The organism is Shewanella sp. SM69 (assembly GCF_025653985.1).
Lineage (GTDB): Bacteria > Pseudomonadota > Gammaproteobacteria > Enterobacterales > Shewanellaceae > Shewanella > Shewanella oncorhynchi.
In genome coordinates this window covers 57,672-173,014 of the sequence record NZ_JAKKRV010000006.1, presented here as the reverse complement: position 1 = coordinate 173,014, position 115,343 = coordinate 57,672, and the positions used below count along the sequence as shown (strand labels likewise).

Genomic DNA, 115,343 nt, shown 5'->3' with positions numbered 1-115,343 from the left:
ATAGATAATTTGATGGGCACCATACTGATTCACTGATTCAGTTTGTGCCCCAAAGGAGCTGAAATCATTGTCTTGTTGTAAAGAAGCCAGTGAGACGCCATCGACTGTCGGCTGACGTTCAAATGCGGCCAACGCAGCAAGACTCTGGGCATTGAGCATTTGCCCATCAAATTGATTGAGTTGGTTTAATTGCTGCGAATAGGACTGGTAGTAAAAGTCTGTGGTGACCTTATGCCCACCATTGAGCGTGACTTGGTGAGACAGTTGGTACTTATGATGTCGCCCCTGATGTTTATCCGCCGCAGTGGCCGAATACAAACTCATAGGATCTTGTTGCCAATCGGCCTGTGTTAATCCAAGTTGAGAGCGATAGCTATCATCATCGAGAAACTGGTAAGTAAACTCAGTCACCTGTGGACTTCTGGCGCCGAGTAAACTCGCGGCGTTGATTTTAAATAAGATGTCTGTCGTTTGGTGGTCTGTGTCTTGACCATTGAGCAAGTGATCTGCGCCGCTATTATCTGCATAATTAACCGCGAGTATCATGCCATACTCTTTTTGCTTAACTCCCCAATTCATATCGACACTGTAGTCTGAATCGGTATTGCCCTCGAGAGTCGCCTTACTATTCTCGGTCTGCTCAGCAACAGGTAAAGTTTGATAACTCACCACCCCAAACGCACCTTGCCCACCGACAGCCATATTTGCCATCGGGGTGGCAGTAACACTCTGTTGTTGCAGCAGATTAGGTAAGAGTTGTAATTGCGGTGCAGAATAAGGCGCAGGTGAGAAATACACTCTATCTTGTAATACCGCAATACCTTGAGTCGCGCTGCGCATGCTGATGCTCGCGGGATTTCCACTCAGATCCGCAGGCAAAACCGTCAAAGCCGTCAATTGACCTAATGCTAAACGATTAGACGTTGAATGAAATGTGTCATTGAGCTTGTTCAATTCAAGCATTTGACTGTGAAGATCATCGGCGAACGTTGTGCTAGAACAGGCAAGAGATACAGAAATTGCACAAAGTGATACAGTGAAGTAACGACTAGGCATACCAAGCTCCCAAAAACTTTGTTAGCGTACGGTGTTTTTGTTATTAACTTGTAAAATAGCTGAATTTGAATGAAAAAAAAAGCGACTCTCGTCGCTTTCTCTTATTTACTTCAGGAAACTGAATTTACTAACGAAGCACTCTCATACTATAAGAGTGCGAACAATTACAGGTTACCTAGAATTTCATCGCTTAATTTTAGATCGTCATTACGATTAACACTTACGCCTGCCGCAATAATATTACGGGCGATATCTTGTGCTTGCTCTAATGAATGCATCTCATACGTACCACATTGGTATTCGTTCAGCTCAGGGATTTCAGACTGCTCAACCACTTTAAGCACATCTTCCATCGCGGCTAACCACGCATCGGCCACTTGGCGCTCTGTGGGTTCACCAATCAAACTCATATAAAAACCGGTACGACATCCCATTGGCGAAATATCAATGATCTCAACATCGCTGCCATTTAAATGGTCACGCATAAAACCCGCAAACAAATGCTCTAGAGTATGAATTCCACGCTCACTGAGGATCTCTTTATTCGGTGCGCAAAAACGTAAATCAAATACCGTAATGGCATCGCCCTTTGGCGTGCTCATATGCTTAGCGATACGAACCGCAGGGGCATTCATCCGAGTATGGTCGACGGTAAAGCTATCAAGTAATGGCATAGGGATCTCCAAATTCTCAGGGCGACATCAACGCCACTGTAACTGTCTATTTATGGCTTGCAAGCATAACACCAAATGAATTACGCCGATAACAAGATAATCTAAGATGAAATCATCTCATATAAATCAGATGCTAATGTGACAGTTTGCAGTAAAAAACATCATTTAGTGTTGACGCTGTTGACTGTAAGCATCCTCAGATATTTTATGGTACTGGCGCACACCTTGCTCATACGTGTGGTAGGCATCGTACACCTTTCGCATTAAGGGATCTTGATTCGCTTGATCTTCAATCACTTGTTTGGAGATTTTCTCAAGCTCCAACAAGACGTTCGGTGGAAACGCTTTAAGCTCCACACCTTCGTCCTTCACTAACGTTTCAAGGGCGGTCACGTTACGGGTCGTGTATTCATCGAGCATATCTTGGTTAATGGCTCTCGCAGCCACTCTGACTATGGCCTGTAAATCCTCAGGTAAACTCTCGAAGGCAGCGGTATTAATCAAGAATTCCATATTTGAACCTGGCTCATGCCAACCAGGGTAATAGTAGTACTTAGCCACTTTATGTAAACCGAAGGCAAGATCATTCACTGGCCCTACCCATTCTGCGGCATCAATCGCTCCCGTTTGCAGTGCACCATAAAGTTCACGCCCCGCCATATTTACAGGTACAGCACCAACGCGTTTCAACACTTCACCACCTAAGCCCGGCATGCGGACCTTCAATCCCTTAAAATCAGCAATAGTATTGATGGGTTTATTAAACCAGCCACCCATTTGCATCCCAGTATTGCCTCCCGCGAGGGGAATAATACCAAAGGGTTGATACACTTCAGTCCACAGCTCCATACCACCGCCATAGTGAAGCCAGCCATTTATTTCCTGCGCGGTCATACCAAAGGGGATCGATGAAAAAAACTGCGCTGCGGGCGCTTTTCCTCTCCAGTAGAAAGAAGCGGAGTGGGCCATTTGAATTTTACCCTGACTCACACCATCAAATACGGCAAAAGCAGGCATCAACTCACCGGCACCATAAACGCTAATCTTTAACCGACCGTTAGACATTTCATCGACTAAATGCGCAAAACGCTCAGGAGCCATGCCTAAACCAGGGAAGTTTTTCGGCCAAGAGGTTGCAAGACGCCATTCAATGGCAGGTAAAGCGTGGGGAACATCAGTTGCGGCATGGGAAGCAGCTACGCTTTGCGCATCACTGGAGACGGGGTTACAACCGCTCAGTCCCATCAGCAGCACTGAGATAAACAAACTCCCTAACTTACGCATTTTTAATAGTCTCCCTGATGTCAAACGAGCACATGGATCCAACTGACATGGAAATGCACTCAGGATGGGTATCGACAATCACATCGCCCAACCTCTTAAAATAAAACATATTGTTAACACAGAAACTAAGGTAGGGAAACTAGAAACTAAGGTCGGCAAACTCAAAAATAGTCTTAAGTTGGTCTAAAACAAAAAGCCACTCTATGAAGAGTGGCCTTGAAATCTAAGCTAAACAGTATTGCTGAGCGATTAATTAACCACGACAATTTGGCGTATTAGGTACTTGTGCATTCGCATCCCACTCATTTTGAGTGAAAGTGTGAATAGACAAAGCATGCACGCCATTGGCTAACTCATGGGCTAAGTGAGTGTTGACCAATCGATGACGGGCTAATAAACGTAAGCCATCAAACTGCTCGCTCACCAGCACAACTTTAAAGTGGGTTTCTGAATTCGGTGGTACATGGTGACGATTACTTTCGTTAATCACTTCTAAATGGGTCGGCGAGAAGCATTCGGTTAATTTCTGCGAAATAGTGTTAGCCACAGTGCCCTGCACATGAGTATTGGACATATTCGAGTCTCAGAATGGGAAAATCCAGTTGCCGCAGAGTACTGCTTCAAATTGAAAAGATCAAATTCACGCTTTCAATTTGTTGATGCCCTACCACTTTATATCCAGCCATATTTCGCAGTGCTTCACCATAGGCAGTTAGCGGGAGGCAATTAACCATGGAAATTAACCATGGAAATTAACGATGAGTTGTCTAAAGGTATAGTTCCAACGCGGCTCTTTTACTTTCAAACGTTTAGGTAAGCTGTGTAACCAATCACTTTGCATAGGCCAGTGCATGATCAGTAGATCGCCACTGTGCAAACTTATGCTGTACTTGGTTTGACTGTGCTTATGCTTAAGCACAAAATCCCGCGTGGCGCCTAAGGTAATAGAAGCAATATGACTCCCCTGAGCAATTTCAGGTTCATCATCACTGTGGGCGCCCATACAATCTTTACCATCGGCGTAGCGATTCACTAATACCCCATTGCTCTCCAAACCATAATCCCGCGCTAACTTATCCCTCAACTTGTGAGCATATTTAGGCCAAGGTAAGGCGCGGATAAACAGTCCTGAATATAGATAGTCGCAGCCCAAATCGCCAAACCATACTTGCTGGCGAGGAATAGCGTGAAACTGACCAAAGACTTGGATTTCAGGGCGACTTAAGGGATAGGTCAGCGCTTCTTTCATTAGCGCCGCTTGCTGCTCAGCATTAAGATAACCCCGCACTAAGGTGATGGGCGGTTTAATTTGAGCATCACCCTCTGTATCAAACCCTAACTTACCTTGCTGCATTGACGTCCTCCATGCAAGCCGTCGCACTGCGCCATGAAATCTGCGATAATCTGCGCCTTAAATTTATTGGCGCAGTGTGGCACATGACAACACAATTTTCAGTAGCGGGTGTTGAACTCGAACTCTTACGGTATCCGGCTCAGCAGGAATCTAATCTTCAAGCTTGGGATGCCGCCGATGAACACTTACTCAAAAGCCTTATTGAGTCAGAGCAAGCCGCCGTGCCAACCGCCATTATCAACGACAGTTTCGGCGCCTTAAGCTGCGGTTTATCTAAATTGAATCCAAGTTGGCCACTGTGTGTTGAAACCGATGCCAGAACCAGCTTTTTAGGCACAGAACAAAACCATGGCCGCAATCAGTTGCCAATGGATAATCTGCAATGGTTTACCAGCCGCGATACTTTGCCAGAAAACTTAGCCTTAGTATTGATGAAGTTGCCTAAGAACTTAAGCTACTTTGCCCACCAGCTTACGCGCCTGTCGCAAGTGTTACCCGCTGGTACTCGTGTATTCGTGGCCGCCAAAGCCAAATCGATTAATGGCGCCTTACTCGACATCTTTGCTAAGCATTTAGGCCCCGCAAGCGCCAGTTTAGCGTGGAAAAACACGCGAGTGATCACCTGTGTCAGTGATGGCAAATCAAGACCATTAGCCAAAGAAGTCACTTGGGTCGTACCAGAATATCAACTTGAGATCAGCAATTTAAGTAATGTGTTTGCCGCCAACAAACTCGATATTGGCGCACGCATCATGCTAGAGAATCTGCCCAAAGGGGATTTTAAGTCGATTGTTGATCTCGGCTGTGGCAATGGCGTGCTGGGGTTACGCACCGCCCAGTTATTCCCAGAGGCTGACATTCACTTTATCGACGATTCTGAAATGGCAGTCGCATCAGCCAAGGCAAACTGGGCACGCAACCAATTGCCCGCAGACAAAGGCCACTTCTATTGGGACGATTGCATGACGCATCTGCCCGATGATGTTCAACCGGATCTGGTGCTGTGTAACCCACCCTTTCATCAAGGTGAAGCCATTACCGATCATATCGCTTGGCAGATGTTTTTAGATGCTCGCCGCCGCTTAAAAGAGGGGGGGATCTTACATATCGTCGGTAACCGTCATCTGGCTTACCATGTAAAATTACAGCGCTTATTTAAGAACTGCACCACAGTCGCCTCCAACGGTAAATTTGTGATCCTGCAGGCACAGAAAAAATAACTTCATCGAAATTGACACGTTAAATAAGAGCTAGCAATGTCTGGCTCTTTTTTATACAGGGCTCTTTTTATGCTGAGCAATGACATGTTGGAAAAGTAGCAGTCGGAGATTTCCTAAAAATCAACAACAACTAGCCGAAAAATACACATACAAGTACACTTCTTGCCGACAAAGGTTTATGAGTTAAGCACTTAAACACTTAGGAATGAGATATGCCGTTAAAGGATGACGTTGCCCAACTAAAAGCTGAGCTGGCACAGTTACAATCGCTGCATTTATCGCAGCAATCTTCGCTTAGTCGTCAATTAGCAGAATTCTCCACTAAGCTCGATACGTTAAGTCAGCAAATTGCGACTGAAGATGCCGCTGAAACCACTCTGAATATGGCAGCGAGTGCTTCATCGATTGCATCTGTGCTCACCGCCGCCGATAACTCGCCTACATTAACCGATGCGGCACAAACACCAACCCTTGAGTCTACTCCCGTAGAGCCAGCCCCTGCAGAATCCAACCCATGGCAGCAAGGCCCTATACCAACAGAATCTTGGCAAGAAGACCCTTGGCAAAGAAAAACGAAAAATACCTCGACGGAACAAGCCGCTAAAACCGAACACCTTATTCAAGCACAAAATCAACAGCTGAGTGATGAAGTCAAATTACAGGCAAGCGTGCAAGCGGCGAGTCAATTTGATGAGTTGTTATCCCAAGGACTCGCGGCCGTCATGGCACCCTTTGCGGCAGTCAACGAGCAAGTCAAATCTTTCTACCATCATTATCAGGCTAAGGGATTAGGACCTGTCTTTTTAATGACTGTCGCAGGGATCATCACCCTGACCTTAGGCTTTGGGTATTTACTGCAATATTCAATCAACCATTGGTTTTCAGAACTTGGCAAAGCGCTACTCGGGTTTGCCAGCGCGAACGCTATCATCATAGGCGGGATTTTTATTCGCCAAAAACGCGCGGGTATGGCGGATTTTGGCTCAGGTATTGTCGGACTCGGACTCATACTTAATTACCTCTGCGCGTACTTTATTGGGCCGTATTTTGAGCTAATTCCTAATAGCGCGAGTTTTATCTTACTGTTATTGATCACTTTGGCGGGTTATGGCCTGTCGATGCGCTTAGATGCCAAAGTGATCGCCGTGATCGCCTTAGTCGGTGGCTCGACCGCGCCTATGATGCTGTTATCCCAAAGCTATGCGCCGCTATTGTATCTGCCTTATTTACTGCTTATTGGTGCCGGCGCCCTTGCCCAGAGTCGCAAACTTAAGTGGCCGCTGCTACTGGAAATCACCGCCCTGTTGCACATAGGCTGCATCGAAGCTTTTAGCCATTTCATTGAATTGCCACTCAGCGACGTTGGCGGCGTCAGTCTGCTCGCGCTTATCAGTATTAATGCGTTCTTTTATCTCTACGGCATCACCAGCCTACTATTTACCAAGCAGTTTACCCATCATGATGAAAAACATAATGCACTGAGCCATCGCATACTCGCCCTACCGATAGTATTGCTCGCCTTTGTGTTATTAGAGTTGACGCAATTTACTGAGTTCGCAGGGGAAATCTTTGCGGCCAACGCACTGATTTGCGCAGCTCTCTATTGGAAGCGCACAGGCAACCTAGAAAAAGCCCGTAGTGGCTTATTGTTAGTCTTTGCAGGCAGTTTTGCGGGATTTGCCGCACTGTATTTACTCAGCAACGATTTCCTTGGATTAGTATTACTGCTCGAAGCCTTATTACTCTTGTGGATTGGCACCAAAGAAGAACTGATTTCCGTTCGCGCCGAAGCCTATGTATTGCTGCTGATGGGATTAGGGCTCAATGCGTCTAGTGTACTGACGGGCATGAGCCTTTTAGCATCAAGCTTTATCGATGGGGCGCCAATTTCTCCCTTGTCAGCTTTTGGCTTTCCACTGTTAGCACTGGCCTTAAGTTGCGCCGCCTTAGTCTTAGTGATTCGGCTATTAACACTCCATCATACGTTACTTTCGACCCTAGAAAGTCAGCTAAACAGAGTGTTAAAAGAGCTATTAAGCGGTTTTTATGTAGCGACAATTATCCTCGCGGCTTACCTTTTGAGCAGCGATTACTGCCTCGCCATCTTGCCACTCGTCAGCCTATTACTACTGTATTTGAGCGCAAAGGACAGACTCGTTATCAGCGAGTTTGCTGCTTGGCTCTTACTATTGCCGCTGCTGTTTAAGGTTGTTGAAGGCATAACGCTCACAGGCAGTTTTAGCTTTAGTGCCCAACCGCTGATGGCAAAACTGGCACGGTTTGAGTTATTTACCGCCCTACTCTTGGCCCATTATTGGTATCGTCGCCACTATAAAGATGCCTTATTTGCCAAAGCCGCTTATACGATGCAAATCTTCTGCTATTTGCTGCTGCCGCTTATTCTGCTGCCCAAAGTCATCCGCAACCATTGGGAATATACCGCTATTGCACTCTGGCTGAGCACCTTTATGAGCCTAGGTTTAGCCTACTTTGTTAAACATAAGAGTTTGAACATAGAAGCCAAAATCCTCACTTGGCTAGCGGTTCTTATGACAGCCTCGCTATGCCTTATTCACGCTTGGCAAGGACTCGCGGCGCTAGCCGTTGGCGCCCTGTTTATGAGCTTCACCCTGCTCCGCTACCGCCAGTTACCCGAGCATTGGCGCCCCTTGCTGCAACTACAATGGCAATTGAGCCCTTATTACTTTGCACTGGTATTGGCCGTGATCGTTTATGGTTTTAATCATTCTGAGCTAGTAGGAATAGCCATGACAGCATTAGCCTTAAGTGGTTATTTTGCATTGCTAATCCAAAGAGGGTTAAGCCTGAGAGGTGTAAGTCAGGCATCTGTAGGCCAAACCTCATATAGCGCAAAATTCCCCCTCGCCGCCGAAATCCAAGCCGCAATAAAGGAAAGCTACCATCTCGCCTATGGTCTCACTTTAGGCTTAGCCCTGTTGCCCATCATGTTGCATTTTGAGCTAACACTCGGGCTTAATCGTGATAATGCCTCGTTTGTGTTAATCGAGTTTTTATCACTGGCACTCCTAGCAAGGCTTATCTTGCAGCACGGTGCAGCAATACGCTTGCATAGACGCATCTTACCTTTACAAGGACTTAAGTGGGGTTGGCATCTGTTACTCGCCTTGAGTTACTTTATGTGGAGTTATAGCTTCGATAACATGATTGCCGCCCCACTCAGCGCGATTTTATTGGTTATCCATGGCAGTGTGTTGATGTTTATCAGCTTAAAACCACAAAATGCCGATATGATCCGCCTCGCTGCTGGGCTATTTACCTTATCGACGCTCAAGGTGCTATTACTGGATATGGCTTCATTCGAGCTCGTGCAAAAGGTGATTGCCTTTATGCTGATCGGGGTCATTTTGCTGACTGTTTCTTACTTCTATCAGAAGGCGAGAAATCGACTACAGCAAGATTAACATCGTTTTTAAAGCACTAAAAAAGCCGCTATCGAATTGAATCGATGGCGGCTTTTTACTGTTAACGATTTAATAAAGCGATGAGGTATCGGCTATTTAATATGGACTATTCGATACGAGCTATTTGCTCGCCAGTGCCTTATCGAGCGCCTGCGCCACATCGTTAATGATGTCGTCGATATGCTCAATCCCAACCGAGATACGGATAAGATCCTCAGACACGCCCGCCCTTGCCAGTTCATCGGCATCGAGCTGTCTGTGCGTAGTGCTCGCAGGGTGGCAGGCCAAGGATTTCGCATCCCCAATGTTCACTAAACGCAGGATCATCTGCAGTGCATCGATAAAACGTCCGCCTGCACGCTTACCTTCTTCTGCTGTGGCCGCTTTAATCCCAAAGCTGATGATCCCAGAAGCTTTTCCCCCAGTGATCTTGTGGCAATTATCTTGATAAGGGCTGCTCGGCAACGCGCCGTAGTTCACCCAACTGACCGCCGGATGCAACACCAGATATTCCGCTAATGCCAAGGCATTCGAGCAATGGCGCTCCATTCTAAGGCTTAAGGTTTCAAGGCCTTGCAACAGTAAAAATGCACTGTGCGGTGACAGTGCAGCGCCGGTATTTCGCAGCGGTACTACACGGCAACGACCAATAAATGCAGCAGGACCAAAGGCTTCTGTGTAAACCACGCCGTGGTAGGAAGGATCAGCTTGATTGAGTAAGGCAAATCTTTCCTTATTCGCCACCCAATCGAACTTGCCTGAATCGATAATCACGCCGCCAATCGTTGTGCCATGGCCACCAATGTATTTAGTTAAAGAATGAATAACGATATCGGCGCCATGCTCAAAGGGGCGACATAACACTGGAGTCGCGACCGTATTATCGACAATTAAAGGCACGCCATGCTTATGGGCAATCTCGGCTAAACGTTGTAAATCGACAATATTGCCGGCAGGATTACCAATCGATTCGCAGAACAAGGCCTTAGTTTTGTCATCGATCAGCTCATCGAGGCCTTCAAAATCATCGAAGGCCGCCATGCGCACTTCAACGCCTTGGCGCGGCAATGTATGGGCAAACAGATTATAAGTGCCACCATAGAGCTGACTGGTGCTGACGATGTTATCGCCAACTTGAGTCAAGGCTTGAATCGCATAGGTAATCGCCGCCATACCCGATGCTACGGCCAGCGCACCTATGCCACCTTCAATGGCCGCCAGACGTTGCTCTAGCACGCTAGTAGTAGGATTCATTATCCGAGTATAAATATTGCCAGCGACTTTTAAGTCAAATAAATCAGCACCATGCTGGGTATCATCGAAGGTATAAGAGGTCGTTTGATAGATAGGTACTGCGGCCGCCTTCGTGGTCGCTTCTGACTCATAACCATGGTGTAATGCCAGTGACTCTAATTTCATTTTCCCTTCCTTATCCGTAGCAGCCCAGTATTCAATCGACATTGAGAATTGCACAAGATTTGTGCATGTTCAACAAGCTAACAGATAGACATCTAGAAGTCTAAAATTTTTTAGCCACAGCCTTTAACTTCGGCGCAAATTGTTGCGGATAAGTTCGGCCAGCACCACGACCGCAGAGACTATCTCTGGCGAGCACTCGTATGAGGCATTCAAACGCATAAAATGGCGGAATTCGACCTGATTACTAAAGAGATTTCCGGGTGCAATACTGATCCCACGCTCAATCGCCTGATAATAAATTTGTGTAGCGTCCATGTGTGATGGCAGCGCTAACCAGAGAAAATAGCCGCCCTGCGCGAAGTTGACCCCCACAGATTCGGGCAGATGCGCGCACAATAATTGATACATGGCCAATTTACGGCTGGCTAACTTTTTACGTAACTGTTTCAAATGCCGTTCATATTGCGCCGACTGAATAAAATCGGCGATGGCGAGCTGCATCGGCGCACTAGTCGATAACGTCGACATGACTTGTAAGCGTTGTAACTGCGGTGCATGGCATCCCGCCGCCACCCAGCCGACACGATAACCAGCAATCAAAGACTTAGAAAATGAGCCACAGTGCAACACCCGTCCTTCGGTATCGAAGGCTTTTACTGGCCTTGGCGCGCTGGAGTCGACATAGAGTTCTTGATAAACATCATCCTCAATCAGACTGACCTTATGCTCGTTTAGTAGCTGATAAAGCGCCTGTTTTTTAGCATCCGATAAACTGCAACCTAAGGGATTTTGATGTTGGCTCATCAACCAGCAGGCTTTCACTGGATAGGTTTTTAACACTTCGGCCAGCGCCTCGAGATCAATCCCCTGTTGTGGATCGGTCGCGACCGCAATGGCCTTAAGCTTAAGCCGTTCAATGGCTTGCATCGCGCCATAAAAGGTCGGTGATTCAATGACAACCCAATCACCCGCTTGAGTCAGGGTCGCTAAACTCAAGTTGAGCGCCTCCATGGCACCCGAGGTAATGATGATTTCGTCGGGCGAAATGCTCATGCCCAATTTGGCATAACGTTGGGAGATAGCCTTACGCAATCCCGCATTGCCTGGCGGTAAATTATCGGCGGCAAAAGAAGGTGACATGTGCCGAGTCACCTTAACCAAAGATCGCGCCAGTGCTTGTTGCGGGAATAAACTAGGATCGGGAAATCCTGAGCCAAAGGGCACTATGTCCGCCTGCTTTGAAGCCTGCAGCACATTGAAGACAAACTCATTAATATCCACGCTATCGGAAAGATAAATCGGCTTTTGCCGCTCGGGATAACGAAAGGCTTCTCCCTGCCGCGCGATTAATTCCGGCTTTGGCGCCACTAAATAGCCAGACTTAGCCTGCGCCGAGATCACGCCTTGGCTTTCCAATAACTGATAGGCATTGAGTACTGTCATCAGACTCAAGCCCGAATCGGCCACAGTTTGACGCAGCGACGGCAACTTGTCCCCCGCCTGCCAGACACCTTGGGCTATTCGTGTCTTTAATTCCTGCGCTAACTGCTCGTACTTCGTCATCTGTTATAGCCAAGCCAAGATATTCTGTGTCTGTTATAGCTAGCATATCCCATGGTCTAATAGCACACAAGCTTTCACCGTCGAGCCAATTTAGGGCTCAGTGCACGCGACTAGATCAATGCCTTTGTAACGAGAAATGCCTATCGCTCGAGGAAATTATGTTTGATTTTGATGCCACAGTACTCGCTAGAATCCAATTTGCTTTTACCATCTCTTTTCACATTATTTTCCCTGCCATCACTATCGGCCTCGCCACCTATCTAGCAGTATTAGAAGGTTTATGGCTGAAAACAGCGAATGAGGTGTACCAACAACTCTATCAATTTTGGTCGAAGATTTTTGCGATTAACTTCGGCATGGGCGTGGTCTCGGGCATAGTGATGGCCTACCAATTTGGTACCCATTGGAGCGCTTTTTCGACCTTCGCGGGCAGCGTGACTGGGCCGCTACTCACCTATGAAGTGCTTACCGCCTTCTTCCTCGAAGCGGGTTTTCTGGGGGTCATGCTATTTGGTCAGCAGAAGGTAGGCAAAAACCTGCATTTCTTCGCCACTTGTATGGTCGCCACGGGCACTATTATCTCGACCTTCTGGATCTTAGCGTCAAACAGCTGGATGCAGACGCCCCAAGGTTTTGAAATCGTGAACAATCGCGTTATTCCAGTGGATTGGTTTCAGATAGTGTTTAACCCTTCATTCCCCTATCGTTTAGCCCATATGACAGTGGCGGCCTTTATTTCATCGGCTTTCTTTGTGGGCGCATCGGCGGCTTGGCATTTACTTAAAGGTAACGACACGCCCGCTATCCGCAAGATGTTGTCTATGGCGATGTGGATGGCGTTAATCGTCGCGCCGCTGCAAGCGGTAATTGGTGATTTCCATGGTTTAAATACCCTTGAATATCAACCTGTAAAAGTCGCGGCAATGGAAGGCCATTGGCGTAATGAGGGTGACAAACCCACACCGCTTATCTTGTTTGCCATTCCCGATATGGACGCAGAGAAAAACCACTTCAGCCTCGAAATACCAGGGCTCGCGAGCCTGATCTTACAGCATGATTTAAGCAAACAAGTGCCAGCCTTGACTGAGTATCCCGCCGAGGACAGACCCAATGTGTTGTTAGTGTTTTGGAGTTTTAGGCTCATGGTCGGCTTAGGCTTATTGATGATTTTTGCTGGACTGTGGAGTGCTTATCTCAGGCGCAAAGGCAGCCTCTACAGCAACAAACACTTTCTGCGATTTGTATTGGTGCTCGGCCCCGCCGGATTGCTCGCCACACTAGCGGGTTGGTTTACCACCGAGCTTGGCCGTCAACCTTGGGTGATCCAAGGATTGATGCGCACTCAGGATGCCGTGTCTTCCCACAGCGTTACCCACCTGAGTATCAGCCTAGGGATTTTCATCGTCAGTTACTGCGGCATCTTCGGCGTTGGTTATCGCTATATGATGCGACTCATCCGCAAAGGGCCAGATATCGCAGCAACAAGCCATTAATTTTACAGTAAATGAATCTAATTTTACCTATTCAATCTTAAACATATTTAAGGGCTCACCATGGAATTCGATCTACCCTTGATTTGGTTCGGGATCATCATTTTTGCCACCTTAATGTATATCGTGATGGATGGCTTCGATCTCGGCATCGGCATACTGTTTCCCTTCATTCACGACGAGGACGACAGGGATATTATGGTCAATACCGTCGCCCCTGTTTGGGATGGAAACGAAACTTGGTTAGTGCTCGGCGGCGCTAGTCTGCTCGGTGCATTTCCCCTCGCCTATGCAATAGTACTCGAAGCACTAACCATACCGCTGCTCATCATGCTGCTGGCATTGATTTTTCGCGGCGTGGCATTTGAGTTTAGATTTAAGTCGGGCGCAGAAGCTAAACCATTCTGGGATAAAGCGTTTATGTTCGGTTCTATCACGGCCACCTTTTCACAGGGCGTAGTGCTGGGGGCGTTTATCTCTGGCATTTCGGTGAGTAACCAACAATTTAGCGGCAGTAGTTTCGATTGGTTAACGCCCTTCTCACTTTTCTGCGGTTTTGGTCTTATGCTGGCCTATGCTCTGCTCGGCGCGACTTGGCTGGTGAAAAAATGCCAAGGCGAGCTTAAAACGACCATGCAACAACTCGGTAGAGCACTGACCTTATGCCTGCTTATGACCATAGGTTTAGTCAGTTTATGGACGCCTTTTGTGCAACCCAATATTGCCCTGCGCTGGTTTAGTTTACCAAATTTATTCTACTTCGCCCCAGTGCCAATACTGGTATTAGCCTGCAGTTGGGCCTTGATAAAATCCCTAAATCGTGATGATAACTATCAGCCATTCCTACTCACTCTAGGGCTGATTTTCTTAGGATTTAGTGGCTTAGGGATCAGCATCTGGCCACACATTATTCCACCCAACATCAGCCTTTGGCAGGCTGCTGCCCCCGACAGCAGTCTGAGCTTTATGCTCGTCGGCGCCCTGATGATCATTCCGCTGATTTTGGTTTATACCTTTTGGAGCTACTACGTGTTCCGCGGCAAAGTGACCAAGGATGCAGGCTATCACTAGCCATGACTCAGGTAAAAGAAGAGGCTTCCCAAAACGCGACCTAAGCTAACTTGGCTTAGGTCGCTGATTCACCTTAGATGACTTTACATATGCAGGAGATCAACATGACGACCCAAACGAAATCCCTCGCCTATCGACTCGGCTGGTTAGTGCTGATTTGGTGTACAAGCGTAAGCTGTCTGTTCCTCGTCTCTATGTGTATCAAAATACTTTTAAAAGGTGCGGGCTTAACAACCTAAGTAAATATTGACTTTAGAAGCTTATATTAAGGCTTAATTCAGTTAGTGCCCATAGCATCTAGCGACAATGCACTAGAACATTCAATGGTTGAATTAATTTGGCTTTCAGTTCCGCCAAATTAACAAGTGCTCAGTTTACTTTACGAGTGCTAGCATTAAATTGACGAAGACTAGCCCCAATGTAACGAAGTTAAAACCATGTTAAATCCAGCTTTGCTGTTATCAGTATATTCAGCAAGATTAGCTTAGTTAGGCTTGCTTTATATTTTTACTTGACCTATGGTATCAGCCAAGCAATTACTTATTTAGTTAATGGCAAGACCGATATACTAAATCGATATACAAAAAATAAATAATCAATCGAATATCAACTTTTGACTGGAGATGTAACACTATGTTTAGCACTGCATTTTCATCACTATTTTCCCATGTGTTAGCTAACACATCTAGTTCAGTAAGCTCAATCCGCCTCTCGCTCAAATTCCCAGTCTAAGCCGAGCGTCACTCGCGCTCGGCAGAATTATAACTTCTTGTGAAATAAGCACAGAGTAATACACATTTTAATTTCTATGCTTATATTTTAACTTTGTTATTTCAGAGGCGGCAATGGCATATTCTTTTTTTAGTAGTCTTTTCCAGAATTTTATTCTAAAAACTGAAACCTATTATTTACAAAACAGTTTTAATGCCTCTCTACGCCCAACGGCTTTGGCAGGCGTGATTAGTAAGCTTGAGCAGCTAAAGCATGATACGACGAGTGATAAAGTGACTGTGGGACGGGAAATTCACTTAGTTAATCTGCAGGATCAGCAAGAGTACCAAATTGAACTCGTGTATCCACCAAGGCATAAACCCAGTGCAGGACGCTTCTCTGTTATCTCCGATTTGGGTGTCAGCTTACTTGGGTTATCAAAGGGCGAACTGGCAGAGGTGAGCATTTTAGGCAAACCAGTTCTGTTTATGATTAAAGATGTCAGTTTAACGAAAAAACAACCTAAAAAGTCTGTATAGAAAAAATCATTTGGCATACTTTTTTGTAAATGGCTATTGAGTATTGCTACTTGATAACATTTCAGAAAATTTTAAAGATATGATTATAAGGTTGTAAGCATTTTAAAATAGAGCATGTTCAATTCAGTGGCAACATGCTTTGAACTCGCTATTAGCGGCGGCTTATAGCGGCGGCTTATAGCGGCATTTTCAACATAATATAATAAGAGGGAATGTTATTTTGAAGTCATTAACTGGCCGCGATATTTATTAAAGAGACACTTCAAATAAGTTTAACACTGCAATTAACGACTCTTTGCAACTATTTACGTATAAGTCATGGCAGCGCTTTAGAGTAAACAGCAAAGGGGTTAAGAGGTTTAGCACGGCGCCTCAATCGTTAAATTTATTTTTATACTCTTTATAAATAAACCGTCTCAATTAAAGCCTGAAATAAAAAATTGAGCCCTACTATCGAAACCGATTTGCGGCGCGGGTTAGGATAGTAACCTTCACTTTGGAGTTTATATCTATGAGTAAAGAAAAAAACAAAAAACCGCCAATGAAAACCTTAAAAGAGAAGCGTCAAGATAAACGGAACCGCCAAAAGGCTTCCGACTAACTTATCTAACTCTGTAAAAAACCTTAAATCCTCTCTTTAAATAGGCCGAAAATAGGGTGTTAATACTTTAGCACCCTATCTTATTTCACAGTTTCCCCCAATATTTTTAGTGCATCATCTAGCGCGACTTTCGTATAGGATCTCATTATCTCGCCTTTATTAAGCCTTGCTCCATCAGCCACTCAATCACAATCGGCGGCGATACTGTTCAGGTGAGCACTGAGCATATTTTTTAAACATCACGATATAAGGCGAAGTTTGGTTATAGCCGAGCGTCAATGCCACTTCTTTGATCGCAAGTCCCTGACGTAATAGATGTAATGAATAGATAAACTTATGCCTTTGTCTTAGCTCAGTAAAACTCATCCCCAGAACCTCTTGGCAGCGACGAGCTAAGGTACGCTCTGTGGTATGTAATTCACTCGCCCAAGATTTAAAGGTTTTCGAACTCGCAGGGTCGGCTTCAAGTGCCAGCAACAACGGCTGTAACAGTTTATCTGAAACGGTGGGCAGAAATTGCGGTAGAGCTTTACCCAAGGTCAGCTGATCGAGCAAAACCTCAACCAGTCGCTTATCCGCCGCAGTTTCTGCCACAGTGACTTGCCGTTCCCGCAGATCGTTAACGATCGATTGGGCAATGGATGTCACGGCTAAAAGACAGGTCTCTATGGGAAAAGCCGCAGCCCGGTCGGCAACTATATTCATCGAGCAATAATGAATACTGCGCCGAGTATAACTTTCATGTTCTATCCCCGCAGGAACCCAAATCGCATATTGTGACGGCGATAAAAACCGTTGCCCTGCAGCATGTAACTCCATAATTCCACCGCTGATTAACTGCAGTTGCCCCCAAACATGTTGATGTTTTGGCGTTACCGTATTTGGCAGGAAAGCTTCATAGTTGAAGAAGATATCTGCAGCAGGCTCTTGCTCTGCCGTGAGCGGATGGTAAACCGTGCGCATTTTGATGCCCTCAAAGCTATGGTGGTCTAAAAACTCAAACGAAATCGCTAACCCAGATTACGCTTGTCCGTAGAGGAACTGACCTTGTCTGATAAGCGATATTTATATCATAACCGACCATGGATAATAGCCACTAATCTATTATCTGGATGCTCAAGTGATAAGCCATAAGCTAAGGCCAGTCACTTTAGCCAGTACCTAAAGGCAAGACCATGCTGTATTTGTTCCCCCTGTTGGCCGTATTAATTTGGGCAGGCAATTCGATAGTCAACAAGCTCTCATTTGGGATTATCGATCCTGAAGCCATAGCATTTTACCGTTGGTTTTTCGCTATGTTATTGTTAACCCCCTTTGTCGCAAGTCGCGTCTGGCAAAAACGCCAAGTGATACTACCTTTGTTACCTAAGTTCGCTACTTTGGCTTTGTTAGGTATGGTGCTAAACCAAAGTCTGGCCTATTTTGCGGCGGCTACCACCACGGCAACAAATATGGCATTAATCACCTCTCTCGTGCCTATGATCAGTCTGTTTTTAGCCGTGCCATTACTCAAGCAAAAATTATCACCGTTAGCCTTTGGTGGCACCTTAATCTCGCTATTTGGATTGATTTTTATGCTCAGTCACGGCGATATGATGAACCTTGCCATCGGCGTGACCCAAGGTGATTTACTGTTGCTCTTTAGCGCCTTTGTGTATGCGCTCTATGGCGTATTACTGAAACGCTGGCAACTGCCACTACCGACTTGGGAATCGGTTTATATTCAAGGACTCATAGCCGTATTCATGCTAACGCCACTGCTGTTTACGAGTCCCAGCATAGCGATCAGTGCCCAATCAGCACCACTGATACTTTACGCTGCTATCGCTGCCTCACTTTTAGCGCCGTGGGCTTGGATCAATGGCATAAGCAAACTCGGCGCCGATCGCACCAGCGTATTCTTTAATTTAATGCCTATTATTGCGGCGATACTGGCGGCCATCATCCTAGATGAAACCTTAGCCATTTATCATTATATTGGCGGTTCTATGGTCATTATTGGCGTCATGCTAGTGCAGATAAAACCTAAGCCTAAAGTCATCCCTACCCTAGCTTGTCCTGAATAATCCAAAGTAATGCGTTAACGCCTTGGTAATAGTGACCAAGGCGGTTTCGCTTATTTCAATGCGTACAAAATCCCATCGCAATCTGCTGCACGCAAAGGCAATTCTATAAATAACGGCTAAGCTATTTATTAAGTTATTAATGGAGATCGTCCTATGTTTAACAGTATTCGCGTTAAGTTTTCACTGATGTTTGCCATTATGGCGACAGCGCTCATTGTCATGGCAGTCACCGATGCTATGCAAAGCCGTGCTACTGTGAAACAGATGCAGGAATTTAGTCAGTTATTTAATCCCGCAATTTCGGCAATTCTCAATGCAGATCGCGACCTTTATCAAGCGCAGCTAAGTGAAGAAGTGTTACTCAGGGAAGAATTATCTGCCGATAATCGCAAGAGTGAGATTGATAACTGGCAAGAGAATGTCGATCAAGCCCGTGACAGAATGGGCGAGTTTAAAAAAATCCTTACAGATCACCTGCAAGTACTGCAATCAACCAATGGCTTTGAGGCGCAGTTTTCGCTCTGGTATCAGGCCTCATCAGAGGTCATTAATGCCGTCAAAAGTAATGATTTTGAACGCGCGAAACAACTCCACGAAACCAAATCCAAGCAAGAATTTAAAGCATTAAGAGATATCTACAATGCCGCGGGCGAAGCCGCCGATAACAGAGTAAAAGAGCTAGATTTACAAGCAACGGAACAGGCAACCACCCAAACCCAAATATCCTTAACGATAGCGAGCTTAGTCGCCATTGTGGCGCTGTTGATTGCCTACTTCGGCCCTAAAATTATAGTCAATGCAATTGAAGATATCACTAGCAGGATCAACGACATTGTCGATGGTGACGGTAACTTAACCCAAAGGATCCCTATCACACGTCAGGATGAAATCGGCGAGCTCGCCCATGCATTTAACTTATTTGTAGAGCAGCTACAGCAAATGGTCATCTCGATTATTGGTCAAACTAAGGATGTGAGCCAAACCGTTGAAAGTCTTGCAACTAAGTCAGCCACCACAATCAACATCAGCCATGAACAAGAGCAGTTTGTCGATACCATTGTCACAGCAGTAAATGAAATGAGTGCAGCCGTAAGAGAAGTCGCCAGTAACGCTCTTCATACTGCCACCGAAATCACTAAAGTGAATGACCAAACAGTAGAGGGTAAGAATATCCTCGCCCAGTCCGTTAATCATATTCAGCAACTGTCTGAATCAGTTAAAAATGCCGTGACTGTTATTGAAAAACTTTCAGTCAATTCTGCCAATATTGCCTCAGTGCTTGATGTGATCCGCTCAATCGCTGAGCAAACTAACCTCCTTGCCCTTAACGCGGCCATTGAAGCGGCGCGCGCTGGCGAACAGGGCCGTGGCTTTGCCGTAGTTGCCGATGAAGTACGTACACTAGCGAGTCGTACCGAAACCTCAACCCAAGATATTCAGCGCATGATTGAAGAGTTGCAACGCGGAGTAAATGATGCGGTTAAAAGCATTGAATCGGGAGCTAGCTTGGCCACATCAACCGTGACCCTCGCCAGCCAAACCCAAGATGCATTAGATGAAATTCTAAACTCCACCTCTAAGGTCAGTGAGATGTCCACTCAAACGGCGACTGCGACCGAAGAGCAAACCCATGTGACCGAAGAAATTAATCGTAACTTGACCGAATTATCCGATAAAACAAGATACTGCAACTTAGTGATCCAAGAAACGCAGCAAATAGTCGTCAACACTAAAGCCATTTGCAGCAACCTACAAAAAGAAGTTGCGCGATTTAAAGTCGCTTAAGATAAATAGCTAACGACACATGGTGAGCGATAAGCTATTGAAACGAAAAGAGTGCCCAATGTAGGCACTCTTTTTAATGGAAATAATACCAAGAAAAGCTTGAAGACAATAAAAGCCCACAACCGTATGCAAGTTGCAAATAACGGTAACGATACTGAACCCAAGTTGTATCGATTCACCCGTTAAAGTGCGAATAACAGTACTAACTGTTTAATGTTAACTCACAGTAATGATTGAATTTCTAATTCAATCATCTGCAAAAGCTGTAAAACAGCCAAAAGATACATCAATCAAAACTGACTAATTGACCACCCAAGTGAGCAATTTTTTCAGCGGCCAAGTCGGGATTAAGATAGCCTGCGACTTTCGTTAACGCATCGGCGCGCCAAGCAAAAGAGGCTCTCACACTAACAATACGCTCGCTTTCAGCATCGACGTTCGTATCGGCAACATTGCCAGTTGGCAGTAATAGTGCAGGGTAATCATGACTTAAGGTTTGTGAGACCCTTGAGCTGGCGAGCGCCATATTGCTAACGCAGAGCTTTTGGCTCGCTCCTAATGGACCGCGGCACACTACATTTAAAGATGCACTGCCAAAAACTTTTAAATCGCCACCCGCATTGACCCAACCTCCGCTCACGCCAGCGCGACGCAGCTCACTCACTGCCATATCAACCGCATAACCTTTAGCTATACCATCTAAGGTCAAAATTAGCGGTCTAGCTAATCGCGCTTGATTACCTTTTATTTCAATATCTTGCCAGTCACCTTGCAATAATAATGGCATACCAAGGTAAGCAGGCAAAGCGCCGCGAGACATCATTTCGCCGCCAACGGTACAATTGAATAAGTTGTTGCTCGCCTTACCCAGCCCCTTAGCCAACTTGAGCACTCGTAAACTATCTTGGCTTAACGTTACCCAAATTCCCGGCTGCCGATTTAACTGATTTAACTCGCTGTCCTGTTGATGGAAGCTCAGCAACCGCCCAATATGGGTCACACGCGAAAAAGCCGCGCTAATAGCCGCTTCCAATGCTTTATCTTTAAGTTGTACCTCACCGCTTTGATTTGGCAGTGACTCGGCAGCGATTTCCACCAGCGTTCCGAGTAATGGCTTAGCGCGACGTATCATGATAATACCCACTGTAGTAGGAAGATCTGAGGGATCAGCAATAAACGCTTCATCCAGTTAAATTTAAACAAAGCACTAAGAGTAATTAACATAATTTGTGCGGATTCTATTAAAGTCTCTACTTCAATACAAATTGTTGCCATTAGTTTTTATGGGGATTTTAGATGCTTGAAACTGTTTTACATTTAAAAACAATAGATTGCTTATTAAGGTTTTATTAAAGTTATTTGACTTATCATTGCTATCACAACGCTGCACAAGCGAACTAAGTCAATACATCCCCAAATGAGCCCTATTGATTAATGCCACTCATCATTTACGTTATTTATGCTGGCTTACCCACCAACAGCTCACACTAAATGGAGCGATAAATAGCCGGCTTACTCCATCACACCAGTCATTCGCTTAAATTTCATGCAATTCCGTTCAGTTGAAATACACGCTAAATCAGATATAAACCCTCTAATCCAACCTGAACAAAAACTATTAAAGTATTGATTAATAATTAAAATAAAGACTAAGCTTCATCTTATACAACCTATTAATAACCTAGCGATCACAACGGAAGTAAAAACATCTAGACGTCTAAATTGACAGGTTATCAGGGATCAAATATGCTTTGCCTCAAGTTGCTAGGATACGATGCCGAGGCAACACTGAATTTAAGCGAGTTTGACTGCCAAGGATCCTGCGGAAAAACCCTAAGCGAAAGAGAGATAACATTTGAGCAATCCAACAGCAGCACAGCACAGCCCGGCATCTTTTATTGCCCTGTTGCCATTATTTGTTTTCCTTGGTCTTTTCATTGGCGCGGGTGTGTATTTCCAAAGCCAAGGTGTCGACTTTGCCTTCTATCAATTACCCAGCGTTATCGCTATTTTACCTGCAATCATTCTGGCGTTGATTTTATCAAAACAGAAATTAAATCAATCGATTGATACCTTTATTGGCGGTATTGGTCACAGCAATATTATTGCTATGTGTTTAATTTACTTACTTGCAGGCGCCTTCGCTGCAGTCGCTAAAGCCACTGGCGGCGTCGATGCTACTGTTGCTCTTGGTTTATCGTTAATCCCATCGAACCTGTTACTACCTGGTTTCTTCGTGATCGCCGCTTTTATCGCAACGGCCATGGGAACCTCTATGGGGACAATCGCTGCTGTCGCTCCCATCGCCCTAGGCGTAGCCGACCAAGCGCAAATCGACTATGCACTGATGGCGGGAGCCGTGATGTCTGGCGCCCTATTTGGTGACAACTTGTCGATTATTTCCGATACCACAATTGCAGCTACGCGCACCCAAGGCTGTGATATGAAAGATAAATTTCGTGAAAATTTGATTTTCGCTATCCCCGCATCACTGCTAACTTTAATCGCCTTTGTATTTGCCGGACAAGGCCAAGCAGAATTAGCAACGCAGAATATCGATCTTATTAAGGTCATTCCTTATCTGACCATTTTGATCTTAGCCGTGGCAGGTCTGAACGTATTTGTGGTCTTGACCTTAGGTATCTTATTAGCGGGCGCAACCGGCCTGTTTACTATGGATTACGGTGTGATCCAATTCGGTAAAGATATTTATGCTGGCTTTAGCAATATGCAGGAGATTTTCATTCTGTCTATGCTAGTGGGTGGTTTAGCCGCACTCATGCAGCAGCAAGGTGGTCTCGCCTTTGTGAGTAAACAGATTGAAAAGCTGATCACTCGTTTCTCCAAGGCGCAAGGTGAAGCTTCATGCCGCGCTGCTGAGCTAGGCATGGCAGGTATAGTCGCAGTGACTAACTCTTGTGTGGCTAACAACACAGTTTCTATCGTGGTGACGGGTGATATTGCAAAAGACTTAGCAGAGAAACATGGCGTGAGTCCGAAACGTGCCGCCAGCATACTCGATATTTTCGCCTGTATTATCCAAGGTTTAATCCCGTATGGTGCACAGGCACTCTTGATTGCTTCGACCTTTAGCATCACGCCATTAGCAGCGGTATCACACGCTTGGTACTGTATGATTTTAGCCGTAGTGGCTGTTGCGATTGTAATTTTCCGCAAACGACACTAAATGATATTTGAGTCGCATGAGTAAAATCTAACGTTTATGACAAGGGACGCACTAGGCGTTCCTTGTCATTTTAAAGCTCTCTTTTGACGAAAAAGCATCAACTCGCTTGCCTTCATTAAACAATTCAGGCAAGTTACCGCATTCAATGTGGTCATATCCCGTCAGTATATTTTTAGTCCCCCATGAATCCTCTTTATCACCAAGAACCAAGTTATTACGATCTACATCGTCTTATTACATGGTTGATTGTAGGCGCAGCCTTTATTAGTGCTTCAGGAGTTTTAATTGCTATTTATGCTGAATATCAAAACGTTGGAGTTCAAGTCTTACAAATACGAGCTGATTTTTTAGGTAACTATATCAACTCCTCCCTCGCTTATGTGTTTAATTTAAGCTTATTGGCTGCGGGGCTCTGCATACTCATTTCAATGACCGGGCTCTACATACTAAAACTAGATACGTTTAGCCAATGCATAGCACTTACAGGTGCTTGGGTAGGAGTCTCTGTGATTTTGATGGGAATATTCCCCATTAATTTTTTGAGCATACACCGAATAGTTTCAACGAGTTATCTATTAAGCACCCTCATCTTACACAGCCTTGTGATTATAGCGGGGATAGTGCCTCGGTTTATTTGCCCAAAGCCACTGTTCTATTTGAGCCTGATCAGCTTTTGTAGTGCAGTGAGTTTAACCCTGCAATTAGATTGGACAATATTGGATTTCCCTCCCTGTGTGCCCCAAACACACTTTTGTACTGTTTCAGCCAATATGTGGCTCCAAACTAACTTGAGTATCATTTGGTGTTTAAGCCTAGCCTTTGCAATGCGGCGCCTATCAAAAATACTGTATCATCGCGCCCAAGAACGCCAAATACTTTAGGGTAATCCATGCGCTTAGCAAAATACCTCGCCCAGTGTGGCATAGGCTCACGCCGTGAAGCCTGCCGTTTGATTGAGGCTGGGCGCATCACACTCAATGGCGGTATCGCCCGCCACACAGATCCCATCTGTTTAGACGAGTCATTAAACTGCCTCGACCGTATTGAGTTTGATGGCAAACCTATCACTAAAGCCGAAACACTCGCCTATTGGGTATTTAACAAAGCTGTGGGCACAGATTGCCGTCTGCTTGAGCAGGATGAAACGAGCCTCATACACCTACTTCCCAAAGCGCCAAGACTCTACCCCGTCGGCAGACTCGATAAGGACTCCCGCGGCCTGTTGCTGTTAACTAACGATGGTGAGCTGACCCATAAACTCATGCACCCCAGTTTTGCCCACAGCAAAACCTACCATGTGCACCTCAACCGGCCATTCACTGATGAGTTTGTTGAACAAATGGCCAGTGGAGTACGTTATAAAGACCTACAAACCCTGCCCTGCCAAGTCCGCCGTCTCAGTTCGGACAGCTTTGAAATCGTACTGATACAGGGCTTAAATCGCCAAATTCGTAGGATGTCCAAGGCACTCGGATATCGCGTTATCGATCTTGAGCGCGTCGCCATAATGACACTGAATTTACGCAAATTAGCATCTGGTGAGTTACAAGAAGGGCAAATGCGGCCACTAACACCACAGGAAACCACAGCCCTTAAAATGGCACTGGTTACAGCGTAAACTAAAAAACCGAAGATAATTACGGATGTAATATCTACATTAGACCTTCTGATTTCTGCCAATAGCAGCCATCTGCTGTTAACTCTCTTATGCCCCAAAGAAAGATAATTGTATCGTCAATTGTGCTGCATGAATTGTCATTGTTTCCGCAGTGACTCGCCGTCTATTTCTTTCAAAATAAGCATCCCAGAGGCTCGACGGCGCCATCCATGTCGCAAACGGTCACTGGTACACCAATGCCAACTCTAACGAACCCTTTCAATGTTCTTTTAGCTAAAAGGCTATTGCCCCAAAGCATGTTATCGAGGTATTTGGCTTATAAATGACGTATTAATTACGGATTAGTCGAGTTACTTTGTGTTAGTTACTAACAGGCGTATTATTAAATGAAATTAAAGGCATATGGATGATTGGCTATGGTACTGAGTTGGCTTGATAAAATATTCATAAATGAACTAACTAAGGCGTTAGCTATACATACTCCTGAACGAATTCCCCGTAGCGGAGACAGTGGCAAGGAGATCGATTGTTATAGTGTTTATGTGACCGATAGTCATGGGAGCTACCTTGCTGATGCCGTAGTTGATAATGGCAACAAGCTTAAAGTAAAAGTGTGGGATGAAGCCAAGAGAACCCATGACAGAAGTATGTTGTTAGACCTACAGAATCTGACAGTGCTGAACTTTACCATACATCATTATCATGGCTTGGTTACGCACACATATGAATCCCCATTTGATTTTCTGATACATGAGGTAACAGGGCTCTATAAGATACAGTCCAAGTATGCACTTTGGAGGTACGCTGTTCCTAGGTTACTGCACTCAAAGAAGAAACATAAGAGACCTGATAGAAGCAGGGTTCTACGTGCGATTATTGAATTGTCTGAAAATAACCACACACAGACACTAGATGTGATGCGAATTCTGGATAACATTTATGGGATGTACGCTATCTTGCACCCTCAATACCCGACGCTAAAGCAAGCAACGCTATTAGTTATAAGATCATTGGCGGAATCGGGCGATATTGAACAGGTTAATCAATATGAGTGCAGGATTAAAGGTAAGGCACTGACAACAATGGAACTGTTACAACTTGATGCTACTGAACGAAGAAAAACAAACGTGACAATGTGGCTAACGGTTGTATTAGCTATAACGGCGTTGTTTCAGGCAAAGCTGGTTACTACAGAGTTGGAATTGAATTTGGATAGTATTGTGAAAGGCGCATGGTTCTGGGTAAATGAAACATCAACAGGCACAGCTGACAGCGGTGGAATTTGACATTTTTGGATACGAGAAGTTATCTGAAAGTGAGATTCTGGGGAGCTGACTCTAACTGGCTTTTGTCCAAAAGTATGTTATGTAATCTTTTTAATCTACAGGTTACACTAATGCTAAAAAGGTGAACCATGGTGATTTGCGAGACGACCGTCCGACCCATGGACGGGGCAGTCGAGCATCCACGGATGGACTTGCTGCGTGTCGACGAGTCAATGCCATGGCAAGCCTGTATGAGTCGAAATCAGCGAACACAAAGCTCCTAATAACTGAAGTTTCAGGTCTCACTAAATGACTACCCAGCACTAACCAACATGTTCCAGCCGCAAACCGAGTTACGATGAATCCCCGTAATTAGCTCAAACCCAACCAATTAAAAATTTATATAAAATGGTTTTCTCACCACCAAATTACACAAAACGCTTTCCAACCTCCGAATACAAAAATAGCGATAAACCCAGTGAGTTTATCGCTATTTTGCTGTCTTGTTATTTCAGCATTCTTAAAGCACTAAATCGCACTTGAATGCTGATAATCCAAATTCACTATGCCACTATAGGCCGCACCATTGCTGATGCGGCAATGGATTACTTAACGATTTCCATCTCGGCTAATAAATTGTCGGCATGATCTAAATACTTCATGACCCACAGCATATAACGGCTGTCGACATGAATAGAACGGTTAATTTCATTATCAAATGCCCAACCGCCGATAATACTTTCATACACACCGTCGAACAATAGGCCGACGAGTTCAGCACGGCCGTTTAAGGTCGGTGAGCCAGAATTTCCGCCAGTAGTATCTAAAGTTGATAAAAAGTTTACTGGTACAGAATCTATTGATTTCATATAGAAATCACCATATTGCTTCTGCTTAATCAGCTCTAACTCTTTCTTCGGTGCATCGAATGGGTCAACACCCGTGTCCTTTTGCACTATGCCTTCAAGGCGAGTGAATGGCACGGCCACTAAACCGTCTTTTGGCGAATAGCCTTTCACATGACCAACCGTGACACGTAAGCTTGAGTTAGCATCGGCATACACTGGCTTACCTTGCTCTAGGTTGTAAGCAATAATGGCATCCATATATTGCGGACGCACCTTCATTAGTTCACCCGCTAATTCTTTTTCTTTCTTTTCTTCGGCCATATCGGTGTCATACATAGCGACAGCGAATTGAATGAAAGGATCTTTAGAGGCTTTAAAATCGGCAACGGATTTATCCATCCACGCCAGACGAACGTCTTTCTTACCTAACTCAGTTTTGGCGTACATTTTATCTAAGGTTTTCGAAAGCTTAGCTTCACTAAACTTTTTATCGATACCAAAGGCTTTATCCAATGCGGGTAGGCGCTGATCTTCTGGCAGTGCGGCGTAGCGTTTTAGCATGTCGAGCAATACCGCTTTATCAACGCTTGGCGCATAACGACGGTCAATACGCTCCATGCTGGCTTTTAGACGTGTCATATCACGATCTTGGAAGCCCGGTTCACGCTGCATATCTGGCAGTTGTTTCTCGTTCGCGAGGCGATATAAGCTGCGCGCCGTCGGCAACATAGTCGTACTGCCTATGTAGCTTAAGATCATGTCACGCTCTTGATGCGTTTTGCCTTTGGCAATCAAGGCATCTAATTCCGCTAAGGTTTTACCGTATTTCGCTTCACGACTGCTGTCTTTGGCTATCCACGCCGCAAGCTTAGCTTCGAGGGCTTTACGGTCAGCCAACATGGTTGATTTGCCGTAAAACTCGATCATAGAAGTGAAGTTTTTCGCGTAATTTGCAAGGCCAGCAATTTGACTCTCGTACTTAATACGCTCGTCACTGCCCTCTGGCGCGGTTTCTTTAATGATCTCTATAAAGCGTTCACGCAGCATTTTGCCTTCGGGATAAGCCCACTCAAACTCATTTTGAACTTCAGTGGCTGTGCGATATCTGTTGGTGCGACCTGGGTAGCCTGCCACCATCACAAAATCCCCCTCACTCACGCCTTTAGCCGATACTTTTAAGAAACTTTTTGGCTCATAAGGCACGTTGTCAGCACTAAATTCTGCGGGTTTACCTGCTTTAGATACATAAGCACGGTAGAAAGAAAAATCGCCTGTGTGACGTGGCCACATCCAGTTGTCTACGTCGCCGCCGTATTTACCCACGCTCGCGGCTGGGTTATAGACTAAACGCACATCACGGATTTCCAGTTGTTTAACCAGATAATATTCGAGACCACCGTGAAAGCTATACACTTGGCAACGGTAACCATCTTCTTTTTCACATTCAGCAACTAAGGCTTTTTCTTGGCTTTCAACACCTTGATAGAAGGCGCTGCCCACTTTACCTTCAAGCCCGTTTTTAACTCGCTGAGTGACATTAGTGACATCTTCAGTCACATAGACACGTGAGCCAGGGGTCGCAGGTAATTCATCGGCGAAGGTCTTAGCTAAAAAACCATCCTGCAGCAGATTTTTCTCAGGAGTGGAGTTGTATTGAATCGCCCCATAGGCACAGTGATGGTTAGTCACGACTAGGCCCTTTGGCGATACAAATGATGCAGTGCAACCGCCAAGGCTTATCACGGCATTCATCGGGAATTCGGTGAGTTTAGAAATCGATTTTGCATCAATTTCAAGGCCTTTTGCTTTCAGCTCATCAGCCATAGCAGGCAGTTGATGGGGCTGCCACATACCTTCGTCAGCCTGTGCGCCAAAACTAGCGGCCACGGCAACTGTGAGTAACCATTTTTTCATTGTGTTAAGTCCGTTTTATGTGAATGAAGCCACGCGCAAGCTGGGCCATTTTCTCGTTTTAATAGCGTTGTTTTAATTTTAAATAACTGTGCTAAAACCCAGCATCACTCGCTTTAAAACCTAAAAAGCAAAAAGTCAGGCCGGGGCCTGACTTTATCACATGCAACACTCTCTATAACAGACTCTGAAAAACTCGCTTACAAAGCAAATACATTTAATCAAAGTTACCCAGCAGCGTTCGCTAAAAAGCCACGCCTATTGCAATGAATTAGATCCCAACAAATAGTTGGGCACCCACAATCACTGCACCTAACAAACCAGCAATGACTAACGCAACAGATCCGCCAGACACTTGATAACCACCGAGCTGCGACTGACGTTGACGCAGTGCCATAACAATTGGCAAGAAGATGATCATCACGACCAATGGTACGGCTGCAAATCCCAGTACCGCCACAAAGCCTTCAGGCAAATACAAGGCACACAAAACAGGCGGAATAAAGGTCAGTAACCAAGTTTGAATACGGCCGGCAAACGTTTCTTTGGCGCGAGTTAATTCGGCGATAAAGTCATATAAACTTAAGGTCACACCGAGGAATGAGGTCACTAAGGCTAAGTCAGCGAATAATGAAATACATTTGCTGATCCAAGGCGTATGAGCAATATCCTGTAATGCCGTGACGAGTGAAGGTAGTGAACCTTCAAAACTATTCACCTCATATCCGCCTACTGTGCCTAAAGTCACCAATAACCAAAGCACATAACAAGCAAGTGGGATAGTCGAGCCGATTAACAACACTTTACGCAGTGATACTGCATCGCCATCGAGATAACGCACTAAAGTGGCGATACAGACGTGGAAACCAAACGAAGTAAACACCACGGGAATTGCCGCCATCCAATTGCTGGTCATAGACTCGGCAATCGCACCAGTTGCCATGCTAGCAATACTGACTTCGGGCAATAAAAATAATACCACCACCACGAGCAATAGAATCATTAACGAAAATAGGAAACGTGAAACTTTATCGACCCAAGCAACACCTAGCGCCGCAAAGCCACCGAGCACCAGTGTAAATAACAACACTGCGACTTGATTATCGAGCACGATATCGAACATGTTCTTCGCTTTAAGCACTAATAACGAAGAGCCGCCGGTGAGATAAGCCGCGGTCAAAGCAAATAATAAACTCAGGAAAGAAGCACCTTGAATTATTTGACCTTTTTTACCCAGTAACTTACCCGTAATAGCATGCACGTTATCTCCCACGCCAGTGCGTAAGTTAATTTCGAGCATCAGTAATGAGGTATAGGCGGACACGCCCCAAATAACGACGAGTAACACTAAAGCAGGGATAATACCTAAAGCCGCAGTGGCTAAAGGTAACGCTAACATACCTGCGCCAATGGCCGTCCCGGCAACGATGGCGATCGAGCCTAACATTTTTGAATTCACACAATAGTCCTGTTCAATAATTAATTATTATTTTATTTGAGTAAGATTTGAACCGATAAAGCCTTGCGTCTTAAATCGAAATAAGCGACACATCACTTAAAGCATCCAATCAGATCTCGACCTAGCAGATCAATTGGCCCCAATAGCTTTTGAATGTTTCAACCCAGTAGCCATTGAGGCTAACTAAATCGATTATTGAAAAATGGCATGACTTTCAATTGTGATAGCCCAAATTAATGTACCGATATAAGCATCGATTAAATAGATAGTTTGGGACATTAACAGAGCCAAACCCAGTGGGCAAGCCAGTTGTGAACAAAGAAGGGTAGCAAACGGTACGGTAACAACTTAATAGCGCTGTGATAAACGAAAATAAACAAGCCAACAAAATCGCTACCTTTGTTGAGAATACCTGTAATCTTGTATTAGGCTCGAATCAAAATAAAGCCGGTCTTTTTCCATCCGATGCAGACAAAAAGGGCTTAAACACAGCAAATATGTTTAAGCCCAATCACACCTTTTTGAAGCTAGGTTAGCTCAAAAAGTTAATTTACAGCTCAGTCCACGCCATAGCCCAAGAAGCGCCAACACCTGGCTCAAATCCTGTGGCAGAAGCCGACCACTGCACGCAATAGCCGCTATAAGGGAATGGCTTACATTGATACACTTTGCCATTTTTAGGCTGTAACACTGTAGTACCTGCAACGTAACCTTTCACGCCTGCTGGGAATACAAAATCAGCTTCTGGTGCAGGAGCTTGATCCTTTAAGAAGAGATCAAAGTTCTGCTGAATAACATCACCTTGTTTAGGCTCAGCTTTTACCTGCAAATGATAATGCCCAGCTTTAGGCTCAACGACGTCTAACACTAAGCTAGCACTGGTATCGTTAACAGTTTGGCTCACAAAACCTGCCGCGGTGCCATCATGGCTAAACAAATACGCTGACACTAGCATCTCGGCGTTACTGGTCACATCAAAGCTGACCTTCGCCGCACCATCGATAATTTGATAATCGTCGGCAAGTAAAGTGACTTCTAAGCTGTTGCCCGGAGCAGGAGCTAAATCAAATCCTACTTCGACACGCTCAATACCTGAGTTGTTCGCTGTAAAAATGTCGTTTTTGCCATACACAGGCTCAATCACACCCGATGCATTTTTTTGTCCCGCTTTTAACTGGGACTGCTGAGCATTAATCGCACTTGCTAATAGGAAAGGCCAATTTTGTTTATCACCTTGAGTCGCATCGCTAATGGTAATGACTGTTTGCTTAGCCGTTTGCTCACCATTGACGTCAAACACCCGGGTCATCACTTTATCGCCTGCTTTTAGATTGAGTGACGGATTGATATCCCCCACATCTTGCCATTCACTCGGCACAACAGGACCCGAGCCCAAGTTCACATCGATAGCATTGTAGAAACTATTCGTCGTATCTCCCACTTCCCACACGGCCAAGATCACTTGATAACCACTGCGACCTTCTGGCACGTAGCAGTCATGGGTCACTAACTTAGGCGGCTGTTCCATACCACCATCAACTACGCAAAAGGGTGCTAAGTCAAAGCTCGCTCGGCTCAAAGCTTGGTTTGGGTTCCAATCTTGGCGAGTTAAATAGTAACGCCAATTACGGGTGACATGGTTTGCTGTGAACTGCCAACTGAACTTATTCCAGCCCGCTTTAATATCCGTCTTTGCCCAACGGCTCGGACTTTGTTCATCCAAAGGTGAAAAAGCACCATTGCCAGCACTCGCCAGTTTGCCATCAGCAGGACCTGATTCAGGAAAACCCGATGGCCCCTCAACACTTTGCGGCTCCCATTGCACCGCGCCACAATTGGCATTTTTACCTGTTTTACAGGCATATGAACGCGATTCAGGTGCCACAACATAACCGTGCGCCTGCGCAGAGATACTCACAAACGCATTCGTCGCCATTACTGCCGCGGCCAATAAACTCAATTTAGAAATAGGGGAAAAAACAGTAGGATTTGCCACTTTAATGCACTCCATTGATTGCCTATCATCCTAAACATAATGATAGGCTTAGATATAAAAGTGGTATTTGGGCAAACAACAGCATTAAACAGCAGTCGTTTATCTTTCACAGAAATCGAATTCTGCGGCAACTCCGCTATCTTAGTTCACTAAAAAATCCATTTACAACCTTAGACCGGAAGCTTTGCGTCCTAACTTTTCAATTAGTTTGCCAAATACAGTCGTTATCATTGAGTCACTACGAGTTAACAGTATGTAACCAAGTAGAAATGACTTGGCTAAATTAGCAACAAAAGACAACGTTGTCAAAAAATAATTCATTTATATTCATTAAGTTACAGAATGTGGATCGGTATTTTTCTGACACCCGTCAAACATTTATCAGCACCTACTGTTATAAACTCGTGCTTGAAACTAAATCTTACCTAGGTATAATGCCCACCTCGCTTCGGGGGAGTAGCTAACTGGATTTCGAGCCATCGTCATCTAGGGTGAACATCAACATACTTGGCAACATGCCATGGTGTTCACAGCAAATCATAGATTTGCCCAGCAAGACCTGAGCACAATGACCGCACCTAGGGGTGGACGGTTTATTGTGCTTATGTCATAACCACCCCTAAAGGATCACACTTGGAAGCCCTACTTGCCTCAACCTTTACGGTTGCTATCGCCGAAATTGGTGATAAAACTCAATTACTTGCACTAATCCTCGCCGCAAGATTTAAAAATAAAACCGCCATTATTTTAGGTATTTTGCTGTCGACATTATTTAACCATTTTGCCGCAGCTTGGATTGGCCAATGGGCGATTAACTGGGTAAGCCCAGATCTGGCACGTTATTTAGTGGCTGCGTCATTCTTTGCGATCGCTCTTTGGGTGTTAATCCCCGATAAAGTCGATGCAGAAGAGAGCCGTTTCTATAAAATGGGCCCCTTTCTCGCCACCTTTATCCTGTTTTTTATCGCCGAAATGGGGGATAAAACGCAAATCGCAACTGTGGTATTAGCTGCAAAATACGATTCATTAACTATGGTGGTTGCTGGCACAACCTTAGGCATGCTGCTTGCTAACGTACCCGTAGTGATCGCAGGCCACTTCAGCGCCGAAAAATTGCCTATGTTGTGGATACACCGTGGCTGCGCCGTATTGTTCGCACTCTTAGGCGTAGCAACACTGTTCTTCTAAGAATCGAGGTAGGGGTTTTGCTGCAGAATAAAATTTCTTCACGCAATATTTTATTCTTTTAAACCTAACCGTTTTGCAAGTCGGTGCAAATTACCTGTATCGATTTGCAATATTCTTGCACACGCAGCCCAATTTTGTTGATTCGCGGCTAAAACTTGGCGAATAAGTTGACGCTGATATCTCTCAGTCGCAGCCTTAAGCCCCAGCATAACACTGGAATTATCTTGCGATTGTCCCTCACGACAGGCCGACTCAGACCTAAATGCTAATTCACTGGCTGGCGTTGCAGCATCTGATGGCCTATCTTCGTCGACTGTTCTGTGTGCTTGATTCATCAAAGAATCGAGCTGAAAATGTTTATTACTTAAGCTGATGTAAGTCGTTTTTAGCTCGGCTTTCGCCAACACCGCAGCCCTGTGTATCGCATGCTCTAGCTCACGCACATTACCCGGCCATGTGTATTGCTCTAATAACTGCTGCGCTGCGGGTGTGATATTGATATGGGTGAGTCCTAACTTCGCTTTACAACGTTCAAGAAAAAAACCTGTCAGCATGACAATATCTTGCCCACGCTCTCTTAATGGTGCTACGTGGATAGGAAATACGCTCAACCTATGGTAAAGGTCGAAACGAAAACGCCCTTCCGTTGCCTCTTGGTGCAAAATTCGATTAGTGGCGGCAATAATCCGAGTATTCACTTTTAGGCTCTTATCACTGCCAACTCGCTGTAATTCACCGTATTGTAAAACCCTCAATAACTTAGCTTGCAGCCCCAAGGGAAGCTCCCCGATTTCATCTAAAAACAAGGTCCCCTTGTCAGCGAGTTCAAACTTGCCTTGCCTATGACTGATTGCCCCCGTAAATGCCCCTTTTACATGCCCAAATAACTCGCTTTCGGCGACGGACTCCGGCAGTGCAGCGCAGTTCAAATAGATAAGTGATTTATCGGCTCTGGTCGATTGATTATGTATCGCCGCGGCCACTAACTCCTTACCCACGCCAGTTTCGCCAGTAATTAATACCGATAAGTCAGTGCCTGCCACGGCACTTATCTGCTGCTTTAGCGATTGGATCTGTGTGGATTGCCCTATGATCTCCTGCTGACTAGCAGGACGATTGAGCACCTCAGTTCCATTGGAAACTTCAACAACTTGGGATTCTAGCTGTTGCATCAATAACGCAGTATTAAGACTGGCTGCGGCCAGTGCACTGATCACACGCAACTCGCTATCACTAAAACCATCAAACTGATGAGGGTTGAAACCATCAATGGTGAGCGCCCCAATTAAGCGATCGTTCGCGATTAGTGGTAAACCAATGCACGCATGTACATGTAAGTTCGCACTATGATGTGGAATTAAACCATCATACGGATCGGGAAGTTCACTGTCGGCCGGGAAACGAACCACATCGCCAGCACGGGCGATAGCCTCTAATCTCGGATGTTCACTAATTTGAAAGCGCCGCCCTAACACTTCGGCAAAGAGCCCATCTATCGCCAAGGGGACAAATTGCTGCTCCCGAAATGCCAATAATGCCGCAGCATCACAATTGACACGCCGCCTGACCACTGCCAACAAACGCTCAAATCTGTCTTGCGTCGACACGCCGACAGTTAAATCTAAGGCTAACTGAGTTAAATCAGCATGGGCACTCATAGCACATCCACAGTCAAATAAAGTCATATTGACAACAGTGTAATGTCAATTTGACCAATATCAAATTGTCATTATGACACCAGCAAGTAATTTCAAATGTTGAAATACGTTAATACCAATAAAAATCAACACCTTATAATTTTGGCATAGTGAGTGCAATAAGAGATTTAACTAAATAAGCAAGATTTACGTAGCGCATTCATTATTAATTATCACAGGTGTATTTATGACTATTCATGTAAAAAACAATATCCACTGGGTGGGCCAACGCGATTGGGAAGTGCAAGATTTTCATGGTACTGAGTACAAGATAACTAAAGGCACAAGCTACAATAGCTACCTTATCCGTGAAGAAAAAACCGTGTTAATTGATACAGTTGATCATCGGTTTAGCCAGCAATTCTTACAAAATCTTGAAGCTGAAATTAATTTAACCGACATAGACTATATTGTGATGAACCATGCAGAGGAAGACCACTCAGGCGCCCTGACTGCATTAATGGCCAAAATTCCTAACACTCCAATTTACTGCAGTGAAAATGCGGTCGACTCCATTGTAGGACATCACCACCACCCAGAATGGAATTTCATTACCGTAAAGACAGGTGATAGTTTAGCAATAGGCAATGGTAAGCAACTGATATTTATCGAAGCACCTATGTTGCATTGGCCAGATAGCATGATGACATACCTCACCGAAGATGCGGTTTTATTCAGTAACGATGCCTTTGGCCAACACTATTGCGACGAACATTTATTCAATAATGAGGTTGATCAAAATGAATTAATGGAGCAATGCCTACGGTACTACTCAAACATTTTAACGCCCTTTAGCAGCCTAGTGACGGCTAAAATTCACGAAGTATTAAGCTTTAATTTACCTGTAGATATGATCGCAACTTCACACGGCATTGTGTGGCGTGATAATCCTGCCCAAATTATTCACCAATATTTAGCTTGGGCCGACGCTTATCAAGAAGACCGCATCACGATTTTCTACGACTCTATGTCCAATAATACTCGCATGATGGCCGACGGTATTGCTCAAGGTATTCATGATGTTGACCCCAATGTAGCAGTAAAAGTGTATAACGTCGCACGTCATGATAAAAACGAAATCCTTGCACAGGCATTTAGGTCAAAAGGTATTTTAGTCGGCTCATCCACCATGAATAATGTGATGATGCCTAAAATTGCCGCCATGCTTGAAGAAATTACGGGCCTGCGTTTTCGCAATAAAAAGGCGGCAGCTTTTGGTAGTTATGGCTGGAATGGCGGCGCAGTCGATAGAATTCACACTCGTTTGATGGATGCTGGTTTTGAAACCTCGGCGGGATTAAAAGTCAAATGGCGTCCCGATCGAGATGCGATGCAAGAATGCCGTCAGCACGGCCAGCGAATCGCGCGAGAATGGGCATTGCGGCCCCTCGATAGCGCTAATAGTCGCTCTATCATTAATCAAGTCATGTCAAAACCAAGCCAAGCCACCACGGCCAGTCAAACAGATGAAAATACTGCTACTAATAACGTCCCTGTGACGGCACCGATTGCAACAAAAGCGTGCGAATTAAATGATACACAATCAATGATTTGCACCGTTTGCCAATGGGTTTACGACCCTGAAAAAGGAGAACCTAATCAAGATGTCATTGCTGGCACACCTTGGACTCAAGTGGCCGAAGACTTCCTCTGTCCCGAATGTGGCCTAGGTAAAAGCGTTTTCGCTGTCATAAAAAATGAGGTGACTAATGCCTAAGCCAATCGTCATTATCGGCAGTGGATTCGCGGCATATCAGCTAGTCAAAACAATGCGACGTTTAAACCGCGAACAACCGATTACAGTTATCACAGCCGACTCTGGTGACGAATACCATAAACCAGATTTAAGCCATGTGTTTAGCCTTAAAAAAATGGCGTCAGACCTCATAAAATTGACCGCGACTGAATTTGCACATGAACAACAAATTGACGTGATAAATCACTGTGAAGTCATAAAAATAGATAAAGTTCGTCAGGTAGTCTGTTGCCATCAAGGACGCGAAATTGCGTACGAAAAATTAGTGCTTGCCACAGGTGCACGGCCCTTTATTCCACCTATAGAGGGGGATGGCGTCGATATCATCCACACAGTTAACAGCTTAATGGAGTATCAGGCCTGCGAAGCAGACATCCATGGCGCGAGGAGAGTACTAGTTATCGGTGCGGGTTTGGTCGGAGTTGAACTGGCAATGGACTTAGCAACTGCGGGTAAGCAAGTGTTTTTGGTCGATCCACAAGCGAGCTTAATGCCGAATATGCTACCCGAAATGTTAAGCCACAAACTGACCGCTGTACTAACGCAGCATAACGTCACAGTGCAATTGCAAACCCGAGTCAGCCAACTGCAACACCAAGATGGCAGTATCTCTGTGTGCCTAGATAATGACCAGCGGTTTATTTGTGATGCGGTTATCTGTGCAGCCGGACTGATCCCTAACAGTCAACTTGCCCAGCATGCGGGGCTAGAGGTCAATAAAGGTATCGTCGTTAACGAATGCTTACAAACCAACGATGCCCATATTTATGCGCTAGGTGATTGCGCCCAAATCAACGGCCAAAATAGGGCCTATTTGCAACCTGCGTTACTGAGCGCCAATGCACTGGCGAACACATTACTGAACCAACCGACAGCAGTGAATTTTCCCGCCATGCTCATTAAAGTGAAAACGCCACTGTTACCTATACAGCTCAGCGGTATAACAGTGAATGGCGTCCATCGCTGGCAAGTCGATATTGATGCTCAAGGAAGCTGTATTAAAGCATTCGACGTGGATGAAACATTTATAGGATTTATCGTAACCGAGGATAAAATGCAGCAAGCATTTGGATTGTTAAAGCAGCTAAATAGCCCTAACGCAGCGCTCATCGCAGCCTAAGAGCACATTAACGAGAATGTTAATATTGTTGTCGCTGATAATAAAAACTGAGTAGAGGCTTTCTACTCAGTTTTATCGTTTCTACTATTATTCAAACATTCGCAACAGCAATAGTTTAAAGACCTAATGCCAGTTTAATACGTTGTCCGTAATCCGCATCGGCTTGAGTAAAATGCGCCACCATACGTTGCTGCACATCTAAACTCGCTTGACTTAATGAACCCGAAATTGTTGCCACTAGGCGCGCTTTCTCAGCTTCAGAGAAGATGCGATACAAATTACCCGCTTGGGTATAATCGTCTTGGTTATAACGACTGTAACGCGCCGCTTCACCTTCTAAACGCAATGGTGGTTCGCTAAAGTTTACTAGCTCAACCAAGGCATCAGCAGTGCTGTTCGGGCCATAGTTTGCCAAAGCGTCGCCACCAGTTTGACTGCCATGATAAGGACATTGTGTGCCCGCCATCGCACCTGCACGTTGATGGTGATTTGCCTTAGCGGCATGCGGGCAGTTTACTGGCAATTGGTTGTAGTTAGCACCAATGCGGTAACGCTGCGCATCGGCGTAGGCAAATAAACGCGCTTGTAACATCTTGTCTGGTGAAGCCCCGACGCCTGGGACCAAATTACTAGGTGCCAATGCCACTTGCTCAACTTCAGCAAAGTAGTTTTGTGGCAGACGATTTAGTTCTAATACACCAATCTCAAGTAATGGATAGTCGCTATGCGGCCAAACCTTAGTTAAATCAAATGGATTGATATGGTAAGTATTGGCATCCGCCTCAGGCATAATCTGCACATTAACCGTCCAACGCGGGAAGTTACCATCAGTAATAGCAACCACCATATCGCGCTGTGATGAATCGGGATCAATCCCTTTTAATTTATCAGCCTGTTCATTGGTTAAGTTGACCACGCCTTGCTGCGATTTAAAGTGGAACTTCACCCAGAAACGCTCGCCCTTGGCATTCCACAGCGAGAAAGTGTGTGAACCATAACCGTGCATTTGACGGTAGTTTGCCGGAATACCACGATCCGACATCAAAATGGTTACTTGATGCATAGCTTCAGGATTCAATGACCAAAAGTCCCACATAGCCTGCGGATCTTTTAAATTGGTCTGAGGATTACGCTTTTGCGTATGAATAAAGTCTGGAAACTTAATCCCATCTCGCAAGAAAAAGGTCGGCGTATTATTACCCACGATATCGTGATTACCACGGGCAGTATAAAAACGTAAACCAAAGCCACGTGGATCGCGCTCTGCGTCGGCAGAACCCATTTCTCCACCTACGGTTGAGAAACGAATAAAGGTTTCGGTTTGCTTACCAACACCATTGAAATGGTCAGCAATGGTGTAATCGCTTAAATCTTTAGTCAGCGTAAATGTGCCGTAAACTCCTGTACCTTTGGCATGCACGATACGTTCAGGAATACGCTCACGGTTGAAATGGGCTAACTTTTCAATTAAATGCCAATCTTGTAATAGCAAAGGACCACGTTCACCCGCCGATAGTGAGTTTTGATCATCGGCCACTGGGGCGCCGTTTTGGCTCGTTAAGTACTGACTTGTTTGATGTTGTTGACTCATGCCCTGCTCCTTAGTCTTGATTGCTGGTTAACCAGGTTTCAATTAAATCGTAAATGGTGGCCATGGTTTATCTCCTTGGCTGCGACGTGTTGTCGATGGAGCAAGAATAGAGAATTACCACTTGAGAATAAAACGATTAAACTAGATTTTCACAATCTAAAAAAAAGATTAAGAATGGGTTTAGCAAGACAGTTAATGAATTACACGGACTCACAGCCAATGGTCCGCTCACATCACTTAAGATGCTGTTGAAAAACCAAATAGCTGCTCAGGACAATGGAGCGAAGTGCGGTGCGAGAAAGCGGAGTTAAGCTGATACACTGCCATTAACTGCTGGATAAGTCGGCTTCACGATAAAGCTTAACCAAATAATAAGTGTCAATCAGCACGATAAAAAAGTTAACTAAGGCAACAGGATAAGCCCCAATTGCCACACCGTAGGCCACAAATAAAGCCGCACCAATGAGATTCCACCAGCGCAGTTTCTTAATGTTTGACATCATCAGTGATATTGCAACGACCACTGAAGCTAAATAACCAACCCATTCCCAAATTGTAGCGTTATCCATATCCAATCCTTATCTATATATTATTTAAATCAAACGATTGATACGCCATTCACACCACAGGTAATAAGCTGGCTCATCGCATTTAGCGTTTAACGACAGCCGCCGTCATCCGTGAAATACAAGTCAGTTCACCCGCGCTGTTGTGGATTAAAATCTCCCATACAGAGCTGCGCTTCCCTAAGTGGATAGGCTTAGCCGTGGCGGTTAATACCCCATTACGGGAAGCCCGTAAGTGGTTAGCGTTAATTTCTTGACCGACACAATAGTACTGCTCAAAATCCACCGCGAAATTTGCCGCATAGCTGGCAACGGTTTCAGCAAGCGCGACATTCGCGCCACCATGCACTATGCCCAAAGGGTTATGCACCGCCGGACTGGCTGGCATAGTGGCCTTCATGTAATCGTCGCCAATCTCACTGATCTCAATTCCTAAAGTCTGCATCAAGGTGCCTTTGCCACCCACACCGGCGTCTAAACGCGCGCAATCCTCTAACGTTACAGCTCTAAACCAAATACTCATTGCAACTTCCTAGTCAATAAAACCAATCAGCAGTTTACTGTGAAGTGGATGAAGTTCAACTAGTTTACTCTCAGCTGGTCACATCAATATCAGCAAAAATAAGGCTCAAACTAACCAAGATTTAGCGGTACTTAGCTGACTAAACCAGACAAGAAATAATCCCCACACCACGACTACACTTGGCATAATTAACGCGTCGGCTCCTAGCACCACAGCCGCTTGCTGAATGCAAAATACATAGGTCATTTGCAACAAAATAGCGATAAGCGAGGCGACCAACACTTTATAAGCAATTAATTTTCTGAATAACAATAATAGACATCCTAGAACCCCTGAAACTACGGCAAAGCCAAACACAGCATCAATCCAAATTGGCGTTGTTTCATAGAGTGTAATTTGATCTGGGCTCATCTGTGCCAGTGCATCTGGCGTCATAGTCATTTGCATAACAAAAGCCATCAGCCCCATGATATTCCACAACAAACTGAGCGTTGCGACAAAGTAAAACCACAGTGGCGCCTTGATATTCATGGTTTTCAGCGGATTTGAGGTGGTATCCATACTCACTCCTAATAAAAACTGAAAAAAAGAGATAAAAAAGGGATGGTTAACCATCCCTTTGTTTCAGTCTAGCTCACAAATTGCACTTGTGAGTTAACCCCATATACAGGTTAACGGCGACGACGCTGCAAACCAAACAAGGACATCAGTGCTAAACCTAAATAACCTAAAGCACCGCCATCATCTTTAGGCTTTGGCTCAGGTTTTGGCGGCACTACTGGCGCAGGATAACTTAAAGCAACAATCACAGGATCATGATCCGATGCAGAAAAAGCATTTTCAGATTTAGCCAGATCACCAGAGAACTTCTTACCGTATTCAAACAGGCTAGATTCCACTGAGTTGATATGCCAATCTTCAATATCCACTAAACGTTTGGCTAAGCTAGCATTGGCTAAAGCATGATCTAAGTTACCTAACTCGCCGTTATAGCTATAAGAGAAAGTGCTTGCACCGTGGGCTTTCGTGTTCAAGTTGATAAAGCCATAACCTTTTTCAATCTTGCTGCCTTGGCGTTCAAACACTTTGCCGTCGAGCGTCGTCCACGAAGCGGTCAGGATGTCACGCTCTGACTTGCTCGCATCGAAGTCGGTTAGTACACGGATAGGATCCTCCATACCATAGGCATTCATATCACCGATGATCAGTAAGTCGCCTTTCACGTCTTTTAGCGTTTCACCCAAGACTTTGGCTGCAGATACGCGGAAAGCATTACACTTGCCCTGTTGATCGGCCGGATCAACTGACTCTTCGAAGTTAGCCCAATCTTCTAAACAGCCTGAGCCTTTAGATTTCAAATGGTTAACGACTACGGTCAGAGACTCATCATGGATTTTAAAGGTTTGCGCTAAGCTGTGACGTTGATAAGCATCATTGCCAGGGTTAGTCTCAGTTTTGCCATCTTTTGTGCGAGTCACGCTGCCAGCACTGGCGTGCTGTTCTGGAGTACCGATAACTTGTGCTGCCCCCGCTAAAGCCACTTTACCACCACGGTATAACATGCCGACAGTAATCGCATCTGTGCCAAAGTACTTGCCGTCATACTTATCAGCATCGGTGATTTCAACAAAGCTATAGGCGTTTTCAGGCGTCTGCTTGTCATTTAGTGCATCGACTAAATCCTTAATCGCACTCTTCTCACCAAAACCGTTGTTAGCAATTTCCATCAAACCGACGATATCGGCGTTCATGGCGGTAATAGCGCTAACGATTTTAGTACGTTGTAGCACCATTTCTTCCAGCGTTAGGGCGCCACGGTTACTGCCTGATGGATTGGTATCGCCACCATCAACATCGTTAAAGAAGTTCAGCACGTTAAAGCTAGCCACGCGCAGATCTCCCTTAGTTGCAACACTTGGGGCTTCGGTTCTATCGTCACCACGGATAAAATCACCCGCTGTAATAGTATTAGTCGCCACTAAACGATAAGCGCCGTAGCTGTAACCAATCACACCTTGCAGGTTAGTCAGTTGATCGCCAACACGGATGTAACCCGTTTCCACATTGAAATCAGGGAAGTATGGAATAACACCATTGGCAGGCTTGTAATCGGATTCGATAAAGAGTTGGTTTTCGCGGTTAGATTTAACTAATGCCGTTGCTTCAGCAGAAAGCGCTGGATACAGCTGTGTCGGCTTCATCAAAGGTGCTTGATATGACACTAGCATGTTATTGCGACTACCCGCATAGTCGAAGCTGAAGGTGCGGCTGATTTTAAGATCGCTGCCCGCATCTAAGGCCACATTCATGCCTTCATAGCGCTCTAATGCTTGCGCTAAGGTTTCGCCATCGGCCACATAGAAAGGTGCGGCAACAGGGACTTCACCCTTAGCGCCAACATCAAATTTCTTATCGGCTTTAATATCGATTTGAGTTAGGCCAAAGTATTCTTTCACTTTACCCTGCACACACACTTCAACCCCTGGTTGAATCGCTTCAGGTGCAGCTTCACCTAAGAATACAAATACACCATCAGAGGTATACGGTGAGTTATCACCCTTAACTTCTTGTAAGTAAAAACCTTTAAACAAGCTTTCACCACGGGCAGTCACGACGCCACGCACAGTCACTTCGGCTTCAGATTCGAATGCCCCTGCTGGTACAAATGGGCTCGACTCGCCCGCACCTTGTACTTGATAAATAGGCACAATTTTAGCGCCAGTACAGCTAAAGAGCGGCACTTCTGGCTCAGCAGGCGTTTCTAGAGAACCTAAACCAGAGAAGGTATCTTTAGGTAATTGTTCCCACTGGGCGGCATTAAATACTGTATTCGCCACTAACGCATCTAATTTACGTTTTAAGGTAACGTCTAATCCCCAACCCGTTGGCGTCGGCACATCACCAATAATATCGATGACTGCATCATCTTTCATTAAGGCAACCGCATCACCGCCATTAAAACTTAAACTACCAGAGTAACTATCAACCCCTTGAGCAACAGTAATAGTACCGCTAGTATTTAAAATAACTTTTGTCGATTTTGCCGCAATAGTTTGACCACCTAAAGCCACCATATCCGACGCAACAGTAGCACCATCTTTATAACGAACCAGTTTATAACCCGCGAGATCAATTGCCGTATCGCCGCTGTTATACAGTTCAATCGCTTTATTATTTGAGCTACCTTCAACATATTCGGTGATCATCACATCTGCGCTTGCCATCATAGGCAAAGCCGCTGCAACAGCTAAAGAAATAGCCGTTAATTTATTAACATTATCCATATCATCAACCCCATTATTATAATATTGCCGCTAACTTCTATTAACGTGCGAGCGGATTATTTCAGAGTTGAATGCGTAAAAAAAGAGGGCAAGATCGCACATTGCCAATGTAACACATTGATGAGTAACTAATTATAGACTTCTCACTGTTCACCTAACAGAACAGGATGGTAAATCAAAAGTATTAGCCATGTAAAAACAAACAGTAAGAACAATACACATAAGCTCAAAGCATTTGGCATCCTGCTTAAATAACAATCAATATTTTAATGTGATATTTTGATGATATTATTCAGTATGCAATACCCAATAAAATATAAGGAACACGGGTCCTTAAAAGGTAATGGATATAATTAAAACTTAATTTAGCATTCATTATTTTGAAATAAACATAACAGTCAAACTGCTAAAGTGGATGATTTATACCCTTGGTTATTGCAGCAGATTAATGTTGATGATGGGTATAAAAATGAAACACAGAGCCAGTCTGAGAACCAACGGCTGTAAGATAGTGAGCTCAATATTAAAACAATAATGCGAATTTTACAGACAAAAAAATACCGCTCATTTAGGAGCGGTATTTTCAATTGCGGCGTATTACACGTCGCAGCTAATCAATTACTTTTTAGCAGGTTCAGCTACTGGCGCCGCAGAAGCTTTCTCGATTGATTTCAACTCAACTTCGAAAATCAACGTAGAGTTTGGTGGAATAGTACCAGTATCACGTACGCCATAGGCTAATTCTGATGGGATCACAAACTTGTACTTAGCGCCAACAGGCATTAATTGCACGCCTTCAGTCCAACCTGGAATAACGCGATTCAAAGGGAACTTAGCCGCTTCGCCGCGTTTATAAGAACTATCAAACTCAGTACCATCAAGTAAAGTACCGACATAATCCACTTCTACAGTGTCTTCTGCGGCAGGCTTTTCACCCGTGCCTGGAGTTAATACTTCATATTGTAAGCCAGACTCAGTTGTCACTACACCAGGCTTAACCTTGTTTTCTTCAAGGAATTTTTTACCATCTTCGATATTTTTCGCAGAAATCGCTGTTGCTTGTTCCTGACGTTTATCGTTTAACTTTTTATCTAGACCTTGAAGAATGGTTTGCATTTCTTCTTCGGTTAAACTTAATTGGTCATTCAGACCATTAGTGAAACCAGTGACGATCAGAGTGCGATCAACTGGCAGGCCTAATTCTTCTTGCTCTTTGATATGGCCAGACATATAACGACCGATTGAAGCGCCTACACTGTAAGCTTCTTTTTGAGCTTCAGTCGTTAATTCAACATTTGTACTCGTAGCTGCTTTTTCTTCTTGATTACAAGCAGATAGGCCAATAATAGCCAATGCAACTAACGATAATTTATAAATCGATTTCATTAAAGCTTCCTCAGCATCCTCAAGCGGTTACAATAACCTAAGCGTGACAACTTTATACTAGTTATCTCGGTTATACCAACTAGATTCTTTATGGGTTAACAGTGATTAATGTCACTTGATCAAGTCTAAAGACAACAACTTAGGGAGCAAGTTCATGAAGAAAAATCTACTGCTGGTAATTTGCACAGTTTTTCTAATCGCTTGCCACCCCAAAGCAGAAGATATCAGTGTTCTCACAACAGAGCCCAGCTATAGCGCGAGCCTATCAAGTAATGGGCAATTCGCCTTAGTCGCCACTCAAAGTAGTGGAGTCCAATGCTGGGACCTCAGTACTCATACACTTAAATACCAATGGATACATGGCGATATCAATACTGGCGTCACAGGTACGGCAATTTCGCCCAACGGACTATTTGCTGTGTCGTTAAGCCGAGATTCAGTTGCCATGTGGAGAATAGCCGACGGAAAATCCCTAGGATGGTGGTCTTTGCCTTCATCCGGTGAAAGCGTGGCGGTAGCCGATAATGGCGCACTACTCATTGGTTTAAATGATGGTTCCGTTATGTCGCTCAATGCTGCCCAAAGTGCCTTAATCAAATTTCTGGGACATAAAGATCGCGTCAATAGCGTGGCCCTCTCCGCGGATGGTCGATTAGCATTAACGGGTTCGAATGATATGCAGGCGATTCTTTGGCAGGCGCAAACGGGTCAGCCGCTTCATACTTGGACCTTAGGCAGCCGTATCACTAAAGTGGCGCTTAACGACAGTGGCACACTAAGTTTTACCAATGGCAGTACAAATGAAGCCAAAATCTGGGATAACACTAGCGGTAAGCTGTTAAATCAGTTAGATATTACACGTCGGCAGATGAACTTTTCTGCTGTGAGGTTTATCAAACAAGACAGCCAGATATTAACGGGAACGCCGGCGCGGGAAGTCATACTGTGGCAACGAGACTCGGGTAAGGAAATCGAAAAATGGCAGGTTGCACTCACTAAAAACAGCCAAAATCGAGGAGCCGTTGTATACTCTGTGGCAATTCGAGATACCAATAAAGTCGTTAGTATCAGTAGCCAAGGCTTAGTTGAGACTTGGCAGCAATAGAGGTTAGTCATGCAAGGCGTACAAGCACAGATTGAAGATCTAGAAACCAAATTGGCTTTTCAAGAGCTCACAGTCGAAGAGTTAAACCAAGAAGTGATCAAATTAAATCGACTTGTGGCTCACCAGCAGCACCAAATTCACATGTTAATTGGTAAGTTACAAGACATGGAACCCAGTAATATGGCGACTCAGGCAGAAGAAACGCCGCCGCCACATTACTAATACTGACGCTTTAAAATAAGACTTTGATTCAAAAACTGTTACCGCAAAATATCCAGGGAATGCGATGTTTATACATTTGATGCCAAAACAAACCCCGCCTTTATTACCCATAGCGTTAGTGGGTGAAGCTATCCTAGGGCAGACTGCAATTGCAGTGCATCATTTCGATGCCGAGCTCGCGCACCTTGCAGAGCAAATGTCTGCCAGCATGGAAGCCGCCAAAGGCGTTGGCATCGCGGCGCCACAGGTTCACAGTCCCTTAGCCTTATTTATTATGGCTTCTCGCCCTAATGAGCGTTATCCAGACGCACCCAATATGGCACCTGTGGTCGTGGTTAATCCGCAAATCATTCATGCATCGAGTGACTTAGTCGGCGGCGAAGAAGGTTGTCTGTCCGTTCCCGGCCAAAGATTTAACATACTAAGACATCAAGCCATTGAAGTGCGCTACCAGAATTTACAAGGCGAGTGGCAACAGGCCGAATTAACAGGCTTTATTGCGCGGATTTTTCAACACGAATTTGATCACCTGCAAGGGATCACCTTACTCGAGCGTTCACGTATGCCTGAACAGGCTCAGTCGATTTCAGCCCAGTCCATCGAACAAGGTGAAGCGCAATAATGAAACTGTCTTTGGTTACACCTTTATCTCGCGCTTTTATTGCACCCGCTTTGGCAATGGGGTTGGTGTTAAGTTTATCGGGCTGTGCCTACAACAGTATTTTCATTAATTACCCTTCACAGATTGAACCGCTCAAACAAGAGTTGAATAGTGCAACGCCCTTGGCCGATATCGACAAACTTGCCAGCAATATCAATGGTAACGACGGCCTACTCTATGCTCAAGAAGCGGGCCGTATTGCTCAAGTCGCCGGCGATTTTGCGGCCAGTAAAAAGTACTATCAACAAGCGGTCGATGCTTACACCGCCTTTGATGATAAGGCCAAAGTCAGCGTCAGCGACATTAGTGCCACAGCCAGCAGCTTAGTGTTAAACGACAATGCGATTCCGTACCGTGGTCCTGGGTATGAACGCATCATGCTGCACCAATATCAAGCCCTTAATTATTTGTTTAGTGGCGATTACCAAGGCGCTTTAGTCGAAGTTCGTCGCAGTAACGAGTTACAAAGCAGTGAGCAAGAGCGCTATCAAAAATCGCAAAAGTCGGTACAAGCCATGGCGAACGGGACTATCGATGCCGAGGTCAACAAACTAGGCCAAGCCGCAGGCACTGTGACGAGTTCTTTCTTAAACGCTTACAGCTATTACACCACTGGCGTATTACATGAAGTGCTGGGTGAGCCGAACGATGCCTATATCGATTATCGTAAAGCGGCACAAATCACCCCAGACAACACCTATTTACAGCAAGATCTGGTGCGCCTCGCCAAGCAACTCGGCATGCCGCAATATGATGAGTTTAAACGTCGTTGGGGCGATGCTAAATTACCTAATCCCAAAGATGGCCAAGTGATTTTGATGGTCGAGCGCGGCTTTGTGCCTGCTAAGCAAGCCCTCACAGTGCCTTTTACTATCCATGGCAATTGGCAAACCGTGTCGCTAGCCACTTACATGCCAAACAATACTTTTGTGCCAGAGACGCAAGTGCAAGGTTTAGGTACAGTGCTGAAAACTGAACCTATTGCCAATATCGATGCCTTAGCCATCACAGCACTCAAGGAAGATCTGCCCGCAACCTTGGTTCGCCAAGTCGCACGTGTCTATGCCAAATCTGAGATGGCCTATCAGGTTGGAAAGAGTGGCAGCCCCGGAAATAATGCCGCCGATATTGGCAGCATAGCGATGCAGATTTTTAACGTAGTAACAGAGCAAGCGGATCGTCGTAGTTGGCTGACGCTGCCTAAACAAGCACAGATCGGGCGGCGTTATTTGAGTGCGGGTGAATACACTTTGCAGTTAGATAAAGCGCCACCGGCAAAAATTGACGTTGCAGCAGGCAAAACCACCTTAGTCTGGGCAATTGATACTGGTAATTACACCCGAATTTATTCAATAATCATTTAGCCTAGCGGTTGTGGTATTTGAATAAGACGAGTGTCATTAAGTTTATACAATCACAAAATGGAACTGACTATGAAACAATTTAAACTGATTTTTGTGCTGGCTGCCGTTATGGGTCTGGCTGCATGTCAATCTAAAGTCGAGTATGGCGATGCCACCGAAGTTGAAACCGTCAATGAGAACTTTGGCTCAACGGATCTACAAGCTATTGCAGCCAAGATGGTGGATAGCATGATGACTTTCCCTCCTATCGTGGCCATGACAGCTAATAGCCGTCCGATTTTATTTGTCGACAGCATCAAGAATAAAACCTCAGAGCACATTGATACTGAGTCAGTTACTGACTCTATCAGCAACAAACTATTGCGCTCAGGCAAGTTCCGTTTTATCGACATGACCAAAGTAGACTCAGTCCGTAAGCAACTGGATTACCAAAACAACACTGGCATGGTTGATCCATCAACCGCCATCAAGTTTGGTCGTCAAATCGGCGCGCAATACATGTTATACGGCAATTTATCAAGCATAGTGAAGCAAGACGGTAGCACTAAAGACGTGTACTACAAGATGACAATGCGTTTAATGGATTTAGAAACAGGCTTGATTGAATGGTCTGATGAAAAAGAAATCCGCAAGATGAAGTCTAAGTCTTTCTTAGGCATGTAATTGTCTCAGGCGCTTACTTTCGCCAAACTGAGTTTCCAATAAGCCAGCTGAAATGCTGGCTTTTTTTTTACATTTTTAACATTGGTTATCCTAGGCAAATAAGGTAGTGTACTCGGCCAAAATACACTGCAATGATACTGGCTCAAATCGGCACTGGCGCAGGGGATAATTTGCCACAAAGGCAAACCTACACACACGATATTGAATCCAAACATCCAAGCAGAAAACAAAACAAATCGTTGAAGGATTTAAGTTGTGAACTTGTTTAAAGCCAGTCTCGTTGCCCTTACCTGCGGCACATTAATGTCGTGTGCAACCCAAAGTACACTCAATACGGGTCCACGTGATGCTAGCGCTTATATTAGCCAATATCAGGCTGCGCTTCGCTCGCAGGTCATCTCCGATATTCACTATGACTTGGATTTTCAGCTCACAGGGGACGCCGAGTTTTCCGCCACCTCCAAAGTGACATTTCAATTAAGTGAAGTGCCAAAACAACTGAGCTTAGATTTAAACAAGGCGCAGATAAAACGCTTTATCATCAACGGTACCGCCGTATACCCCAATTACAATGGCGCTTATATCAGCTTAAATACGCGTTTACTCACCTCAGGTGAAAATACCATTGAAGTGCAATTTAGCCGTGCCCACAGCACCAATGGTGAAGGTTTACACCGTTTTAAAGATCCAATCGATGGCAAGGTCTACCTCTACTCTCATTTTGAACCCGCTGCAGCTCAGCAGATGTTCGCAGTGTTCGACCAACCGGATCTCAAGGCTAACTATCAAATTACGGTAACAGCGCCCAAAGACTGGCAAGTCATTAGCTCGATGCGTGAAAGCCAAATCACCCCAGCGGGTGCTTACAATCGTTGGACTTTCCCACAAACACCTAAGCTAAGCCCATATAACTTTTCGATGCACGCGGGCCCTTATCACATGTGGCAAGACAACTCAGGCCGCTATCCTATGCGCCTGTTCGCCCGTCAATCAGTTGCTAACCAAGTCACGGAGCAGGATTGGTTTACCTATACAAAACAAGGGTTAACTTTTTTCGATAATTACTTTGGTATTCCTTACCCCTTTAAGAAATACGATCAAATTCTAGTGCCAGACTTCCTTTATGGCGCGATGGAAAACGCAGGCGCAGTGACCTTTTCCGAAGATATCTTCCTTCATAAAGCGGCTATGACAGCGGATCAGAAGCAAAATCTTGCGGGCGTGATCATGCACGAAATGGCGCACCAGTGGTTTGGCGATCTCGTCACCATGAAATGGTGGAACGGCTTGTGGTTAAATGAAAGTTTTGCTTCATTTATGGGCACACTAGCGACTCAAGAAGCTACAGAGTTCACTAATGCTTGGCGTACCTTCTACGCTAAAGGCAAGCAAAAAGCCTATGAGCAAGACAGCTTAGTCACCACGCACCCCATTGAAGTACCCGTAGCAACAACCCAGAACGCCTTCGACAATATCGATGCTATCACTTACCAAAAAGGCGCATCAACGCTGAAACAATTACGCCATTTACTCGGGGACATGGTGTTTCGTCGTGGCGTCAGTAACTATTTAAAACAATACAGTTATCAAAACGCTGAGTTAGACGATTTTATCAATAGCCTAGGGAAAGCCGCTGGCCGCGATTTAAGTGCATGGACTCAAGAATGGCTCTACAGCGCGGGCGTTAACACCATCAAGGCGGAATATCGTTGTGAGGGCAACCGAATCAGCGAATTTAGCCTACGGCAGCTCCCTGCAAGCGCAGAGCTACCCACATTACGTGAACAAAAAGTCCAAGTGGCTCTATTTACCCAAGGTCGCTTTGATCTGCGAAATGACATTACAGTGCCAGTGACTTACAAAGGCGAGCGTACCGAAGTTAGACAACTGATTGGTGAGCGCTGCCCAGACCTAGTCTATCCAAACTTTGATGATTGGGGCTTTGTGAAAGTCGAGCTTGATGACAAGTCATTTAATACCGCAAAACAACAACTGAGTAACATTTCCGATCCACTACTGCGATCTATGCTGTGGCAAAGTCTGTGGGACAGCGTCCGCGAAGGTAAATTGAGCTTAGATCAATACCTAAGCACAGTGTTTGTTAACGCGCCAGCTGAGACGGACTACACGATTGTTGGTCAGATCATCGATAGCATGTTGCGCTCGAAGGAATATCTCGCGCAGATCGCCCCTATTCAGCAAAACTACGCTGAAAATGCAATTAAAGGCTTAAGCCAAATGAGTCTGAGAAAAGCAATGGAAAATAAAGGCGATAATGACTTCCAACGGATCTGGTTCAATGCCTATGTCAGTTTAGCAAGCGACAGAGATTCACTGCGTCATTTAGCACAACTCATTGACGGTGAAACAAAAATTAAGGGGTTAACTTTAGATCAAGATTTACGATGGGCAATCATCACCCAGCTTAATCGCTATGATTTTCCTAACGCGCTGCAGCGCTTAACCAAAGAAGCTGCCAAGGATAATTCAGACTCTGGCGAAAAAGCGGCACTTGCGGCACAAGTGATCCGCCCTGAAGCGGCCGCAAAACGTCGTTGGTTAAGTAAAGTCCATCTAGACAGCCTGCCTTTCTCCAAACAGCGGATTATTATGCAAAATCTTTATCCTGCTGAGCAAAAACTATTAAGTGCAGCTACAGCGGAAGAGCGTCTGGCGAGCTTAATGGATATGGACAAAAAAGGGCCAGTATTTATGCGTAATTATAGCCATTTCCTCATCCCAACCGATTGTAATTACACTAGCATAGCGGCATTGGACAAAGTACTTGATCGCCAAACTGGGCTATCTAACCTTACCCGCCGTAATCTACTGGAAACCCGTCAAATAGAGCAGCGTTGTGTGCTGATCAAAAATAAGATGACCCACTAATATTTAGGTCATTTTAAAATGAACAAGGGGCTCCTAGGAGTCCCTTTTTTATGCTCTGTTACAGATGAGTCTTAAACTTGAACCAGCACACAAGATGCTACCTGCGCGAAATTAAGCTCACTAACCTTTGATATAAACAAGCCAGCATTCTGAATAATGAATTAATCACACTCACAACCAGAGACATATTTAATTAAATTGTTAGCTTGAGCTTATGTATTTTAACGGCTTACTGTCGATAACTAATGTTATTTATCACCTGTAAAATATTATTCATCTCTTCAGTTTAGTCTGCTAAGTTCCATCCGTTCATCAAATAAACAACCGCTGACGCAATCGTTATTGATATAAAAATCATGTAATTATTAAATTCATAAATTATGGGCGTCACTTCTAAATTTATTACTATAATTCTTCAATGATTTAATGTTTTGCCCCGTACTGCCGCTATACTAAAACAACGTTAGAGAGCTAACGGAATATAAAGGATATAGATTATGCGATCGACACTCAAAACGCGGCTGCTGTTTAGCAGTCTTTCCGCTGTACTGATCACTATTGCTGTACTCGTAAGTATCTCTAGTTATTTCATTAGAAATAATGCGTTAGAAAACACCCAACATGAAATTGACCAACTGGCGAATACCTTTTCATCCGGCATAGGTCAGTGGATGCAAGACAGAAAAATGGCCATTACGAGCCTAAAGCAAACCATTGAAGCCGAACCTAGTACCAACGTTACCCCTCATTTGTTGCAAGCGCATACTGCGGTTGACTTTGCCCTCACTTACTATGGTGACGAGCAAGGCAACATGTATCGCCAAGATCCGTCGCTGAATGCCGCAAATTATGATCCCCGCGTTCGCCCTTGGTATATGGATGCTAAAACGGCGGGTAAAATGATCATGACGGCGCCCTACGTCAGCGCCACATTGAAAAAACAAGTCGTAACTATAGCAGAACCTGTGATGAGCTCAGGCCAGCTCATAGGCGTAGCGGCTGCGAACTTAACCATAGATCAGTTAACAGATGCAGTGCAGCGCCTCCAAGTACCAGGCAAAGGTTACACTCTGATGGTCGATAATGCAGGGCTCATTATTAGTCATCCCAATAGCCAGCTAAATACTCAACAACTCACTAAAATCGATAGTAATTTTAGTAATAACTGGTTATCACAGCGCACTAATGCCAATACGATGGAAGAGCGAAACCTCGATGGTGCCACTAAGTTAGTCTATGTTGCGGCAATACCCTCAACAGACTGGGCGCTGATTTTCGTAATGGATAAGCAAGAAATCATGTCACAGGCAACCGATCTCGCTTGGTGGATGTCTGCCGTAGGTGTTGCACTATTGGTGCTGTTTGGTTTGATTTTAATCGCCATCTTTAAAATTCAATTCAAAGATCTCGAACGCGTTGCCCAAGCACTCAATGATATTGCCGAGGGCGATGGCGATCTCACTGTGCGCATTCATACTGCCAACAGTCACGATGAAATTGGTATGTTAGCTTCGGGTTTTAACCGCTTTGTAGAACGTCTACACGGTATGATTTCCCGCATGCACAAGATTGCGGGTCAATTGGAATATCAAGCCAAAGGAAGTAGTGCGTCGGCAACGGATAACAGTCAGCGCATTGAAGTACAGCAAGATGAAGTGACTATGGTTGCCACTGCGGTGACCGAAATGGCCAGCGCCACCGAGGAAATTGCCAGTAATGCGGAGCATACAGCGCAGACCGCTCAAAATGCGGTCGGACTTTCAAACCATGGCCATAAACAGGTAATGCAAAGCCAGCAATCTATCCGTAATTTAGCCAGTGAAGTCGAAACTGCAGGGCGAATTATCGGTGAACTGAACGAGCACTCACAAAAGATCAACAGCATTTTGTTGACCATTAGTGGCATCGCAGAGCAAACCAACTTACTTGCACTCAATGCAGCCATTGAGGCGGCACGTGCAGGAGAACAAGGTCGTGGCTTCGCTGTAGTTGCTGATGAGGTGCGTGTACTGTCACAACGTACGCATTCATCGACACAAGAAATTCAAGCGATGATCGAAACCCTACAACAAACCGCAGGCAAAGCCGTTAAGTCTATGACTCAAAGTCATGAAATGGCAGAAACCAGTGTGGCCGATGCTAATTCAGCCAGTGAAAGTCTGTTGCAAATCAGCAAAGCCATTAATGATATTTCAGATATGGCGAGCCAAATTGCCACTGCAGCCGAGGAGCAAACCTCAGTCACCAGCGAAATCAACCGTAATACAGAGTCGATTCGTGAAGTGTCAGAGAATCTCTCGATTGAGGCACAAACGTCTATGGTCCAAGCTCAAGAGCTCGCCCATTTAGCCGCATCATTGCAGCAGGAAGTTAATCGCTTCAAACTGTAATCAAAAGCCTTATTTTATATAAAGATTACATCAACAGTTCCATACAATAATGCCCGCAAGTGTCAGTGACATTTGCGGGCATTTCTTTACATATTATTTCTTCAAAGACTTACAATGGCTTACCTAAAACAAGCTTAAATGATCTTCATCGCTTTATTTTCAGGAATATTGGCCTCAGGCCGAAGCTCAGCATGTAAGTTTCTTAATCCTTGGTAACCCATTTCAATTCGATTTCCGCCATTCTTTTTAGCTTTATACATAGCAGTATCGGCACAGGAAATAAGCTGTTTCTCATCTTCACCGTGCTCTGGATACAGAGCAATACCGATACTCGGCAGAATATGGATCTGCTGTTCGGCAAGCTCGAAGGGTTGCTCGAATACTTGCAATATTTTTTGCGCAGCCAGCAGGGTATTATGTGCTGAATCGACTCGTTCAAGTAAGATGACAAACTCATCCCCCCCAAAACGCGCAACGGTATCTGAGCCCCTCACACAACTGACTATTCGCTGCGCTGTCACTTGCAGTAATAAATCGCCCACGCTATGACCAAAAGTATCGTTAACCCACTTAAATTTATCTAAGTCTAAATAAAGCAAAGAGAAATAACTTGATTCCCTATGGGCTCGAGATAGCGCCTTTTGAAATCTATCGTAAAAAAGCTCACGATTGGGTAACAAGGTTAACTGATCATAAAGTGCAATATGCTCTAATCGCGCGAGCATTTGTCGACGCTCAATTGCAAAGGCTATTTGCGTAGAAACAAACTCCAATAACTCACGGTCTTGGTGTGTATATGAAGCCGAAGTGGGCAAGCTATGCATAATCAAAGCGCCGATAACGCCTTTCTGTAGCTTCAGCGGCACACCCAGCCAACTTAAACTGCCATTACCCAAATCTTCACGAATCGCTTGGGGATAATCAGTTAAAGTCACGGGACACAGGAGTAAAGACTCAGCACTGCGGATCACTTGGTCAGTGAACACACTGAAACTTGCAATATCGATAAGTGAATCCTTGCCAGTAGCGGCTTTATAAGGAAAACTTAATTCATTTAAATCTTGATCGTACAATGCAATAGCAAAGTTTGCTGCAGGCAATAATTTAGCAATAATTTCATGAATTCGACGATATAGGGCTAGCAAGTCCTCAGCGACATGCACAGCCTCTGAAATCTCATATAAGGCTGCTTGTCTACGTTCGGCATTTTTGCTCTTAGAAATATCTCTAGCGACTGCGACACGTTGTTGATAAGCATCGGACCAACGTGCAGACCAAAGAATATCGACGATAACACCATCTTTACGCACATAACGGTTTTCAAAATCGACTTTAAAGCGACCTGCCATAATTTCATTGGCCGTTGCGAGAGTGCGTTCCCTATCCTCTGGAATGACAAGATCTAGCATCTGCATACCCATCATTTCTTCTGGGGTATAGCCAAAAATACGTTCTGCCCCTGCACTGACAAATTCAAACCTCCCCGCTTTATCGACGACACAAATAGCATCCAAGAGAAGGTCGATAAAATTGCTTAAGGAAGTGTAGCCATCATTATTCACGTAATTCTCCAATAAACGTCCGTCTTTGGCTAAGTCCTAAGTTTGATCATAAGCATAAAAATAATAATAACGCACTATTAGAGTAGGTTAATTTTCAATGTCATTCCAGAGTTGGCTAAGTTAAGTCCGACTTTTACAGAGTTAAATTCAAACAAAATCAAACACAATACTTAAGGCCATCGGTGGCACTATTTGACTCTGGACGACAGATATCGGCACAATGCCCTAAAATGTTGGTCAACATCAGGGCGCGGCTTTGGTACGCGCAAATCGCATTAAAGGAATTTATTTTTGGACCGATTGTGCTCTCCGTTACATCAACCCAACCATTTTCGCCTTGGGCTTGCCATGTGGTCGCACTCGAATTGGCAAGAAAGTGTGTATGGTCACGGAACTAAACAAGCGGAGCGACTCGCCCGTTACGCGACAATATTCAATACTGTCGAAGGGAACACCAGCTTCTACGCAACGCCTGCACAGCAAACGGTAATGAATTGGCACAGTGCCACGCCCGATAGCTTTCGTTTTACCTTCAAACTACCGCAAACCATCACTCACCAAAGATTATTGCAACACTGCGGCCAAGAATTGAAAGATTTTTTCCAGATAATGACACCATTAATCGATAAAACAGGGATCTGGAAAATTCAACTGCCCGCCCATTTCGGCCCAGAAAGCTTGCCTGCGTTAGCGCAATTTCTAGATCAAATCCCCCAAGGGTTAACCTATGGCGTCGAAGTCAGGCATGCTGCGTTTTTTGCTAAGGGAGATGCCGAGCGTGCGCTTAATCGATTACTCATCGATAAAAAAGTGAATCGCATCATCATGGACAGCAGGCCCTTGTTTGCACTGCCGCCCTGCAATGTCGCGATTATCGACGCTCACAAGAAAAAACCTCGAGTGCCAGTGCATGCGATTGCCACCGCCAATAATCCAGTGGTGCGCTTTATCGGCCAACCAGACGATGCCGTCGCACAACTCGCACAGCAAGGCGTTGCTGTTTTACCTAAGGATAACGATACCTTTTTTGATAATTGGCTCACCCAACTCCCGCAATGGCTCGCAGAAGGTCGAGAGCCCTATCTATTTATTCATACTCCCGACAATGAAGCCGCGCCTGAACTAGCCATCCGTCTCTATCAAAAATTGCGCAGCCAAATTGCAGCGCATATTCAACTCGCCGAGCTAAGACTACTTGATAAGAAACCTGAGGAGACAAGCACGCAGCTGGGACTTTCTTGGTAAAAAGGTCGCTAAGTAAAATGGACGTAAGAAGAAACCCACGGCAAACTCGCCGTGGGTATATACCCAAACAACCTGAAGATGCAGGATTCAGCGGGAATTTAACGCACTTTAGGCAAGGCCATTTATTGCTCCTGCATAAATGGCATTCACGCCATCCATGGCGATTGCGGTTATTTGCAGGCCTAGCGGGCTAAGTTAAAAATAACCAACGCAGCATAAAGTGCGTTAAAACCCGCCGGGACGGAGCGCCCAGGGCTCTCCACTTCCGTGTTGCATCAATTCAAAAGGTGGCCGACATTCTGTCATTAATGCGCCTTGAATTGAAGCACCCTGGGCGCTCTGAAACTCGTATCTTCAGGTAGCTTGGGTATAATGAAAAACAGCTTTAACTCGGGATAAATAAGTTATTCATTTGCTCAAAACCAAGGGAAATGGCTTTAGGTATTGAATCCTTATCAGCGGCAATAACCGCATCTTTTGACTCTCTCTGAAACGGTTTTGCCTTAATTGAATTTAACAAAATTGGATTAAGCAAAGTGCTATAGGCCTGTAAAAATGAAGCTGGGCCAGTGGAAAAACGCTGCACACCTGCGGCAAATAACTCGCCGATATCCATCTGCTCATTCAATAGCATAAAATTCAGTGGCATATCCACAGCGGCAGACAAGCGCTTAGCGGTCTCGACCTGATTCGCGCCAGGGATAAAGCCACCATCAGCACCCGCAGCCTGATATTGAGTTAACCTATCGATAGTCATAACAACAGCGGCCTCACCACTGGCTAAACCCAGTAAATACACATCAGTTCGCGCATTAATAAATAATCCTTGGCAACGAGGATGGGCGCGAATAGCTTTAATTTTTGCCACCATCTCAGCAACACTTGCACTGCCATCCTCAATATTAATTCCTGCTACGCCAAGCTCAGCGAGCTGCACAACAAAAGTAGCAACCTCATCGGGATCTTGGCTATAACCAGATTCAATATCTATCGTCACGGGCACTCGGCTCAGCCGTAGGATATTGTTCACTACGTCCAATAAAGCCGCTTTAGGTAGCGCTTGCCCATCGGGATAACCGAGCGACCAAGCCAATGCCGCGCTACTGGTCGCAATCGCACGGGCGCCCGATGCTTGGATGATGGCCGCACTGGCTGCATCCCAAGCGTTAGTTAATATCAGCGGCTCTGATTGTTGATGTAGTGCTTTGAAAAATGTTCTAGATTGCTCAGCCATCTTATGTCCTTGTTGGTGTTGAAGGCTCAACTCTAACAAGATGGCTTAGGTAATTATCGCGGGAAACGGCACTGAACCGAAAAGCCAAGCCCTCAAGGCTTGGCTATGTGAGCATTCAACTTGAGTATTCTTGGCTAACCCCAAAGTGCATTGGCAAGGATAAACACACTCGCGGAGAGCAACATAGTAATAGGTAGTGTCAGCAGCCAAGCAAGCATGATCTGCTTAATGGTTTGGATCTGAAGCCCTGAACGATTAGCCACCATAGTACCCGCTACAGCGGAAGACAAAATATGAGTTGTCGATACCGGCATCCCCGTCATACTGGCAATCCCAATAGAGACGGCAGCGGTGACCTGCGCGGCAATGCCCTGGCTGTAAGTCATACTCGATGAACCAATTTTTTCCCCCACGGTATATACAATCCGCCGCCACCCCACCAACGTGCCGCAACCCAGCGCAGTCGCAATGGCAATAATCACCCAAATGGGCGCATACTCAGTAGTTCTAGTGAGATCTTTTCGCCATTTAGCCAATGAACTCAAATCCTTAGCAGGAAGATCCAATTTAGCCACTTGGCGAGCAGTATCATCGATGCACAACAATAAACGTCGCACCTCGCGTCGCTCTTCTACATCCATATCTTTGTAAGTTGAGACTTTTGCTAAGCGACGGTCAAGCAACGACATCGCCGGTAATACATTGGCAGATGAGCAATGGGCCAGCATATATTCGGGAACGTTGACTAAGGCTTTAAAGTCGATAACATCCGCGATAACGGCTTGGTTACGGTCATAAATCGCCATAATGCGACGATTAGCATCTTGAGTTCTTTCTAAATCATAGGGTTGACTGCCCATGTCCAAGGCAAAATAAGCCGGTGCCATACAAATCAGCACTAGCATCACTAAACCTATCCCCTTCTGTCCATCGTTAGAACCATGGGCGAAACTCACCCCCATAGCAGAGATAATTAAACTCGCCCTTGCCCAAAATGGAGGGTGTTTTTTACCATTAATCTGCATCTGCTCATCTGGGGTACGGTGAATTTTATGTTTCTGCCAAACGTATTTCATGATGAGCAAAAAAATCCCTGCCATCACAAACCCTAAGGTTGGCGAAATAATCAAGGACAGCATGATCTGCGTTGCTTTAGAGACATTAATGCCCTGTAGGATAGGCTGATGATTTATCCAAGCGAACGCGCCACCCACGCCCATTATCGAACCAATCAAGGTATGGGAACTCGATGCCGGAATACCAAAATACCAAGTACCTAAGTTCCAGATAATTGCCGAAAATAGCAGGGAAAACACCATCAACAAGCCTTGGATTGAGTCCATACCGAGCAAGGAGTCTACGGGTAATAAATGCACTATCGCATAGGCCACCCCTAACCCCCCTAACAGCACACCCGCAAAATTAAATAGTGCGGAGGTAACGACCGCCAGATTTGCCGGCATTGCCTTGGTATAGATCACCGTCGCCACCGCATTTGCCGTGTCGTGGAAGCCATTAATAAATTCGTATGCCAGTACAAAAAGTACGGCAAGGACTAAACCCACCGACCACGCAAAGCCTAACGTTGTGAACATTTCAAACATAAAATACTTACCCATGGCGAGAACGCCCACAGATTACGCCCAAGTTTGGGGTCTTTTACAGTGAAAAATTGTTTAGATTGTCAAAAAGTGAATTAGCCCCCAATAACTCAGTAGCATGCTTGCAATTAACACTGGCTTGATTTTATTCAGCCAAATGAATATTTGTGCCGCGAAAAGGTGCAATATATTGATTCAATATTAAATAAGCCAACTAAAAATAGTGTTCATAACCATACGCCATAACAGGGTTATATCCCATGATCGCCTAACCGAAATCGCTGTGGCGTCATCCCAAAACGCTCCTTGAAGGCTTTGATATAGGATGAATCATTTTGATAACCAATTTGGTGGGCCACATTCTGTATTGATAGGTCAGTGGCCAATAAAGACAGCGAATAGATCAGCCGTAAATGTTGACGCCATAATACAAATGAAGAACCAAACTCCCTCACAAATAGCCTCGACAATGTTCGTTCCGATGCCCCAACCATCTCACCCCATTTCACTAAAGAGAAATCTAAAGCTGGCGTTTGGGTTAAATGCTCAAAAATCAATTTTAGGCGCCTATCTTGCGGTATCAGTAACTTGAAAGTCTGTCCTTCCGCACTATTAATTTGATCATATAACACCTCAAGCAAACGCAGTATTGGCGCCTGAACCATTGGTTCAACATTCGTTGGGGTATTAAAAGCACATTGTTTTCTGAGCGTTAACACTAACTCCCTTATAAAAACACTCATAGCGACGGGCTTAACCATGGCACCATAATCTCGACCATACATAGGATTCAAATAGACACCAATAAAGCAGGTATCTGTAATCGCAACAGACTCATGCATGACACCTGCAGGCACAAAAAGCGCTGTGGTATGGGGGACCAAAAAAAGTGCCTCATTTGCCTCTGTCTGTAACAGGCCTTGAAGCGGAAAAATAAGCTGATGCCAACAGTGCTGGTGTAAAACATCCACATAACCCTTCTGCATCTCAATCGTTTTGACAAAAGAAGGCATATTAGGCGCTTGCTCAATAATGGCGTTAATCGAATCGAGTTGGCGACTTAGCATCATTACTTGTCCATATAACGTTATTCAGCCAAATAAAAAGGATTGTAGCATAGCGTTATCCCATAAAAGACACAGGAAAACTCGATGCGCATTCATTGCATTATCCATGAAAGCTATGAAGGTCCAGGCTATTTTAGCGATTGGGCTGCAAGCAAAAACTACAGTATGAGCTTTAGCAGAATCTATCTAGATGAAGCTTTACCCAAAAATAGTGAGGGTTTTGATCTATTAATTATCCTCGGTGGCCCTCAGTCTCCCGCGACATGCCAAAACGATTGTCCATATTTTGATAGCCAAGCAGAACAAAGGTTTATCAGACAAGCTATCCAAAAAAATAAAGCTGTTGTGGGGGTTTGTCTTGGGGCACAGTTAATCGGAGAGGCATTAGGTGCCCGTTATCAAAAGAGTCCACATGCCGAGATTGGTTACTTTCCTATTGAACTGACTGCGGCAGGAAAAAGTGATATTAACCTTAAGACATTTTCGACCACTGAAGTGGTCGGCCACTGGCATAACGACATGCCTGGCCTCACTCCCGATTGCGAAGTGCTCGCCACAAGTGCAGCCTGCCCGCGGCAAATTGTACGTTACACAAATTTAGTTTTTGGATTTCAATGCCATCTTGAATTTATTAGTAGCCAATTAGCGCCATTAATTGCTCAAGAAAATGCTTTTTCTAGCATACAGAAAATGCCATATATTCAAAGCCCTGAATTCATACTGGGGCAATCAACGGCTAGGATGAATCAGTTACTGGGGCATTTTTTAGATAATCTAGTCCTAACCTATCAAGCCGTATAAAGTAAAAAGTGGCTCAAGCCAAAACAAAAACGCCAGCTAAGTTAGCTGGCGTTTTAGATTAATGAATCACGAATCGCTTATTGCAGATGACCTGCATTGTGCAATTCACGATCATCCTTTGCAGGCGGATTCCACTGATACATCCAAGTCTCAGACAATGGCTGACCATCGACCTCCAAATAGACTCTCAGGTTAATCGGCTCAGTACCGTCTCCAGGTGGCACTACGTCAAACATAGCGCGGTAACCATTAATCGAGGCTAAAGGACGGGCTGATTCAATTTCCACTTTGCCTTCAGATGCTGTGATCACGGCTTTAACTTGGGTGTCTTTACCTATCATAGGTAAAGTTCCGCCCGCGAAATCAACCACAAAACGCTTACTGTAGTATTTGCGTTTCTGGCCAACTACGCCGCCAATCCCGGTGAAGGTATCGACAACCCGAGCACGGGGTGATTGAACCGGTGGAATGCCACCCCAGTACATGTTGTAGCTGTACAGCAGCTCTTGACCAGGAACAATCGGCTCAGCAGGATTCCAGAAAGCCACTATGTTATCAAAGGTTTCATCCAGTGTTGGAATTTCAACCAACTGCACTGAACCTTTACCCCAACTGCTGGTTGGTTCAATCCATAGGCTTGGGCGTTTATCATAAAACACGCCGTCGTCCTGATAATGATCAAAGTTACGATCACGTTGCAGTAAACCAAAACCTTTTGGATTTTCATCGCTATAGGCGTTGAATCGCAGGTTTTCAGGGTTACCTAGCGGACGCCAAATCCATTCACCATTGCCCGTGTGCATGGCTAGACCATCGGTGTCATGGATTTCTGGACGCCAGTCATAACCGGTGCGGCGATCGTTCTCACCCACCATAAACATACTGGTCAGTGGCGCAACGCCTAAACGTTCAATCGCTTTACGTGGATAAACAGCCACATCCACCTTCATTTTTAAACGTTCACCCGGTTCGATATCAAAACGATAAGCACCCGTGACACTCGGAGAGTCTAGCAAGGCATACACAGTGGTGATATTCGATCCTGGTTTAGGTTTTTCTAACCAGAAATTGGTGAACATTGGAAACTCTTCGGGTTTTGGCAGTGCAGTATCAACCGCTAAGCCGCGAGCCGACAAACCGTACTGCATTTCTTGACCCACTGCGCGGAAATAACTAGCGCCAAGGAAGGCAACAATGTCACGCTGCCAATCGGTATTAAATTGCATACGGAAACCAGCAAAACCAAGATCCTTAGGCAACTGACTACCTTTGACCTTTGACTTGCCGTAATCGAACATTGAAGGTGAATATTCGATTAACTTAGCCTTACCCTCATTTAGCTCATAAATATGAATAGGGGTATCAAAAAACAGCCCAAGATGGAACAGTTCGGCACGAAACTCCGAATCTTGATCACGCCATAGTGCGGCTTTCTTCTTGAAGTGGAATTGTTGGTAATCATCCCAACTCATGCCCTGAAGGCTTTTAGGTAATTCGCCTTTATGACTCTCATAGGGTTGTGCAGCCATAGTACGGGCGTAACCCTTAAGCCAAGCGTAACTAAACTCTTCACCTTCTTGTGGTGACGCCTGCTTACCTGCCGCACATGCTGAAAGACTCAGCAATACGCTACAGGTTAACAATACGCCGCCAACCATACGCTGCAAACGGCCGCGACGAGAGGAAGATTGGGCTTCAATCGAGGGTAGTGTCGCCCTCGATTCTTGATAAACGTTTCTTTGTTCGGGAAATAAATTGGGTTGCATAAGCAGACTCTGAATTGGTGTAACTTCCTGACACTTCCCTGCAAATCTGAATCAATTGCAGCGATGGCCCTGTGGAGAACTGTTGATGACAGAGGTAACAATACAGCGATCAGCAACAATTCGCCAGAATCTAGCATACTTTCTGTCGAATGGAATATGGCATGCTAGCTATTTTCAATCTTGAGGCCTATTTATGAAAATATGATTAAAAAATTCCGTTATTAACTGAATTTACGCCCATAAAAACCTCACTGCCAGCAAGAAGGCCGTCGACTTAAGACCTGAAGATAAAGTGCACCTTCGGCATAGGTTAATTATCTGCTCAGCGTGTTAACTCGAAGAGATAATATCGCCAGCCCGCAAAATCGGTTTATGGCCTTAAAATCATACAAGTCGCAGTAGCAGTGGCGAGCAGTTTTCCATCCTGTGTTTTTAGCGTACCTTCCGAAAAACCTAAAGACTTAGATAAATTGATCACCTTGCCCTCAGCCACTAACACTTGATGTTTAGGCACAGGTCGAATCATTTTAATATTCAAATCGATAGTGCCGTAACCGACACCCGCTTCAAGCAAGGTATGCACGGCGCAACCTGTAACCGAATCCAGTACAGTCGCGGCAAAACCACCATGAACGCCGCCCAATGGGTTGAGGTGCTTATCATCGGCAGTCGCCTGGAATGTCACCGTTCCTTCGTCGGCTTGAACCAGCGACATTGGCATAGTGAGAGATATAGAAGGTGCGGGTAATTCACCCCTTGCCATTGCCTGTAAAATGGCTAAACCCGACATTTGCTGAATATTCATATTCCACCTAAATTGATGAGCGTCAAAGCACATGAATAAAAATGACCGCTTAACCACTTTGGATTAGGCGATCATTTAACTGAAAATCCACTTAAACGCTCGGTCTGCATTAACCCCTGCGGCGCCTAAATTGGGTCCATATACCACTAAAAAGACTAATAAATAAAAGCTCAGCGAAGATCGAATCTATCTAAGTTCATCACCTTAGTCCAAGCGTCGATAAAATCATCGACAAATCGCAGCTGTGCATCACTACTCGCGTACACTTCTGCGAGTGCACGCAGCTGCGAATTAGAGCCAAAGATCAAATCAACACGACTTGCAGTCCACTTTTGCTGGCCACTGACGCGATCAACACCCACAAACATATCCTCCGCTTTGGAAGTGGGTTTCCACGTCGTCCCCATATCAAGCAAGTTAACAAAAAAGTCATTGGTCAAAAACTCAGGACGCGCAGTCAAGACACCTGTTTTTGACTGATCAGAGTTCGTATCCAACACCCGCAGACCGCCAATAAGCACTGTCATTTCCGGCGCAGTTAAGGTCAGCAATTGCGCCCTATCGACCAATAACTCCTCCGCCGAAACAGAAAACGGAGTGGGATGATAATTTCTAAAGCCATCTGCGACAGGTTCAAGTACCGCAAAAGATTCCACATCAGTTTGTGCTTGCGTGGCATCCATACGACCCGGCGTAAATGGAATCGTCACTTCAACCCCCGCATTTCTAGCCGCTTGATCAATACCGACGCAACCTGCTAGCACAATCAAGTCAGCAAGGGAGATTTTCTTACCTCCTTGATTGAACTCAGACTGAATACTCTCAAGCACTTTGAGCACCTTAGCGAGCTGCTCAGGCTGATTTACTGGCCAATCTTTTTGCGGTGCGAGTCGAATTCGAGCACCGTTCGAACCACCGCGCATATCAGAACCGCGATAGGTAGATGCCGAGGCCCAAGCAGTGGCAACGACTTCTGAAATCGTTAATCCAGAACCAATAATCTTCAGTTTGAGATCAGTAACATCCTGCTCATTAACCAGGGGATGATCAACCGCAGGAATGGGGTCTTGCCAAAGAAACGTTTCTGCAGGCACTTCAGGACCCAAATAGCGCGTGCATGGCCCCATATCTCTGTGTGTCAGCTTGTACCAGGCTTTTGCAAATACATCGGCAAACTCATCGGGATTTTCAAAGAATCGACGTGATATTTTCTCGTAATCAGGGTCGAAGATCAGTGCAAGGTCGGTGGTCAACATGGTTGGCACATGACGTCTTGAAGCATCATGTGCATCGGGGATCACCCCTTTACCCGCGCCATTTTTAGGTATCCACTGATGGGCACCCGCTGGGCTCTTAGTCAGTTCCCATTCATATCCGAATAGATTTTCAAAAAAATTGTTACTCCATTGGGTTGGTGTTGAGGTCCAAGTCACTTCGAGGCCACTGGAAATAGTATCGCCACCTTTACCGCTTTTATAGCGACTCTGCCAACCTAGCCCTTGCTGCTCAATACCTGCGGCTTCTGGCTCAGGTCCGACTAATGCTGCGTCACCTGCACCATGGGTTTTACCAAAAGTATGACCACCTGCAATCAAGGCTACGGTTTCTTCATCATTCATCGCCATACGGGCAAAGGTTTCGCGGATATCAACGGCGGCAGCGAAAGGATCTGGGTCGCCATTGGGTCCCTCAGGGTTAACATAAATCAACCCCATTTGGACTGCGGCGAGGGGATCTTCAAGATCTCGCTCTCCCGAGTAACGCTTATCGTCTAACCATTTATTTTCCGCACCCCAGTAAATATCAGCTTCGGGTTCCCAAATATCGACTCGCCCACCAGCGAAACCTAAGGTTTTGAATCCCATAGATTCCAGCGCGACATTACCCGTGAGGATCATCAAATCGGCCCAAGAGATTTTATTGCCATATTTTTGTTTAATCGGCCAAAGGAGCCGACGTGCTTTATCGAGGTTTACGTTATCTGGCCAGCTGTTTAACGGTGCGAAACGTTGATTACCACTCCCCGCTCCGCCACGTCCATCACCGGTACGATAGGTGCCAGCACTGTGCCATGCCATACGAATAAATAGCGGCCCATAGTGGCCAAAATCTGCAGGCCACCAGTCCTGTGAATCCGTCATTAATGCGAGAAGATCTTGCTTTACAGCAGCTAAATTGAGGGATTTAAAGGCTTCAGCATAATTGAAGTCATCACCCAAAGGATTAGATAAGGAAGAGTGTTGGTGCAGAATATCGAGCCGGAGCTGTTTAGGCCACCAATCTCGATTCGAGGTGCCACCAGCAGAATGGTGCATAGGACATTTGTTCTCAGACATAACGTGCTCTCCTTCTGTTCGCAAAAAATATTCAAGTAAATAAAATCTAAATGACTTTTGCCGCAAGTTTGTACTGCTTAACGCTCTCTACCACAGACTAATCGTTTCAATAGAGAAATAAAAACCAGTCTAACGACCTTACCTTACCTCTAGATGAAACGCGATGAATCCGCTCATTAAAAAATATTCAGCAAAAATGACCCTTTCTAAAATAAGCTATTAAAGGATAGTAGAATGATACCAATCATAAAAAAACAAGGGCTGCAAAATGCAGCCCTTGATTTTTATTGGGTAAAACTATGGGATAATTGACTATTTAACTTCTGCCACAGGTTTGCGTCTATTGTGCGCAATGATCAGCGCAACTAAACAGATAACTCCGACAGCAATACCCACTGGCTGGCTCAAAGGTTGCGGTAAGCCTAAGCCAATACCCGCAGTCATAATATAAGACACAGTAACGCTGGTGCCGCCAATCGCTGGTAAGCTAACAATCCAATGGAAGGTCCCGCGATCGAACAAGTACTTAGTTGCTAACCACAATACACTGGTTGATAGCAGCATATTTGAGAAAGCAAAGTAACGCCAAATCAAAGAGAAATCGATCTTCGTCATAAAATACGCAATGGTCAGAATAGGCACAGCAACCAATAAACGATTACGCATACTTTGCGGAATATGGAAGGCATCGATAATCGTCAAACGCAGCGAACGAAATGCGGTATCGCCAGAGGTAATAGGGAAGATAGCCACGGCCACAATCGCCATAATACCGCCCGCAACACCTAAATACGTGGTTGCCACTTGGTTAACCACTAAACCTGGGCCACCTTGGTCGAGCAAACTCTTAAGCTCAACATAACCGCCAGGGAAAGCTGCAATACCCGCCGTTGCCCATACACAAGCAACGATACCTTCAGCAACCATAGCGCCATAATACACAGGGCGAACATACTTCTCATTCGTCAAGCAACGAGCCATGATAGGCGCTTGAGTTGAATGGAAACCGCTAATCGCACCACAGGTAATAGTCACAAATAACAGTGGCCAAACAGGTAGTCCATCAGGGTTTGGTTCGAGTAACTCATTGTTGTAATGGCTGTGGTCGAAATAGGCAAACACATCCCCCATTTCAGGTAACTGCGGCGCATTGATCATTAGAGCAACGGCGATAGAAACTGTCATGACTATCATCAACAAACCAAATGCGGGATATAATTTAGTGATGATTTTATCAATCGGCAGCATAGTCGCTAAAAAGTAATAGACTAAAATCACTAACACCCAGAAGGTATTATTGCCAAAGATGGTGTCTTTAAAATAATCGAGATTACTCAGCAAACCTGCGGGGCTCATGATGAAGACCACGCCCACAAAAAACAGCAGCATAGCCGTAAACAGCAACATCACGCCTTTAAAGTAAATATTAAAGTAGTGGCCCGCAATCTCTGGCAGACTCTTACCGTCTTCTTTAATACTGAGCACGCCAGAAAAATAATCATGTACTGCGCCGCCAATAATATTCCCCAGTACAATCCACACTAAGGCTATTGGGCCGTAAAGTGCACCGAGGATCGGGCCAAATATCGGCCCCACACCCGCGACATTGAGGAACTGGATCAGAAACGCTTTAGCCGGATGAACCGGAACGTAATCGACGCCATCTTCGAATCTCGCCTGTGGTGTTATCGCTTTAGGATCTATACCCGCTTGCCGCTCAACAAAGGGACTATAGAACTTGTATGCAAGCACTAAGAGTGCGATACAAATAAAGAAAATTAACATTATTTAATTATCCATACTTTAGTAGGAGGTGATTTAATGGAGAGTTTCATTGAGTTAGCGACTGAGGTCAAGCAACACACTATTAGACTAATGTCGGGTTGATTATCTGAAACAGCCGTACGAGTGGGTATAGATGAACAAACGCGTTTAAAAATAATCCCTATGAAGTATTTATGCACTCAGTAATACAACCAACTATTTTGATGTTTCTCAATTGCCTCTTCTTGAACTCCTCGCCCTAGGTATTCCTGCAAACCATCGCTATCGAAAATGAAATGAACACAGACAATATCGCATGTGACTGGCGGCGAGATGCTAGCAGCATAGACGAGTGTTTCGTGACATCCCAATATACAACCCCAAGTTAAAAACACTATCTACACTCACAAGCTAAACCCGCAATCTACACTACGATCGATAGCCACAACCTAAAGCTAACGTGCCACTTAATGATGCTCATCTAGCCCATTTTTAGGTTACTAACAGTTCAACTTTATCACTCATTATTTTTAGCTATTTTAGAAAACAAAAAACCAGCCAAATGGCTGGTTTTTTAGGGGGTATTCATCGTAGCGATGCTCAGGTCATACCTAAATCAATCACTGTAAACTTAAGCTATTGCGACTTACTAAAAGTCGAGTGGCTAAACTAATACAACAAAATGTACCAACGAAATACCTTGTTCGACTGCATTACGCCTGTGGGCGCATGGCAGGGAACAGGATCACGTCACGGATAGTATGAGTGTTAGTGAACAACATCACTAAACGGTCGATACCGATACCTTGACCTGCCGTGGGTGGCAAACCGTGTTCCAGTGCAGTGATATAGTCTGCATCGTAGAACATAGCTTCATCGTCACCTGCATCTTTCGCGTCAACCTGTGCTTTAAAGCGGTTGTCTTGATCTTCAGCATCGTTCAGCTCGCTAAAGCCGTTAGCCACTTCGCGGCCACCGATGAAGAATTCGAAACGGTCAGTGATAAAATGGTTGTCATCATTACGACGTGCCAATGGTGAAATATCCGCTGGGTAGCCAGTGATGAACGTTGGTTGCATCAATTGCCATTCAGCAGTTTCACCGAAGATTTCTTCAAGTAGCTGACCACAAGTCCAGAACTTCTCAATCTTCATGCCTAAGCTTTTCGCTAAATCGCGCATGAATTCAACATCTTTCACTTGCTCATAGGTCATAGCTTGGATAGTGGCGTTATCAGGATTGTACTTCTGAATCGCTTCTAACATGCTTAAACGTGCGTATGGGCCACCGAAATCGACTGTGTGCTCACCGTATGGCATTTGCGCACTGCCAAGCAGTTCGATAGCAATCGAGCTGAGCATTTCTTCGGTAAGGTCCATCAGATCTTTGTAGTCAGCATAAGCCATATAGAATTCCATCATAGTGAATTCTGGGTTATGACGTGGCGACAGACCTTCGTTACGGAAGTTACGGTTGATTTCGAACACACGCTCAAAACCACCGACCACTAAACGCTTCAGATATAATTCTGGCGCGATACGCAGATACATTGGCATGTCTAAGGCGTTGTGATGGGTGATAAAAGGACGCGCCGAAGCACCACCTGGGATCACGTGCATCATAGGGGTTTCAACTTCCATGAACTCTTTTTTGATCATGAAGTTACGAATTGCAGAAACCACTTTAGAACGCATGATGAAGGCATTGCGTGAATCTTCGTTAACGATGAGATCCACGTAACGTTGACGGTAGCGCATTTCTTGATCGGCTAGACCATAATAGTCCGCAGGCAATGGACGCAGCGCCTTGGTCAGTAGCTCGTACTGTTCCATGTTGACGTATAAGTCGCCTTTGCCAGACAAATGCAGCTGACCGGTTACACCTATGATGTCACCGATATCCAGACCTTGAAAACGCTCTTTCAAATCAGCTTGTACGCTTTTTTCAGCGTAAGCTTGAATACGGCCAGACACGTCTTGGATCACTAAGAAAGGACCACGCTTTGCCATGATGCGGCCAGCGATGCTAGTCTTAAAACCTAAGGCTTCGAGTTCTTCTTTAGTGTTTTGACCATACTGTGCTTGTAATTCAGCCGCTTTATGGGTGCGACGGAAGGTATTTGGATGGGCATTAGCACTACAGTTTGGGCGAATGCTTTCTAGCTTGGCACGGCGCTCGGCGATCAGTTTGTTCTCATCAATTACTTGTTCAGTCATCTTATTTCTCGTCTATACCTTGAATTAATTACAGCCCAGATTTCAAACTGGCTTCGATAAACTTATCCAGATCGCCATCGAGTACCGCTTGAGTATTGCGGGTTTCAACGCCTGTGCGTAAGTCTTTAATGCGGGCATCGTCTAATACATAAGAGCGAATTTGACTGCCCCAGCCGATATCAGACTTAGCGTCTTCTGCGGCCTGTTTGTCGGCATTTTGCTTGAGCATTTCTAACTCAAACAGTTTTGCTTTCAGCTGCTTCATCGCAGCATCTTTATTTTTATGCTGTGAACGGTCGTTCTGGCACTGCACGACGGTATTCGTCGGTAAGTGGGTAATACGAATCGCCGATTCCGTTTTGTTAACGTGCTGACCACCCGCGCCAGATGCGCGATAAGTGTCAATACGCAGATCCGATGGGTTGATATCAATCGTGATATCGTCATCGATTTCTGGATAAACGAACACAGAGCAGAATGACGTATGACGACGACCCGATGAATCGAATGGCGACTTACGTACTAAACGGTGCACGCCAGTCTCAGTGCGTAACCAACCGAACGCATATTCGCCAGTAAACTTAATGGTCGCGCCTTTAATACCGGCCACGTCACCATCGGTCACTTCCATCAACTCAGGGCTAAAGCCATGGGCTTCGCCCCAACGTAGGTACATACGCAGCACCATGTTGGCCCAATCTTGGGCTTCGGTACCACCACTACCAGACTGAATGTCTAAATAACAGTTTGACGCATCTTGCGGGCCGGAGAACATACGACGGAATTCAAGATCGGCAAGGCGGCTTTCGAGATAATCCAGCTCTTTACTGGTTTCATTGAAGGTATCTTCGTCTTCCTCTTCAATAGCCAGCTCGAGTAAGCCTTCAACATCTTCAAGACCTGAGTCCATATCGTCTATGGTTTTGACCACAGCTTCTAGGCTGGCACGCTCTTTGCCTAAGGCTTGGGCGCGCTCTGGGTCGTTCCACACTTCTGAACTTTCAAGCTCACGAGTAACTTCTTCTAGACGCTCATTTTTGGCATCGTAGTCAAAGATACCCCCTAAGAAGCTCCGTGCGCTCGGCAAGCTCCTTAATTTTGAATTTTACTGGATTAACTTCAAACATGAGTTTTCAACTTTCTTTATTTGGCCGCTTTAATTGATCTTCCACTAAAAGGGGCGGTGATTAACAGTATTTGCAACCGCGCATTTTAACCTAACCAGACTGGTAAACCTAGGGGTGCACTGTTCATTAAATGGGATAACAAGGATTATTTTCCAAGCTAAAAGATCACAGCACTAAAGCCGAGACTAACAAAAAGCAATGAGTTAAGACTGTGATCTTACTTAAATTTAGCCAAGAATTTAGCCAAGATAGTGCTATGCGCGAGGCCAATGGCTGACACACAAGCGCTCTCCTGCCTAAAAAATCCCCATAATATCAAAGGAAACACAACTAAAAAGGCCTGATAACGCCAACCCCATCACGACTAAATCAGAACAAACATTCACCAGCGCACAATCTGGGCGGGTTTGTGATTCAAGCTGCAATTTTGCAGCAAACTTCACTCGCCCATAAGCGTCTTCTAAAGCTGTCTAGGTATACTCGAAACAACCTAAGCCTGCAGCCCCGCGCTATAGCAGCTAAGCACCCTACATATAAAAAGGCCATGGGATGATAGAACTTCGAATTGATGACCAAGTGTTGTCGGTTAATCCGACCGATAACCTACTGCAAGTGGCGCATGCTGCTGGCATAGCAATACCCAGCTTATGTGATCCCAGCGCAGCCTCGCAGCAATTAGGCGTTCACGAGCATGCAGACAAGCAAGCCTGCAATTTGTGTGTCGTCCAGATTGAGAATTCTGACGCCAGTTTGCGCTGCGTACGCGCCTGTGAAACGTCCGCCACAGTCGGCATGCGAGTCATAACTCAGTCTGAATTCTTAAGTCAAAAACGCAAACAATCGCTGACTGAGATCTTGAGCGATCATTTTGCCGATTGTGAAGCCCCCTGCCAACAAGCATGCCCCGCGGGCGTCGATGTGCAGAGTTACCTGTATCACATAGCCCAAGGCAACCATACTGAAGCCGTTAAAGTCATTAAACAAACTTTGCCGCTGCCACTCTCCATTGGCCGTGTCTGCCCTGCTTTTTGTGAAGCACAATGTCGCCGCGGGCTGGTCGATGAGCCCATTGCCATACGTCAATTAAAACGCCACGCCGCCGATCTCGACTTAGCTGATGGCGAAAATGGGGGCATGAGTTATGTGCCGCCACGCCAAACCGACACGGGCAAAAAAGTCGCGATTATCGGTGCGGGTCCAGCAGGGTTAAGTGCCGGATATTACTTATCAAACCAAGGCCATAGCGTTGAGATATTCGAATCTATGCCACAGGCGGGTGGCTGGCTGCGCTATGGCATTCCTGAATATCGCTTACCTAAGGCGATACTAGACAAGGAGATCGCACTCCTGTGCCGCAATGGCTTAACCATATACACAGAAACACGTCTCGGCCATGAGATACATTTAAATCAATTAGTTGAAGATTTCGATGCCGTTTGTCTCGCCATTGGCGCCCAAAAAGCCGTACCTATGGATTATCCCGGCAGCACACTTGCGGGCTGCTACTTAGGTGTCGATTACTTAAAAGATCATTGTCTCGACAAGACACTCGTACTGGGCAAAAAAGTCGCTGTCATTGGTGGTGGCAATACCGCTATTGATTGCGCCCGCACAGCGGTGCGTGAAGGCTGTGATGTCACCTTAATTTACCGTCGTACCCGCGCAGAAATGCCCGCCGAAGCTTACGAAGTACACGAGGCCGAAGTCGAAGGGGTGAAGTTTCATTTTTTAACCAATCCGCTTGAAAACCATAGCGATGCGCAAGGTAGAGTCCATTCAGTCACCTTCGCTAAGATGGCACTCGGCGAAGCCGATGCCTCTGGCAGACGTGCTCCCGTTGATACCGGTGAAACCTTTACCCAGGATTTTGATACTGTAATAGCCGCAGTATCGCAAACTCCCGACCTGAGTTTCATGCAAGATCCCGCGAGTCCTTTAAGCCAAGGCACACTTGCCCTCAGCCGCTGGAATACCTTCATTGGCTGCGAGCACACTATGTCGTCCGGGGTTGAAAAGCTCTTTGTGGTGGGCGATGCGCGCCGCGGTCCTGCCACCGCAGTTGCCGCCATAGGTGATGGCCATAAAGCCGCAATCGCCATAGATAAATTGCTCAAACAAGGCCTAAGCTGTGAGCTGCATGCCACTGAATTTAATTCATCAAAAGCAGTCGGTAACACAATAAAACAAGGCTTGCCAACTACCGAACTCTACCCCTATGTCGCACGTAAAGCCCGTTTAACCATGCCCGAATTGAACGCGGTGCAGCGTTTACTCAATTACGGCGAAGTCGAGCTGGGCTTTGCCCCCGATACCGCCATGCAAGAAGCCGCGCGCTGCCTTGAATGCGCCTGCCAAGCTAATACGGATTGTAAATTAAGGGACTATGCGACTGACTACCATGTCGAGCCTAAGTCACTCAGCACTCAAAGCGCGCGCAAGTTTTCGGTCGATAAATCGAGTCCGTTCATTCAATTTGATGCAAATCGTTGTATTAGCTGTGGTAAGTGCGTCGATGTGTGCCAGTTGCAGAGTGGCCATTGTGCGATTCAATTTGCCCATGATTCTTATCAAGCGCTGCCGCAAGACATAAGTGAAACCGCCACGCGCCGAGCACCGAGAGTCGGCTTTAACGCCAGCATGGCCGACAGCAAATGTGTGCAATGCGGCAACTGTGTGCAGGTTTGCCCAACGGGTGCACTCGTCGATGCGCGGGATAAACGCCAAGGCGATGAAATGCCACTCAAAACCGCATCAACGATTTGTACCTATTGCGGCGTAGGCTGTCGGCTTGACCTTAAAATCGATACCAGCACGAATCAGATCCGTCATATCGAGGGCAATAAAGAGTCTGTGGTAAACCAAGGCATGTTGTGTGTGAAAGGCCGGTTTGGTTTCGATTTTATTCACAGTGAAAAACGCCTCATCACGCCACTCATTCGTAAAAATGGCCAGCTCACGCCAAGTAGTTGGCCTGAAGCCATCGCCTATGTGGCCGAACATTTACAGCAAATAAAACAGCAACATGGCAGCAATGCACTGGCAAGCTTGGCTTCGGCAAAAGCCACCAATGAAGAAAACTTCCTCCTGCAAAAATTTGTCAGAAGCATACTCGGCACCAATAACATCGACCATTGCGCCCGTCTGTGCCATTCATCCACAGTCACTGGGCTACAGCAAAGTATCGGCAGTGGTGCCATGACCAATGACATTCCGAGCATTCAAGCATCGGATGTGATTTTTATCATAGGCTCAGACACCAGCAGTGCTCACCCGATCATCGCCTCGAAAATTAAGCAAGCCGTCGCTTTGCATGGCGCGAGACTAATGGTGGCCGACCCTAAACGTGTTGCCATTGCCGACAGTGCACAGCTTTATGTCGCCCACAGACCCGGCACTGACGTCATGCTACTCAATGCGATTATGGCGGAAATTATCCGCAACGACTGGCAGGATAAAAGCTATATTGCCGCGCACACCGAAGGCGTGGATGCTCTCTATGCTGAACTCAAAAAAGTAGATTACAGCCTAGAAAACGCAGCCTTGATAACAGGTGTTAAAGCCGAAGATATCGCCCGCATCGCCCAAACCATAGGAACGGCCGACAAAACCGCAGTCTACTATGCCATGGGCATTACCCAGCACACGACGGGACACGACAATGTCACCGCCATATCTAATCTACAACTTCTATGCGGCAATATTGGGGTTGAAGGTGCGGGGATTAACCCGCTGCGGGGACAAAGTAATGTGCAAGGTGCCTGTGATATGGGCGCACTGCCTAACTTCTTCAGTGGTTACCAAAAAGTCACCGACATTCACGCCAGAATGCGTTTCGAGGCACATTGGCAAACGCCGTTATCGGGAGAAATTGGCGTAACCGCCACCCATATGATGCATGATATTTCCAAAGGGAAAATCAAGGCGTTGTATGTGATGGGCGAAAACCCCGTATTAAGCGACCCAGATCAAGCCCATGTGCTTAGGGCGCTTAATGCAATCGACTTTTTAGTGGTGCAGGACATCTTCCTCACCGAAACCGCCGAGCTTGCCGATGTGGTTCTGCCCGCCGCAGCCTTTGTCGAAAAACGCGGTCATTTCACTAATACTGAACGACGAGTGCAGCGACTCGAACAAGCCCTGCTACCGCCAGGTGAAGCCCTGCCCGATTGGCAAATTGTCCAAGCCATTGCCAATGCGATGGGTGCCGCTTGGGATTACCCTAATGAAGAAGCGATTTGGCAGGAAATCAATGAGCTGACACCACAATATCGCGGCATTACTTGGCAACGATTAAGCACTGGAGTTGACGGTAAAATTCCCCAAGGTATTCAATGGCCTTGCCCAGATGAAACCCATCCGGGAACGCCCATCATGCACCAAGGTCAATTCACCCGCGGCTTAGGTAAGTTTACGCCAGTGAGTTATCGCTTACCCGCAGAAATGCCCTGCAGTGAGTACCCGCTCACTCTGTCGACCGGACGTTTACTGGAACAGTTCCACACAGGCACCTTAACCCGTAAAACGGCTGGACTCGACTTACTCGGCTCGCCTAAGGTAATGATTTCAGTCTATGACGCCGAGCAACTCGGCATAGGCAATGGCGATAAAATCAAACTTACTACCCGTCGCGGCGAAATTGAAATCGACGCTTTTGTGACGAAAAGAGCCCAAGCTGGCGTACTATTCCTGCCCTTCCACTTTGTGGAAGCTGCGGCGAATAAACTCACCATCAATGCACTCGATCCTGTCGCTTTTATCCCAGAATATAAGGTCTGCTCGGTAAGGGTTGAGCGGGTTGCCGAGAAAATTGATTAGAATGAACTGACTAGGCTGGATTGACTAAAGTAGATGGATTAAGTGCTCTTCAAAAAGGTAAATAAGCCAAATAAAAACGGGAGACTTTAAGTCTCCCGTTTTTAATCAAGATTGCTGCAATTAAATCTTAAACTGGCCCACTAACTTGCCCAAGTTAATGCCTTCTTCCGAGACTGTCATACTGATCCTAGCGGCATCTTCGCTGGAATGAAGCAGCTCGTTTACAATCTCTTGGATGGCATACACGTTACGGTTAATTTCTTCGGTTACTGAGCTTTGCTCTGTCGCCGCGGCCGCAATTTGGGTACTCATATCATTAATCGCCGTTACCGCTGAAGTGACTGAGCCTAAACTATCGGAAATCGTACGAGAAGAATCCACCGAACGTATACAGCTTTGCTGACTCTCTTCCATGGCTTTCACGGCTTGGGTCACTAGCTTATGCAGTGCCGATAACATCTCGTTGATTTCTAACGTGCTGGCTTGAGTTCGACTGGCTAAATTACGCACCTCGTCGGCGACCACAGCAAATCCACGACCCTGTTCACCAGCACGGGCCGCTTCGATGGCGGCGTTCAATGCCAATAGGTTAGTTTGCTCGGCAATACCGCCAATGACAGAAAGCACGCTGTTGATCTTCTGTGATTGCTCGCTGAGTGATTTTATACTGCCTGCCGCATTGTTAATTTGCGACATTAAAGACGCAATCTCCTCAAGCGAAGCATCAACACAACGCTGTGCATTCGCCACATCACCAGTAGCAGCGTGAGTAGCTTCGGCTACTTGAGTGGTATTCTTAGCCACTTCGTTCGCAGTGGAGGACATCTCAGTGATTGCAGTCACCACCTGATCGGTTTCATTGTTATGACTCACCAACTGGCTCGACATGACTTTAGTTTGATCATGAATCGCATTGGCTGCCGTTTTTACTTTAGCCGTCGCAGTCGCAACATCGCCGATAATATGCTGAAGTTTATCGACAAAGAGGTTAAAGGAGCGCCCAAGTTGGGCAATTTCGTCTTCACCTTTTACGGTAAGTCGCTTGGTTAAATCCCCTTCGCCCTTAGCAATATCATTTAAGTTATCGGCCATATTCTTGATTGGCACGACCATACGGTGGGCGGCAATCATAATGATAAAGCCAGTAATACCCGTAAGGAAAAGCGCTATCAGCAAAATCGCGAAGGATTTTTCTGCCATTTGCTCAGTCACTGTCTGGCGATAATCTTCAACAACAGCTTCAATATCATCGATATATGCCCCAGTACCTAACATCCAGTCAGTACTTGGGATCATCATGGCGTAACTGATTTTTTCAATCTGTTCATTAGTATTAGGTTTTTGATAGTAATAGGAGAAACTACCATCGCCACGTTTAGCGGCATCGAGCAGACCGACGATAATTTTAGTGCCGCGAGGATCTGTCATATCCATTTTATTTTGCCCTTCTAAACTCGGTATTAGGGCATGGAAAATATTTTTCCCTTGAGAGTCATACATGAAGAAATAACCCGCACTGCCAAAACGTATGTCTCTTAGCGCTTGATTCACATTCCCTTGTTCTTTTAACGATAATTGGTAATTCACTATACCAGCGGCAATTTCGGTAGCTTCTTTAATTTGTTGTTTACGTTCACCGACGAGCTTAGATCTAAAGGTAACCACCTCATCGGCAAGCGCATTTTTCTCGACATAATAAGAAACCGACATCAACACCAATAATGCGAGGATCAAAGGGAACAGCGATAGCAATAATAATTTATTGCGCAAACTCAACTTAGACATACTTGAATGCTCCAAAGGATTACAACTTGTATCTTCGGAGTATAGCTAAGATTGTTGTATTTCTATGCGCTTAAAGTAACAAAATCTTAATCTTGCTCAATAAACATTCGATTAATAACGACTCAGTTCAAAGCATATTAAGCAGCACACCACATACACTAAAACCTAATACCAGTTGTAGCATGGGTGGTTTAAATAACTTTAATGCACCAAAACCGAGCAATACCAAGGCCATATCTTTACCTGAGAATACCGCCTGAGAAAACACGGGTTGATAAAGTGCTGCGGCAAGTAAGCCAACAACACAGGCATTGACGCCCGCTATCGCACCAGCAATTTTTGGTCTTGCGGCAATCGCATGCCAGCTTTTCAACCCCACCAGCATGAGTAAAAAACCGGGTAAAAAAATGGCTGCGGTTGCGATGCAAGCCCCCATGAAGGGCTTATCTAACATCACTTCAGCGCCTAAAAAGGTCGCAAAGGTAAACATAGGTCCTGGCACTGCTTGGGCAAAGGCATAACCTGTCAGAAAACGATCGCCGCCCATGGTATCACCCACCGCAGTTTCCAACAGAGGTAGCACAACATGACCACCACCAAATACTAAGCTCCCTACGCGATAAAACTCACCGAAGATCCAAGCTTCAGAGCCTAAATCCACGATAAAAAAACTGCCGATGAGCAACACGAAAAAGAGCAACAAATAGAAGTAATTCAATCGAATCGGTGCCAGGGCTACTGTGTCATCTTGGCTCGCACTCAATTTATAGATGCCGATAGTGGCGGCGCCAAGTAACAAAAGGATTTGCGTCCACATAGATGGCACAATCAAAATTGCAGCAGTACTGACTAACATTAATAGGCGTGCGGATTTGCGTTGGCAGAACTGTTTAAACATGGCGAGAACGGCATCGGCAACCACAACGACGGCCATTAACTTAAGCCCATAAATCATCCCTTGAACATAATGATTGGCGAGCCAAGCCGACGTCGTTACCGCCAGTAAGTACATCAAAATAAAGGAAGGTAGTGTAAAACCGGCAAAAGCAGCAAGCGCGCCAACAAGCCCGCCTCTTTGATAACCAATGGCAAAGCCCACTTGGCTCGACCCTGGCCCCGGCATAAATTGGCTTAAGGCAACCAGACTGGCGTAACGCTTATCATCGAGCCAACCGAGTTCATTTACGAAGGTCTGGCGAAAATAACCAATGTGCGCCGCAGGTCCACCAAAACTCATCAAGCCCAAGGTAAAAAAGCGTAGGAAAATCTGTAGCATAAATCGCCGCCCATCAATGCATAAAGTGCTGAAGATTATGCCACTAAAAAGACACTTTGATGAAGTTTCACGCGAGCAGCGCAGATAAAAGTATTGCAAAGACTCCACATGGTAGAGTCCTTATGATTGTTTGAGCGGACTTCAAGAGTCGTAAAGCGAGTGAACACAAATGCTTAGTGATAAAATGATGAGAGAAAAAGCTAATCCTTCACCAACATAGCTAAGACTTCAAAATGATCCGTGTGGGGGAATAAATCAAATAGCTGCACTTTGGTTAAGTGATAGCCTTGAATATATTCGAGATCTTTCGCTAAGGTTTGCGGATTACAGCTTGAATAGAGAATGGCCTTAGGGGCAAACTCGCTTAAAGACTGACATAGCGCCTCGCCAATGCCACGCCTTGGTGGATTAACAATGATCAAATCCGGCTTATCGGCAGCGCTTTTACCCTTAGCAAAGTCGGTGGAATCGAGCGCCATAAATTGCACGTTTTCGAGCCCCATCATTTGCGCTGACATTTGCGCGCATGCAATCGCTTCAGCTTCAATTTCAATCCCTGTGAGGGTAATATCTTTGGATGCACAGTGCAGTCCGAAACCGCCTACACCACAGAAGAGATCCCATAACGAATGAGGTGAAAACTCGGCAACCCATTCACGGGCCGTTTGATATAACTGAGCCGCAACGTGTGGATTGGTTTGGAAAAAGCTCTTAGGCCGAATAAACAAAGGCACATGATTAAAACGTTCTTCAAGCCTAGTATTCTCAGTTAAGAAAATCTCTTCATCACCCTCAAGTATTGCCATATGAACCGGTTGGATATTGACTGACACCACTTTTATTTGCGGATATTCAGCTAATAATGCAGGTAATTCACGTTCGATACGTTCGATACTATTGGTGGACCGCAGTACAAACCGCAGTAGATATTCACCACGCACTTGACTGCGGGTCAGCAGAATAAATTTAAGTTCACCCTTGGCTCTATCTACCCGATAAGGAGGAAGTCCAGCCTGCTGCACAAAGCGTGTTAAGCGATGTAATAAATCTTGCATATCAGATGGATATAAAAGGCAGTCGCAAAGATCTACCGCCTCGCCACTTGGGCTCACAATCCCCAGCACTGGCGCATGGGCGGCGCCTAAGGCTACCATTTTAGCTTTATTACGAAAGCCGCTGTCCTCCCCAATTACCGGCGGCTGAAAAATATCGTGTAAATTAGCTGGGATAAAAGGCGCGAGTAGTTGCTGTAAAGTTTGAGTCTTAACCGCCACTTGCTGCACCATAGGCTGTTGTATATGTCGGCAAGAAAGGCACTGACCTTGGTTAAAATAACCACATTGCTTGGCGGTATTTACAATAGCAGCATTCACGGCAGATCCTAGATATCAGTAAAAAAGCGCCACACTGTAGCGGTTTTACAGGTAAAAATCACCTTGAAGCATATTCAAATCAGCATCAAGTGCATAATTCACGGCGCACTCAAGATAGGGTGAGTTTATCAACATCAGCAATAGACTGCCGCTTACCCAGGGCCTTTTCAATCCATTCAAGCACTTCGGCTGAGGTACTGCGAAACGTCGTTAACTTACCGCCATATAAACTGAGTATTCGCGGATGGGAAATCGATGTTTGCATTAAGGTATCTCGCGGTCGCTCAAAGGCTTGGCTATTTTGCTTAGGCAAGACCCGAATACCACAGAAAGTTTTGGTTATTAGCGCCTTGAGCTCATCAATCTCCGGCGTTAATGGGAAATAATGTTTGTAGATCCCCAGCAGATAATTAATTTCAGATTCGGTCGCCTCAGGCGGCTTATCTAAAGAGGTTAATTCAGTTTCTGTGGTGCCGATTAAGGTTTGACCATACCAAGGCATCACAAAAATTACCCGCTTATCGAAGCATGACTCTAAGTACAAGATGCCATCGGGCGCGGGAATATCCAGCAACACATGGGCACCTTGTACCCAATCGAGTTCAACACCCGCAAGTGGGGGCAAGACTTTGCTTAAAACAGCATTTACCCAAGGACCTGCAGCATTAATCACAAGCTTCGCCTCGGCTTTATGGATTTCGCCCCTGTGGCTAAAACTCAGCTCACAGGTCTCGCGCTTGTGTTCCAACTCAAGAAATTCAGCCTCGGTATAGACTTCAGCACCCAGTGCCTGTGCGCTACGCGCCACCGCTTGAGTGAGCAATTTATCGTCGGTCTGTGCATCCCAGTACTGAAATACGGCTTTTAATCCAGAGAGTTTTAATCCCTTGAAACGATGCCAATGCACAGCAGGTACTGACACAAATTGGCCTAAAGGATCAAATTCACTCAGCAGTGCATACATACTCAGTCCTGCGCGAATGGTCCAAGGACTGCGCTGACTGTTGTCGTACACGGGAATATAAAAGGGCACAGCTTTAACAAGTGATGGCGCAAGATTGAGTAAATGTCGCCTTTCAAGCAATGACTTACGGACTAAATTAATTTGTCCGGTTTCTAAATAGCGTAAACCACCGTGGATAAGCTTGCTGGAATTAGCTGAGGTTTGGCCGCCAATTTCGCCCTTTTCAATCAGCAAGGTGGAATAGCCCGCTGCTGCTGCATATTGGGCAATGCCGACACCGCTGATCCCACCGCCAATAATGGCTACATCGAAACAGGCCATAACTTACTCTCGCTAACCTTCAATAGACGACTGACCCGCTGAGCCTCAAGCATAAAACCCATTACACTCAGTCGAAACGCTAATAAGCGTTAATATGTCAATAAGTTAATCTTAGATCAAATCTCGACGATAAGAGTTTAATCAATACTGGCATGTAATTGTTTAAGTGCTTGATCGCACATAGTCTTTAAGGCTTTTAGTTCGCTCGCCTCGCCGCCTACTTTACAGCGCATCAAATGGGGAATTTCACTTGCCTGTGTTTTGAGGGCAAGCCCCGCTGGCGTTAAGGCCAGCACTCTCACGCGTTCATCCTGCTCGCTACGCCCGCGAGTCACTAATCCTTTAGATTCTAGCCGCTTCAGCAATGGCGTTAACGTGCCTGAATCGAGGAAAAGTTTATCGCCTAAGGTTTTGACACTAATCCCCTGCTCTTCCCATAGCACTAGCATGACTAAGTACTGCGGATAGGTTAGATCTAATTTGTCCAACAAAGGGCGATAGGCACGCACCATAGCATTTGCAGCACTATAAAGTGAGAAGCACACTTGATTCTCAAGACATAAGGCATTCTCTGTGCTGGTATTTTCGGCCATATCGACAGTATTAACACGGGTGTTGGGTTGAGTTGTTGCCATAGGAAGATCCGACAAATTAAATATATTGCGCACAATATACTTGCATTCACACCAAAGATCGAATTATAGTTTACCACAATTAAATTGCGCACAATTCAAATAGGTTTACTTAATCCTTAACCTCAGAAGGTCTAATACTATGAAAACACTTTATGAAACACGTGCCACAGCAAAAGCGGGTCGTCAAGGTCAAGTCAGCACTGATGATGGTTTACTGGATGTCGCTTTAGCCTATCCAAAAGCCATGGGCGGTAGCGGTCTCGCCACGAATCCTGAACAACTGTTTGCCGCAGGTTATGCCGCCTGTTTCTCAAACGCCGTTCTGCACGTCGCAAAAATCGGCAAAGTGGATATTACCGAAGCGCCAGTCAGTGCAGTTGTTGGGATTGGTGCCAATGACGCCGGTGGTTTTGCATTAGCGGTTGCCTTAGAAGTCAGCTTAGATTTACCGCAAGAAGCCGCAGAAGCCCTAGTGCGTCATGCGCATCAAGTTTGTCCGTACTCGAACGCCACGCGCAATAATATCGACGTGAAACTTAGCGTAAATGGCGTAACGTTAGGCTAACCATAACCCATCATCGACACCTGTTGATAACGTCAGAAATAGAGCACCCTCGGGTGCTTTATTCTTTATTAGCCAATAACGACTCAAGCTGAGAGTGAGTGTGCATCACACCATTTCACAGGGAGATAAACTGGTTTCAGTTCCCAAAAAATTATTATTCGCGAGTTAACTAACACTTCTTAATATCTAATTTAATCAAAATGATTGATTTAAGTAGAGTAAGAGATAATCGAACCGTTTGACGATACTTAAACCCACTCTCTGTGGGAGGCGCTATGACAAAATATCTATCGAAATTATCTCTCTTTTGCTCGCTATTATTCCTCTTTGCCTTTTCTATCCCGAGCTGGGCCGAGACAACACCCTCAAGCTCAGCGGATCGAACGTGGCATTATGTGAATGCTCAGGGTGAACTCAAAATTAAGCTGTATTTCTTTTGGTCAAAAACCTGTCCGCACTGTGCAGAGGCCCATCCGTTCATTGATTCATTACCGCAAAAATACCCTTGGATAGAACTCGAATCCCATAGAGTGTCAGATCCCGGCGTACAGGATATTTGGCAAAATATTGCCTCCAAAACCAGTACTGAAGCACGCTCAGTACCCTATATGGCAAGTTGTGAAAAGGCCATTGTGGGATATTCAAGTGAAGCGGTAACGGGTGAGTTTTTAGTCAATCGACTGAAGAATTGTTATTTATCCCTTGGCGGTAAACTGAGCGACGCTGACCTCCCCACCAAAGGAGCCACCAGCACAACCACAAGCGCTCAAACTGATGCACCGCTCTTTGGCACTTGTGGCACGGATACTGGTGAAGGCACCTGTGATGCCACCAGCTTAAGCGAGTCCGTTGCAGAGGCAGAAGTTCAGCCCGTTGAATTACCTTTAGTGGGAGTAGTGACACCTGAGACTATGTCTCTGCCGTTACTCACCTTAGTGCTCGCAGGTGTCGATGCTTTTAACCCTTGTGCCTTCTTTGTGTTGCTATTTTTACTATCGATAATGGTTAATGCCAAGAGTCGCAGCCGCATGTTACTTGTCGGCGGGATTTTCGTATTCTTCTCCGGCTTTATCTATTTCCTGTTTATGACGGCATGGCTAAACATCTTCCAACTGCTGGGGGCAGGCAGTGATGGCGGTATGATCATTTTAGCGGCGGGTTGTTTAGCTTTGATCGCAGGAGCCATCAATATCAAAGATTACTTCTTTACTAAGGGAGAAGTGACACTATCGATGTCGGCAGAAAATCGTACGAGTCTAATAAAACGCATGGGGAAACTATCCAATTCCAGTAACTTAGGCGCGTTACTCATAGGTTCTACCGTATTAGCTATCCTCGCCAATGCCTATGAGTTACTTTGCACCGCAGGCTTCCCAATGATCTACACCAGTGTGCTATCTATGCACAATCTGCCAGACATTGAACGCTATATGTATTTGGTTTTATACAATATTGTTTATGTGATCCCGCTGGCTATTATTGTTATCGTTTTCAGTGCGACCTTAGGCAAACGTAAGTTAACCGAAAAAGAAGGCCAAACCCTGAAACTTATGTCAGGCGTGATGATGTTGGGTATGGGTATCGCACTGGTTATTGACCCAACAGCACTGCAAAATGTGAGCCTGGCACTCGGATTGATCTTAGGCTCGCTAGGCGTTACAGCAATAATTGTTATCGGCCGCAAACTGCTCACGGCCAAGGCAAAATAATTGCAGATTGGCAAATTCATGTGTAACGACTAAAGTTAACCGTGGGTTTGCCGATAAAGGGATCCAGCTTACAATCGAGGTTAGTTATGTCAATTTCACTGAATACCCAAGCTATCGCACCGAATCTAGAAAATGGTGCAATTGGCGTTAAGGTTGCTCAGTTAGCAAAAGAGCAGCAAAAAGCCGAAGGTAAAATCGCGGTAGATTTAATTGCAGCTGCGGCGCCAAAACCCGTAGGCAATGCAGGCCACAACATCAACACCACGGCCTAATTGTTAGCAATACAAAATCAAAAAAAGCGCTCTGATTATCAGGGCGCTTTTTTTTGTTATTTTCTCTAAAACGTCAAGCGAATTTAAGAAAAAGCGTTACCATTCACGTGCATAATAGTAAATGTCCACACCACAAATGCCAGTGGGATATGCACTAAGGCATAGAAACACTGATCGAGTCGCCCCATTCCTTTTGCTAACAAAATCAAATACAAGTGTAATCCAATCACCAAGGGAAATAGCGCTAACAGCGGATAGAGTGCGACAGGGTTTGCATCGGAAAATAAGCTGTGACTGAATAAAGCCCACGCCACCATAAAGGCGGTCGTCAACGGCGGCGTTGCAATGCGATATTGCTCTGGATAGGGAAACATCCTACGACCTCTGAGTCTCAATCAATAAATTTACGTTGTAGGTTTTCGCGCAATCAACTGGGCTTTATAACTGCTTTGAGTGGACTGCGGATCACATAATCGACCTTCAAAGTAATGTAAAGATTGCCAGTTAGCAAACACTGATTTGAGTTCATTTTCAGTAAGTAAGAAATCTGGGTTGCGTGGCCGACCTATCTGCGCCTGTTGCGTTGTAAAGGTTTCATAGACGATAAGGCCTGTGCTCTTAACCGCCTTAGCAATTTGTGGCAGTAATGGGCGATGCAGATAATTAAATACTAAGACAATATCGTACTCTTCAACCGGTAATAATGGTCCAGCCTCAGCTTCTAAATCCCTTTGTAATTTGTAAGCATTAGCCTGATCAATGTGTGACATGGCGGACAAATCTCGATCGATAAACGTCACTTCAGCCCCTCGCGCTAAAAACCACAAACCATTACGCCCAGAACCGCAAGCGAGATCGAGCACCTTAAGTCCATCGAAGCAACTCAAGTCTAAGTTAGACACAGATGGATTAGGCCAAGCGAACTCTGTGATTAACGCGACAGGCGTTAAAGTTGACGTATGGGTTACAGACATATCAATTAGCCCTTAATTTCTTTTTTCGAGTCAATTTGCCGACGATGCACAATAGAATAATGCCTGAGCCCTGCAGGACCATGGGACACGATCACTGACAAAAAAAGTATCACGATTAACAGCTCAGGTTTGTAATGAGCCAGCGGCACAAACAGGCCAAGCAAGCCTATTTTTACTAAAGTTAACACTCCCTTAAGCTGGATCAGCCAGCGCCAATCCCTTACGATTTCCCATAACATTAATATGCTGCCCGTCGTCATCGCGAGATACCAATAACTCAACCATTGCACTTTATTTACATCTAATAAAATGCCACCACCAACACCAACGATCCCTAAAATATGTAATGCTCTTAAACTGGTTTTACTCAAACGTTGAAACCAAAAACGTTTTTCAGATATGCCTTGTTTGTGCATTACAACCCCTTAAGAATCAATTGCGTAACATTTAATTAAAATGATAATATAATTTTATACAATAAAGGCTTTTGAAATAACATTATTTATAGAATATATAAAAATAAATAAGCCATCTCCTCAATATACAAGATTAAATTATAATATCTATAAAATACAAATAGATAAAACACACCACCAAAGCCATAATTTATGCCATTTTTATTTTACAAAGTTAAAATCAATCCATTCAATATGTTAACTCACGCATGTTATACCGTATTGAAGCAGTGATTAGTCTCAACTTCATTAATATTTCCCATCCGATTGCACATTTTAAATATGTTATTTTCGCTGTAACAAAGGTTATGTGATCTGAACACACATATACCTCTTTAGATAGTGCTAAATTTGCAAATGGAGAATGCTCTAACAGTGCGTGAGCTGCGTAAAAAATAAATATCACGCCACGATGAATAACCCTTATTAAGTAGATGAATGTACGGCGGAGGAACTATCATGTTCACAAGAAAGATTCAAAAAACAGCACTAGCCATGCTGATCTCTGGCGCTATGGCAGGTACTGCCTATGCAGCACCAGAAGTGCTAGCCGATTTTCACGGTGAAATGGGTAGCTGCGACAGCTGCCACGTATCAGACAAAGGTGGCGTCACCAACGACAACCTTACCCATGAAAATGCTCAGTGTGTTAGCTGCCACGGTGATTTAAAAGAACTGGCCGCCGCTGCACCTAAAGATAAAGTATCCCCCCATAAATCTCACCTAATTGGCGAAATTGCTTGTACTAGCTGCCATAAAGGTCATGAAAAATCAGTCACCTATTGCGATGCTTGTCACAGCTTCGGCTTCGATATGCCTTACGGTGGTAAGTGGGAACGTAAGTTTGTGCCTGTTGATGCAGACAAAGCTGCTCAAGATAAAGCCATTGCCGCTGGCGCAAAAGAAACCACTGATGTAGTGATCATAGGTTCAGGTGGTGCAGGTCTTGCTGCAGCCGTTTCAGCCCGTGATGCAGGCGCTAAAGTTATCCTGCTTGAAAAAGAACCTATCCCTGGCGGAAACACTAAACTTGCTGCTGGTGGTATGAACGCTGCAGAAACTAAGCCACAGGCTAAACTAGGTATCGCAGACAAGAAACAAATCATGATCGACGACACCATGAAAGGTGGTCGCAATATTAACGATCCTGAATTAGTCAAAACCTTAGCCAACAACTCATCAGACTCTATCGATTGGTTAACCTCTATGGGTGCCGATATGACTGACGTAGGTCGTATGGGTGGCGCAAGTGTTAACCGTAGTCACCGTCCAACAGGCGGCGCTGGCGTGGGTGCACACGTAGCACAAGTTCTATGGGACAATGCAGTGAAACGTGGTACTGACATCCGCTTAAACAGCCGTGTAGTACGTATTCTTGAAGATGCGAGCGGTAAAATTACCGGCGTATTGGTGAAGGGTGAATACACAGGTTATTACGTGGTCAAAGCTGACGCTGTCGTTATCGCAGCGGGTGGTTTTGCGAAAAATAACGATCGTGTAGCTAAGTACGATCCTAAGTTAAAAGGCTTTAAAGCGACTAACCACCCAGGTGCTACAGGTGATGGCTTAGACGTGGCATTACAAGCGGGTGCTGCAACTCGCGACTTAGAATTTATTCAAGCTCACCCAACTTATTCACCTGCTGGTGGTGTGATGATCACCGAAGCGGTACGTGGTAACGGTGCGATCGTGGTTAACCGTGAAGGTAACCGCTTTATGAACGAAATCACCACCCGTGACAAAGCGTCTGCCGCGATTCTGCAACAAAAAGGCGAAAGTGCTTATTTGGTATTCGATGACTCTATCCGTAAGAGCTTAAAAGCTATCGAAGGCTATGTGCACCTGAACATTGTTAAAGAAGGCAAAACAATTGAAGATCTGGCTAAACAGTTAGATATTCCAGCAGCCGAACTCGCTAAAACAGTGAAAGCTTATAATGGCTTTGTTAAATCAGGTAAAGATGCTCAATTTGAACGTCCTGATTTACCACGTGAATTAGTTGTTGCACCTTTCTACGCTCTCGAAATCGCGCCAGCAGTTCACCACACTATGGGTGGTGTTGTGATCGATACTAAAGCCGAAGTGAAGAGTGAAAAAACGGGCAAGCCTATTGATGGTTTATATGCAGCAGGTGAAGTCACAGGTGGCGTTCACGGTGCTAACCGCTTAGGTGGTAATGCTATTTCCGATATCGTTACTTATGGCCGTATCGCGGGTGCATCTGCAGCTAAATACGCTAAAGACAAAAAGTAAAATGCAATAACAGAGGGTTAAAGGACTAACCCTCAGCTCATATAGTACGACTTTCAATATGAGAGCCCTAGCTTGAACACTTCAAGTAAAAGCAGTCAATCAATAAGCGAGCCGTCAGGGGCTCGCTTTTTTATTCCCAATTGATGATAAAGCTCACTCTTTTAAAGGGGAATTTTCTAAGGCTAAGGACAAAAAGCCCTAACTCACTTACACTCTTTGCCAGATAATGACATCAGCAAACCCGTTAGGTGACTGAAATGAGAATTGGATTTTTTAGCGCAAAACATTACGACATGCAGCACTTTAACCGCACAAATGCTGCGTTTGGTGCACAAATTGAGTACTTCGATTATCGCCTCTGCATGCAAACAGTGAAGCTTGCCGAAGGTTTTGAAATTGTCTGTGCCTTTGTCAACGATTCACTCTGTGAAGAAGTTCTGGTCGAACTCGCTAAGGGTGGCACAAAAATTATCGCCATGCGCTGCGCTGGCTTTAACAACGTCGATTTAGTTGCCGCTAAACGCTTAGGCATGCAAGTCGTTAACGTACCTGCTTATTCTCCTGAATCCGTGGCCGAACACACAGTCGCACTGATGTTGACACTGAATCGAAAAATCCACAAAGCTTACCAACGCACTCGCGATGCCAACTTCTCCCTCGAAGGCTTAGTCGGCTTTAACATGTTCGGCAAAACCGTCGGCGTGATTGGTACAGGTAAAATCGGCGTAGCAACCATCAAGGTATTGCTCGGTTTTGGCTGTAAAGTCATTGCCTTCGATCCCTTTATCAATCCGGCTGTCATCGCGCTGAATGTTGAATATCAAGATCTCGACTCTATTTATGCCAACAGTGATATCATCAGCTTGCATTGCCCGTTGACCGCGGATAACCGTCACTTACTTAACCAAGCCAGCTTCGCCAAGATGAAACCCGGTGTCATGGTGATCAACACCAGCCGCGGTGGTTTACTCAATGCTTTCGACGCAATGGAAGCATTAAAACTGGGGCAAATCGGCTCGCTTGGGCTCGATGTATACGAAAACGAAAAGGGCCTGTTCTTCGAAGACAAATCGAATGAAATTATTCAAGACGATGTATTCCGTCGTTTATCAGCCTGCCATAACGTGATTTTCACGGGTCACCAAGCCTTCCTCACCGAAGAAGCCCTAGGCGCCATTGCCAAAACGACCTTGAGTAATATAAAAGCACTATGTGCAGGTGAGCTATCTGGTAACGAATTGTTTTAACTGACAGATAAAATCCTGACTGCTAAAGTGAGGCTTCAACGTTTGAAGCCTCATAGAGGAATATAAATATGTTAGTGACTCAGGAAATTCAGGATATCTCCACGCCTTCAGGGCTAATGCGCACCTATATCTATCGCCCAGAAGCACAGGGAATATTCCCAAGTATCATCTTTTATTCCGAGATATTTCAGCAAACTGCGCCCATCGCCCGCACAGCTACTATTCTTGCTGGCCACGGTTTTGTGGTGTTAGTACCCGAAGTGTTCCATGAACTGAATCCTTTAGGCACAGTGCTGGCCTATGATGAATCAGGTAAAGATAAAGGTAACGCCGATAAATTTGCCAAACCCCTAGAACACCACGATAGCGATACCCAAGCACTGATCGATTTTGCCACTCAACAAACTTACTGCAATGGCAAAGTTGGCTCTATGGGCGTGTGTATCGGCGGCCACTTAGCCTACCGTGCCGCACTCAATCCCGCTATTTTAGGTGCATTTTGCCTCTATCCTACCGACATTCATTCCAACACCCTACCCTGCGCTTACGGTAATGACTCACTGAGCCGCAGCGGTGATATTCAAGGGGAATTAGTGTTAGTGTTCGGCAAGCAAGATCCCCACGTATCAGCAGAAGGCCGAGTGTTAATCCACCAGCAATTAATGGCGCTGAACCGTAATTTCACTTGGCTTGAAGTCAACGCTCAACACGCCTTTATGCGTGATGAAGGCGATAGATACGATCCTGCACTCGCACTGCAAATGTATCTGCAAGCTGTGGCATTTTTCCACAGGGTGCTGCACTAGTTCATAAATCAAACATATAAGATATTACATACTTAAGGAAAGAGTAGAAAAATGAAACCCTATAAAAATTTATCCTCAAAAAACTTAGCGTTACTATTAATGATTATCAGAGTAACAACCGTTGTTTCGTTGTTAGCCGTCGCGCTTTCATTAATTGGCCTCGCGAGTCAGTTTTGGATGACACGTGGATTTGGTCTTAACTTTTGGTCGACTGTGGGCATAGCGACTCTTATCCCCTCTCTGCAAGTACTTTTTGGCTCAGGTATCATAGCGGCTATCATTGCATTTGAAGAATCCTACCGCCAAAAGTCTGAAGCCTTTATCGCCTCGTTAAAATAGCGTTCAGTAATTATCTAAAATACACCTAACGATCTAACTTTTTAAAATCAAATGAATCACTAAAACCTTAACTAATATTATGGTTTTAGTGATTCATCCTTTCATATATTAAACTGCTAGTAAAAAGTAGATAATCACTATTCAGAATATATTTCATCGATAAAGCCATCTAAAACACCTATCTGCAAAAGGGGAAAACCTTCACCCCAAGAAATATCATATCCAATGGAAATGGCATTTGAACCTAGCTTACTAACACCAAGGCTGTATTCATTATTTGCATTAACTTCGATCAAGCATGGCAACAAAAATGTCCAAACATTGGATGAGGAGAGCTCAATATCTGTAGGAACAATGTCAGAAGAGGTAAGGAAATGAATAATCCTAGCAGTTGCATCTTTTCTAATCTGCTCTGCATTATTGATGAGTTTATCGAATGCCTCACATTGGGATACTGTTGGTCCCTCTTTTGTCCCCCAAATACGTATGAGAAAGCCATCCCCTAAATAAGGTATATCTAATTTCCTTTCCCAGATTTTTGATTGACCTTTTCCTGAAATATCACCAAAAGGAAAAATGGTTATTGACTTTACAAACATGCGAACTCCAAATAACTAAAGTTGCCAACCATAGCCAGATATATCAAATTTGTTAACAATTATGTACACGTATAACTCTGACTGTTCTCAATTACAAAGCAGTCATTATCTCCTTTAATTTTCGTGAATATTTTTTGCTGCCTGGTACTCTTATTTTTTTAAGGTAACGTTCTAGTTCATCTTGCTTTTCAATTAAGAGGCAGAACTCAATAATGTATATCACCAAGAAATTTTTATAAAAAGGCAGTGTTGCAATAACATCATCATTGCTCTCTTGCTCATCTGGTGCATCAATAAAAGTATCAATTTTTTTATCGAAGAAACGAGTAAATAGTGGCATGTTCGATGACACTATCTTCTCCATCTCTAAAATAGAAAACTCGGCGGCGTTTATTTTTTGTGCATCATAGGCTAATAACACTTTAGGTAGATCACATTCATTCACATTTACTTTACTATTCTTTTTTGCATAGACGAATAATGAACTATAAAGTTCAGTATCAATCAATTTGCCAACATCTTCTTCAATGACCATGTATCTATATCCTTTGTTACTCAGGATCAAACTTCTTTTTGCCTTCGAGTAAGGCCTGACGTTCGGCTAAGGGGGTTTGATCGGCCAGCTTTAACACTGCCTTTTGCAGCATGAGGTTATTAGGATAAGTGATGGTATCACCGTTATCGCGGTGAATAAGCACATGGAATAAAGCGATTTCGATGATCACGCCGCTAATATCTTCATCCTTATCAACTACCCGAATGCGCTCGCCGATACGGTAGGGAAACACGAAAAAGATCAGCACACCAGCGGTTAAATTACTCAATATCGACCATTGAGCAACCAATGCTACGCCCATTACTGCAAAGGCGGATGACACAAATAGCGACACATCCTGATAGCCCAGTCCGAGCGAGACCGCCATCAATGACAGAGTAATAAAAAACATCACATAGGAAATAAAACGGGTCACTAAACTGGTCCGTGCCACACTCACTTGCTTCATTTGCGCGAGTTTTCTAACCCAATGGGTTAAGGCGCGCTGTAAAAAGATAAACACTGCAAGATAAATACAGGCAAGCAGGATTTGATTTGTCATAATAGCGGCTCAATTAACTAAAACTGTCTGAATTCTAACTTTTTTGCGCGAGCAGTTATAGCCCGTGCAAACAAGCCAAACAGCTAAACCGAGTAATTAATCCAATATGGCCGATTCGACCCTCTTACATGAAACCCAAGACGCACTAGGCCCGATTCGTGTAATCGATTACGACGACTCACGGATCCTGTCCTTTGGGGATAACGATGAGCAGAGTAAGATCCTCAAGGCGGCGCCCCATATTCCCCAGCACACTTATGTGCAAGCCATGTTGTTGGTTTTACTGTTTTGTAAGCCCAAGAGCGCTATTGTTTTAGGTTTAGGCGGTGGCTCGATTATTCACTCACTGCGCAATTTCGACGCGGCAATAAAGTTAACAGCGGTGGAATTACGCCCCGCGGTGATTGAGTTAGCTAAGCGCTATTTTCAGCTGCCGATAGGTAAAAAGCTCAATCTTATCAATGATGATGCTATTGCTTTTTTAGCTGCTGGCGATCATAAAAAAGTGGATGTAATTTTTGCCGATATTTACACAGCCAAAGGCGTTGAAACAGGGCAGCTTTCGCCAATATTCCTTGAGCAGTGCACTAACCTCATCAAACCCAATGGGTATTTAGTGCTGAACTGCTGGAAAGAACATAGCCAAAATCGCGAGTTGTTAGCCGACTTACAACAACACTTTGCCCATGTGAACGCTTGTCTCACAGGCGGCGGGAATTGGGTGATTTTTGCGAGCCAATCGCCACAGCTTTTAGGCACCTCGGCCCTTAAAAGTAGTGCTCAATCTTTATCGCAACAATTGGGTTTTGCCCTTGATCGCTCATTGACACGCTTTGGGCCTTGGATTTAATACTAATATCAGCAAAATAGCGTAAATTAGTTAACCCTAAGGCTGAGCTTTGATATTCTTCTCACACTTCCATGATATGAGCTGTCACCATGAAAAATAATAATAAATTGATGTTAAGCGTTATGGCTCTGGCGTGCCTTAACTCTCTCAATGCTAACGCCGAAAGTTTTAGTTTTGACACTCGTAGCTCACTGAATTCAGATACATTAGTGCTATTCCAAAGTGCTGATTCTACTACCTATGGGATCGACTTTTTACCTCAGTCGACCCAAGATCAATTAAACCTAGCAACGGCGGATAATATTTTTTCCGGCAAACGGGGGGAAATCCTCGAGATTTTGGTACCCAGCGAAATTGATGCTAAACGGGTCTTACTGGTCGGCATTGGCGATGCAAAAAACTTAACGCCCGGCGACATTAATACCATCGGTGGCAATGTTGCGGCCAAACTCGATACGGTTCCCCAAGCCACAGTGCGTGTACTCACCCAAGGCTTAACGGCCGCGCCGCTATTTGCCTCTGAGCTTGCCCACGGAATTGAACTACGCAGTTATCGCTACACTCAGTTCAAAGCGAGCCCCCGTGCCGAGAAGAATTACCAAATCGCTGTCGATGATTTAAGTCGCAACCAAAAACACCATAAAAATCTGCAAGCGGTTGAAGCAGGTGTGTTTTTAGCACGCGATCTGACAAACGCACCTGCAGACATTATGTATCCCGACAGCTTTGCTAACGAAGCCAGAAAACTCAAATCCCTCGGCGTTAAAGTTACAGTATTAGAAGCCAAAGATATCGAACGTCTACAACTGGGCGCCTTAGCTGCTGTAGGTAAAGGCAGCGAGCGCCCACCTAAGTTAGTGGTCGCCCATTGGCCTGGCAGTAAAGACGCGCCAATTGCACTGGTCGGTAAAGGCATCACCTTCGACTCGGGTGGTTACAATATTAAGGCGACAGGTACTTCAATCGCGCGGATGAAGTCAGATATGGCGGGTGCAGCCACTGTGCTTGGCACTATTAAAGCTATGGCGATTCAAAAAGCGCCTGTCAACGTAGTGGCGATTATGCCAATGGCGGAGAACATGGTATCGGGTCATGCAATGATCCCAGGTGATGTGATTAAAACCGCCCAAGGTCTCACCGTTGAAGTGCTCAACACCGACGCCGAAGGTCGCCTAGTGCTGGCTGATGGCCTCTGGTATGCCAGAGAAAATTATAAGCCATCTGTGATTATCGATGTTGCGACACTGACTGGCTCAAAAGTGAGTGCGTTAGGCAATATTTACGCTGGCTTGTTTACCGATTCAGAGCCTTTAGTGCAGCAGCTAACTTATGCAGGTCAACAGGTTGGCGAAAAGGTCTGGCGCTTACCGTTAGATCAAGCCTATGCGGATGAGCTTAAATCCACTATCGCGGATCTCACAAACACAGGTAAAGAAGGCAGCGCGGGGGCTTCCTCTGCGGCCATGTTCTTAAAACGCTTTGCGGGCGAACAGCCTTGGGCACATTTGGATATCGCGGGCAATGCCTTAACCGCTACTGATACCGCTGTTGTGCCTGCGGGGGCAACAGGTTACGGCGTGCGCTTACTCAGCACTTGGTTAACTCAACCCAAAGCACAGAACTAGAACCTAGAACCTAGAACCTAGAACCTAGAACCTAGAACCTCAGTATCTTGTTTTAATTGTATTTACACTTTAAGGGATATCATTGATATCCCTTTTTTATGCTCGAAATTTATCTTATCTCAATCACCAAAGACCAGCCGACTAAACCCAAACTACACCCAGTCACGCCAAACCCACAGCAGTCGCAGAAAAACCGATTGAGTCCGACCTAATCGCATCACCATTCGACTAAACCGATTAGGATAATAGTTTTTATCCGTTATCTTAATTTTAATCGAGTCGGTAATATGCTTCACATCGACAGGACGCAAGCAAATGTCCTCGTTATGAACTTAAGCCATCATCAACTAAATGGAAGCATAAAATGACTCAATCAATTATCAACAGCACAATCAAACCATTCAAAGCCACTGCATTCCACAATGGTGAGTTCGTTCCTGTAACTGAACAAGACCTGTTAGGTAAGTGGTCAGTCGTATTCTTCTACCCAGCAGATTTTACCTTTGTTTGCCCAACTGAATTAGGCGACATGGCGGATCACTACGAAAAACTGCAAGGTATGGGCGTTGAAGTTTACTCAGTATCAACTGACACACACTTCACTCACAAAGCATGGCATGACACGTCAGACACCATCAAGAAGATCAACTTCCCAATGCTAGCTGACCCAACAGGCACTATCAGCCGTAACTTCGGCGTGATGATTGAAGAAGACGGTTTAGCACTGCGTGGTACTTTTGTGATTAACCCAGAAGGCCAAATCAAGGTCAGCGAAGTTCACGATTTAGGCATCGGCCGTAGCGCTCAAGAGCTAGTTCGTAAAATTCAAGCAGCTCAATATGTTGCAACTCACGATGGCGAAGTTTGTCCAGCTAAATGGCAACCAGGTGACGACACATTAGCACCGTCTTTAGACCTCGTTGGCAAAATCTAATTTAGCCCAAAGCGTCAACCCTGCCAGTCTAGCGTCCCAAGCTGATTGGCGTTACAGCCGACACAGTTGTAGCGCCACGCAGCAAAGGATTAAGCCCGCCCCTGCAAGGGCCTAGACTGGCCCCCTTTTTCTCCCTTTTAAGCTATTTTGGAGTCATCAAATGTTAGATGCGAATTTAAAAAATCAACTGCAAACCTATCTGCAAAACCTCAAGAGACCAGTTGAACTTGTCGTGTCTGCAGATGAGAGTAGAAAGTCTCAAGAATTAAAAAGCTTAGCGCAAGACATTGTCAGCCTATCTTCTCTGGTGAGCCTGAAAGAAGTTCAGGGCGAACGCACCCCGGCAATGACAGTGATTAACCCAGAGCTTAATACGCAAATCAGCTTTGCTGGTCTGCCTATGGGTCACGAATTTACCTCACTCGTGCTGGCATTACTGCACACGGGTGGACACCCAATCAAACTCAGCGATGACATTATCGAGCAGATCCGCAATCTGCCAGGCAAATATGCCTTTGAAACTTACGTCTCACTGACCTGCCAAAACTGCCCAGACGTAGTACAGGCACTGAACATGATGGCGGCCATTAACCCGAATATCACCAACGTGATGATCGACGGTGCCCTATTCCAAGAAGAAGTAACCAGCAAAAACATTATGGCTGTGCCTTCTGTCTACTTAAATGGCGAAGTGTTTGCAGCTGGCCGTATCAGCATTGGCGAGATCCTCAATAAACTAGATACCAATGCCGCAAGCCGTAAGGCCGATGAAATTAATGAAAAAGCGCCATTCGAAGTCTTAGTCGTCGGCGGCGGCCCAGCAGGCGCAGCAGCAGCCATTTATGCAGCACGTAAAGGACTTCGCACCGGTATTGTTGCCGACAAGTTTGGCGGACAAGTGGCTGAAACCGTCGGTATCGAGAACTTTATTTCGGTCAAAGCGACCGAAGGTCCAAAACTAGTGGCAAACCTTGAAGCCCATGTACGAGACTACGAAGTTGACATCATGGACAACCAAAAAGCCGTGTCATTGACGACTGACGGTTTGTTCGAGCTTGAACTGGCAAGCGGCGCTAAATTACGTAGCCGTACCGTATTGTTAGCCACAGGTGCCCGCTGGCGTGAAATGAACGTCCCCGGCGAGAAAGAATACCGCGGCAAAGGCGTCGCATACTGCCCACATTGTGATGGCCCGTTATTTAAGGGCAAGCGTGTGGCGGTGATCGGCGGCGGTAACTCAGGTATCGAAGCGGCTATCGATCTTGCGAACATAGTAGAACATGTGACTGTGCTGGAATTTGATAAAACCCTGCGCGCCGACGATGTACTGCAACGTAAAGCGGCTTCTATGGGTAACATTAAAATCATTACCCAAGCCATGACCACTGAAGTGACTGGCGATGGTACTCGGGTTAATGGCCTGAACTACACAGACAGAGCCACTGGCGAGAGTCACCATGTCGCACTTGCAGGTATCTTCGTGCAGATTGGGCTAGTACCGAATGCGGAATGGTTAAAGGGCACTATCGATTTAACCCCAAGGGGCGAGATCATAGTCGATGAGCGCGGACAAACCTCAGTCCCAGGTATTTTTGCCGCAGGTGATGTCACTAACTCACCTTTCAAGCAAATTATCATTGCCATGGGCAGCGGCGCGACCGCATCACTGGGCGCATTTGATTACTTAATTCGCCACAGCGATGAAGAAATTAGCGATACCAAAGCCGCTTAACGAGTTAATCAATATCCAAGTTAACGCAAACAACATAGCCAGCATTCGCTGGCTATTTGCTTTTTAAATCATAAGACAGTTAATCATTTTGGTCTTAGATTTAGTATATAAACGAAGTTATACAAGTTCCCAGATCCCCAAAGGAGATACATCTGCGGCTTTTATTTTCCCAGTACGACGTAATTGAGTAGCGGCCCAGCGCATATCGTATTGCCATTTAAAAAAGAGATCGCCAGAGTCACGAAGCTCTACTTCATAATGCAGCCATATATATTTAGCGACATCTATCAATCGGGAACTCCCTCCATTAGCGATTAATGCTGTTAAAACCCAATCGGGTAAATCTTCTTTAGTAGCCATACCTATCCTCAAGTAATTCAACACTATCTAGATGTTAAGTAAGACACCTAGCTGAGTAATATTATTTATCTACTTATTAGAGGCTAAAAAATACGCCACCAGCGCATTGGCATGCCCATGACCGAGTTGGTGCTCACTCTTAAGCCAAGCCACCATTTCCATATGCTTTTTGCCTTCGAGACCTTGCAATAGCGTTAGCCAGTGGGCGATCGGCTGACCATAGGTTTTCTCGATAGAAGGGAAATAAGATGCAGGGCCTTTCACTTTCATGCTATCGGCTACTGTCGTTGGCTGAGTTTTTCCTGTCATAACAGATGTCCTTATCTTGATATTTTTAGAATTTACTTCAATAAAATCTAGCCTAAAGGTAGGGATTCTCTAACCGAATTTGCATTAGCATTTCAGGGGTGTCGACCGCTTTAAATCCAAACTGGGCGTACAGTCCATGGGCATCGCGGGTGGCTAACATTATCCGTCTTAAACCTTGTAATTCAGGATGTTCAAGAATCGCTGTTATCATCAACTTACTTAAACCTAAGCCGCGGTGCGACTCAAGTACAAACACATCGGCAAGATAGGCAAAAGTGGCTTTATCTGTGATTAAGCGGCCAAAAGCCACTTGTTGATTGTCCTTATCAAATACCCCAAAACACAGGCTATTGGCTAACGCTTTTTGTAGCAGCGCCTTTGGCATGCCCTGCGCCCAATAGCTATTACTAATAAAGCCATGAATAACCTCAAGATTCATTTCAGCTTGATCTGTACTGACTCTGTATCCTGTTTCCTGCTGCATTTTCCTTTCTCCGAAATTTTCCGTTAACGTCAGTTCAGGTGTTATTGGCACTCATAAATATCATAAATGCCATCGCTAATAACACCACTTTAGCTAACGAATACAAAGCCCCCGCTAAAGTGCCACCGCCATGATAACTAAAGGCTAAATGGCGATTGATTTCATACTTAAAGGATTTAGCTAAATAACGGTAAGCGAGAAAGTAAAACAAGGAGGCTGCGGGCCAAATCCCCATAAGTAGCATTTGCCCCTGAGCCTTAGTGGTGAGTAAAGTTGAGATAAACGGTATGCTTAAGCAGACAACATATATCCAAGCAAAACGCTTAAGTAGCTGGCGGATTTTTTTATCGGATAATGATTTCAACTTCACTCCTTGTCATCTTACATAGCTTCGATTTGCTCAACCATAAGTTGCAGCGAAAAATTGCCGCGATACTCATTCACATCGAGTTTATACACAACACGGGCATGATTAATCGTCGCATCTGGCCAAGTGTGCAAATCCACATTAAAGGCAATGGCATCGAGCATCACAGTGCCGCATTGGGTTTCGAGTACGAGCTTAAGGTGCCGCTCACCGACAAGACGTTGTTGCACTATCGTAAAGTAACCATCGAATAACGGCTCTTCGAAAGCTTGTCCCCAAGGCCCCGCATTACGCAATAACTGAGCCATTTCAAGATTCAACTCTGCAGGAGTGAGTTCGCCATCGGACCAAAGCTCGCCCGTTAACAACTCAGGTTTAAGCTGCTCACGCACCGCATCATCATAGGCTTTAGCAAATGTCGCAAAACTGCCCGCTTTGAGCGATAAACCCGCCGCCATTGCATGACCACCAAATTTGATAATCAGTCCCGGATGGCGAGTGTTCACTAACTCCAATAAGTCGCGCATATGCAAGCCTTTGATCGAACGCGCCGAGCCTTTAATTTCACCATTGCCTGCATCGGCAAAGGCAATCACGGGTCTATGGTATTTGTCTTTAATGCGCGAGGCCAAAATCCCGATCACGCCTTGATGCCAATCTTCTTGAAATAAGGCAATCCCCCAAGGCAACTCGGCTTCGTTAAGCTTTAAGTGCTCTAGGCTTTTTAAGGCTTCCTGCTGCATACCGACTTCCAGCTCACGGCGTTCTTGATTCAATCCGTCAAGCTCTGCCGCCATGCGCCGCGCATACATCATGTCTTCGCAGAGTAAGGTTTCAACCCCAAGTGCCATTTCGTCCAGCCTGCCTGCAGCATTAAGCCTTGGGCCCACGGCAAAACCAAAGTCAGATGCGACAATCCGCGCCGGATTTCGCTTCGCCACTTCAAGCAACGCAGTAATCCCCACACGGCAACGCCCGGCTCGCACGCGCTGCAAACCTGCTTCAACCAAAATACGATTATTGGCATCGAGTGACACCACATCGGCAACGGTGCCAAGGGCAACGATATCGAGTAGTGTGCCTAAATTGGGCTCAGCAATACCGTGGGTTTGATACCAGTTTCGCGTCCGTAATTCAGCCCTTAATGCCGTCATCAAATAAAAGGCCACGCCGACACCCGCTATCGATTTGCTGGCAAATGGACAGCCCGGTTGGTTAGGGTTCACTATCGCATCGGCAGCGGGTAACTCATGGCCGGGTAAATGATGGTCGGTAATCACCACTTGCATACCAAAGGCTTTGGCCGCCGCAACACCGTCAATTGATGAAATACCATTATCAACTGTGATGAGTAGCTCAGCCTGTTTGGAGGCCGCAACTGCTACAATTTCAGGGCTTAAGCCGTAGCCGTAATCGAAGCGATTAGGGATCAAATAATCCACTCTCACCGCGCCCATCATCCGCAGCGCCAACATACACACACTGGTCGATGTGGCGCCGTCTGCGTCAAAGTCACCCACGATCAGAATCGACTTATTCGCCTGCATGGCATCGGCAATAAGCGCCGCAGCTTCAGGCAGGCCCTTCATGGTTTCAGGTCTTAATAGACCCTTAAGAACAAGTTCGCATTCGTGGGTGAGCGCACCACGGCGAGCGTAAAGCTGCTTCAATAGCGGCGAAAGATGAGCAGGTAAATGGCTATCATCAACGGTTGGGCGACGGACTATCTTATGGATCAAGGGACTCAAACTCTCATGAAATCGTGGCAATAAGATAACAAAAAGGTGAGCCTTAAGCTCACCTTTCGTGGGATAGATTTTACATTTTAGACTGTTACTGACGTGCCTCTAAGGTGCGTAATAAGTCTTCAGGCGGTTGATAACCAGGGATCATATTGCCATCTTCTAATACGATTGCAGGCGTACCATTTACACCAAAGGTTGTGCCTAACGCATATTGCTCGGCAATTTTAGCATCACATGTTGCCGCGGCAACTTTGCTGCCCGCTTTAGCATCAGTCATAGCTTTTAATGGATCTTTAGCACACCAGATAGCTTGCATCTCATCGGCATTAGCTGACGGCACACCCGCGCGCGGGAAGGCTAAGTAACGCACTGTAATACCAAGTTTATTGTAGTCAGACATTTGGCTATGCAGTTTACGGCAATATCCACAGCTAACATCGGTAAATACAGTGACCACGTGTTTTTCGTTTTTCGCTTTATAGACAAGCATATTCTCTTCAAGCGGCTTCATCATTTCTAAACGCGGACCCGCTAATGCGGCTTCGGTTAAGTTTTTCATGCCCTTATCGATATCATACACACTACCGTGGAATAGTTTTGAACCATCACGGCTAATATAGAGCACGCCGCGGTTGGTCATGGCTTGATACAAGCCTTCAATTGGTGAGTCCTGCATAGAAATGACTTCAACATCTAACATCTCACCGAGTTTTTGCTTAATCGCAGCGGTATCGGGAGACGTCGCAGTGGCAGCGCTGGCAAGTGGTGCAACTAGGAGGGCAAAAACTAAGGATAATGCTGGGGTCAACTTCATGGGACATCCTATAAATTGTGTCACTACAACGAGATATTGGGGCCGTTCTAACTCGAGATATTCAATAGACCCTGTATAGGGGCAAAAAGTTACAGACAAGCCGCGCGGAAAGCAAATTTATGCTGTAACTAAATCCTTTTTTAGCCTCTAGGATGATGCTGTTGATGCAATTCCTGCAATCTTGCCCGTGCTACATGGGTATAAATCTGTGTCGTCGATAAGTCGCTGTGACCTAATAACAGTTGGACAACCCGCAGATCGGCACCGTGATTGAGCAAATGAGTGGCAAAAGCATGGCGTAAAGTGTGCGGTGATAATGCAGTTTCAATCCCCGCACGCAGAGCATAAAGTTTAATCCGATGCCAAAAAGTTTGCCGCGTCATCATCTGCCCGCGTTTCGACGGAAATACCACATCGGATTGTTTATTACCGAGCAACTCTTGGCGAGCAAATTTCATGTAGCCCTCCACTTCGGTAATAGCCAATTCCCCCAGCGGCACAAGACGCTCTTTGCCACCCTTGCCCACAATACGTACTAAGCCTTGGCGCAAACTCATTTGCTCCATGGTCAAGCCGACAAGTTCACTCACCCTGAGGCCAGTTGCATACAAAAGCTCTAGCATTGCCTTGTCACGGCATTCGACGGCATCATCCACATTGGGCTCAGACAGTAAACGGTCAACCTGCGACTCACTCAGAGAATCCGGCAAATGACGCGTTAACTTAGGCGACTCGACTAAGGCCATAGGATCGGCTGAAATCTGCTTGATCTGCACCAAATAAGTATAAAAACGCCGTAAACTGCTGAGCAGTCGAGCGCTACTGGTACGCGCAAAATTCTGCTCAACTCTAAAGGCCAGATATGCCCTAACATCGGCCTGAGAAACCGCAAGTAACGTCACTCCTTGCTGACCTTGATAACGATCAAAATGGCGTAGATCGGTACGATAGGCCGATAGCGTGTTATCACTCAGTCCCTTGCTTGACCAAAGATCATCAAGAAAAGCATCGATAAGTGGATCTGGCATATAGGTTTTAGGCACAAATACTCCATAAAAAAACGGCGTAATCAAATGATACGCCGTTGATATTAATTTAAATATGTCTAAGCCTGCATAAGCTTAACTGAGTTAAGCATAAAGACGAGAACTCGAATGCAAAGCCTAGGCTGCAGCCGTTTGACCACGGCCACGACCGAATACTAAACACAGTGCAATCGTCGCAATGGTCGGCAATAACCAAGCCATACCTTCTTCATAGAGTGGCAGCTTAGATAACACTGGAGACATAACATTCACTATATGGATAAAAACCTGTGCTAAGCCATTAATGGCTTGACCATCAGCGTCAGTCAAACTTTTCGCTGCCACTTTAAGACCATCGAAGATGCCGAAAAACAGTGCCACGCTCAGTACTGCACGATGTGCAAACTGTGGATTCGCAAAATAAGCGGTCAGGAAAGTCACAACCACAAGAGCAATAGCCACAGGATAAATCGTCATTAATACGGGAATACTAATAGCAATCAACTGACTTAGGCCCACGTTCGCAATCACAGCGCATATCAAGCTTAAAAAGACCACGAGGAAACGGTAAGACAGTTTAGGCATCAGCTCATTAAAGAACTCAGAACACGCACTCACTAGCCCAACCGCAGTGGTCAAACAAGCTAAAGTCACGACTGATGACAACAAGACTGAGCCTAGTTCACCAAACTCGCGGGTCACGTAATTTGTTAATATTTCGCCACCATTTTTAGTGCCGATAGCGATATCGCCAGCGGTTGCACCTAAAAAGAACAAGGACACATACACAAAAGTTAAACCAGCGGCGGCAATAAAGGCTGCACGGATTAGATACTTAGTTTGATCACTGGGTTGGTCAATGCCCTTTTTACGCAGGATATCAATAATCAACATACCAAACATCAAGGATGCTAACGTATCCATAGTGTTATAGCCTTCCAAAATACCTTTGGTCAGCGGATGCTGTTGGTAATCCCCCACTGCTTGGCCCACTTCGGATGCAGGTAAAAACAGCACTGAAACGGCTAATCCGACCAACAAAATCAATAAAATAGGCGTTAATACTTTACCTACGCTATCGAGCAACTTACCAGGGAAAAGCGCCAGCAACATAGTGACAGCGAAGAAACCTAATGTGTATAGCAGTTGCGTCAGGTTTAATTCCAAACTGCCCAGCAAAAACGTTGCCGTAGTGTCATCGATAAATGGCTTAGCGCCAATCTCGTAAGCCACTAATCCCGTACGCGGCGCAGCAAAAGCAGGGCCGATAATAATGTAAATCGCGACGGCCAATGTCGTTGCTGCAAATACTGGCAGCATAGCCATAACCTTACCTTGAGCCTTAGCGACAGCAATCAGTCCAACTAAAGGTAAACCTACGGCGGTAATCAAAAAACCCAACATGGCGAGGGGCATATTTTCGCCCGCTAACATACCCGCGAATGGTGGAAAAATTAGGTTTCCCGCACCTAAAAAGAACGCAAAGGTCATAAAACCTAAGCCTAATGTATCTCCGATACTCATCTGATTGTCTTGCACTGGAAGCCCCATCTTGTCTTATTGTTTTTTTACAAACTTAAGTGATTATGTGTCGATTAGCCATAGCTAAAACAAAGCCCATCCGGAGTGCAAATCTATGTTTACACAATTCCGTGGTAAATATGTTCGATATCTGCCGAGTTTATAAACGATGGCGAACGTTTATGTAGCCTAACTGACGACTAATTCACCAACAAACTCGTTTACCTATCCGTTAATCTTAAAAGTGATTAAAAATGGGGGCGAAACTAATACCAGACTTAAAGCATCAATACAAGACAACAAGTCCGTTCAGGCAAAAAAAGCTAAATAATGCTAATTAACTGCTAATAAAAGGTTTCTAAGGCAATAAATTAAAGCGTTAATTAAGTGAAATTAGTATTACCACGTAAAATAGTAAATGATTTGGCGACACAAATTCATACAGCTAGGACAGATGCGACTGTTTAAAAACATTAGCTAAAAACGAGGGCTAGAATTAGAATATTGCGCGCCCAATATTGGGCCTAAATCACTTTAGAACGGCAAAATTAACTCCCCATGGCATTCACTTTTAAACAATTTCATATCGATGACATGAATTGCGGCATGGCCGTAGGCACAGACAGCGTCGTCCTTGGGGCATGGGCACAACTGACCACCGCGAAATCAATCTTAGATATAGGCGCAGGCAGCGGCTTACTCAGTTTAATGGCAGCTCAGCGCAGTCAAGCACATATCACCAGTGTCGAATTAGACACCAATGCCGCCCATGCTTGCCAACATAACTTCCACAATAGTCCTTGGGCTAATCGACTGACCTTAGTTAATTGCAGCATCCAAGACTTTTGCCAACAAACTGAGTATCAAGAGTATTTTGATCACATAATTTGTAATCCCCCCTATTTTGAGCAAGGCACGCAAGCGATACAATCCCAGCGCGCTATGGCCCGCCACACAGATAGCTTAAGCTTTACCGCACTACTCGATGCCATTCATGTGTGCCTAGCACCACAAGGAAAAGCAAGCCTCATATTACCAATGCAGAGTATGGCGCGTTTCGACGAAATACTAACGCACTCTCAGCTCAATTTGATTGAAATAACCAACCTTATCAGCATTGTAGGGAAAAGCGCTAATCGAGTACTCTGCGTGCTCGCCCACAAGACTCATCCACAAATGGCTCCAAAGCTCAGTGATATCGCTATTCGTGAAAGTTCAGGCCAATACACACAAACCATGGTGCAATTGATCCGAGATTTTTACCTTAAATACTGATATTGAGTCCAATCCTGACACCTTAAGTAAAGCTAGCTAAGTTTGGCAAATTTAACGAAAGGTCCAATTTCCCACAAATTAAATGCTAATACATTGACCTAAAAGTAATTAACTTATGTCGATTACCATAAAACTTTACTGACACAGAAGATAAACACAGGAGATCTAGATAAGTTATTTAAGTTAACCGCCATAACCTTTATAATGCTTCGCTATTATCCGTCGAGACGCTGCGCATGCAATTTGAAGATTTCCAGCTTGACCCTAGCTTATTAGAGTCGCTTAATGCCATGGGGCATCATTCACCCACTACGATTCAGCAAGAAACGATTCCTTACGCCCTAGAGCAAAGAGATATTCTTGCGCGCGCCCCGACAGGAACAGGTAAAACAGCAAGCTTTTTACTGCCATCGCTACAGCATTTGATCGACTTTCCCCGTCGTTTTGCTGGTCAAGCAAGGGTGCTAATCCTCACGCCAACCCGTGAGTTAGCCAGCCAAATCCACCGTTATGCGAGTCACCTAGCCACGGGCCAAGGTTTAGATATTGCTATCGTTACTGGTGGTGTTCCTTATGGACCACAGGAAGAGGCCTTAGCAGGCAACGTCGATATTCTGGTCGCGACCCCAGGCCGCCTAATGGAATATTTAGACAAAGGCAATTTCAACGCCCAAGAAGTCGATATCTTAATTATCGACGAAGCCGATCGCATGTTAGACATGGGCTTCTCTTCTGTGGTGCAAGCCATTGCTATTGAGGCCCAAGGCCGCAAACAGAACATGCTGTTCTCTGCCACCTTAGAAGGCGGCGGTGTACAACGTTTTGCCCGTGAAGTGTTAAACGACCCGATTGAAATCGATGTTGAAGCCCCTCGCAGTGAAAAAGCCAAGATCCACCAATGGATTCACTTAGCCGATGATAAAGAGCATAAATTTGCGCTGTTGTGCCATTTGCTACGCCAAGAAGATGTCAAACGGACTATCGTATTTGTGAAAACCCGCGACATCGTTTCTAGCCTAGAAGGCCAGTTACTTAAAGTCGGTATTCCCTGCGCCTTTATGCGTGGTGATATGGAACAGAAGAAACGCTTCCAAGCCTTGAGTCGCTTTACTAAAGGTGAAGTCAATGTCTTGTTAGCGACCGATGTGGCTGCACGCGGTATCGATATCGACGATATCACTCATGTGATCAACTTCGATATGCCACGTTCTGCTGACACTTATATCCACCGCATTGGCCGTACTGGCCGCGCTGGCGCAAAAGGTACCGCGATTTCGCTTGCCGAAGCCCACGACATGCGTATCGTCGGTAAAATCGAGCGTTATATCGAGCAACCGTTGAAACGCCGCGTGATCGAAGAGCTGCGTCCAAAGAATAAAGAAGCGCGCACACCGGGTAAGAAAAAAGCCAAAGTGAAAGCGAAAGAAGCTGCGAAGAAAACGAGCAAGAAAGAAGCGGCAAAGAAAGCGAGTAAAATCGCCCGTAAGAAAAAGTAACACCCGCTTAAATTCACCAAACTAAAGCCGCTATATGCGGCTTTTTTATTACCAAAATATAACTTACGTGGGTGATTTTACTAAAAATATCATGTTACGCTTAATTATATAGAATGAAATGCGGCGGATTTAGAGCGGTTAACCCCAATGCGTATTCATTCTTATTTCAATATATTCCAATCACCTAACTGAACCTTTCATCACCTTTCTGCTCTAATTTTCGCCCAAATATCGATGCACGATGCGCATATCTGTCACGGCATCACTTTTAGAAACATTTAATTTACAAAAATAAATTTATTGGCGTGGCCGACTCTGCTACTTTAACCCCATTACGCGATTAGCATGGATTTAACCATTATATGATGAAGACCCTACTGAGGAGACTGTCTCCTTTTCTTATTCTGCTGCTGTTTGTCTTTGGCGCAGCCTTATTAATGCAAACGAAGGAGGCGCCAGAACAAAAACCTGAAGAGATGCCCATTCCTATCGTTGATGTCACGCAAGTGACTCAGCAAACAGTATCGCTAAACTTACCTTCCTACGGCGTGGTTACCCCAAAGTATAAAACCCAACTCGTGACCGAAGTTCAAGGCAGAATGCTCACTATCTCCCCTCATTTTGTTGCAGGTGGCATAGTCAAGAAAGGCGACCAATTAGCACAAATCGAGCCCTCAGATTACGAGGCTGACTTAATGCAAGCCGAAGCGACGCTGGCCCAAGCCACCGCCGCACTGAACGAAGAAATAGCCCGTGGTGAAGTCGCTAAAATCGAATTCAAAGGCTACGACAAGGGCTTGCCCCCTGAGTTAGGTCTACGTATCCCGCAACTCAAAAAAGAACAAGCTAACGTAAAATATGCACAAGCAGCACTGGCGCGCGCCCAACGTAACCTTGAGCGCACGGTTATTCGCGCGCCCTTTGATGGCATAATCAAAGTTAGAAATGTCGATTTAGGTCAATACGTTAGCTTAGGCACTAATCTAGGTGAGCTCTACGATACTCGCGTTGCCGAAATCCGCTTACCCATTTCTAATGATGATTTAGCCTATTTAGAGTCTGTCGATAATCCCGATACCCAAGTCACGCTTAGCGCCTCTTTGGCGGGCAAAGAAAATACTTGGGAAGGCAATATTATCCGCAGTGAAGGTGTTATCGATGCCGAAAATCGCATGGTGTATTTAGTCGCAGAAATCAAAGATCCCTATCTGCGCGCGAATAAAGTGCCGGGTAGCTTACCACTTAAATACGGCAGCTTCGTCAATGCAGTCATCAAGGGCCGCACTGTCGATGGCATAGTCAAATTGCCCCGCCATGTGGTTCGTAACGACCAAGTCGCCCTAGTCAACGACAAAAATATCATTGAAATGCGCCAAGTAAATGTAGTTCGTAGTGATTTAGAAAATGTATTCATCAAAGACAGTCTAAAAACGGGCGAACGCGTCGCTACGACCCACTTCAACAGTATGGCAAATGGGCAAATGGTCAAAATCTTAGGAGAAGCAGCATTGCCTACTGAGACACCAAAAGAAAATACTCCTGAATCGAGTCTTGCGGCTGCTGGAGTCAAATAATGGACACTCAAAAAGGGATCTTAGCTTGGTTCGCCCGCAACAGTGTGGCCGCGAACTTATTAATGTGTGTTCTACTCATCGGCGGCCTGTTCAGCAGTATTTTGATTAATAAAGAGGTTTTTCCTTCTTTCGAACTCAATTTATTAAATATTTCCGTCGCCTATCCAGGTGCGGCGCCACAGGAAATCGAAGAAGGCATCAACATCAAGATTGAAGAAGCCATCCAAGATATCAACGGCATCAAGAAAGTGACTTCTGTGGCTAGCGAAGGCGTTGGCTCGATTACCGTTGAAGTTGAAGACGGTTACGAAGTGCAGACCATTCTCGATGAAGCCAAACTGCGGTTAGATGCAATTTCAACCTTCCCAGTGAACATCGAAAAACCGAATATCTCTCAAATCAAACCTGAGAATAACGTCATTTGGGTTTCTGTTTATGGCGATATGACACTCCACGATATGAAAGAATTGGCTAAATCGGTTCGTGACGATTTAACCCAACTCCCCGCTGTAACCCGTGCGAAAGTCACAGGGGTGCGCGATTATGAAATCGGTATTGAAGTTTCTGAGAATAAGTTACGAGAGTACGGCTTGACCTTCTCACAAGTCGCATTAGCAGTGCAAAACTCCTCCTTAGACTTACCAGGTGGCTCTATTCGTGCTCAAGATGGCGATATTCTATTGCGCACCAAAGGCCAAGCCTACACGGGCGATGACTTTGCCAATATAGTCGTCACAACTCGCGCAGACGGTAGCCGTGTGATGCTGCCACAAGTGGCGACCATCAAAGATGATTTTGAAGAACGTTTGGAATATACCCGCTTTAACGGCAAACCCGCTGCGATTATTGAAGTTACCAGCATTGATGATCAAAACGCCTTAGACATTGCAGACCAAGTTAAACAGTACGTAGAACAGCGCCGCGCCACACTGCCAGCTAACGCTCAACTCGATACTTGGGGTGATATGACCCACTATCTCCAGGGCCGCTTAGACATGATGATGTCGAACATGTTTTACGGTGCCTTGTTGGTGTTTATCATCTTAGCCATGTTCCTCGATCTGAAGTTAGCATTTTGGGTCATGATGGGGATACCCGTGTGTTTCCTCGGCACTATGTTGGTCATGCCGCTCGAACCTTTCTCCATGACGATCAACATGTTGACCCTATTCGCTTTTATCTTGGTGCTCGGAATAGTGGTGGATGATGCCATTGTCATCGGCGAGAGTGCCTACACAGAGGTCGAACGCCACGGTCACTCGGTTGAGAACGTGATCCGCGGCGCGCAAAAAGTAGCGATGCCCGCGACCTTCGGGGTCTTAACCACAATTGCGGCCTTTATTCCCATGTTAATGGTTTCTGGCCCTATGGGGATTATCTGGAAATCCATCGGTATGGTGGTCATCCTCTGTTTAGCCTTCTCACTGGTAGAGTCTAAATTCATTCTGCCAGCGCATTTAGCGCACATGAAGTTTAAAAAACCTGGCGCACCAAAGGGATTCTTTGGCCACCTAAAAGCCAATTTTAACGACAGAGTGCAATACTTTATTCACCACAGTTATCGCAACTTCCTCGAGCGCTGTATCAAACACAGATACAACGTGGTCGCGGCCTTTATCGGTGTATTGATTCTGTCGATTGCCTTAGTCGCCAGTGGCAAAGTGCGCTGGGTATTTTTCCCAGACATTCCCTCAGACTTTATTCAAGTTGAGCTTGAAATGGATGAAGGCAGCTCCGAAGGTAACACCTTAAAAGTGGTACAGAGCATAGAAGAAGCCCTGTACAAGATGAACGAAAAAATGGAGAAAGATAACGGCTATCAAGTGGTGAAGCATAGCTTTATCAATATGAGCTCCCGTACCTCGGCCTTTATTTTTGCCGAACTGACGAAAGGTGAAGACCGTGAAGTCGATGGAGTGACGATTGCTGCCGCGTGGCGTGAACAATTGCCCGAGCTTTTGTCGGTTAAAAAACTCAGCTTTAACGCGAGCACCAACGATGCCGGCGGCGATATTTCCTTCAGATTGACCTCGAGTGACCTCGATGAGCTGTCCGCAGCCTCTAAAGAGTTGAAGCAAAAACTCGCCAGCTATGAAGGTGTGTACGATATTGCCGACAACTTCTCCTCGGGCAGCCATGAAATTCGCCTGAAGATACGTCCAGAGGCAGAAGCCCTTGGCCTGACGCTTTCCGATTTAGCTCGCCAAGTGCGTTACGGTTTCTATGGTTATGAAGCCCAACGTATTTTACGTAATAAAGAAGAAATCAAGGTGATGGTGCGCTACCCATTAGAGCAACGTCGTACTGTGGGTTATCTTGAAAATATGCTGATCCGCACGCCAACGGGCACTTCGGTTCCCTTCTCGACTGTGGCACAAATTGAAAAAGGTGATTCCTACGCCTCAATTACCCGTGTTGACGGCAAGCGAGCGATTACCATCACGGCAAATGCCAACAAAAACATCGTTGAACCTTCAAAAGTAGTGCAAGAAATCCAAAAAGATTACCTGCCACAATTGCAGGCTAAGTATCCTAAAATCCAAACTGCGCTGGACGGTGGCAGTTTGGATGAACAGAATGCCATGGTCGGTTTAATGCAAGGCTTCTTCTTTGCACTGTTCACCATTTATGCCCTAATGGCAGTTCCACTTAAATCCTACAGTCAGCCGTTAATCATCATGTCTGTGATCCCCTTCGGGATTATCGGCGCCCTGTTTGGTCACTTGATTCAGGGACTCGCGATGAGCGTGTTAAGTCTCTGCGGCATAGTGGCATTAGCGGGAGTGGTAGTGAACGACTCCTTGATTTTGGTGGACTTTGTGAACCGTGCGCGGGAGCAAGGGCAATCGGTCAGGCAGGCGGCGGTCGATTCAGGCTGTTATCGTTTTAGGGCGATCATCCTGACGTCACTCACCACCTTCGTCGGCTTAGTGCCTATTATTCTCGAGCGTAGTTTGCAGGCGCAAATAGTGATCCCTATGGCGACATCCCTCGCCTTCGGTATCCTGTTCTCGACCCTTGTGACGCTAATTTTAGTGCCCTTGCTGTACATCATACTCGACGACATTAAGCGCACTAGCAGCCGCTTCTTCCATTGGTGGTGGCAGCCTAAAAAAGACCATGAAGTGGACTTTACACCTGAGCATTTAGAGCCGCCAGTCCCCACTGACTATAAAAAAGACTATCTATAGGAAGTTAACTAGAAGCAGTTAATCAATATCTTGGACCTTAAAAAGAGAGCTTAGGCTCTCTTTTTAATCCTCAGTGCGAGTCAATAACCTCTCAATCATCTATGTCATTTTGAGTCTGCCGCGAGTGGCTTGAGCTTTCAAGTTGCGATCTAGTTGACAGTTATCGCATCAGGCTTTCGCTACACTGTGTCTAAGTCGTCAGCTATCGTTAGAATGAAACCCATCATTATGTCTGAGCATCTGCACAAGCAAAATATTGATAAACCACAAGTTGTCACCACAGAAACCCTAGCGAACGGTCACATAACAGATGAAGTTTGCACGAATGAAACCTGTGCGACTGAAACGCTTGTCTATGATATTCGTCGCAGTCGCTACCTTAATATTACGGGTCGCTGCACCCTGCGCTGCGCGTTTTGTCCAAAACATAATGGCAGTAAACAGATCCACGAATATCAACTGGCACTGTGTCACCAACCTAAGCCCGAAGAAATTATTCCACTGCTTGGCGATGTTAAAGACTTCGAAGAATATGTGTTTTGTGGCTATGGTGAACCGACCTTAAATCTTCCAACCTTGCTGGCGGTGGCGAAAGAAATTAAACAAAGAGGCGGACGAGTACGTATTAATACCGATGGTTTAGGTAATTTAGTCCATAGGCGCAATATTTTGCCAGAACTGGCCAACTGCGTTGATAGTTTATCCATTTCCCTCAATGCGGATAATGAAGCCGCCTATATGGAACATTGCCGCCCCAAACTCGCCGGTTCTTATGCCGCCGTACATGCTTTCATCGCATTAGCGCCACACTATATTGAAACGGTACAAGTTTCAGCCATCGAAGGATTAGCGGGTGTTGATATCGACATCTGTCGTGAACAAGTTGAGTCCTACGGCTGCGAATTCAAGCATCGCATATTAGGCGCCTTAGGCTAAACGGCATTCTAATACAGCCAAAATCGACTGAAATACCCAAGCAGATAACACTGTCGATTACGTGAGTGGTACATGTGTGAATCGTCTTAACTTTTACTCAAGAAATCTTGCTGAGTAACTTGGCACTGTCGTAACAATTCTTTCGTGTTAACATAGCGAAATTAACAGTTCACCCACTCATAATCGGTTCATGCTGAAGAATAACCCAAGCACGTATCCCCTTGCGCCACTGCTCTCTTTAACTCAAGGGATCTATTGGTCGCATCAACGCTTACTCGCTATTGCAAGCCAGCTTTCTATGCTGGTGATTGGCATGATTATTTTAACTCACTTAATCATTACTTTAGGTGAAAGACGCCTGCAAGAAGAGTGGGCAACGCAAAGATACAGTGAACTGCAAACCATAGGCTCATTGATCGCAGATAAAGTGTCTTTTCAGCAATTTCGAACCCAAATTTTCGCCAATGGGGAACTGCTAAAACAATACTTAAGCAATCCTACCGCCAAGCAACAACTTAAATTGCAGGAAAACTGGCAAGATCTAGTAAAACATATTCCTGAGTTACTCGGCATTGCACTGTACGATCCCCAAGGTAACTATAAATTCTCAACTCCCCCTAATTTCAATAAAGATGCCTTACCACCGACCTTACTTGGAGCGAGTCGGAGCATGGGCGGCAAGGAGGTCTATACCTCACCGCTGGAATTTGTTCCGATAGACGGCATGCTTGAACCTTATATGTATCAAATGGCGTGGCTCGAGAAGCCCGATCAGAGTTCTATCGGTTATCTGGTGACATACAACTCCATGGTAAAAATGCTGGAGGCCATAAAACCAGCCTTTTCGAGCAATAAATCCCCTATGTTAGTGCTTGATACTCAAGGATTACTCTATGCTGGCGCGAGCGATCTCGCCCCTCTAAGCAATATGCCAGAAACCTTAGGAGCAAGTTTAAGACAGAGCTATCCGGCCCTGTGGCGCGATATGTCCATGAGCAACTTTGGACAATTCCACGGTGAAGAAGCCACTTATGTTTACCTTAAAATCGAACTCACTGCCCAACCTGAGACTCACAGAGAATATTTTTTACTCTCCTATGTGCGCAACTCAGACATAGCTGCTCGTTTCTC

Annotated in this window: 89 protein-coding genes and 1 riboswitch (2 of these 90 cut by a window edge); of the genes, 41 read left to right on the top strand and 48 right to left on the bottom strand. The window is 45.3% G+C overall.

The features are described from left to right. From L5M37_RS10560 to L5M37_RS10540, 5 genes are all read right to left on the bottom strand, one after another. Nucleotides 1-1,056, bottom strand: partial view of a TonB-dependent receptor domain-containing protein gene (locus tag L5M37_RS10560; protein ID WP_263200415.1) — the 5' portion only. 999 nt of this gene lie to the left of the window's left edge; the window shows 1,056 of its 2,055 coding nt (coding positions 1-1,056); the start codon lies at nucleotides 1,054-1,056; its stop codon lies off the left edge, out of view. Between the two features lie 164 nt (nucleotides 1,057-1,220). Further along, a complete protein-coding gene (gene luxS, locus L5M37_RS10555) occupies nucleotides 1,221-1,730 on the bottom strand; it encodes an S-ribosylhomocysteine lyase (RefSeq protein ID WP_028761570.1) in 510 nt (169 codons plus the stop codon). 165 nt (nucleotides 1,731-1,895) lie between these two features. Continuing rightward, on the bottom strand, nucleotides 1,896-3,014 hold the full coding sequence (locus tag L5M37_RS10550) for a TRAP transporter substrate-binding protein (protein WP_263200414.1): 1,119 nt from the start codon (nucleotides 3,012-3,014) through the stop codon (nucleotides 1,896-1,898). A 253-nt stretch (nucleotides 3,015-3,267) separates the two neighbouring features. Next, the gene (locus L5M37_RS10545) at nucleotides 3,268-3,588 is read right to left on the bottom strand and encodes a BolA family protein (RefSeq protein WP_028761572.1); all 321 of its coding nucleotides are present in this window, start codon (nucleotides 3,586-3,588) and stop codon (nucleotides 3,268-3,270) included. Nucleotides 3,589-3,753: 165 nt separating this feature from the next. Then, a complete protein-coding gene (locus L5M37_RS10540; RefSeq protein ID WP_263185491.1) occupies nucleotides 3,754-4,368 on the bottom strand; it encodes an alpha-ketoglutarate-dependent dioxygenase AlkB family protein in 615 nt (204 codons plus the stop codon). Nucleotides 4,369-4,451: 83 nt separating this feature from the next. On the opposite strand from L5M37_RS10540, the gene L5M37_RS10535 reads away from it, so the two are divergent. Both L5M37_RS10535 and L5M37_RS10530 read left to right on the top strand, forming a co-directional pair. Next, on the top strand, nucleotides 4,452-5,588 hold the full coding sequence (locus L5M37_RS10535) for a methyltransferase (protein ID WP_263200485.1): 1,137 nt from the start codon (nucleotides 4,452-4,454) through the stop codon (nucleotides 5,586-5,588). A gap of 212 nt (nucleotides 5,589-5,800) precedes the next feature. Further along, nucleotides 5,801-9,031 carry a DUF2339 domain-containing protein gene (locus tag L5M37_RS10530; protein WP_263200413.1) on the top strand — a complete coding sequence of 1,077 codons (3,231 nt, stop codon included), beginning with the start codon at nucleotides 5,801-5,803 and terminating at the stop codon, nucleotides 9,029-9,031. 120 nt (nucleotides 9,032-9,151) lie between these two features. On the opposite strand, the gene L5M37_RS10525 is transcribed toward L5M37_RS10530, so the two are convergent. After that, nucleotides 9,152-10,450, bottom strand: a complete 1,299-nt coding sequence (locus L5M37_RS10525) for an O-acetylhomoserine aminocarboxypropyltransferase/cysteine synthase family protein (RefSeq protein WP_198572965.1) — start codon at nucleotides 10,448-10,450, stop codon at nucleotides 9,152-9,154. Between the two features lie 123 nt (nucleotides 10,451-10,573). Next, nucleotides 10,574-12,013, bottom strand: a complete 1,440-nt coding sequence (locus L5M37_RS10520) for a PLP-dependent aminotransferase family protein (protein ID WP_198572964.1) — start codon at nucleotides 12,011-12,013, stop codon at nucleotides 10,574-10,576. Between the two features lie 158 nt (nucleotides 12,014-12,171). On the opposite strand from L5M37_RS10520, the gene L5M37_RS10515 reads away from it, so the two are divergent. The 4 genes from L5M37_RS10515 (at nucleotide 12,172) to L5M37_RS10500 (ending at nucleotide 15,824) form a co-directional block, all read left to right on the top strand. Further along, nucleotides 12,172-13,506 (top strand): cytochrome ubiquinol oxidase subunit I, encoded by a 1,335-nt coding sequence (locus L5M37_RS10515; protein ID WP_263200411.1) that lies wholly within the window; start codon nucleotides 12,172-12,174, stop codon nucleotides 13,504-13,506. Nucleotides 13,507-13,566: 60 nt separating this feature from the next. After that, nucleotides 13,567-14,574: a cytochrome d ubiquinol oxidase subunit II gene (gene cydB / locus L5M37_RS10510; RefSeq protein WP_105250028.1), complete on the top strand. Its 1,008-nt coding sequence runs from the start codon at nucleotides 13,567-13,569 to the stop codon at nucleotides 14,572-14,574. Between the two features lie 104 nt (nucleotides 14,575-14,678). Next, nucleotides 14,679-14,813 (top strand): DUF2474 domain-containing protein, encoded by a 135-nt coding sequence (locus L5M37_RS10505; RefSeq protein WP_105250029.1) that lies wholly within the window; start codon nucleotides 14,679-14,681, stop codon nucleotides 14,811-14,813. Nucleotides 14,814-15,419: 606 nt separating this feature from the next. Next, the gene (locus L5M37_RS10500) at nucleotides 15,420-15,824 is read left to right on the top strand and encodes a GreA/GreB family elongation factor (RefSeq protein ID WP_212600402.1); all 405 of its coding nucleotides are present in this window, start codon (nucleotides 15,420-15,422) and stop codon (nucleotides 15,822-15,824) included. Between the two features lie 787 nt (nucleotides 15,825-16,611). Here the strand turns inward: L5M37_RS10500 and L5M37_RS10495 are convergent. Continuing rightward, complete coding sequence (locus L5M37_RS10495; protein WP_263195859.1) at nucleotides 16,612-17,388, bottom strand: AraC family transcriptional regulator; 777 nt, start codon at nucleotides 17,386-17,388, stop codon at nucleotides 16,612-16,614. A gap of 212 nt (nucleotides 17,389-17,600) precedes the next feature. Between L5M37_RS10495 and L5M37_RS10490 the strand changes: the two genes are divergently transcribed. After that, entirely contained in the window at nucleotides 17,601-18,491 is an 891-nt protein-coding gene (locus tag L5M37_RS10490) for a DMT family transporter (protein ID WP_113939865.1), read from the top strand. 153 nt (nucleotides 18,492-18,644) lie between these two features. Further along, nucleotides 18,645-20,276: a methyl-accepting chemotaxis protein gene (locus tag L5M37_RS10485; RefSeq protein WP_263200409.1), complete on the top strand. Its 1,632-nt coding sequence runs from the start codon at nucleotides 18,645-18,647 to the stop codon at nucleotides 20,274-20,276. A gap of 286 nt (nucleotides 20,277-20,562) precedes the next feature. On the opposite strand, the gene L5M37_RS10480 is transcribed toward L5M37_RS10485, so the two are convergent. Further along, a complete protein-coding gene (locus L5M37_RS10480) occupies nucleotides 20,563-21,408 on the bottom strand; it encodes an FAD:protein FMN transferase (protein WP_173496924.1) in 846 nt (281 codons plus the stop codon). Nucleotides 21,409-22,131: 723 nt separating this feature from the next. Here L5M37_RS10480 and L5M37_RS10475 point away from each other — a divergent pair. The 3 genes from L5M37_RS10475 (at nucleotide 22,132) to L5M37_RS10465 (ending at nucleotide 26,367) form a co-directional block, all read left to right on the top strand. Beyond that, entirely contained in the window at nucleotides 22,132-23,463 is a 1,332-nt protein-coding gene (locus tag L5M37_RS10475; RefSeq protein WP_105250033.1) for a Na+/H+ antiporter NhaC family protein, read from the top strand. 889 nt (nucleotides 23,464-24,352) lie between these two features. Then, nucleotides 24,353-25,081 carry a 23S rRNA pseudouridine(2604) synthase RluF gene (locus L5M37_RS10470; protein WP_113939861.1) on the top strand — a complete coding sequence of 243 codons (729 nt, stop codon included), beginning with the start codon at nucleotides 24,353-24,355 and terminating at the stop codon, nucleotides 25,079-25,081. A gap of 416 nt (nucleotides 25,082-25,497) precedes the next feature. Then, a complete protein-coding gene (locus L5M37_RS10465) occupies nucleotides 25,498-26,367 on the top strand; it encodes a hypothetical protein (protein WP_113939860.1) in 870 nt (289 codons plus the stop codon). Nucleotides 26,368-26,951: 584 nt separating this feature from the next. Here L5M37_RS10465 and L5M37_RS10460 read toward each other — a convergent pair. The 3 genes from L5M37_RS10460 to gbpA all read right to left on the bottom strand — a co-directional run bounded on the left by L5M37_RS10460 (nucleotide 26,952) and on the right by gbpA (nucleotide 32,560). Next, entirely contained in the window at nucleotides 26,952-29,108 is a 2,157-nt protein-coding gene (locus tag L5M37_RS10460; RefSeq protein ID WP_263200407.1) for a S46 family peptidase, read from the bottom strand. A gap of 268 nt (nucleotides 29,109-29,376) precedes the next feature. Then, nucleotides 29,377-30,552 carry an aromatic amino acid transport family protein gene (locus L5M37_RS10455; protein WP_173248682.1) on the bottom strand — a complete coding sequence of 392 codons (1,176 nt, stop codon included), beginning with the start codon at nucleotides 30,550-30,552 and terminating at the stop codon, nucleotides 29,377-29,379. A gap of 562 nt (nucleotides 30,553-31,114) precedes the next feature. Beyond that, complete coding sequence (gene gbpA, locus L5M37_RS10450; RefSeq protein WP_263200405.1) at nucleotides 31,115-32,560, bottom strand: N-acetylglucosamine-binding protein GbpA; 1,446 nt, start codon at nucleotides 32,558-32,560, stop codon at nucleotides 31,115-31,117. 123 nt (nucleotides 32,561-32,683) lie between these two features. Beyond that, nucleotides 32,684-32,783, bottom strand: a riboswitch (cyclic di-GMP riboswitch). Between the two features lie 410 nt (nucleotides 32,784-33,193). On the opposite strand from gbpA, the gene L5M37_RS10445 reads away from it, so the two are divergent. Continuing rightward, the gene (locus tag L5M37_RS10445; RefSeq protein WP_131524629.1) at nucleotides 33,194-33,748 is read left to right on the top strand and encodes a TMEM165/GDT1 family protein; all 555 of its coding nucleotides are present in this window, start codon (nucleotides 33,194-33,196) and stop codon (nucleotides 33,746-33,748) included. A gap of 50 nt (nucleotides 33,749-33,798) precedes the next feature. Here L5M37_RS10445 and norR read toward each other — a convergent pair whose 3' ends face one another. After that, a complete protein-coding gene (gene norR, locus L5M37_RS10440; protein WP_263192011.1) occupies nucleotides 33,799-35,406 on the bottom strand; it encodes a nitric oxide reductase transcriptional regulator NorR in 1,608 nt (535 codons plus the stop codon). A 226-nt stretch (nucleotides 35,407-35,632) separates the two neighbouring features. Between norR and norV the strand changes: the two genes are divergently transcribed. Then, complete coding sequence (gene norV / locus L5M37_RS10435) at nucleotides 35,633-37,162, top strand: anaerobic nitric oxide reductase flavorubredoxin (protein WP_263200403.1); 1,530 nt, start codon at nucleotides 35,633-35,635, stop codon at nucleotides 37,160-37,162. After that, nucleotides 37,155-38,321 carry an NADH:flavorubredoxin reductase NorW gene (gene norW, locus L5M37_RS10430; protein ID WP_263200402.1) on the top strand — a complete coding sequence of 389 codons (1,167 nt, stop codon included), beginning with the start codon at nucleotides 37,155-37,157 and terminating at the stop codon, nucleotides 38,319-38,321. Before norV ends, norW begins: the two co-directional genes overlap by 8 nt. Nucleotides 38,322-38,436: 115 nt before the next feature. On the opposite strand, the gene katB is transcribed toward norW, so the two are convergent. From katB to fkpA, 6 genes are all read right to left on the bottom strand, one after another. After that, a complete protein-coding gene (katB, locus tag L5M37_RS10425; RefSeq protein ID WP_263200400.1) occupies nucleotides 38,437-39,912 on the bottom strand; it encodes a catalase KatB in 1,476 nt (491 codons plus the stop codon). A 326-nt stretch (nucleotides 39,913-40,238) separates the two neighbouring features. Continuing rightward, nucleotides 40,239-40,481, bottom strand: a complete 243-nt coding sequence (locus tag L5M37_RS10420) for a YgjV family protein (RefSeq protein WP_028761593.1) — start codon at nucleotides 40,479-40,481, stop codon at nucleotides 40,239-40,241. 82 nt (nucleotides 40,482-40,563) lie between these two features. Then, nucleotides 40,564-41,001, bottom strand: a complete 438-nt coding sequence (locus L5M37_RS10415; protein WP_263200398.1) for a PaaI family thioesterase — start codon at nucleotides 40,999-41,001, stop codon at nucleotides 40,564-40,566. A gap of 105 nt (nucleotides 41,002-41,106) precedes the next feature. Continuing rightward, complete coding sequence (locus L5M37_RS10410) at nucleotides 41,107-41,562, bottom strand: hypothetical protein (protein WP_263200396.1); 456 nt, start codon at nucleotides 41,560-41,562, stop codon at nucleotides 41,107-41,109. A 110-nt stretch (nucleotides 41,563-41,672) separates the two neighbouring features. After that, nucleotides 41,673-44,285: an extracellular exonuclease ExeM gene (exeM, locus tag L5M37_RS10405; protein WP_168824918.1), complete on the bottom strand. Its 2,613-nt coding sequence runs from the start codon at nucleotides 44,283-44,285 to the stop codon at nucleotides 41,673-41,675. A gap of 618 nt (nucleotides 44,286-44,903) precedes the next feature. Next, nucleotides 44,904-45,671: an FKBP-type peptidyl-prolyl cis-trans isomerase gene (gene fkpA, locus L5M37_RS10400; protein ID WP_105250047.1), complete on the bottom strand. Its 768-nt coding sequence runs from the start codon at nucleotides 45,669-45,671 to the stop codon at nucleotides 44,904-44,906. Between the two features lie 154 nt (nucleotides 45,672-45,825). On the opposite strand from fkpA, the gene L5M37_RS10395 reads away from it, so the two are divergent. The 7 genes from L5M37_RS10395 (at nucleotide 45,826) to L5M37_RS10365 (ending at nucleotide 54,965) form a co-directional block, all read left to right on the top strand. Further along, nucleotides 45,826-46,776, top strand: coding sequence for a WD40 repeat domain-containing protein (locus tag L5M37_RS10395; protein ID WP_263200394.1), 951 nt, complete (start codon nucleotides 45,826-45,828; stop codon nucleotides 46,774-46,776). A gap of 9 nt (nucleotides 46,777-46,785) precedes the next feature. After that, on the top strand, nucleotides 46,786-46,998 hold the full coding sequence (locus tag L5M37_RS10390; protein ID WP_006080410.1) for a SlyX family protein: 213 nt from the start codon (nucleotides 46,786-46,788) through the stop codon (nucleotides 46,996-46,998). Nucleotides 46,999-47,062: 64 nt separating this feature from the next. Further along, on the top strand, nucleotides 47,063-47,620 hold the full coding sequence (gene def, locus L5M37_RS10385; protein ID WP_263200392.1) for a peptide deformylase: 558 nt from the start codon (nucleotides 47,063-47,065) through the stop codon (nucleotides 47,618-47,620). Then, entirely contained in the window at nucleotides 47,620-49,023 is a 1,404-nt protein-coding gene (locus L5M37_RS10380) for a COG3014 family protein (protein ID WP_011845965.1), read from the top strand. The genes def and L5M37_RS10380 overlap by 1 nt, the downstream gene beginning before the upstream one ends. A gap of 69 nt (nucleotides 49,024-49,092) precedes the next feature. After that, nucleotides 49,093-49,686 (top strand): penicillin-binding protein activator LpoB, encoded by a 594-nt coding sequence (lpoB, locus tag L5M37_RS10375; protein WP_006080406.1) that lies wholly within the window; start codon nucleotides 49,093-49,095, stop codon nucleotides 49,684-49,686. Between the two features lie 255 nt (nucleotides 49,687-49,941). Next, nucleotides 49,942-52,575, top strand: a complete 2,634-nt coding sequence (gene pepN / locus L5M37_RS10370) for an aminopeptidase N (RefSeq protein WP_263200389.1) — start codon at nucleotides 49,942-49,944, stop codon at nucleotides 52,573-52,575. Nucleotides 52,576-53,072: 497 nt separating this feature from the next. Next, nucleotides 53,073-54,965 carry a methyl-accepting chemotaxis protein gene (locus L5M37_RS10365; protein ID WP_263200388.1) on the top strand — a complete coding sequence of 631 codons (1,893 nt, stop codon included), beginning with the start codon at nucleotides 53,073-53,075 and terminating at the stop codon, nucleotides 54,963-54,965. Nucleotides 54,966-55,099: 134 nt separating this feature from the next. Here L5M37_RS10365 and L5M37_RS10360 read toward each other — a convergent pair whose 3' ends face one another. Further along, a complete protein-coding gene (locus L5M37_RS10360; protein WP_263200387.1) occupies nucleotides 55,100-56,527 on the bottom strand; it encodes a GGDEF domain-containing protein in 1,428 nt (475 codons plus the stop codon). 291 nt (nucleotides 56,528-56,818) lie between these two features. On the opposite strand from L5M37_RS10360, the gene L5M37_RS10355 reads away from it, so the two are divergent. Then, nucleotides 56,819-57,772: a DUF72 domain-containing protein gene (locus L5M37_RS10355; RefSeq protein WP_263200386.1), complete on the top strand. Its 954-nt coding sequence runs from the start codon at nucleotides 56,819-56,821 to the stop codon at nucleotides 57,770-57,772. A 385-nt stretch (nucleotides 57,773-58,157) separates the two neighbouring features. On the opposite strand, the gene L5M37_RS10350 is transcribed toward L5M37_RS10355, so the two are convergent. The 3 genes from L5M37_RS10350 to L5M37_RS10340 form a co-directional block, all read right to left on the bottom strand. Further along, nucleotides 58,158-59,006 carry an isocitrate lyase/phosphoenolpyruvate mutase family protein gene (locus L5M37_RS10350; RefSeq protein WP_263200385.1) on the bottom strand — a complete coding sequence of 283 codons (849 nt, stop codon included), beginning with the start codon at nucleotides 59,004-59,006 and terminating at the stop codon, nucleotides 58,158-58,160. Between the two features lie 134 nt (nucleotides 59,007-59,140). Then, nucleotides 59,141-60,610, bottom strand: a complete 1,470-nt coding sequence (locus tag L5M37_RS10345; protein ID WP_105252986.1) for an inorganic phosphate transporter — start codon at nucleotides 60,608-60,610, stop codon at nucleotides 59,141-59,143. A gap of 248 nt (nucleotides 60,611-60,858) precedes the next feature. Further along, entirely contained in the window at nucleotides 60,859-61,674 is an 816-nt protein-coding gene (locus tag L5M37_RS10340) for a helix-turn-helix transcriptional regulator (RefSeq protein ID WP_317630091.1), read from the bottom strand. An 84-nt stretch (nucleotides 61,675-61,758) separates the two neighbouring features. Between L5M37_RS10340 and L5M37_RS10335 the strand changes: the two genes are divergently transcribed. Next, the gene (locus tag L5M37_RS10335) at nucleotides 61,759-62,475 is read left to right on the top strand and encodes a type 1 glutamine amidotransferase (RefSeq protein ID WP_263200380.1); all 717 of its coding nucleotides are present in this window, start codon (nucleotides 61,759-61,761) and stop codon (nucleotides 62,473-62,475) included. Nucleotides 62,476-62,552: 77 nt separating this feature from the next. On the opposite strand, the gene L5M37_RS10330 is transcribed toward L5M37_RS10335, so the two are convergent. From L5M37_RS10330 to prfB, 6 genes are all read right to left on the bottom strand, one after another. Further along, complete coding sequence (locus L5M37_RS10330) at nucleotides 62,553-64,241, bottom strand: glucan biosynthesis protein (RefSeq protein ID WP_113939843.1); 1,689 nt, start codon at nucleotides 64,239-64,241, stop codon at nucleotides 62,553-62,555. A 370-nt stretch (nucleotides 64,242-64,611) separates the two neighbouring features. Beyond that, complete coding sequence (locus tag L5M37_RS10325) at nucleotides 64,612-65,046, bottom strand: PaaI family thioesterase (protein ID WP_263200378.1); 435 nt, start codon at nucleotides 65,044-65,046, stop codon at nucleotides 64,612-64,614. Between the two features lie 170 nt (nucleotides 65,047-65,216). After that, nucleotides 65,217-67,382, bottom strand: coding sequence for a catalase/peroxidase HPI (katG, locus tag L5M37_RS10320; RefSeq protein ID WP_263200376.1), 2,166 nt, complete (start codon nucleotides 67,380-67,382; stop codon nucleotides 65,217-65,219). Between the two features lie 312 nt (nucleotides 67,383-67,694). Further along, nucleotides 67,695-69,167, bottom strand: a complete 1,473-nt coding sequence (locus L5M37_RS10315) for a carbon starvation protein A (protein ID WP_105250058.1) — start codon at nucleotides 69,165-69,167, stop codon at nucleotides 67,695-67,697. Nucleotides 69,168-69,859: 692 nt separating this feature from the next. Further along, on the bottom strand, nucleotides 69,860-71,362 hold the full coding sequence (gene lysS, locus L5M37_RS10310) for a lysine--tRNA ligase (protein WP_006080389.1): 1,503 nt from the start codon (nucleotides 71,360-71,362) through the stop codon (nucleotides 69,860-69,862). Between the two features lie 28 nt (nucleotides 71,363-71,390). After that, nucleotides 71,391-72,489, bottom strand: a protein-coding gene (prfB, locus tag L5M37_RS10305) for a peptide chain release factor 2 (protein ID WP_168824900.1) whose coding sequence is annotated in 2 segments (ribosomal slippage) — nucleotides 71,391-72,413 and nucleotides 72,415-72,489 — 1,098 coding nt in all. Because the reading frame shifts where the segments join, the coding sequence is not laid out codon by codon here. 549 nt (nucleotides 72,490-73,038) lie between these two features. Between prfB and fdhF the strand changes: the two genes are divergently transcribed. Beyond that, nucleotides 73,039-77,304, top strand: a complete 4,266-nt coding sequence (fdhF, locus tag L5M37_RS10300) for a formate dehydrogenase subunit alpha (RefSeq protein WP_263200374.1) — start codon at nucleotides 73,039-73,041, stop codon at nucleotides 77,302-77,304. Between the two features lie 120 nt (nucleotides 77,305-77,424). Here fdhF and L5M37_RS10295 read toward each other — a convergent pair whose 3' ends face one another. The 5 genes from L5M37_RS10295 to ohrR all read right to left on the bottom strand — a co-directional run bounded on the left by L5M37_RS10295 (nucleotide 77,425) and on the right by ohrR (nucleotide 83,658). Beyond that, nucleotides 77,425-79,089 carry a methyl-accepting chemotaxis protein gene (locus L5M37_RS10295; RefSeq protein ID WP_263200372.1) on the bottom strand — a complete coding sequence of 555 codons (1,665 nt, stop codon included), beginning with the start codon at nucleotides 79,087-79,089 and terminating at the stop codon, nucleotides 77,425-77,427. 127 nt (nucleotides 79,090-79,216) lie between these two features. Continuing rightward, a complete protein-coding gene (gene chrA / locus L5M37_RS10290; protein WP_263200371.1) occupies nucleotides 79,217-80,365 on the bottom strand; it encodes a chromate efflux transporter in 1,149 nt (382 codons plus the stop codon). A 200-nt stretch (nucleotides 80,366-80,565) separates the two neighbouring features. Next, nucleotides 80,566-81,738 (bottom strand): 23S rRNA (uracil(747)-C(5))-methyltransferase RlmC, encoded by a 1,173-nt coding sequence (gene rlmC / locus L5M37_RS10285; RefSeq protein ID WP_263145190.1) that lies wholly within the window; start codon nucleotides 81,736-81,738, stop codon nucleotides 80,566-80,568. 109 nt (nucleotides 81,739-81,847) lie between these two features. Beyond that, nucleotides 81,848-83,023, bottom strand: a complete 1,176-nt coding sequence (locus L5M37_RS10280) for a glycerol-3-phosphate dehydrogenase/oxidase (RefSeq protein ID WP_263145193.1) — start codon at nucleotides 83,021-83,023, stop codon at nucleotides 81,848-81,850. Nucleotides 83,024-83,160: 137 nt separating this feature from the next. Beyond that, nucleotides 83,161-83,658 carry a hydroperoxide resistance transcriptional regulator OhrR gene (ohrR, locus tag L5M37_RS10275; protein WP_168824895.1) on the bottom strand — a complete coding sequence of 166 codons (498 nt, stop codon included), beginning with the start codon at nucleotides 83,656-83,658 and terminating at the stop codon, nucleotides 83,161-83,163. 139 nt (nucleotides 83,659-83,797) lie between these two features. Here ohrR and L5M37_RS10270 point away from each other — a divergent pair, with 139 nt between their 5' ends. The 3 genes from L5M37_RS10270 (at nucleotide 83,798) to L5M37_RS10260 (ending at nucleotide 86,204) form a co-directional block, all read left to right on the top strand. Then, entirely contained in the window at nucleotides 83,798-84,223 is a 426-nt protein-coding gene (locus L5M37_RS10270; RefSeq protein WP_131524696.1) for an organic hydroperoxide resistance protein, read from the top strand. A 275-nt stretch (nucleotides 84,224-84,498) separates the two neighbouring features. After that, on the top strand, nucleotides 84,499-85,932 hold the full coding sequence (locus L5M37_RS10265) for a cytochrome C biosynthesis protein (protein WP_263145197.1): 1,434 nt from the start codon (nucleotides 84,499-84,501) through the stop codon (nucleotides 85,930-85,932). Nucleotides 85,933-86,018: 86 nt separating this feature from the next. Then, nucleotides 86,019-86,204, top strand: coding sequence for a hypothetical protein (locus tag L5M37_RS10260; RefSeq protein ID WP_028759392.1), 186 nt, complete (start codon nucleotides 86,019-86,021; stop codon nucleotides 86,202-86,204). Nucleotides 86,205-86,287: 83 nt separating this feature from the next. Here the strand turns inward: L5M37_RS10260 and L5M37_RS10255 are convergent, their stop codons facing one another. The 3 genes from L5M37_RS10255 to L5M37_RS10245 are packed head-to-tail and all read right to left on the bottom strand — an operon-like array spanning nucleotide 86,288 to nucleotide 87,594. Then, the gene (locus tag L5M37_RS10255; RefSeq protein ID WP_105250069.1) at nucleotides 86,288-86,578 is read right to left on the bottom strand and encodes a hypothetical protein; all 291 of its coding nucleotides are present in this window, start codon (nucleotides 86,576-86,578) and stop codon (nucleotides 86,288-86,290) included. A 30-nt stretch (nucleotides 86,579-86,608) separates the two neighbouring features. After that, on the bottom strand, nucleotides 86,609-87,178 hold the full coding sequence (locus L5M37_RS10250) for a class I SAM-dependent methyltransferase (RefSeq protein ID WP_263200368.1): 570 nt from the start codon (nucleotides 87,176-87,178) through the stop codon (nucleotides 86,609-86,611). 5 nt (nucleotides 87,179-87,183) lie between these two features. Then, a complete protein-coding gene (locus L5M37_RS10245) occupies nucleotides 87,184-87,594 on the bottom strand; it encodes a hypothetical protein (RefSeq protein ID WP_113939830.1) in 411 nt (136 codons plus the stop codon). Nucleotides 87,595-88,092: 498 nt separating this feature from the next. Between L5M37_RS10245 and fccA the strand changes: the two genes are divergently transcribed. The 4 genes from fccA (at nucleotide 88,093) to L5M37_RS10225 (ending at nucleotide 92,278) form a co-directional block, all read left to right on the top strand. Continuing rightward, nucleotides 88,093-89,886: a fumarate reductase flavoprotein subunit FccA gene (fccA, locus tag L5M37_RS10240; protein WP_113939829.1), complete on the top strand. Its 1,794-nt coding sequence runs from the start codon at nucleotides 88,093-88,095 to the stop codon at nucleotides 89,884-89,886. Nucleotides 89,887-90,143: 257 nt separating this feature from the next. Beyond that, complete coding sequence (locus L5M37_RS10235; RefSeq protein ID WP_105250073.1) at nucleotides 90,144-91,133, top strand: 2-hydroxyacid dehydrogenase; 990 nt, start codon at nucleotides 90,144-90,146, stop codon at nucleotides 91,131-91,133. Between the two features lie 68 nt (nucleotides 91,134-91,201). Beyond that, nucleotides 91,202-91,939: a dienelactone hydrolase family protein gene (locus L5M37_RS10230; RefSeq protein WP_263200366.1), complete on the top strand. Its 738-nt coding sequence runs from the start codon at nucleotides 91,202-91,204 to the stop codon at nucleotides 91,937-91,939. A 51-nt stretch (nucleotides 91,940-91,990) separates the two neighbouring features. Then, complete coding sequence (locus L5M37_RS10225) at nucleotides 91,991-92,278, top strand: hypothetical protein (protein WP_106651488.1); 288 nt, start codon at nucleotides 91,991-91,993, stop codon at nucleotides 92,276-92,278. A 137-nt stretch (nucleotides 92,279-92,415) separates the two neighbouring features. Here L5M37_RS10225 and L5M37_RS10220 read toward each other — a convergent pair whose 3' ends face one another. From L5M37_RS10220 to L5M37_RS10210, 3 genes are all read right to left on the bottom strand, one after another. Then, on the bottom strand, nucleotides 92,416-92,877 hold the full coding sequence (locus L5M37_RS10220; RefSeq protein ID WP_263200363.1) for a hypothetical protein: 462 nt from the start codon (nucleotides 92,875-92,877) through the stop codon (nucleotides 92,416-92,418). A gap of 91 nt (nucleotides 92,878-92,968) precedes the next feature. Beyond that, complete coding sequence (locus L5M37_RS10215; protein ID WP_219254544.1) at nucleotides 92,969-93,412, bottom strand: hypothetical protein; 444 nt, start codon at nucleotides 93,410-93,412, stop codon at nucleotides 92,969-92,971. A gap of 16 nt (nucleotides 93,413-93,428) precedes the next feature. Further along, on the bottom strand, nucleotides 93,429-93,974 hold the full coding sequence (locus tag L5M37_RS10210) for a mechanosensitive ion channel family protein (protein WP_106651494.1): 546 nt from the start codon (nucleotides 93,972-93,974) through the stop codon (nucleotides 93,429-93,431). Nucleotides 93,975-94,080: 106 nt separating this feature from the next. On the opposite strand from L5M37_RS10210, the gene L5M37_RS10205 reads away from it, so the two are divergent. The 4 genes from L5M37_RS10205 (at nucleotide 94,081) to ahpF (ending at nucleotide 99,115) form a co-directional block, all read left to right on the top strand. Further along, nucleotides 94,081-94,824, top strand: a complete 744-nt coding sequence (locus tag L5M37_RS10205; RefSeq protein ID WP_113939824.1) for a spermidine synthase — start codon at nucleotides 94,081-94,083, stop codon at nucleotides 94,822-94,824. A gap of 89 nt (nucleotides 94,825-94,913) precedes the next feature. After that, a complete protein-coding gene (locus L5M37_RS10200; protein ID WP_131525117.1) occupies nucleotides 94,914-96,449 on the top strand; it encodes a leucyl aminopeptidase in 1,536 nt (511 codons plus the stop codon). 364 nt (nucleotides 96,450-96,813) lie between these two features. Beyond that, nucleotides 96,814-97,383 carry an alkyl hydroperoxide reductase subunit C gene (gene ahpC / locus L5M37_RS10195; protein WP_263200361.1) on the top strand — a complete coding sequence of 190 codons (570 nt, stop codon included), beginning with the start codon at nucleotides 96,814-96,816 and terminating at the stop codon, nucleotides 97,381-97,383. 160 nt (nucleotides 97,384-97,543) lie between these two features. After that, nucleotides 97,544-99,115 carry an alkyl hydroperoxide reductase subunit F gene (ahpF, locus tag L5M37_RS10190; protein ID WP_263200360.1) on the top strand — a complete coding sequence of 524 codons (1,572 nt, stop codon included), beginning with the start codon at nucleotides 97,544-97,546 and terminating at the stop codon, nucleotides 99,113-99,115. 117 nt (nucleotides 99,116-99,232) lie between these two features. Here the strand turns inward: ahpF and L5M37_RS10185 are convergent, their stop codons facing one another. The 8 genes from L5M37_RS10185 to brnQ all read right to left on the bottom strand — a co-directional run bounded on the left by L5M37_RS10185 (nucleotide 99,233) and on the right by brnQ (nucleotide 105,770). Continuing rightward, a complete protein-coding gene (locus L5M37_RS10185; protein ID WP_131525115.1) occupies nucleotides 99,233-99,475 on the bottom strand; it encodes a hypothetical protein in 243 nt (80 codons plus the stop codon). 69 nt (nucleotides 99,476-99,544) lie between these two features. Then, nucleotides 99,545-99,784, bottom strand: coding sequence for a DUF4287 domain-containing protein (locus L5M37_RS10180; protein WP_131525114.1), 240 nt, complete (start codon nucleotides 99,782-99,784; stop codon nucleotides 99,545-99,547). 52 nt (nucleotides 99,785-99,836) lie between these two features. Next, nucleotides 99,837-100,268, bottom strand: coding sequence for a GNAT family N-acetyltransferase (locus L5M37_RS10175; RefSeq protein WP_131525113.1), 432 nt, complete (start codon nucleotides 100,266-100,268; stop codon nucleotides 99,837-99,839). Between the two features lie 34 nt (nucleotides 100,269-100,302). Next, the gene (locus L5M37_RS10170) at nucleotides 100,303-100,638 is read right to left on the bottom strand and encodes a hypothetical protein (protein ID WP_258547618.1); all 336 of its coding nucleotides are present in this window, start codon (nucleotides 100,636-100,638) and stop codon (nucleotides 100,303-100,305) included. Between the two features lie 11 nt (nucleotides 100,639-100,649). Beyond that, nucleotides 100,650-102,374, bottom strand: a complete 1,725-nt coding sequence (gene recJ / locus L5M37_RS10165) for a single-stranded-DNA-specific exonuclease RecJ (protein ID WP_263200357.1) — start codon at nucleotides 102,372-102,374, stop codon at nucleotides 100,650-100,652. A 94-nt stretch (nucleotides 102,375-102,468) separates the two neighbouring features. Next, nucleotides 102,469-103,194, bottom strand: a complete 726-nt coding sequence (gene dsbC, locus L5M37_RS10160) for a bifunctional protein-disulfide isomerase/oxidoreductase DsbC (protein ID WP_105250085.1) — start codon at nucleotides 103,192-103,194, stop codon at nucleotides 102,469-102,471. A 140-nt stretch (nucleotides 103,195-103,334) separates the two neighbouring features. Further along, nucleotides 103,335-104,237, bottom strand: coding sequence for a site-specific tyrosine recombinase XerD (xerD, locus tag L5M37_RS10155; RefSeq protein ID WP_212599768.1), 903 nt, complete (start codon nucleotides 104,235-104,237; stop codon nucleotides 103,335-103,337). 120 nt (nucleotides 104,238-104,357) lie between these two features. Next, nucleotides 104,358-105,770, bottom strand: a complete 1,413-nt coding sequence (gene brnQ / locus L5M37_RS10150) for a branched-chain amino acid transport system II carrier protein (protein WP_212599767.1) — start codon at nucleotides 105,768-105,770, stop codon at nucleotides 104,358-104,360. Nucleotides 105,771-106,298: 528 nt separating this feature from the next. Between brnQ and L5M37_RS10145 the strand changes: the two genes are divergently transcribed. From L5M37_RS10145 to L5M37_RS10120, 6 genes are all read left to right on the top strand, one after another. Beyond that, nucleotides 106,299-107,015, top strand: a complete 717-nt coding sequence (locus tag L5M37_RS10145) for a tRNA1(Val) (adenine(37)-N6)-methyltransferase (RefSeq protein ID WP_212599766.1) — start codon at nucleotides 106,299-106,301, stop codon at nucleotides 107,013-107,015. Between the two features lie 236 nt (nucleotides 107,016-107,251). Beyond that, a complete protein-coding gene (gene srmB, locus L5M37_RS10140) occupies nucleotides 107,252-108,511 on the top strand; it encodes an ATP-dependent RNA helicase SrmB (RefSeq protein WP_105250089.1) in 1,260 nt (419 codons plus the stop codon). Between the two features lie 362 nt (nucleotides 108,512-108,873). Beyond that, nucleotides 108,874-110,085 (top strand): efflux RND transporter periplasmic adaptor subunit, encoded by a 1,212-nt coding sequence (locus L5M37_RS10135; RefSeq protein ID WP_113939815.1) that lies wholly within the window; start codon nucleotides 108,874-108,876, stop codon nucleotides 110,083-110,085. Continuing rightward, on the top strand, nucleotides 110,085-113,276 hold the full coding sequence (locus tag L5M37_RS10130; protein ID WP_263200353.1) for an efflux RND transporter permease subunit: 3,192 nt from the start codon (nucleotides 110,085-110,087) through the stop codon (nucleotides 113,274-113,276). Before L5M37_RS10135 ends, L5M37_RS10130 begins: the two co-directional genes overlap by 1 nt. Before the next feature lie 228 nt (nucleotides 113,277-113,504). Next, the gene (locus L5M37_RS10125; protein ID WP_105250090.1) at nucleotides 113,505-114,212 is read left to right on the top strand and encodes a TatD family nuclease-associated radical SAM protein; all 708 of its coding nucleotides are present in this window, start codon (nucleotides 113,505-113,507) and stop codon (nucleotides 114,210-114,212) included. Between the two features lie 190 nt (nucleotides 114,213-114,402). Further along, on the top strand, nucleotides 114,403-115,343 hold the 5' portion of the coding sequence (locus tag L5M37_RS10120; RefSeq protein WP_263200351.1) for a PAS domain-containing protein. Its footprint extends 1,297 nt past the window's final position; the window shows 941 of its 2,238 coding nt (coding positions 1-941); its start codon is at nucleotides 114,403-114,405; its stop codon lies beyond the right edge, outside the window.

Bases quoted from the DNA above. Each gene is read 5' to 3' on its own strand.
- luxS (WP_028761570.1), bottom strand. From the start codon at position 1,730: ATGCCATTACTTGATAGCTTTACCGTCGACCATACTCGGATGAATGCC.
- L5M37_RS10550 (WP_263200414.1), bottom strand. From the start codon at position 3,014: ATGCGTAAGTTAGGGAGTTTGTTTATCTCAGTGCTGCTGATGGGACTG.
- L5M37_RS10545 (WP_028761572.1), bottom strand. From the start codon at position 3,588: ATGTCCAATACTCATGTGCAGGGCACTGTGGCTAACACTATTTCGCAG.
- L5M37_RS10540 (WP_263185491.1), bottom strand. From the start codon at position 4,368: ATGCAGCAAGGTAAGTTAGGGTTTGATACAGAGGGTGATGCTCAAATT.
- L5M37_RS10535 (WP_263200485.1), top strand. From the start codon at position 4,452: ATGACAACACAATTTTCAGTAGCGGGTGTTGAACTCGAACTCTTACGG.
- L5M37_RS10530 (WP_263200413.1), top strand. From the start codon at position 5,801: ATGCCGTTAAAGGATGACGTTGCCCAACTAAAAGCTGAGCTGGCACAG.
- L5M37_RS10525 (WP_198572965.1), bottom strand. From the start codon at position 10,450: ATGAAATTAGAGTCACTGGCATTACACCATGGTTATGAGTCAGAAGCG.
- L5M37_RS10520 (WP_198572964.1), bottom strand. From the start codon at position 12,013: ATGACGAAGTACGAGCAGTTAGCGCAGGAATTAAAGACACGAATAGCC.
- L5M37_RS10515 (WP_263200411.1), top strand. From the start codon at position 12,172: ATGTTTGATTTTGATGCCACAGTACTCGCTAGAATCCAATTTGCTTTT.
- cydB (WP_105250028.1), top strand. From the start codon at position 13,567: ATGGAATTCGATCTACCCTTGATTTGGTTCGGGATCATCATTTTTGCC.
- L5M37_RS10505 (WP_105250029.1), top strand. From the start codon at position 14,679: ATGACGACCCAAACGAAATCCCTCGCCTATCGACTCGGCTGGTTAGTG.
- L5M37_RS10500 (WP_212600402.1), top strand. From the start codon at position 15,420: ATGGCATATTCTTTTTTTAGTAGTCTTTTCCAGAATTTTATTCTAAAA.
- L5M37_RS10495 (WP_263195859.1), bottom strand. From the start codon at position 17,388: ATGCGCACGGTTTACCATCCGCTCACGGCAGAGCAAGAGCCTGCTGCA.
- L5M37_RS10490 (WP_113939865.1), top strand. From the start codon at position 17,601: ATGCTGTATTTGTTCCCCCTGTTGGCCGTATTAATTTGGGCAGGCAAT.
- L5M37_RS10485 (WP_263200409.1), top strand. From the start codon at position 18,645: ATGTTTAACAGTATTCGCGTTAAGTTTTCACTGATGTTTGCCATTATG.
- L5M37_RS10480 (WP_173496924.1), bottom strand. From the start codon at position 21,408: ATGATACGTCGCGCTAAGCCATTACTCGGAACGCTGGTGGAAATCGCT.
- L5M37_RS10470 (WP_113939861.1), top strand. From the start codon at position 24,353: ATGCGCTTAGCAAAATACCTCGCCCAGTGTGGCATAGGCTCACGCCGT.
- L5M37_RS10465 (WP_113939860.1), top strand. From the start codon at position 25,498: ATGGTACTGAGTTGGCTTGATAAAATATTCATAAATGAACTAACTAAG.
- L5M37_RS10460 (WP_263200407.1), bottom strand. From the start codon at position 29,108: ATGAAAAAATGGTTACTCACAGTTGCCGTGGCCGCTAGTTTTGGCGCA.
- L5M37_RS10455 (WP_173248682.1), bottom strand. From the start codon at position 30,552: ATGTTAGGCTCGATCGCCATCGTTGCCGGGACGGCCATTGGCGCAGGT.
- norR (WP_263192011.1), bottom strand. From the start codon at position 35,406: ATGAGTGCCCATGCTGATTTAACTCAGTTAGCCTTAGATTTAACTGTC.
- norV (WP_263200403.1), top strand. From the start codon at position 35,633: ATGACTATTCATGTAAAAAACAATATCCACTGGGTGGGCCAACGCGAT.
- norW (WP_263200402.1), top strand. From the start codon at position 37,155: ATGCCTAAGCCAATCGTCATTATCGGCAGTGGATTCGCGGCATATCAG.
- katB (WP_263200400.1), bottom strand. From the start codon at position 39,912: ATGAGTCAACAACATCAAACAAGTCAGTACTTAACGAGCCAAAACGGC.
- L5M37_RS10420 (WP_028761593.1), bottom strand. From the start codon at position 40,481: ATGGATAACGCTACAATTTGGGAATGGGTTGGTTATTTAGCTTCAGTG.
- L5M37_RS10415 (WP_263200398.1), bottom strand. From the start codon at position 41,001: ATGAGTATTTGGTTTAGAGCTGTAACGTTAGAGGATTGCGCGCGTTTA.
- L5M37_RS10410 (WP_263200396.1), bottom strand. From the start codon at position 41,562: ATGGATACCACCTCAAATCCGCTGAAAACCATGAATATCAAGGCGCCA.
- exeM (WP_168824918.1), bottom strand. From the start codon at position 44,285: ATGGATAATGTTAATAAATTAACGGCTATTTCTTTAGCTGTTGCAGCG.
- fkpA (WP_105250047.1), bottom strand. From the start codon at position 45,671: ATGAAATCGATTTATAAATTATCGTTAGTTGCATTGGCTATTATTGGC.
- L5M37_RS10395 (WP_263200394.1), top strand. From the start codon at position 45,826: ATGAAGAAAAATCTACTGCTGGTAATTTGCACAGTTTTTCTAATCGCT.
- L5M37_RS10390 (WP_006080410.1), top strand. From the start codon at position 46,786: ATGCAAGGCGTACAAGCACAGATTGAAGATCTAGAAACCAAATTGGCT.
- def (WP_263200392.1), top strand. From the start codon at position 47,063: ATGTTTATACATTTGATGCCAAAACAAACCCCGCCTTTATTACCCATA.
- L5M37_RS10380 (WP_011845965.1), top strand. From the start codon at position 47,620: ATGAAACTGTCTTTGGTTACACCTTTATCTCGCGCTTTTATTGCACCC.
- lpoB (WP_006080406.1), top strand. From the start codon at position 49,093: ATGAAACAATTTAAACTGATTTTTGTGCTGGCTGCCGTTATGGGTCTG.
- L5M37_RS10365 (WP_263200388.1), top strand. From the start codon at position 53,073: ATGCGATCGACACTCAAAACGCGGCTGCTGTTTAGCAGTCTTTCCGCT.
- L5M37_RS10350 (WP_263200385.1), bottom strand. From the start codon at position 59,006: ATGGCTGAGCAATCTAGAACATTTTTCAAAGCACTACATCAACAATCA.
- L5M37_RS10345 (WP_105252986.1), bottom strand. From the start codon at position 60,610: ATGTTTGAAATGTTCACAACGTTAGGCTTTGCGTGGTCGGTGGGTTTA.
- L5M37_RS10340 (WP_317630091.1), bottom strand. From the start codon at position 61,674: ATGCTAAGTCGCCAACTCGATTCGATTAACGCCATTATTGAGCAAGCG.
- L5M37_RS10335 (WP_263200380.1), top strand. From the start codon at position 61,759: ATGCGCATTCATTGCATTATCCATGAAAGCTATGAAGGTCCAGGCTAT.
- L5M37_RS10330 (WP_113939843.1), bottom strand. From the start codon at position 64,241: ATGCAACCCAATTTATTTCCCGAACAAAGAAACGTTTATCAAGAATCG.
- L5M37_RS10325 (WP_263200378.1), bottom strand. From the start codon at position 65,046: ATGAATATTCAGCAAATGTCGGGTTTAGCCATTTTACAGGCAATGGCA.
- katG (WP_263200376.1), bottom strand. From the start codon at position 67,382: ATGTCTGAGAACAAATGTCCTATGCACCATTCTGCTGGTGGCACCTCG.
- L5M37_RS10315 (WP_105250058.1), bottom strand. From the start codon at position 69,167: ATGTTAATTTTCTTTATTTGTATCGCACTCTTAGTGCTTGCATACAAG.
- lysS (WP_006080389.1), bottom strand. From the start codon at position 71,362: ATGACTGAACAAGTAATTGATGAGAACAAACTGATCGCCGAGCGCCGT.
- fdhF (WP_263200374.1), top strand. From the start codon at position 73,039: ATGATAGAACTTCGAATTGATGACCAAGTGTTGTCGGTTAATCCGACC.
- L5M37_RS10295 (WP_263200372.1), bottom strand. From the start codon at position 79,089: ATGTCTAAGTTGAGTTTGCGCAATAAATTATTATTGCTATCGCTGTTC.
- chrA (WP_263200371.1), bottom strand. From the start codon at position 80,365: ATGCTACAGATTTTCCTACGCTTTTTTACCTTGGGCTTGATGAGTTTT.
- L5M37_RS10280 (WP_263145193.1), bottom strand. From the start codon at position 83,023: ATGGCCTGTTTCGATGTAGCCATTATTGGCGGTGGGATCAGCGGTGTC.
- ohrR (WP_168824895.1), bottom strand. From the start codon at position 83,658: ATGGCAACAACTCAACCCAACACCCGTGTTAATACTGTCGATATGGCC.
- L5M37_RS10270 (WP_131524696.1), top strand. From the start codon at position 83,798: ATGAAAACACTTTATGAAACACGTGCCACAGCAAAAGCGGGTCGTCAA.
- L5M37_RS10265 (WP_263145197.1), top strand. From the start codon at position 84,499: ATGACAAAATATCTATCGAAATTATCTCTCTTTTGCTCGCTATTATTC.
- L5M37_RS10260 (WP_028759392.1), top strand. From the start codon at position 86,019: ATGTCAATTTCACTGAATACCCAAGCTATCGCACCGAATCTAGAAAAT.
- L5M37_RS10255 (WP_105250069.1), bottom strand. From the start codon at position 86,578: ATGTTTCCCTATCCAGAGCAATATCGCATTGCAACGCCGCCGTTGACG.
- L5M37_RS10250 (WP_263200368.1), bottom strand. From the start codon at position 87,178: ATGTCTGTAACCCATACGTCAACTTTAACGCCTGTCGCGTTAATCACA.
- L5M37_RS10245 (WP_113939830.1), bottom strand. From the start codon at position 87,594: ATGCACAAACAAGGCATATCTGAAAAACGTTTTTGGTTTCAACGTTTG.
- fccA (WP_113939829.1), top strand. From the start codon at position 88,093: ATGTTCACAAGAAAGATTCAAAAAACAGCACTAGCCATGCTGATCTCT.
- L5M37_RS10235 (WP_105250073.1), top strand. From the start codon at position 90,144: ATGAGAATTGGATTTTTTAGCGCAAAACATTACGACATGCAGCACTTT.
- L5M37_RS10230 (WP_263200366.1), top strand. From the start codon at position 91,202: ATGTTAGTGACTCAGGAAATTCAGGATATCTCCACGCCTTCAGGGCTA.
- L5M37_RS10225 (WP_106651488.1), top strand. From the start codon at position 91,991: ATGAAACCCTATAAAAATTTATCCTCAAAAAACTTAGCGTTACTATTA.
- L5M37_RS10220 (WP_263200363.1), bottom strand. From the start codon at position 92,877: ATGTTTGTAAAGTCAATAACCATTTTTCCTTTTGGTGATATTTCAGGA.
- L5M37_RS10215 (WP_219254544.1), bottom strand. From the start codon at position 93,412: ATGGTCATTGAAGAAGATGTTGGCAAATTGATTGATACTGAACTTTAT.
- L5M37_RS10210 (WP_106651494.1), bottom strand. From the start codon at position 93,974: ATGACAAATCAAATCCTGCTTGCCTGTATTTATCTTGCAGTGTTTATC.
- L5M37_RS10205 (WP_113939824.1), top strand. From the start codon at position 94,081: ATGGCCGATTCGACCCTCTTACATGAAACCCAAGACGCACTAGGCCCG.
- L5M37_RS10200 (WP_131525117.1), top strand. From the start codon at position 94,914: ATGAAAAATAATAATAAATTGATGTTAAGCGTTATGGCTCTGGCGTGC.
- ahpC (WP_263200361.1), top strand. From the start codon at position 96,814: ATGACTCAATCAATTATCAACAGCACAATCAAACCATTCAAAGCCACT.
- ahpF (WP_263200360.1), top strand. From the start codon at position 97,544: ATGTTAGATGCGAATTTAAAAAATCAACTGCAAACCTATCTGCAAAAC.
- L5M37_RS10185 (WP_131525115.1), bottom strand. From the start codon at position 99,475: ATGGCTACTAAAGAAGATTTACCCGATTGGGTTTTAACAGCATTAATC.
- L5M37_RS10180 (WP_131525114.1), bottom strand. From the start codon at position 99,784: ATGACAGGAAAAACTCAGCCAACGACAGTAGCCGATAGCATGAAAGTG.
- L5M37_RS10175 (WP_131525113.1), bottom strand. From the start codon at position 100,268: ATGCAGCAGGAAACAGGATACAGAGTCAGTACAGATCAAGCTGAAATG.
- dsbC (WP_105250085.1), bottom strand. From the start codon at position 103,194: ATGAAGTTGACCCCAGCATTATCCTTAGTTTTTGCCCTCCTAGTTGCA.
- brnQ (WP_212599767.1), bottom strand. From the start codon at position 105,770: ATGGGGCTTCCAGTGCAAGACAATCAGATGAGTATCGGAGATACATTA.
- L5M37_RS10145 (WP_212599766.1), top strand. From the start codon at position 106,299: ATGGCATTCACTTTTAAACAATTTCATATCGATGACATGAATTGCGGC.
- srmB (WP_105250089.1), top strand. From the start codon at position 107,252: ATGCAATTTGAAGATTTCCAGCTTGACCCTAGCTTATTAGAGTCGCTT.
- L5M37_RS10135 (WP_113939815.1), top strand. From the start codon at position 108,874: ATGATGAAGACCCTACTGAGGAGACTGTCTCCTTTTCTTATTCTGCTG.
- L5M37_RS10130 (WP_263200353.1), top strand. From the start codon at position 110,085: ATGGACACTCAAAAAGGGATCTTAGCTTGGTTCGCCCGCAACAGTGTG.
- L5M37_RS10125 (WP_105250090.1), top strand. From the start codon at position 113,505: ATGTCTGAGCATCTGCACAAGCAAAATATTGATAAACCACAAGTTGTC.